99 protein-coding genes (2 of these 99 cut by a window edge) are annotated in these 114,954 nt (G+C 71.5%); 58 read left to right on the top strand and 41 right to left on the bottom strand.

The window, feature by feature from the left end:
* Positions 1-1,357, bottom strand: partial view of a hypothetical protein gene (locus ACZ7LS_RS10770; protein ID WP_385129248.1) — the 5' portion only. It extends 887 nt beyond the left edge of the window; 1,357 of the gene's 2,244 nt are visible here — the first part of the coding sequence; it begins with the start codon at positions 1,355-1,357; its stop codon lies beyond the left edge, outside the window.
* 217 nt (positions 1,358-1,574) lie between these two features.
* Here ACZ7LS_RS10770 and ACZ7LS_RS10765 point away from each other — a divergent pair, with 217 nt between their 5' ends.
* Positions 1,575-2,438, top strand: a complete 864-nt coding sequence (locus ACZ7LS_RS10765; protein ID WP_382877757.1) for a chitosanase — start codon at positions 1,575-1,577, stop codon at positions 2,436-2,438.
* Between the two features lie 86 nt (positions 2,439-2,524).
* On the opposite strand, the gene ACZ7LS_RS10760 is transcribed toward ACZ7LS_RS10765, so the two are convergent.
* From ACZ7LS_RS10760 to ACZ7LS_RS10720, 9 genes are all read right to left on the bottom strand, one after another.
* The gene (locus ACZ7LS_RS10760) at positions 2,525-4,003 is read right to left on the bottom strand and encodes a nucleobase:cation symporter-2 family protein (protein ID WP_385129246.1); all 1,479 of its coding nucleotides are present in this window, start codon (positions 4,001-4,003) and stop codon (positions 2,525-2,527) included.
* A gap of 232 nt (positions 4,004-4,235) precedes the next feature.
* Positions 4,236-5,612 (bottom strand): 8-oxoguanine deaminase, encoded by a 1,377-nt coding sequence (locus tag ACZ7LS_RS10755; RefSeq protein ID WP_385129244.1) that lies wholly within the window; start codon positions 5,610-5,612, stop codon positions 4,236-4,238.
* 36 nt (positions 5,613-5,648) lie between these two features.
* Positions 5,649-6,596 (bottom strand): factor-independent urate hydroxylase, encoded by a 948-nt coding sequence (gene pucL, locus ACZ7LS_RS10750; RefSeq protein ID WP_382668102.1) that lies wholly within the window; start codon positions 6,594-6,596, stop codon positions 5,649-5,651.
* Between the two features lie 5 nt (positions 6,597-6,601).
* Positions 6,602-6,994, bottom strand: a complete 393-nt coding sequence (gene uraH / locus ACZ7LS_RS10745) for a hydroxyisourate hydrolase (RefSeq protein ID WP_382668105.1) — start codon at positions 6,992-6,994, stop codon at positions 6,602-6,604.
* On the bottom strand, positions 6,991-7,506 hold the full coding sequence (gene uraD / locus ACZ7LS_RS10740; RefSeq protein WP_382668108.1) for a 2-oxo-4-hydroxy-4-carboxy-5-ureidoimidazoline decarboxylase: 516 nt from the start codon (positions 7,504-7,506) through the stop codon (positions 6,991-6,993). The genes uraH and uraD overlap by 4 nt, the downstream gene beginning before the upstream one ends.
* A gap of 107 nt (positions 7,507-7,613) precedes the next feature.
* A complete protein-coding gene (locus ACZ7LS_RS10735; RefSeq protein ID WP_382523266.1) occupies positions 7,614-8,015 on the bottom strand; it encodes a helix-turn-helix domain-containing protein in 402 nt (133 codons plus the stop codon).
* Positions 8,015-8,305: a YkoF family thiamine-binding protein gene (locus tag ACZ7LS_RS10730; RefSeq protein ID WP_382668112.1), complete on the bottom strand. Its 291-nt coding sequence runs from the start codon at positions 8,303-8,305 to the stop codon at positions 8,015-8,017. The genes ACZ7LS_RS10735 and ACZ7LS_RS10730 overlap by 1 nt, the downstream gene beginning before the upstream one ends.
* Before the next feature lie 333 nt (positions 8,306-8,638).
* Positions 8,639-9,088 (bottom strand): hypothetical protein, encoded by a 450-nt coding sequence (locus ACZ7LS_RS10725; RefSeq protein ID WP_385129241.1) that lies wholly within the window; start codon positions 9,086-9,088, stop codon positions 8,639-8,641.
* Positions 9,089-9,340: 252 nt separating this feature from the next.
* On the bottom strand, positions 9,341-11,851 hold the full coding sequence (locus ACZ7LS_RS10720; protein ID WP_382668118.1) for an SdrD B-like domain-containing protein: 2,511 nt from the start codon (positions 11,849-11,851) through the stop codon (positions 9,341-9,343).
* Positions 11,852-12,095: 244 nt separating this feature from the next.
* Here ACZ7LS_RS10720 and ACZ7LS_RS10715 point away from each other — a divergent pair, with 244 nt between their 5' ends.
* On the top strand, positions 12,096-12,797 hold the full coding sequence (locus tag ACZ7LS_RS10715; RefSeq protein WP_385129435.1) for a hypothetical protein: 702 nt from the start codon (positions 12,096-12,098) through the stop codon (positions 12,795-12,797).
* A gap of 7 nt (positions 12,798-12,804) precedes the next feature.
* On the opposite strand, the gene ACZ7LS_RS10710 is transcribed toward ACZ7LS_RS10715, so the two are convergent.
* Positions 12,805-14,160 (bottom strand): right-handed parallel beta-helix repeat-containing protein, encoded by a 1,356-nt coding sequence (locus ACZ7LS_RS10710; RefSeq protein WP_385129239.1) that lies wholly within the window; start codon positions 14,158-14,160, stop codon positions 12,805-12,807.
* Between the two features lie 87 nt (positions 14,161-14,247).
* Between ACZ7LS_RS10710 and ACZ7LS_RS10705 the strand changes: the two genes are divergently transcribed.
* The 4 genes from ACZ7LS_RS10705 (at position 14,248) to ACZ7LS_RS10690 (ending at position 18,464) form a co-directional block, all read left to right on the top strand.
* Positions 14,248-15,405 carry a Dyp-type peroxidase gene (locus tag ACZ7LS_RS10705; protein WP_385129237.1) on the top strand — a complete coding sequence of 386 codons (1,158 nt, stop codon included), beginning with the start codon at positions 14,248-14,250 and terminating at the stop codon, positions 15,403-15,405.
* A 255-nt stretch (positions 15,406-15,660) separates the two neighbouring features.
* Positions 15,661-16,509 (top strand): TIM barrel protein, encoded by an 849-nt coding sequence (locus ACZ7LS_RS10700; RefSeq protein WP_382523279.1) that lies wholly within the window; start codon positions 15,661-15,663, stop codon positions 16,507-16,509.
* A gap of 99 nt (positions 16,510-16,608) precedes the next feature.
* Positions 16,609-17,499 (top strand): 2-hydroxy-3-oxopropionate reductase, encoded by an 891-nt coding sequence (locus ACZ7LS_RS10695; RefSeq protein ID WP_382523281.1) that lies wholly within the window; start codon positions 16,609-16,611, stop codon positions 17,497-17,499.
* A 590-nt stretch (positions 17,500-18,089) separates the two neighbouring features.
* Entirely contained in the window at positions 18,090-18,464 is a 375-nt protein-coding gene (locus tag ACZ7LS_RS10690; RefSeq protein ID WP_385129234.1) for a hypothetical protein, read from the top strand.
* Positions 18,465-18,671: 207 nt separating this feature from the next.
* Here the strand turns inward: ACZ7LS_RS10690 and gcl are convergent, their stop codons facing one another.
* Positions 18,672-20,441: a glyoxylate carboligase gene (gene gcl, locus ACZ7LS_RS10685; protein WP_382523327.1), complete on the bottom strand. Its 1,770-nt coding sequence runs from the start codon at positions 20,439-20,441 to the stop codon at positions 18,672-18,674.
* 252 nt (positions 20,442-20,693) lie between these two features.
* Here gcl and ACZ7LS_RS10680 point away from each other — a divergent pair, with 252 nt between their 5' ends.
* Both ACZ7LS_RS10680 and ACZ7LS_RS10675 read left to right on the top strand, forming a co-directional pair.
* Positions 20,694-21,491, top strand: coding sequence for a hypothetical protein (locus tag ACZ7LS_RS10680; RefSeq protein ID WP_385129232.1), 798 nt, complete (start codon positions 20,694-20,696; stop codon positions 21,489-21,491).
* Positions 21,492-21,526: 35 nt separating this feature from the next.
* Complete coding sequence (locus tag ACZ7LS_RS10675) at positions 21,527-22,033, top strand: GNAT family N-acetyltransferase (RefSeq protein ID WP_385129230.1); 507 nt, start codon at positions 21,527-21,529, stop codon at positions 22,031-22,033.
* Between the two features lie 76 nt (positions 22,034-22,109).
* On the opposite strand, the gene ACZ7LS_RS10670 is transcribed toward ACZ7LS_RS10675, so the two are convergent.
* Both ACZ7LS_RS10670 and ACZ7LS_RS10665 read right to left on the bottom strand, forming a co-directional pair.
* The gene (locus tag ACZ7LS_RS10670) at positions 22,110-23,747 is read right to left on the bottom strand and encodes an AMP-binding protein (RefSeq protein WP_385129228.1); all 1,638 of its coding nucleotides are present in this window, start codon (positions 23,745-23,747) and stop codon (positions 22,110-22,112) included.
* Positions 23,744-25,474 carry an AMP-binding protein gene (locus ACZ7LS_RS10665; RefSeq protein ID WP_385129226.1) on the bottom strand — a complete coding sequence of 577 codons (1,731 nt, stop codon included), beginning with the start codon at positions 25,472-25,474 and terminating at the stop codon, positions 23,744-23,746. Before ACZ7LS_RS10665 ends, ACZ7LS_RS10670 begins: the two co-directional genes overlap by 4 nt.
* Positions 25,475-25,580: 106 nt before the next feature.
* On the opposite strand from ACZ7LS_RS10665, the gene ACZ7LS_RS10660 reads away from it, so the two are divergent.
* The 5 genes from ACZ7LS_RS10660 to ACZ7LS_RS10640 all read left to right on the top strand — a co-directional run bounded on the left by ACZ7LS_RS10660 (position 25,581) and on the right by ACZ7LS_RS10640 (position 29,992).
* A complete protein-coding gene (locus tag ACZ7LS_RS10660) occupies positions 25,581-26,435 on the top strand; it encodes a helix-turn-helix transcriptional regulator (protein WP_382523297.1) in 855 nt (284 codons plus the stop codon).
* A gap of 198 nt (positions 26,436-26,633) precedes the next feature.
* The gene (locus ACZ7LS_RS10655; RefSeq protein ID WP_382523299.1) at positions 26,634-27,278 is read left to right on the top strand and encodes a LysE family translocator; all 645 of its coding nucleotides are present in this window, start codon (positions 26,634-26,636) and stop codon (positions 27,276-27,278) included.
* 318 nt (positions 27,279-27,596) lie between these two features.
* The gene (locus tag ACZ7LS_RS10650) at positions 27,597-27,998 is read left to right on the top strand and encodes an SAV_915 family protein (RefSeq protein ID WP_385129224.1); all 402 of its coding nucleotides are present in this window, start codon (positions 27,597-27,599) and stop codon (positions 27,996-27,998) included.
* On the top strand, positions 27,995-29,326 hold the full coding sequence (lysA, locus tag ACZ7LS_RS10645) for a diaminopimelate decarboxylase (protein WP_382523305.1): 1,332 nt from the start codon (positions 27,995-27,997) through the stop codon (positions 29,324-29,326). Before ACZ7LS_RS10650 ends, lysA begins: the two co-directional genes overlap by 4 nt.
* Positions 29,327-29,476: 150 nt before the next feature.
* The gene (locus ACZ7LS_RS10640) at positions 29,477-29,992 is read left to right on the top strand and encodes an FBP domain-containing protein (RefSeq protein WP_385129222.1); all 516 of its coding nucleotides are present in this window, start codon (positions 29,477-29,479) and stop codon (positions 29,990-29,992) included.
* A gap of 133 nt (positions 29,993-30,125) precedes the next feature.
* Here ACZ7LS_RS10640 and ACZ7LS_RS10635 read toward each other — a convergent pair whose 3' ends face one another.
* Together ACZ7LS_RS10635 and ACZ7LS_RS10630 are read right to left on the bottom strand one after the other, a co-directional pair.
* Positions 30,126-30,992, bottom strand: a complete 867-nt coding sequence (locus tag ACZ7LS_RS10635; protein WP_385129220.1) for a hypothetical protein — start codon at positions 30,990-30,992, stop codon at positions 30,126-30,128.
* Positions 30,992-32,272, bottom strand: coding sequence for a VWA domain-containing protein (locus ACZ7LS_RS10630; protein WP_385129218.1), 1,281 nt, complete (start codon positions 32,270-32,272; stop codon positions 30,992-30,994). Before ACZ7LS_RS10630 ends, ACZ7LS_RS10635 begins: the two co-directional genes overlap by 1 nt.
* Positions 32,273-32,359: 87 nt before the next feature.
* Here ACZ7LS_RS10630 and ACZ7LS_RS10625 point away from each other — a divergent pair, with 87 nt between their 5' ends.
* Positions 32,360-33,595: a lactonase family protein gene (locus ACZ7LS_RS10625; RefSeq protein WP_385129216.1), complete on the top strand. Its 1,236-nt coding sequence runs from the start codon at positions 32,360-32,362 to the stop codon at positions 33,593-33,595.
* A 72-nt stretch (positions 33,596-33,667) separates the two neighbouring features.
* Here ACZ7LS_RS10625 and ACZ7LS_RS10620 read toward each other — a convergent pair whose 3' ends face one another.
* Entirely contained in the window at positions 33,668-33,901 is a 234-nt protein-coding gene (locus ACZ7LS_RS10620; protein ID WP_382524613.1) for a hypothetical protein, read from the bottom strand.
* A gap of 39 nt (positions 33,902-33,940) precedes the next feature.
* On the opposite strand from ACZ7LS_RS10620, the gene ACZ7LS_RS10615 reads away from it, so the two are divergent.
* On the top strand, positions 33,941-34,516 hold the full coding sequence (locus tag ACZ7LS_RS10615) for an isochorismatase family protein (protein ID WP_385129214.1): 576 nt from the start codon (positions 33,941-33,943) through the stop codon (positions 34,514-34,516).
* A 205-nt stretch (positions 34,517-34,721) separates the two neighbouring features.
* Here ACZ7LS_RS10615 and ACZ7LS_RS10610 read toward each other — a convergent pair whose 3' ends face one another.
* From ACZ7LS_RS10610 to ACZ7LS_RS10600, 3 genes are all read right to left on the bottom strand, one after another.
* Positions 34,722-36,920 (bottom strand): DUF8189 domain-containing protein, encoded by a 2,199-nt coding sequence (locus ACZ7LS_RS10610; protein WP_385129212.1) that lies wholly within the window; start codon positions 36,918-36,920, stop codon positions 34,722-34,724.
* Between the two features lie 435 nt (positions 36,921-37,355).
* Positions 37,356-38,090, bottom strand: coding sequence for a GntR family transcriptional regulator (locus tag ACZ7LS_RS10605; RefSeq protein WP_382665759.1), 735 nt, complete (start codon positions 38,088-38,090; stop codon positions 37,356-37,358).
* Between the two features lie 300 nt (positions 38,091-38,390).
* On the bottom strand, positions 38,391-39,161 hold the full coding sequence (locus tag ACZ7LS_RS10600; protein ID WP_382524620.1) for a S1 family peptidase: 771 nt from the start codon (positions 39,159-39,161) through the stop codon (positions 38,391-38,393).
* Positions 39,162-39,361: 200 nt separating this feature from the next.
* On the opposite strand from ACZ7LS_RS10600, the gene ACZ7LS_RS10595 reads away from it, so the two are divergent.
* Positions 39,362-40,819, top strand: a complete 1,458-nt coding sequence (locus ACZ7LS_RS10595; RefSeq protein WP_385341557.1) for a M1 family metallopeptidase — start codon at positions 39,362-39,364, stop codon at positions 40,817-40,819.
* 270 nt (positions 40,820-41,089) lie between these two features.
* Positions 41,090-42,934 (top strand): dihydroxyacetone kinase family protein, encoded by a 1,845-nt coding sequence (locus ACZ7LS_RS10590; RefSeq protein ID WP_385129208.1) that lies wholly within the window; start codon positions 41,090-41,092, stop codon positions 42,932-42,934.
* Between the two features lie 43 nt (positions 42,935-42,977).
* On the opposite strand, the gene ACZ7LS_RS10585 is transcribed toward ACZ7LS_RS10590, so the two are convergent.
* Positions 42,978-43,832, bottom strand: coding sequence for an AraC family transcriptional regulator (locus tag ACZ7LS_RS10585; protein ID WP_385372184.1), 855 nt, complete (start codon positions 43,830-43,832; stop codon positions 42,978-42,980).
* A gap of 81 nt (positions 43,833-43,913) precedes the next feature.
* On the opposite strand from ACZ7LS_RS10585, the gene ACZ7LS_RS10580 reads away from it, so the two are divergent.
* Positions 43,914-44,555, top strand: coding sequence for an NAD(P)-dependent oxidoreductase (locus ACZ7LS_RS10580; protein WP_382524629.1), 642 nt, complete (start codon positions 43,914-43,916; stop codon positions 44,553-44,555).
* 239 nt (positions 44,556-44,794) lie between these two features.
* Entirely contained in the window at positions 44,795-45,820 is a 1,026-nt protein-coding gene (locus ACZ7LS_RS10575) for a LacI family DNA-binding transcriptional regulator (RefSeq protein WP_382524631.1), read from the top strand.
* A 97-nt stretch (positions 45,821-45,917) separates the two neighbouring features.
* Here ACZ7LS_RS10575 and ACZ7LS_RS10570 read toward each other — a convergent pair whose 3' ends face one another.
* The 6 genes from ACZ7LS_RS10570 to ACZ7LS_RS10545 form a co-directional block, all read right to left on the bottom strand.
* Complete coding sequence (locus ACZ7LS_RS10570; RefSeq protein ID WP_385129204.1) at positions 45,918-46,364, bottom strand: RNHCP domain-containing protein; 447 nt, start codon at positions 46,362-46,364, stop codon at positions 45,918-45,920.
* A gap of 331 nt (positions 46,365-46,695) precedes the next feature.
* Entirely contained in the window at positions 46,696-47,850 is a 1,155-nt protein-coding gene (locus tag ACZ7LS_RS10565) for an XdhC family protein (protein WP_385129202.1), read from the bottom strand.
* Between the two features lie 117 nt (positions 47,851-47,967).
* Positions 47,968-49,443 (bottom strand): NCS2 family permease, encoded by a 1,476-nt coding sequence (locus ACZ7LS_RS10560; RefSeq protein WP_385129200.1) that lies wholly within the window; start codon positions 49,441-49,443, stop codon positions 47,968-47,970.
* A 200-nt stretch (positions 49,444-49,643) separates the two neighbouring features.
* Positions 49,644-52,058 carry a xanthine dehydrogenase family protein molybdopterin-binding subunit gene (locus tag ACZ7LS_RS10555; protein WP_382665776.1) on the bottom strand — a complete coding sequence of 805 codons (2,415 nt, stop codon included), beginning with the start codon at positions 52,056-52,058 and terminating at the stop codon, positions 49,644-49,646.
* 2 nt (positions 52,059-52,060) lie between these two features.
* A complete protein-coding gene (locus tag ACZ7LS_RS10550) occupies positions 52,061-52,654 on the bottom strand; it encodes a (2Fe-2S)-binding protein (RefSeq protein WP_382524640.1) in 594 nt (197 codons plus the stop codon).
* A gap of 2 nt (positions 52,655-52,656) precedes the next feature.
* Positions 52,657-53,559: an FAD binding domain-containing protein gene (locus ACZ7LS_RS10545; RefSeq protein ID WP_382524642.1), complete on the bottom strand. Its 903-nt coding sequence runs from the start codon at positions 53,557-53,559 to the stop codon at positions 52,657-52,659.
* A gap of 246 nt (positions 53,560-53,805) precedes the next feature.
* Here ACZ7LS_RS10545 and ACZ7LS_RS10540 point away from each other — a divergent pair, with 246 nt between their 5' ends.
* The 3 genes from ACZ7LS_RS10540 to ACZ7LS_RS10530 all read left to right on the top strand — a co-directional run bounded on the left by ACZ7LS_RS10540 (position 53,806) and on the right by ACZ7LS_RS10530 (position 57,324).
* Entirely contained in the window at positions 53,806-55,674 is a 1,869-nt protein-coding gene (locus tag ACZ7LS_RS10540; RefSeq protein WP_385129433.1) for a PucR family transcriptional regulator, read from the top strand.
* 350 nt (positions 55,675-56,024) lie between these two features.
* Positions 56,025-56,813, top strand: a complete 789-nt coding sequence (locus ACZ7LS_RS10535) for a hypothetical protein (protein WP_382524644.1) — start codon at positions 56,025-56,027, stop codon at positions 56,811-56,813.
* Between the two features lie 208 nt (positions 56,814-57,021).
* Positions 57,022-57,324 (top strand): hypothetical protein, encoded by a 303-nt coding sequence (locus ACZ7LS_RS10530; protein WP_382524646.1) that lies wholly within the window; start codon positions 57,022-57,024, stop codon positions 57,322-57,324.
* A gap of 21 nt (positions 57,325-57,345) precedes the next feature.
* On the opposite strand, the gene fumC is transcribed toward ACZ7LS_RS10530, so the two are convergent.
* Entirely contained in the window at positions 57,346-58,809 is a 1,464-nt protein-coding gene (gene fumC, locus ACZ7LS_RS10525) for a class II fumarate hydratase (RefSeq protein WP_385129197.1), read from the bottom strand.
* Positions 58,810-59,608: 799 nt separating this feature from the next.
* On the opposite strand from fumC, the gene ACZ7LS_RS10520 reads away from it, so the two are divergent.
* From ACZ7LS_RS10520 to ACZ7LS_RS10490, 7 genes are all read left to right on the top strand, one after another.
* Entirely contained in the window at positions 59,609-60,763 is a 1,155-nt protein-coding gene (locus ACZ7LS_RS10520) for a sensor histidine kinase (protein ID WP_382524650.1), read from the top strand.
* On the top strand, positions 60,760-61,170 hold the full coding sequence (locus ACZ7LS_RS10515) for a roadblock/LC7 domain-containing protein (RefSeq protein ID WP_356510356.1): 411 nt from the start codon (positions 60,760-60,762) through the stop codon (positions 61,168-61,170). Before ACZ7LS_RS10520 ends, ACZ7LS_RS10515 begins: the two co-directional genes overlap by 4 nt.
* Positions 61,167-61,547: a DUF742 domain-containing protein gene (locus ACZ7LS_RS10510; protein WP_382524652.1), complete on the top strand. Its 381-nt coding sequence runs from the start codon at positions 61,167-61,169 to the stop codon at positions 61,545-61,547. The genes ACZ7LS_RS10515 and ACZ7LS_RS10510 overlap by 4 nt, the downstream gene beginning before the upstream one ends.
* Positions 61,522-62,112: a GTP-binding protein gene (locus ACZ7LS_RS10505; protein ID WP_129768920.1), complete on the top strand. Its 591-nt coding sequence runs from the start codon at positions 61,522-61,524 to the stop codon at positions 62,110-62,112. Before ACZ7LS_RS10510 ends, ACZ7LS_RS10505 begins: the two co-directional genes overlap by 26 nt.
* Before the next feature lie 9 nt (positions 62,113-62,121).
* Positions 62,122-63,492 (top strand): cytochrome P450, encoded by a 1,371-nt coding sequence (locus tag ACZ7LS_RS10500; RefSeq protein WP_385129194.1) that lies wholly within the window; start codon positions 62,122-62,124, stop codon positions 63,490-63,492.
* 221 nt (positions 63,493-63,713) lie between these two features.
* On the top strand, positions 63,714-64,847 hold the full coding sequence (locus tag ACZ7LS_RS10495) for a cytochrome P450 (protein ID WP_382524657.1): 1,134 nt from the start codon (positions 63,714-63,716) through the stop codon (positions 64,845-64,847).
* Between the two features lie 89 nt (positions 64,848-64,936).
* Complete coding sequence (locus ACZ7LS_RS10490; RefSeq protein ID WP_382524658.1) at positions 64,937-65,704, top strand: enoyl-CoA hydratase/isomerase family protein; 768 nt, start codon at positions 64,937-64,939, stop codon at positions 65,702-65,704.
* 143 nt (positions 65,705-65,847) lie between these two features.
* On the opposite strand, the gene ACZ7LS_RS10485 is transcribed toward ACZ7LS_RS10490, so the two are convergent.
* The gene (locus tag ACZ7LS_RS10485; protein ID WP_385129192.1) at positions 65,848-66,687 is read right to left on the bottom strand and encodes a GntR family transcriptional regulator; all 840 of its coding nucleotides are present in this window, start codon (positions 66,685-66,687) and stop codon (positions 65,848-65,850) included.
* 121 nt (positions 66,688-66,808) lie between these two features.
* On the opposite strand from ACZ7LS_RS10485, the gene ACZ7LS_RS10480 reads away from it, so the two are divergent.
* Both ACZ7LS_RS10480 and ACZ7LS_RS10475 read left to right on the top strand, forming a co-directional pair.
* Complete coding sequence (locus tag ACZ7LS_RS10480; protein ID WP_382882158.1) at positions 66,809-67,657, top strand: (2Fe-2S)-binding protein; 849 nt, start codon at positions 66,809-66,811, stop codon at positions 67,655-67,657.
* Between the two features lie 210 nt (positions 67,658-67,867).
* Positions 67,868-68,926 (top strand): DUF2637 domain-containing protein, encoded by a 1,059-nt coding sequence (locus tag ACZ7LS_RS10475; protein ID WP_382524663.1) that lies wholly within the window; start codon positions 67,868-67,870, stop codon positions 68,924-68,926.
* A 138-nt stretch (positions 68,927-69,064) separates the two neighbouring features.
* Here ACZ7LS_RS10475 and ACZ7LS_RS10470 read toward each other — a convergent pair whose 3' ends face one another.
* Positions 69,065-69,457 carry an ATP-binding protein gene (locus tag ACZ7LS_RS10470; RefSeq protein ID WP_382524665.1) on the bottom strand — a complete coding sequence of 131 codons (393 nt, stop codon included), beginning with the start codon at positions 69,455-69,457 and terminating at the stop codon, positions 69,065-69,067.
* Between the two features lie 229 nt (positions 69,458-69,686).
* On the opposite strand from ACZ7LS_RS10470, the gene ACZ7LS_RS10465 reads away from it, so the two are divergent.
* A complete protein-coding gene (locus ACZ7LS_RS10465; RefSeq protein WP_385129189.1) occupies positions 69,687-72,794 on the top strand; it encodes a glycoside hydrolase family 38 N-terminal domain-containing protein in 3,108 nt (1,035 codons plus the stop codon).
* A 27-nt stretch (positions 72,795-72,821) separates the two neighbouring features.
* Here the strand turns inward: ACZ7LS_RS10465 and ACZ7LS_RS10460 are convergent, their stop codons facing one another.
* Positions 72,822-74,564, bottom strand: coding sequence for a pyruvate dehydrogenase (locus ACZ7LS_RS10460; protein WP_382665792.1), 1,743 nt, complete (start codon positions 74,562-74,564; stop codon positions 72,822-72,824).
* A 49-nt stretch (positions 74,565-74,613) separates the two neighbouring features.
* Positions 74,614-76,227: a protein phosphatase 2C domain-containing protein gene (locus tag ACZ7LS_RS10455; protein ID WP_385129187.1), complete on the bottom strand. Its 1,614-nt coding sequence runs from the start codon at positions 76,225-76,227 to the stop codon at positions 74,614-74,616.
* Positions 76,228-76,556: 329 nt separating this feature from the next.
* On the opposite strand from ACZ7LS_RS10455, the gene ACZ7LS_RS10450 reads away from it, so the two are divergent.
* Positions 76,557-77,549: a helix-turn-helix domain-containing protein gene (locus ACZ7LS_RS10450; RefSeq protein ID WP_382524673.1), complete on the top strand. Its 993-nt coding sequence runs from the start codon at positions 76,557-76,559 to the stop codon at positions 77,547-77,549.
* A gap of 129 nt (positions 77,550-77,678) precedes the next feature.
* Positions 77,679-78,044, top strand: a complete 366-nt coding sequence (locus ACZ7LS_RS10445; RefSeq protein WP_382524675.1) for a PPOX class F420-dependent oxidoreductase — start codon at positions 77,679-77,681, stop codon at positions 78,042-78,044.
* A 78-nt stretch (positions 78,045-78,122) separates the two neighbouring features.
* Here the strand turns inward: ACZ7LS_RS10445 and ACZ7LS_RS10440 are convergent, their stop codons facing one another.
* From ACZ7LS_RS10440 to ACZ7LS_RS10430, 3 genes are all read right to left on the bottom strand, one after another.
* Positions 78,123-79,784, bottom strand: a complete 1,662-nt coding sequence (locus ACZ7LS_RS10440) for an Ada metal-binding domain-containing protein (RefSeq protein ID WP_385129431.1) — start codon at positions 79,782-79,784, stop codon at positions 78,123-78,125.
* Between the two features lie 182 nt (positions 79,785-79,966).
* A complete protein-coding gene (gene rsgA / locus ACZ7LS_RS10435) occupies positions 79,967-81,073 on the bottom strand; it encodes a ribosome small subunit-dependent GTPase A (protein ID WP_382524677.1) in 1,107 nt (368 codons plus the stop codon).
* A 284-nt stretch (positions 81,074-81,357) separates the two neighbouring features.
* The gene (locus ACZ7LS_RS10430; RefSeq protein WP_382665800.1) at positions 81,358-82,560 is read right to left on the bottom strand and encodes a TetR/AcrR family transcriptional regulator; all 1,203 of its coding nucleotides are present in this window, start codon (positions 82,558-82,560) and stop codon (positions 81,358-81,360) included.
* A gap of 122 nt (positions 82,561-82,682) precedes the next feature.
* Here ACZ7LS_RS10430 and clpX point away from each other — a divergent pair, with 122 nt between their 5' ends.
* Both clpX and ACZ7LS_RS10420 read left to right on the top strand, forming a co-directional pair.
* Complete coding sequence (gene clpX / locus ACZ7LS_RS10425) at positions 82,683-83,975, top strand: ATP-dependent Clp protease ATP-binding subunit ClpX (protein ID WP_382524681.1); 1,293 nt, start codon at positions 82,683-82,685, stop codon at positions 83,973-83,975.
* Positions 83,976-84,093: 118 nt separating this feature from the next.
* Entirely contained in the window at positions 84,094-85,110 is a 1,017-nt protein-coding gene (locus tag ACZ7LS_RS10420) for a sporulation protein (protein WP_385129184.1), read from the top strand.
* Positions 85,111-85,200: 90 nt separating this feature from the next.
* Here ACZ7LS_RS10420 and ACZ7LS_RS10415 read toward each other — a convergent pair whose 3' ends face one another.
* On the bottom strand, positions 85,201-86,967 hold the full coding sequence (locus tag ACZ7LS_RS10415; RefSeq protein WP_385129182.1) for a glycoside hydrolase family 13 protein: 1,767 nt from the start codon (positions 86,965-86,967) through the stop codon (positions 85,201-85,203).
* A gap of 180 nt (positions 86,968-87,147) precedes the next feature.
* Here ACZ7LS_RS10415 and ACZ7LS_RS10410 point away from each other — a divergent pair, with 180 nt between their 5' ends.
* On the top strand, positions 87,148-87,342 hold the full coding sequence (locus ACZ7LS_RS10410) for a hypothetical protein (RefSeq protein WP_382665806.1): 195 nt from the start codon (positions 87,148-87,150) through the stop codon (positions 87,340-87,342).
* Positions 87,343-87,359: 17 nt separating this feature from the next.
* Here the strand turns inward: ACZ7LS_RS10410 and ACZ7LS_RS10405 are convergent, their stop codons facing one another.
* Positions 87,360-87,683, bottom strand: coding sequence for a plasmid stabilization protein (locus ACZ7LS_RS10405; protein WP_385129180.1), 324 nt, complete (start codon positions 87,681-87,683; stop codon positions 87,360-87,362).
* A 252-nt stretch (positions 87,684-87,935) separates the two neighbouring features.
* Between ACZ7LS_RS10405 and ACZ7LS_RS10400 the strand changes: the two genes are divergently transcribed.
* Both ACZ7LS_RS10400 and ACZ7LS_RS10395 read left to right on the top strand, forming a co-directional pair.
* On the top strand, positions 87,936-89,102 hold the full coding sequence (locus ACZ7LS_RS10400; RefSeq protein WP_382524691.1) for a serine hydrolase domain-containing protein: 1,167 nt from the start codon (positions 87,936-87,938) through the stop codon (positions 89,100-89,102).
* 725 nt (positions 89,103-89,827) lie between these two features.
* On the top strand, positions 89,828-90,718 hold the full coding sequence (locus ACZ7LS_RS10395) for a S1 family peptidase (RefSeq protein ID WP_382524693.1): 891 nt from the start codon (positions 89,828-89,830) through the stop codon (positions 90,716-90,718).
* A gap of 79 nt (positions 90,719-90,797) precedes the next feature.
* On the opposite strand, the gene ACZ7LS_RS10390 is transcribed toward ACZ7LS_RS10395, so the two are convergent.
* Complete coding sequence (locus ACZ7LS_RS10390; protein WP_382524694.1) at positions 90,798-91,913, bottom strand: sensor histidine kinase; 1,116 nt, start codon at positions 91,911-91,913, stop codon at positions 90,798-90,800.
* Positions 91,906-92,790: a response regulator transcription factor gene (locus ACZ7LS_RS10385; RefSeq protein WP_382666116.1), complete on the bottom strand. Its 885-nt coding sequence runs from the start codon at positions 92,788-92,790 to the stop codon at positions 91,906-91,908. Before ACZ7LS_RS10385 ends, ACZ7LS_RS10390 begins: the two co-directional genes overlap by 8 nt.
* Positions 92,791-92,948: 158 nt before the next feature.
* Between ACZ7LS_RS10385 and ACZ7LS_RS10380 the strand changes: the two genes are divergently transcribed.
* Positions 92,949-93,392 (top strand): VOC family protein, encoded by a 444-nt coding sequence (locus ACZ7LS_RS10380; RefSeq protein WP_385129177.1) that lies wholly within the window; start codon positions 92,949-92,951, stop codon positions 93,390-93,392.
* Here the strand turns inward: ACZ7LS_RS10380 and ACZ7LS_RS10375 are convergent.
* Positions 93,332-94,072 carry a helix-turn-helix domain-containing protein gene (locus tag ACZ7LS_RS10375; protein ID WP_385129175.1) on the bottom strand — a complete coding sequence of 247 codons (741 nt, stop codon included), beginning with the start codon at positions 94,070-94,072 and terminating at the stop codon, positions 93,332-93,334. The two genes, ACZ7LS_RS10380 and ACZ7LS_RS10375, sit on opposite strands and share 61 nt — an antisense overlap.
* A 101-nt stretch (positions 94,073-94,173) precedes the next feature.
* Here ACZ7LS_RS10375 and ACZ7LS_RS10370 point away from each other — a divergent pair, with 101 nt between their 5' ends.
* From ACZ7LS_RS10370 to ACZ7LS_RS10355, 4 genes are read left to right on the top strand one after another with little or no spacing between them, the layout of a single operon-like run.
* Positions 94,174-94,698 (top strand): CU044_2847 family protein, encoded by a 525-nt coding sequence (locus ACZ7LS_RS10370; RefSeq protein WP_382665816.1) that lies wholly within the window; start codon positions 94,174-94,176, stop codon positions 94,696-94,698.
* Positions 94,695-96,707 (top strand): VMAP-C domain-containing protein, encoded by a 2,013-nt coding sequence (locus tag ACZ7LS_RS10365; protein WP_385129173.1) that lies wholly within the window; start codon positions 94,695-94,697, stop codon positions 96,705-96,707. Before ACZ7LS_RS10370 ends, ACZ7LS_RS10365 begins: the two co-directional genes overlap by 4 nt.
* A 43-nt stretch (positions 96,708-96,750) precedes the next feature.
* Positions 96,751-97,755: an AAA family ATPase gene (locus ACZ7LS_RS10360; RefSeq protein ID WP_382524704.1), complete on the top strand. Its 1,005-nt coding sequence runs from the start codon at positions 96,751-96,753 to the stop codon at positions 97,753-97,755.
* Entirely contained in the window at positions 97,745-100,942 is a 3,198-nt protein-coding gene (locus tag ACZ7LS_RS10355) for an SAV_2336 N-terminal domain-related protein (RefSeq protein WP_385129171.1), read from the top strand. Before ACZ7LS_RS10360 ends, ACZ7LS_RS10355 begins: the two co-directional genes overlap by 11 nt.
* Here the strand turns inward: ACZ7LS_RS10355 and ACZ7LS_RS10350 are convergent.
* Positions 100,939-102,105: a YihY/virulence factor BrkB family protein gene (locus tag ACZ7LS_RS10350; RefSeq protein WP_382524707.1), complete on the bottom strand. Its 1,167-nt coding sequence runs from the start codon at positions 102,103-102,105 to the stop codon at positions 100,939-100,941. The two genes, ACZ7LS_RS10355 and ACZ7LS_RS10350, sit on opposite strands and share 4 nt — an antisense overlap.
* A 17-nt stretch (positions 102,106-102,122) precedes the next feature.
* On the opposite strand from ACZ7LS_RS10350, the gene ACZ7LS_RS10345 reads away from it, so the two are divergent.
* The 14 genes from ACZ7LS_RS10345 to ACZ7LS_RS10280 form a co-directional block, all read left to right on the top strand.
* On the top strand, positions 102,123-103,778 hold the full coding sequence (locus ACZ7LS_RS10345; protein ID WP_382524709.1) for an acyl-CoA dehydrogenase family protein: 1,656 nt from the start codon (positions 102,123-102,125) through the stop codon (positions 103,776-103,778).
* Positions 103,779-104,077: 299 nt separating this feature from the next.
* Complete coding sequence (locus ACZ7LS_RS10340) at positions 104,078-105,334, top strand: GAF domain-containing protein (RefSeq protein WP_382876208.1); 1,257 nt, start codon at positions 104,078-104,080, stop codon at positions 105,332-105,334.
* A gap of 94 nt (positions 105,335-105,428) precedes the next feature.
* Positions 105,429-105,956, top strand: coding sequence for a GNAT family N-acetyltransferase (locus ACZ7LS_RS10335; protein ID WP_382876201.1), 528 nt, complete (start codon positions 105,429-105,431; stop codon positions 105,954-105,956).
* 121 nt (positions 105,957-106,077) lie between these two features.
* On the top strand, positions 106,078-106,161 hold the full coding sequence (locus ACZ7LS_RS10330) for a putative leader peptide (RefSeq protein ID WP_326614601.1): 84 nt from the start codon (positions 106,078-106,080) through the stop codon (positions 106,159-106,161).
* Between the two features lie 139 nt (positions 106,162-106,300).
* A complete protein-coding gene (locus tag ACZ7LS_RS10325; protein ID WP_382665826.1) occupies positions 106,301-107,998 on the top strand; it encodes a nitrite/sulfite reductase in 1,698 nt (565 codons plus the stop codon).
* Positions 107,995-108,171: a hypothetical protein gene (locus tag ACZ7LS_RS10320; protein WP_382524715.1), complete on the top strand. Its 177-nt coding sequence runs from the start codon at positions 107,995-107,997 to the stop codon at positions 108,169-108,171. Before ACZ7LS_RS10325 ends, ACZ7LS_RS10320 begins: the two co-directional genes overlap by 4 nt.
* The gene (locus tag ACZ7LS_RS10315; protein WP_382524717.1) at positions 108,168-108,869 is read left to right on the top strand and encodes a phosphoadenylyl-sulfate reductase; all 702 of its coding nucleotides are present in this window, start codon (positions 108,168-108,170) and stop codon (positions 108,867-108,869) included. The genes ACZ7LS_RS10320 and ACZ7LS_RS10315 overlap by 4 nt, the downstream gene beginning before the upstream one ends.
* 41 nt (positions 108,870-108,910) lie before the next feature.
* Positions 108,911-109,492: an adenylyl-sulfate kinase gene (gene cysC / locus ACZ7LS_RS10310; RefSeq protein WP_382876212.1), complete on the top strand. Its 582-nt coding sequence runs from the start codon at positions 108,911-108,913 to the stop codon at positions 109,490-109,492.
* Positions 109,489-110,427: a sulfate adenylyltransferase subunit CysD gene (gene cysD, locus ACZ7LS_RS10305; protein WP_385129168.1), complete on the top strand. Its 939-nt coding sequence runs from the start codon at positions 109,489-109,491 to the stop codon at positions 110,425-110,427. Before cysC ends, cysD begins: the two co-directional genes overlap by 4 nt.
* A 2-nt stretch (positions 110,428-110,429) precedes the next feature.
* Entirely contained in the window at positions 110,430-111,815 is a 1,386-nt protein-coding gene (locus ACZ7LS_RS10300; RefSeq protein ID WP_382524721.1) for a sulfate adenylyltransferase subunit 1, read from the top strand.
* Entirely contained in the window at positions 111,815-111,937 is a 123-nt protein-coding gene (locus ACZ7LS_RS10295) for a hypothetical protein (RefSeq protein ID WP_356510423.1), read from the top strand. Before ACZ7LS_RS10300 ends, ACZ7LS_RS10295 begins: the two co-directional genes overlap by 1 nt.
* 154 nt (positions 111,938-112,091) lie before the next feature.
* The gene (locus tag ACZ7LS_RS10290) at positions 112,092-113,201 is read left to right on the top strand and encodes an aliphatic sulfonate ABC transporter substrate-binding protein (protein ID WP_382665832.1); all 1,110 of its coding nucleotides are present in this window, start codon (positions 112,092-112,094) and stop codon (positions 113,199-113,201) included.
* 59 nt (positions 113,202-113,260) lie between these two features.
* Positions 113,261-114,052, top strand: coding sequence for an ABC transporter ATP-binding protein (locus ACZ7LS_RS10285; protein ID WP_382524725.1), 792 nt, complete (start codon positions 113,261-113,263; stop codon positions 114,050-114,052).
* Positions 114,039-114,954: the 5' portion of an ABC transporter permease gene (locus tag ACZ7LS_RS10280; protein WP_382524727.1), read on the top strand. It continues 56 nt past the right edge of the window; 916 of the gene's 972 nt are visible here — the first part of the coding sequence; it begins with the start codon at positions 114,039-114,041; its stop codon lies beyond the right edge, outside the window. The genes ACZ7LS_RS10285 and ACZ7LS_RS10280 overlap by 14 nt, the downstream gene beginning before the upstream one ends.

Below are 114,954 nucleotides of genomic sequence, written 5' to 3'. Positions count from 1 at the left end.
GCCCGGGGTCGACGGCCGCCAGCGCGGCGGGTACGAACACGGGGAACCTGCCCAGCGACGCGGCCAGTTCGGGGAAGGCGGGCGCGGCCCGCTCGCCCCAGGAGGCGAGCAGCCGGACGAGATGAATCGGCTCGTTCCCGTCGAGCTCCGGCGCGGTCAGTCTGGCCCTGGCGGCGGCCAGCAACTCCGGGTGGTACGGAAACGGCCCGTCGAGCCGGTCGTACGGAAATCCGCAGGCCGCGCCGAGGGCCGCCGGGCGCTCGGGCAGATCACGCGCGAGCAGCGGGGCGGCCCGCTCCGGGGCCACGACGACCAGGGCCTTGAGCGCGCGGTCCGCGAGTGCGCCGCCCTCGGAGGCGAGCGCCGTCAGCGCGGGCGCCGCGGCGGCCGCGTACGGTCCGAGCTTGTCCAGGGCGCTGAGGGCGGACCGCGCCGACGCGGGGTCGTCAAGCAGCGCGATCAGCGGGTTCGCGAGCCGGGCCGGGGCGCTCCGTGAGGTCACGCATGCCTGTTCCGTCGCCCACAGGGCCTCCGCGCGGACGTCGTCGTCGGGGACGCGCAGCGCGAAGTCGAGCAGTGCGAACGCGGCCTCGCGGTCGTCGGAGGTGTCGCGCTCCAGCAGTGCCTCGACGATGCGGTGGAGCGGTTCCGTCCGCTCCAGATCGAGGCGGCCGGCGACCAGTGGGTCGGCGGGCAGCAGGGACAGCACCGCCTGATGGTGCGTCCCGGTCCAGGGCAGTCCCAGGTCCAGGGAGCCCAGGACCGCGGCCATCCGCAGCTCCCCCGGCTGCCCCGTCTTCAGCGCGGCGGTGACCATGGCCGCCGCCGGGCCCGCCGGGTCGAGCAGCACCGCCCCGGCGAGCAACTCGGCCCGTACGAGCGGCTCTTCCTCCCGTTCCCAGCGCCGCAGCAGCACCGGGAGCACCGCCTCCACGGCTCCCGTGCACGCCGCCGCCCAGACCGCCGCCTGCCGCACCGCCGCGTCCTCGGCGTCGACCAGCGGCAGGATCAGGGGCAGTTGACCGGTCACGGCGGCCTGGCACGCGCCGGGCGGTGTGCCGTCGTAGACGCCCTCGCTCTCGGCGATCCCCCCGAGCAGCACCAGCAGATCGCCGGCCCGTACCCCGGCGGCGGCCAGCCCGGCGAGATACGGCACGGCCCGCGCGGACGCCTCGTACACCGATCCCTGGTGGAGGATGCTGCTGTAGAGCTCGCTCAGGGCCTCCCCCGCCTCCTCCTCGTCCGCGCTCGCCAGCGCCCGCAAGTGTCCGGGCGTGTCTTCGGCGCTGCCGTACGCGTGCTCAAGCTCCGCCCACGGCTGGGCATCGAGATCGGCTAATACCTGTACGAGATCCATGGCCGGAATGCTGCCACGGGGGTCTGACAACGGCCTCAGGCCGGAGGGTCCCCGCGGTGCGCCACAGTGCGTCACCGGGGACGGTATCGCCCCAAGTGACCGGCCCACACTCCTTCTTCACAGACGGACGGGTATACGGCGCCTCCACGCTTTGGTAGGAAAGCTTCCTAACAGATCCGCCGCAGGAAATTTCCCCACCTTCCACCCTGGAGGTCAGGTGCCCACCCCCCGCATTCGCACCGTTCTGCTCGCGCTGACGCTGGTCGCGGTCCCCACCGCGTCCGTGGCCCACGCGGCAGCGGAGCCCCCCGCCGCACCCCCCGCCGCCGCACCCGCCACCTCTCCTGCCATCGGCAGCGCCGTGGCGGCGGCCACCGGACTCGACGACCCGGCGAAGAAGGACATCGCCATGCAGATCGTCTCCAGCGCGGAGAACTCCTCGCTGGACTGGAAGGCGCAGTACGGCTACATCGAGGACATCGGCGACGGCCGCGGCTACACCGCGGGCATCATCGGATTCTGTTCCGGCACCGGCGACATGCTGGATCTCGTCGAGCTGTACACCCAGCGCAAGCCCGGCAACCCGCTCGCCACGTACCTGCCCGCCCTGCGGGCGGTCGACGGCACCGACTCGCACAAGGGTCTCGACCCGGGGTTCACCGCCGCCTGGAAGCAGGCGGCCAAGGACTCCGCGTTCAAGACCGCGCAGAACGACGAACGCGACCGGGTCTACTTCAACCCGGCCGTGAACCGCGGCAAGCAGGACGGCCTAGGCACGCTCGGGCAGTTCGCGTACTACGACGCCATCGTGATGCACGGCGACGGCGGCGACAGCACCAGCTTCAGCAGCATCCGCAAGCGCGCGCTGGCCAAGGCGAAGACCCCGGCCCAGGGGGGCAACCAGACGACGTATCTGCACGCCTTCCTCGACGCCCGGGTCTGGGCGATGAAGCAGGAGGAGGCCCATGAGGACACCAGCCGGGTGGACACCGCGCAGCGGGTGTTCCTCAACAAGGGCAATCTGAACCTGGACCCGCCGCTCGACTGGAAGGTGTACGGCGACAGCTTCCACATCGGCTGACAGGTCGTCAGATCGGACCAGGCCCTGTCGGGCCGGTGCGGCGGGTACGGAACCGGGTCCTCCGGCTCCGTACCCGCCGCCCGTGTTCACATCACCGTCCGACCCACCGGCGCCGGTTCCGCGGCCGGTGCCGATGCCGGTTCCGCAGCCTGTTCCGGTGCCGCGTCCGCTCGTCCCCCGTCCGAACTCCTGCTCGCGCCCAGGTGGTTGAAGGCCAGGTTCAGGACGATCGCCACCACGCACCCGGTGCTGATGCCCGAGTCCAGCACCACCAGCAGGTCCTTGGGGAAGGCGTGGTAGAAGTCCGGCGCGGCGATCGGTATCAGCCCTATGCCCACGGCCGCCGCGACGATCAGCGCGTTCTCGCCCTTCTCCAGCGCGGCCGTGGCCAGCGTCTGTATTCCGCTCGCGGCGACGGAGCCGAACAGGACGATCCCCGCGCCGCCGAGGACGGGCAGCGGTACGAGCGCGATCACGGACGCCAGCACCGGACAGAGCCCGAGCAGCACCAGGATTCCGCCGCCCGCCGCGACGACGAAGCGGCTGCGCACTCTCGTCATCGCGACGAGTCCTATGTTCTGCGCGAAGGCGCTGCACATGAAGCCGTTGAACAGCGGGCTGATGGCGCTGCCGAGTGTGTCGGCGCGCAGCCCGCCCTTGATGGTCCGCTCGTCGGCGGGGCGTCCCACGATCCTGCCCAGCGCGAGCATGTCGGCGGTGGACTCCGTCATGCAGACGAGCATCACGACGCACATGGAGACGATGGCCGCGATCTCGAACTGCGGGGCGCCGAAGTGGAATGGCGCCGGGAAGCCGACGAGATCGGCGTCCTTGATCGCGTCGAGGCTGGTCATCCCCATCGGGATGGCGATGACCGTTCCGATGACGAGACCGATGAGGATCGCGATCTGCTGGAGGAAGCCGCGCAGCAGCTTCCGCAGGACCAGCACGATGACCAGGGTGAGGGCGGCCATCCCTATGTTCCGCGCCGAACCGTGGTCGCCGGCCCCGGCGTCGCCGCCCTGGGCCCAGGTGAAGGCGACCGGCAGCAGAGAGACACCTATCAGGGTGATGACGGTGCCGGTGACGACGGGCGGGAAGAAGCGGACGAGCTTCGAGAAGTACGGGGTGAGCAGAAAGCCCAGCACACTGGCGACGATGATCGCGCCGAAGATCACGGCGAGTCCGTCGGCGCCCCGGTCCTTGCCGATGGCGATCATCGGGGTCACACCGGCGAAGGAGACGCCGTTGACGAAGGGGAGCCGGGCGCCGATCTTCCAGAAGCCGAGGGTCTGGAGCAGGGTGGCTATTCCGGCGGTGAAGAGGCTCGCGCCCATCAGGAAGGCGGTCTCTTTGGTGTCGAGGCCCACCGCGGGCCCCACGATCATGGGCGGGGCCACCACACCCGCGTACATCGCGGCCACATGCTGAAGGCCGCTGGTGAACATCCTGGCGGGCGGGAGCCTTTCGTCGACCGGATGCCTCCGGTGGGGATCGACGTCAACCGCCCCCGCGGGGCGGGGCTTCGACGGGGACGGTGGCTCTGTTCGGGGTTCGGTCGGCACGGCGGTTCCTCCGGTCGGTGGCGCGCCGGCGGCGGCGCGGGTATCAGGGAGGTGTTACGAGGTGAGTACACCTGTCTGCGCGTGCGGGCACAGGACACATGTCACCGTCCCGGGAGGTGAGGTACCGGCAGCGTGCGGTACGACACCTCCCGGTCACGGCTGCCACGGACCCCGCTCGGGTCCATGGCCTCCGGTCGCGGGCCGTCCCCCACGACCGGACATTCCGGCGGGATCAGCCCTGTGCGGCGATCCGCGCGAGACGCAGGGCCTCGCTCCGTGTGTCACGGGCGATGGCGTCCTCGTCCACCGTGGTCAGGTGGCCGTCCTCGACCACGGTCCGGCCGTTGACGAGGGAGAGGGTGACGGGGGCGGCGGCACCGAGGACCAGCGCGGTCACCGGGTCCGCGATGGAGGCGTGGGCGAGGGTGTCCAGCTTCCACAGGACGAGATCGGCCAGCTTCCCGGGCTCGATCGAGCCGATCTGGTCGGCGCGGCCGAGGACTTGGGCGCCGCCGTACGTACCGAGGCGCAGCGCCTGGCGGGCGTTGAGCGCCGATTCGCCATGGGCGCCGAGGCGGTTGATGAGCAGCGCGTTGCGCAGTTCGGTGTGGAGTTCGCCCGACTCGTTGGAGGCGGTGCCGTCCACCCCGAGGCCGACCGGTACGCCGGCTCTCAGCAGGTCGGGGACCCGCGCGATCCCGGCGCCGAGCCGGGCGTTGGACGAGGGGCAGTGGGCGACGCCCGTGCCCGTACGGCCGAAGGCGGCGATGTCGGCGTCGTTCATATGGACGCAGTGGGCCATCCACACGTCGGAGCCGAGCCAGCCGGTCGACTCGAAGTAGTCGGTGGGCCCCATTCCGAACAGTTCCTTGCAGAACTGCTCCTCCTCCACCGTCTCGCTGCCGTGGGTGTGCAGTCTGACGCCCTTGCGGCGCGCCAACTCCGCTCCCTGCTTGAGCAGTTCGGTCGTGACGGAGAACGGCGAGCACGGGGCCACTGCGATCTGGGTCATCGCGTCGAAGGAGGCGTCGTGGTGGGCGTCTATGGTCTTCTCCGTGGCGGCGAGCGCGCTGTCGAGGGACTCGACGGCGAAGTCCGGGGGCAGTCCGCCGTCCGAGACACCGCGGTCCATGGAGCCACGGGCGAGGGTGAACCGTACGCCCATCTCCGCGGCGGCCCCGATGATCGCGCCCGACAGGTCGCCCGTGCCGCGCGGATAGACGTAGTGGTGGTCCATCGCGGTGGTGACACCGCCGCGGACCATCATCGCCAGGGAGCCCCGCGCGGCGGTGCGGACCATCGGTTCGTCGAGCCGCGCCCAGGTCGGGTAGAGCGCGACCAGCCAGTTGAACAGGTTGTGGTCGGTGGCGAGTCCGCGGGTGAGCCACTGGTAGAAGTGGTGGTGTGTGTTGACCAGGCCGGGGGTGACGAGATGGCCGCTGCCGTCGACACGGCGGACCACGTTCTCCAGGCGGGCCGGGGCCGGGCCCGCGCCGACCGACTCGATCCGGTGTTCCGCGACGACGACATGTCCCGAGGCGTACTCGGTGTCGTGCGCGTCCACCGTCGCGATGGCGCAGTTCTCGATGACGATGCGCGAAGCCGCCATGGCGGTTCCTCTTCCTGAGTTCGGGCCGGCAACGGGTCAGAGGTTGGTCAGATCGACCGGGATCTGCGGCTCGGTTCCGTCCCGCAGGACGGTCGCCTCGATCAGTCCGTAGGGGCGGTCCGCCGCGAAGTAGACCTCGTTGTCGTTCTTCAGTCCGAACGGCGCCAGATCCACCAGGAAATGGTGCTTGTTCGGCAGCGAGAACCGGATCTCGTCGATCTCGCCGCTGTTGTCGATGATCCTCGAACCCATCTGGTACAGGGTCTGCTGGAGGGAGAGCGAGTAGGTCTCGGCGAAGGCCTGGAGCATGTGCTTCCTGGCCTGCCCGTAGGACTGGTCCCAGTGCGGCATGGGCGCGTCGTCGCTCGACCAGTTGTAACGCCACTTGGCCGACACCTCGGTCGCGAGGATACGGTCGTGCGCCTCTTTGAGCGTTGTGTACTTGTCCTTGACGTAGCCCCAGAACTCGGAGTGCGTCGAGTTCATCACGGTCAGATCCTTCAGACCCGAGATGACCTGCCAGCGCTCGCCGTCGAAGGTCACCTGCGTGAGCCGGGTCTCCTGGCCCGTACGGACGAAGGAATGCCCGACCTCGTCGGCGCCGGCCGGCCGGGAGTCGGCGTCCGACGTCGCGATGCGCTCCCAGGCGTACTCCTCGATCCGGATACGCGCCTGCCTGATCGGTTCCTGGCTGGTGACGAAGTGCCGGGCGAGATGGATACCGAACTGCTCGGCCGATTCGACGCCGTGTTCCTTGGCGAACGCGTAGACCGTGTTCTTGGTGGTGTCGGTCGGCAGCACATGCGCGTTGGAACCGGAGTAGTGGACGTCCTCCATCTCGCCGGACAGCGCGACGGAGACATTGAGGTCCTTGATGTGGTGGGTGTCGCCGTCCCGCGTGATCTTGACGACGCGGTTCTCCGCCTTGCCGTACTGGTTCTGACCGAGCATCACAGGGCGGCTCGGGCGGGACTGATCGGTCATGTCTGCTAGCTCCCTCGGTATACGGAGTAGCCGAACGGGTTGAGCAGCAGCGGTACGTGATAGTGCTCGCCGGGAACGACGGCGAAGGTGATCGCCACTTCCGGGAAGAACACACCGCTGTCCCTTGCGCGGGGGGCGTCCTGCTGCGCCTCGGCTTCTTGCCTGCTGATGAAGTACGCCTCGGTCTCGAAGCCGAGACGTACCTGTGTGGTGCCTTCCGGCAGGGCCGGCAGGTCCTTGCAGCGCCCGTCGCCATCGGTACGCGAACCACCGAGCGCCTCCCACCGACCGCCGGGGCCGCCGCGGGCCGCGAGCGCGATGGTGACGCCCGCCGCGGGGCGTCCGATGCTGGTGTCCAGGATGTGCGTGGACACCGAGGCGGTGGTGGCGGTGCTCATGAGTCGTCGTCCTCCGCTACGAGACGGGTCAGCCGGATCCGGTTGATCTTGCCGAGTTCGGTGCGCACGATCGCACGCTCCCGTTCCGGTGTGTGGCCCATCCGGGTCTTCAGCGCGTCGCGCAGCTGCTCACCGGTGGCTCCGGTGGCGCAGATCAGGAAGACATGTCCGAACCGCTCCTGGTAGGCCAGGTTGAGTGCGAGCATCTCGGCCTTCAGCGCTTCCGGAGCCCCGGCCATCCCCCGCTGTTCACGGGCGGAGGCCGGATCTCCCGGCTTCGGGCGGCCGATCGGCGGGTGTCCCGCCATCGCCTCGGCCAGATCCGCGCCGTCCAGTGTCACCGTCGCGGTGTCGCTGGCGGCGAGGAGTTCGTGCAGGCCGGGGTACGGGCGGCGGGCGAGGAGCTGGGTCCCCCACGCCCGGCTGGCGCACACCTCGTGCAATGCGGCCAGAGCCACACTGTCGGGCGAGGTGTTGAACCGGGTGAGGCCCGGTTGCGGTGTCGACGTCACGGGATCCTCCGTGGCAGTGCTGGGCGGGCTTCGCATAGCTAACGCCCTCAGCAACACCACGTCAACACTTTGTTGAAATCTCGTATACGGAATCCCCGCGTCAGGGCCTACTCGCCCTCGGTGGCGCTTCCCCGCTCACTCGCGCGCGCGTTTTCCCTGTTCAGGTAGTTGTAGACGGTGAAGCGGCTGACCCCGAGGGCGCTCGCCACCGTCTCGACACCATGCCGCACGGAAAAGGCACCGCGTGCCTCCAGTATCCGGACGACCGACTGCTTGGACTTGCGGTCCAGCTCGGCGAGCGGCATCCCGTGCCGGCGCTCCAGCGCGGCCAGGATGTGGTCGAGGGAGTCGGACAGCTGGGGCAGCCGCACGGCGAGCAGTTCCTCGCCCTCCCAGGCGAGCACGACATCGTCGGGCTGGGCCTCGCCGGGCGCCATCAGCTCGCCGCCCATGGCGTCGACCAGCGGCTTGACCGCCGCGACGAAGGGGTGGTCCAGCGGCTCGGCCATCAGCCGTTCTCCCCGTCCGCGGCCGCGGGGGCGTCGCCGGCCGCCTGACCGTTCTCGATCACATTGACCTGGAGGGAGACCCGGGTCGCCCCGGCGGCCAGCGAACGGCGCAGCAGCGCGTCCACGGCGCCCAGCACCGCGTCCGCGCCGCCCTCCGCCGTATTGCCGAACGGGCCGACGTCCACGGCGTCCAGTTCGGCGCCCTGGACGACCTCGCGGGCCACCAGCGCGTGGGCGGGCGCCTCGTCCAGGTCGAAGGGCTCGGTCGTGAACTCGACTCTCAATCGCACTGTGTCCCCATGGCGTCGACTCTGACCTGCGCGTTGTCTCGGCCCTCCGGCTGAGAGGGCGCATCCGGGGCACGATCCCCCTTCGGACTCCGACACGACCTTAACGGACTCTCCCGAGGCGATCAGCGGAGATGCGCGGGGCGGCGGCATGGACCGTACGGGCGAAGCGCGCGGTACCACCCGGGCCCGCCAGATCTCACACTCACGTAACACCACATCAACACACGCGGCCGGATCCCCTTGGAGCGCCGAGGAGCGATGGCCCGGACAGTGGCGTGGATGTGACGGGTGGGGCCCGGACGGGTACCCCCACCCACCACGGCGTTCAGGCGATCAGGTCTGGCACTGCTTCGTGGCCGCCGAGGACCAGCCGCTCCAGGCGGCACCGCTGACCTGGGCACGCACCCGGATCTCGATCTTGCCGGCGTTGCACGGGGCGGTCTTGTTCCCCGCCTCGACCGGACCAACGGTCTGGCCCGCCCCGACGGTGGTGCGACTGTTGCTCAGCTTCTTCCACTCACCGCCGTTGGTGCGCAGGTAGGCCTCGTAAGCGACATTCAACGCTCTCGTTCCGACATTGCGCAGCTTGACGTATGCCGTCACATCCCGGTAGGAAACGACCTCGATCCACTTGCGCTCGGCGCTGATACAGCCGTTGACCGCGACGCGGCCGGTCGACGCACCCCCGCCGCAGACGACTGACGCGGCGTGAGCGTTGGCCGGGACGGTCAGGACGGTGAGCGCGGCCGCACCCAGGACCGTTCCCGTACGCCTCAAATACATGAGATGTGCCCTTCGTTGAGTTTTTCCTGCCTGAAGGGACCATGGCCCACTCGGGGACGGGGCGTACGGCTTCATTCAACGCTTCACCCGGATAGGCATATTTCGACCGATAAGAGGGGGAACACTCGCCTCCGGGTTCACCAGCGGCCCGGCCCACGGCTTCCGCTCCACCGCCGGTGATCGGGCCGTTCCATCGGGCCGGTCATGCCGACGGGCCGGTGCGACGCACCGGCCCGTCGGGGGCTTCGGGTGTCAGTGGTGCCTGGCGCGCCGCTTGCGGCTGACGAGGACGACTGCCGTCCCCGCGCCGATCAGCAGGGCCACCAGGGCGAGGACCTCTCCCAGGTTGGACGTACCGGTGTTGGCGAGTGAACCCGGTGGCCGGCCGGCCGGTGCCGGGGTGTTGGGCGCCGGGCCCGTCGGCGGCACCGATGTCGGTGTCGGGGACGGTGTCGGTGATGTGGTCGCGGGCGGCGTGGGTGTCGGCGACGCCGCCTGCGGGATGTACACGCCGGCGTCGATCGTGTGATCAACCCCTCCCGGCGTGGTCGGTGCGGTGACCGGGGCGTATCCGTTGCACAGCCGGCCGGTTCTCGGCGGGGTCACATTGGAGTCGTGTACCCGGTCGTCACCGGCCCTCGGCAGGGTGAACCGCAGGTCGGTCGCGGCCGGCCGGCCCGGCACCTCGCTGGTGTCCGCGGTGCACACATCGAACTGCACGGTGTACTTGGCACCCGGTGTCAGCTCGTACTCCGCGCCGACACCACCGAAGTAGTACTCACCGGCGGGATCGGTGGTGGTCGTGGCGACCTTCTTGCCTTCGGCGTCCAGCAGGTTGATCGTCGCCCCCGGCAGCAGCACCTGCCCGGGGTCCTGGATGCCGTTGTGGTCGCCGTCGTACCACACGACGTTGCCGATCTGGATCGGTGCGTTCGCCGCGGCGTACGCGATGTCGCCGAGGCCACCGGCCTTGCCGAACCCGTTCTGGTTCGGGCCGATGAACTGGTAGGCGTTGGCGGCCGGGTCGTTGCCGGGGCCGAGGCCGGTGGCGACGTCGTAGTAGCCGGTTCCGTTGGTGATGACCTGCCCGGTCGGGTCCATCTGCGTGCTGACGACCCACTGCTGCTGCGGGATGTACGCGACCGATCCCAGCGCGGACTCCTGGTGCGGCCCGGGTTGGGTCGCGGAGCCGCCGTTCGGGAAGAAGTCACCCGGGAAGTACTCGACGACGCCGCCGGGCTGGACCCCGTCGATGGCCGGGTCCGTGGCGTGGTCGGGGCAGCTTCCCGTGCCTTCCCACTCGTACCCGCCGGTGGGCGTGGCACAGGCCATGCTGATGTCGCCGCCGGACATGCCGTTCTGCGGGGTGTCGTTGCCCGGCCTCGGGTCCAGCCCGCCCCAGCTCACGACGTCCATGAACCGGTCGCGGAAGCCGAGGATCAGCGAGCCGTCGCGGGCGAAGGCCGTGGTGGCCAGCTCCGGCTGCGGATTGATCATCGGGCCGTTCACGCTGAAGGTGTCCCAGTCCGCCAGGTCGGTGTTCCACGGGTTCCAGTGGTTGACCTGGTCCCGGCCGGAGTTGCTGGTGAGCACGCTCCCGCGCTCGGCGGTCAGCGGCTGGGACAGCACGGTGGTGAACCGCTTGCCGTCATAGGTGGCGACGACGGCCTTCAGGTCCGCGCGTTCCTGTGTGCTCTCCGCGCTGCACACGCCCCCGACGTACAGGGTGTTGTTGTGGGTGGCGAGGCTGAACGGACGCCAGTCGTCGGCCGACGCGCAGCCCGGGTCGGGGATCGGCACGGTCGCCTTGGGCGCCGAGGCCGTGGGCTTTGTCGCGTCGAAGCCGACCAGGCTGCGGGTGAGCAGGTTCACCGCGTACAGGGTCGAGCCGTCCTCCGACAGGGTCAGGCCGCCGATGCTCTCCTTGCCCGGTGCGTCGGTGAACCCGGCGTCCTTGATCAGGTTGCCGGTGTCGTGCGGCGTCTCCGTGGCGCCCGGCACCTTCGCGAACAGCTTCGGGGCGCCCCCGCCGTCGGCCGGCACGGTGTAGATCGCGTCACCGCCGTCCGGTCCGTACTCGGTGTACCGCCGGGCGAACGCCGACTGGAACAGCTGCTCGCGGTACTTGTCGTAGGCCAGCCCGAAGGTCGTGCCCACCTGGTCCTGGGTGTTGAGCACCTCCGGACATGCCTGCTGGTCGGGGCAGTTGCCGCGGGCGTTCGTCCCGAACGCCACCAGTGCCCGGGTGTCCGTCCCCCCGGCGCCGCTCTGGATCGGAACGAAGTAGCGGGAATCGGGCAGCGCGTAGTCGGCCGGGTCCCAGACCCCGGTGGTCACCGAATCGTCCTCGCCGTCCGAGACGTCCACGAACGTGGTGAAGCTGTCGAAGTGGTTCGGCGCGGTCGAGGCGGGCGCCGCCCGCAGATAGTCGTCGTACGGTGCCGGGACGGTGACGTCGACCCGGTACCGGCCACCGGTCAGCTCGTCCGACGGCGGCACGATGACCTTTCCGGTGGCATCCGTGACACCGGTGACGTGATGCCCGTCGGGGTCGGAGACATCGACCTTCATTCCCCGCTGCGGCACGTCCATGGTCGAGTTGATGACGCCGGTGCCGAAGAAGTCCCGCAGTACCTCGACGGTCAGGGTGCCGTCAGAGGCCGAAGCGCCGGCCTGACCGGCGCCGGTCAAGATCGTTCCTGTGCTGCCCCCCACCAATAAGAGGCCGGACAGCCCCACCCGCACCAGTCCACGTAATGGCATGGCGCTCCTTTACGTCGTCCTACGCTGATGCCAACTCGGCAAATGCAGGGGTGAGACTACAAGTTGACGCAACGTCATGTCTGGTAAACGCAGAGTTTGACGGTGCCTCGGCTGAGACCTGTTACGCTCGCGCCGCGTGCGGAGCATCAGAAAGCGGAGCATCGACAGCAGGCGGGGTCTCCCGGGGCGCGAGGCAGGCCGGCGCCGCCGGTGGCCGAGGTTACGCTGGGCGGCAGCCGCCGTCATCGGCGTCGCGGCCGCCACGACCACCGCGTTCGTCCTCCTCGGCAACGGCGATGATCCCGCCGCCCCGAGGGCGTTGACCTCGGACGAGGTGAACCGGCTGGCGATCACGCGGTTTCTCAACTACCAGGCGAAGGGCCGGGCGGTGACGATCACCGTGCCGAACGCCACCGGCGGGCTGGTCATCACCGGATCCGTCGATTACCGCACCCACACGGGTTACGGGGTGGTGCACGGGACCGGGCGCGACACGTCCAGCGAGGGGCTGATCCAGTGGACGGCGACCACCGTCCTCGTCCACCCCATGACAGATCCCCCGGCGGCCGCACCGGCGTCGCCGCCCGCGTCCGGCTGGCACCGGCGTCCGCTGAAGACCTCCGGCATGACCCTGGACAGCGCGCTGGCCATCGCGCTCCGCCTCGGCAACGACCGGCCGGACAACGCCGCACTGCTGCCCCAGAGCGGCGCCGCGTGGGTCGGGCGGGATCAGGTGCACGGCCATCGGACGGACATCATGAACGGGCCGGACGCCGACAGCGAAGCCGCCGCGTCAGGGGCCGTGCGCTACTGGATCGGCTCGGACGGCACCATGTACCGGGTTCAGGCCACTATCGCCTCCGAGTCACGGCCGGTGGTCTTCGACTTCGACACCCGGCCGTACGTCCCCGTCCAGCCGGTACCGGGAGCCGGACCGGCGGCGTAGCGGCCGCTCACGAGGACCGCACCCGCACACCGGCGGCGAGCAGCGACGGCGACGGCAGCGCGATGTCCGCGATGTCCGGCAGCGCCGGAACGTCCGGCACGACGGTGGCGCCGGCGGTGGCGGCGCGCGGGAACTCCGGCTGCGGGCCGGGCGCGGCCACGTCGGTGAACGGGATGCCCGGGGGCGCCGCCGGACTCGCCCAGCTGCCGGAGGGCGTGGGTGACGTGGCGGGCACCGGGCAGGACGCGGTGTCCGCGAGCCCCGCCGGTACGGTCGTCCGAAGCGCGTTCCCTCGCAGGCAGTTGCCCTGTCCACGGGTGGCGGTGGGGAACGTCCAGCCGATGTCGACGCCGTTGGCGGTGAAGGTGTTGCCCGTGATCCGGTTGCGGTCCGCCGTCAGGTCCGCGGTCGCGGTGATCACGAGCCCGGCGTTGGTGTTGCCGGTGATCCGGTTGCGGAGGAACCGGTTGTCGCTGCCGCCGTCGACGCCGATACCGATGCCCCAGCCGCCGTCGGCCTGTTCGGGGGTTCGCGTCTGCTGGTTGTCCGCGATCAGGTTGCCTGCGACGACGGCGTCGCGCTGCGGGAGCAGTTTCTCCTGGTGGTCGGAGTTGGTGGTCAGTCCGACGCGGTTGCCGACCAGGCGGTTGCCGACCACATACATGTCGCCGCCGGCGTTGGTGCCTTCGTAACCGACCGCGTTGAGTTCGGAGATGTTGTCCCGCACCACGATCCGACACGGTTTGCACTGGCCGACATAGATCCCCGAGTCCGCCCCGCCCGACGCGTAGGAGTGCTCGATGACACCGTTCTGCGCGGAGAACGCGTAGATGCCGTACAGACCGTTGCGGGTCGCGGTCACATGCGAGACCAGGAACGACTTCAGCAGCCTGACGGGTTCGTCGCCGGTGTCGTAGCCGCCGCTTCCCGGCAGCCCGGCGACCGCCGCCGCCGAACCGGTGACCAGCACCCCGTTCTGTGTGTTCTTCCGCACGGTCAGGTTCTCCACGGCCACCCCGGGGGCGGTGACGACCACCCCGTTCGGCCGCCGCAACTGCCCGTCGATGACGACCTTGTCCCGGGACTCGCCCCGCAGTGTGACGCGAGCCGTGCCGATCTTCACCGATTCGCGGTACACCCCCGGAGCCACCAGCACGAGGTCACCGGGCCGGGCCAGGGACACCGCGTCCGAGATCGTCGGAGCGTCGCCGGGCACACGGATCGTCACCCGCGCGCCCTCCGGCCGCCGGCCCTCGCCCGATCCGTCGTCGTCGCCACCGCCACCGCCACCGCCACCGCAGCCGGTCACCAGCGTCAGTACGCCCAGTACCGCCGCCATCACGCGTAAAGCTGATCGAGACATGATCCCAGTCTGGCATGGCGGCGAATTCCCCGCCGGAACGCGGAAGTTGGGCGGCGGACGCGAGACGGTTATGGCACTCTGCACCTCATGCACCGCGCCGATCGCCACCCGTCACGCCGCGCGTTCCTCGATGTCACCGGCGCCACGGTGGCCGCCGGTCTCGTCGCCGGGTGCTCATCGGACTCCGCCCGGCCGGGCCGGCCCGCGCCTTCCGCGGCGGCCACGTCCACGTCGGTTCCGGCGACGGGCCGGCACCAGGCGGGCATCACGCTTCCCCGGTCGTCCCAGCGCAACCTGCTGGCCGTGGTGGCCGACCTCGGCGCCGCGGTGGCGCCCGGCCCGTTACTGGCCGAACTCGGCGAGACCGTCCGCGCCCTCACCGCCGGGTCCGACCCGCGGCTGCTGGGCCTGTCCCCGGGCGACCTGACCGTGACCGTCGGCGTGGGCCCGCGGCTGGTGCGGACGGCCGGCGCTTCGCTGCCCGGCGCGGCCGATCTCCCGCGGTTCTCCCGCGAGCGGATCGCCTCGCCGGCGCGCGGCGGTGATCTGCTGCTCCAGATCTGCGCCGGTGACGCGCTGCTCGTACCGGTCGTCGCCACCGCGCTCCTGGAGCAGGCAGGCGACCGTATCCGCGAACGCTGGCGGCAGTCCGGACGCCGCGGTACGGACGTGTCCGTCGCCGAGGGCCGCACCGCGCCGCGCAATCTGCTCGGTTTCATCGACGGCATCGTGGGCCCGCACACGACCGCCGAGCAGGAACGTGACCTGTGGCTGGCCGGGCCCCCCGCGGTCGCCGGCGGCACCCTGGCCGTACTGCGGCGCATGGAACTCGACCTGACGCGGTTCGCCGCCCTGTCCGTCGACGAGCAGGAGGCGGTCTTCGGGCGGCGCCGGGCCAGCGGCGTACCCCTCTCCGGCGGCAGCATCGCCTCGGGCCCGGAACTCGGCGCCAAGACGCCGGACGGCCGCTATCTCGTCCCCGTGGACGCCCATGTCCGCAGGGCCAACCCGACCGTGGTCGGCGTCGGACACATGCTCCGCCGTTCCTACAGCACCGACGAGCCCGCCCCCGGCCTGCTCTTCATCAGCTTCCAGAACGACCTGCGGACCTTCACGGCCACGCTCAGCCGCATGGACGCCTCCGACGCGCTGCTGCCCTTCACCACCACGACCGCCAGTGCGACCTTCCTGATCCTCCCCGGCTTCGACCGGCAGCGCCCGCTCGGTTCCCACCTGTTCGGCTGACTCCGCCGCGCGGGGATCCCCGCGCTCGATGGGTGCGGGGTGCAGGGCGGAGTGAACGGCTACGGCCTGGTGTGCCGCGGCGGGTTCCCGTGTCGCGTACCGCGCCCCGGTCACAGGACGCGTGTCGATACCGCGCGCCCTGCCGCGCGGGCGGCGAATTCACGGGATCCCCCTTGACAGGCCCCGAGCCTCCCAGGCAGTCTTCCATCAAGCAGAAGATGACTTCCGCAATACGGAAGGAGCGCCTGACTCCTCATGGCCCCTCTCCTCACGAACGGGCGCGGCACCGAGCAGCGCTTCGATGTGAACCTGTCCATCCTCTTCACCGAACTCCCGCTGCTGGAGCGCCCCGCCGCGGCCGCGGCCGCCGGCTTCGACGCGGTGGAGCTCTGGTGGCCCTGGACCGACACCCCCACCCCGCCACAGGCCGAACTCGACGCCCTGGAGAAGGCGCTCGACGACGCGGGCACGCGACTGGTGGGGCTGAACTTCTACGCCGGACAGCTGCCCGGACCGGACCGCGGGGCGCTCTCGGTGCCCGGCGAGGAGTCCGACCGGTTCGTCGCGAACATCGAGGTCGCGGCCGACTTCGCCGCCGCCACCGGCTGCGGGGCCCTCAACGCGTTGTACGGCAACCGCGTCGAGGGTGTCGATCCGCGGGCGCAGGACGAACTGGCCCTGGAGAACCTCGTACGGGCGGCCCACGCGGCCGACCGGGTCGGGGCGATCCTGCTGATCGAGGCGCTCAACAAGCCGGAGTCCCCGCTCTACCCCCTGGTGAGCGCCCCCTCCGCCGTCGAGGTCGTGGACCGGGTCAACGCGGCCACCGGTCTCGGCAACGCCGCGTTCCTGCTCGATCTCTACCACCTGTCGATGAACGGCGAGGACCTGAACGAGGTCATCGACCGGTATGCCGAGAAGACCGGCCACGTGCAGATCGCGGACAACCCGGGCCGTGGCGCGCCGGGCACCGGATCGCTGCCGCTCGGAGATCTCCTCGGCCGGCTGCGGAAGGCCGGGTACACCGGCTGGGTCGGCCTGGAGTACAAGCCGGGCGACCGGCCGAGCGCCGAGTCGTTCGACTGGCTCGCCGCGGGGGCCTGACCGGCCGACAGGGCCCGGGCCCCGGCCCGCCGGCCCGCCGAAACCGACCGTATTCACGCGCGTGTTGTGCTGTGCGCGGGTATCGAAAGAGGCACCCTGATGAGTAATCTCCCCACGATCGCGTGGATCGGTCTCGGCATCATGGGCTCCCCCATGTCCGAGAACCTGATCAAGGCCGGCTACTCCGTGACCGGCTTCACGCTGGAGCGCGACAAGCTGGACCGGCTGGCCGCGGCCGGTGGTACGGCCGCGGGCTCGATCGCCGAGGCGGTACGGGACGCCGATGTGATCGTCACGATGGTGCCCGCCTCCCCGCAGGTCGAGGCCATCGCGTACGGAGAGAACGGCATCCTCGCGAACGCCCGGTCCGGCGCGCTGCTGATCGACATGTCGTCCATCACTCCGCAGACCTCGGTGGACCTCGCGAAGAACGCGGCCGAGAAGGGCATCCGCGTCCTGGACGCCCCGGTCTCCGGCGGCGAGGCGGGCGCCATCGAGGCGGTCCTCTCCATCATGGTCGGCGGCGAACAGGCCGACTTCGACGAGGCCAAGCCGCTGCTGGACGCGCTCGGCAAGACCATCGTGCTGTGCGGGCCGCACGGCTCGGGCCAGACCGTGAAGGCCGCCAACCAGCTGATCGTGGCCGTGAACATCCAGGCGTGCGCCGAGGCCGTGGTCTTCCTGGAGAAGTCCGGCGTGGACCTCGCGGCCGCGCTGGACGTCCTCAACGGCGGGCTGGCCGGTTCGACCGTACTGACCCGCAAGAAGGACAACTTCCTCAACCGCGACTTCAAGCCGGGCTTCCGGATCGATCTGCACCACAAGGACATGGGCATCGTGACCGACGCCGCCCGCAATGTGGGCGCCGCGCTCCCCGTGGGCGCCGTGGTGGCCCAACTCGTCGCCTCCCTGCGCGCGCAGGGCGACGGCGGGCTCGACCACTCCGCGCTGCTGCGCTCGGTCGAGCGCCTCTCCGGCGCCGACGTCTGAGCCCGGCAACCCGGCTGCTCTGTCGCTCGGTCGCTCGGCTGCTCGGGTGCTCGGGTACGGTCGACGACTTTCCGGATCTACGACTTTCCGGCTCCCCTTGATCTCCGGGCAGCGGTGGCGCTGACACCTGTCCTGTCGCGCCCAAGCGTCGCCGCCGCCCGGAACCCATCCCCCGGCGCCCACACGGCGGACCGGGGGGACGGCCGGCGCGCCGAGGACACGGTCCGCACAGCGCGCGAGAACCGACAAGCCATGCACGGGAGATGACGGGAGGTCAGCTCCCGTGCGTCGTCCCGTACCACCGGCCCCGTATGAGGGGTGGCCGGCGGTACGGGCAGCGAAGGGACCGCGGCGGCGCGCGAGCCAGTGCGGTGGTGAAGGGAACGGCGGTCCTTCCCGGCCTGAGGGAAGGGCCGCGCGTCTCCCGTCGCCGCCGCCGCGGTCCCGACCTCCCCTCCCCTCACCTCCCCTCCCTGCGCCCCTGCCCCCTGCCCCCTTGCCCTTCAACGCCCCGCGCACAGCGTGGAGTACGGACGATTCCCGTGCTCCACGCTCTTTCGCGTGCCCGGTACCGGGCGGACACTGTGGCGGTGAAGACACTGTGGCGGAAGGCCGCTCCCGTGCTCGGCTTCTCGGGGATCGGGGCGTTCGTCGCCGGGCTCGGCTACGCCGTTTCCGGCGCGGGGGCCTCCGGACCGGTCTGGCTCGGCGTCCTCGGGGGCGTGCTGCTGGTGGTGATGAGCGGATTCACCACGGACGCGGAACCGGCGGAACCGGCGGGACCGGACGCCGGGGCCGGGGCCGGGGAGAGCGGCCACAGCTGGTGGGCCGACGGCTCCCCCGGTGCGCACTCTTCGGGCACGAAGGAACCGGAGCCGAAGGGCAAGTCCGGGTCGGACTCCGGGGGCTGTGGGGGCGACGGCGGCGGGGGATGCGGCGGCGGATGCGGTGGCTGCGGCGGGTGACCGTACCGGCCGGACGGCGCCCACCGGCCGTACGGCCCGCATCGGCCCGCAGGGCCCGTATAGGCCCGTGCCGCCCCGGGCACGGCGGTCCCCGTGGCCCGTAGAAAACGCTCATGCGAGGCCGTCCCCGCGCGGCGGCGGACGCGGCAGAGGGCCTCGGCGCCGGATCGCTCCGGTGCCGAGGCCCTCGCTGCCGCCGGGTCAGGGTCAGGTCAGCGGCAGGATCTCCGTGGGCGCGTGCCACGGCTCGGTGGCGAGGTCCTCGAACTCGTTCACGCTCGCGATGTCGGTGCCGCTCATCGAGATATTGGTGACGCGTTCGAGGATCGCCTCGACGATCACGGGGACACGGAACTCCGCGGCCAGCTTCTTCGCCTGCTCGAAGGCCGGCAGCAGCTGGTCGGGCTCGGTCACCCGGATCGCCTTGCAGCCCAGGCCCTCGGCGACCTTCACATGGTCGACGCCGTAGACGCCCAGCTCCGGCGAGTTGAGGTTCTCGAACTCCAGGTTGACCTGGAAGTCGATGTCGAAGTTGCGCTGGGCCTGGCGGATCAGACCCAGATACGCGTTGTTCACCAGCACATGCACATACGGGATGCGGTGCTGCGCGCCGACCGCCAGCTCTTCGAGCATGAACTGGAAGTCGTAGTCGCCGGAGAGCGCCACGACCGTGGCCTCGGGATCGGCGGTGGCCACTCCCAGCGCGGCGGGGATGGTCCAGCCCAGCGGGCCGGCCTGGCCGCAGTTGATCCAGTGGCGCGGCTTGTAGACATGCAGCATCTGCGCGCCGGCGATCTGGGAGAGGCCGATGGTGGTGACGTACCGGGTCTCGGGACCGAAGGCGCGGTTCATCTCCTCGTACACGCGCTGCGGCTTGAGCGGCACGTTGTCGAAGTGGGTACGCCGGTGCAGCGTGGCCTTGCGTTCCCGCGCGGAGGCGGCCCACGCGGCGCGGTCGGGCAGTTCGCCCGCGGCCTTCAGTTCCTTCGCCACCTCGACGAAGAGCGTGAGCGCGGCCCTGGCGTCCGAGGCGATGCCGTAGTCCGGGGCGAAGATCTTGCCGATCTGGGTGGGCTCGATGTCGACATGGACGAAGGTGCGTCCGCGTGTGTAGACATCGAGCTTGCCCGTGTGGCGGTTGGCCCAGCGGTTGCCGATGCCGAGGACGAAGTCGGACTCCAGGAACGTGGCGTTGCCGTAGCGGTGCGAGGTCTGGAGCCCCACCATGCCGGCGTTCAGCTCGTGGTCGTCGGCGATGACGCCCCAGCCCATCAGGGTCGGCACGACCGGTGTGCCGGTGAGTTCGGCGAACTCGACCAGCAGGTCGGCGGCGTCGGCGTTGATGACACCGCCTCCGGCGACGATCAGCGGGCGCTCGGACGCGTTCAGCATCCTGAGTGCCTTCGCGACCTGCGCGCGTGTGGCGGCCGGCTGGAAGACCGGCAGTGGCTCATAGGTCTCGGGGTCGAACTCGATCTCGGTGAGCTGGACATCGATCGGCAGATCGATGAGGACCGGCCCGGGGCGCCCCGAGCGCATGAGGTGGAACGCCTGCTGGAAGACGCCGGGGACCTGCGCGGCTTCCAGGACGGTCGTCGCGGCCTTGGTGACCGGCCGCGCGATCGAGGCGATGTCGACGGCCTGGAAGTCCTCCTTGTGGATCACCGCGGTCGGGGCCTGGCCGGTGATGCACAGGATCGGGATGGAGTCGCCGATCGCGGAGTACAGGCCGGTGATCATGTCGGTGCCCGCGGGCCCGGACGTACCGACGCAGACGCCGATGTTGCCCGGGTGCGTACGGGTGTAGCCCTCGGCCATGTGCGAGGCGCCCTCGACATGGCGGGCGAGGGTGTGATGCACCCCGCCCGCGGCCTTGAGGGCGGCGTAGAAGGGGTTGATCGCGGCGCCCGGCACACCGAACGCGTTGCGGACGCCTTCGCGCTTGAGGATCTCAACTGCCGCTCGGGCGGCGGTCATTCGAGGCATGAAGTGCTCCTGCTTCGGCCGGCGGATCAGGGCTCTGTCGCGCCACCTGAGAGCACTAATTCCGTGATGCGGAAGTTTAGTTCTACTATCCGGAATCAAATCTAAGGTCCTCGCGGTACGGCGTCAAGGGATCGCCGAAGGCCCTCGCCCACGGGCCGCCCTTGGTGGACGATGAACGGGGAGGTCGGGATGGGAGAGGGCGTTTCGGTGTGCTGTCCGTCGTGCGGCAGCCGCCATACGTTGATGGCGCAGGTCTATCCGTGCGCGTGCGGCGCCCCGGTGGCGCCGACTCTGGCCGGGAGCGCTCCGGTGGAGACGGTCACCCGGCGCGCCTGGGCGGACGAGTGGGTGACGGTCCGCTGTACGGCCTGCGCGCGTGAGGGCCAGTGGCCACGGCCGGAGCTGGGCTGTCCGTGCGGAGCGATGCTGCGGATCGTGGTGGAGCCGACGGCACCCGAGCCGGCGACACCCGCGCCGGTCGCAGCCGAGCCGGCGACGGCCGGGGAGCCCGCTCCCGAGCCCGAGGTCCCCGCGCGGCCCGCGTCCGAACGATCCGTGCCCGAGCAGTCCGCGTCGGAACGACCCGTCCCCGAGCACCCCGCGCGTATCCCGCTGCCCCGCACCGCCACCGCGCCGCGCCCCGCCTTCCGCCCCGTGACGATCCGTACGGCCCGTGACGCGGTGACCACGGCCGCGCTCTATCTGCGCTGGCTCGGCTTCAAGAGCGTCGTCGAGTCCGGGGAGCCGCCCGCGCCCGGCATCAGCACGCCCGGCACCGGTCTGCGCGGACCCGATGTGGTCGCCCAGGTCGACCCGACCACCGGCCCGGCCTCCCTGCGCTCCGTCGAATGCCTCTGGCTCACCGGCATGAACGCGTCGGCGACGAGCGTCTACTTCTCCCTCGCGGGGTACGCGGACGACGCCCGCGCCCGCGCGGACGCTCTCGGCCTCCCGCTCTTCGTACTCGACCTCACGGGCGCGCCCCAGCCCGTCAACGGCCCGGCGGACGAGCTGGTCTCGACCGGGGCGCACCACCCGTAGGAGCGGCGGGGACAGGCCGCGCTCATAATCACTTCATGCTCATTCGTCCCGCCGCCCCCGCCGACCTCCCCCTTCTCCAGGACATCGAACGGGCGGCGGGCGAACCGTTCCGCGCGCTGGGGATGGCCGCGATCGCCGATGACGCGCCGCCCGCACTCGATCTGCTGGAGGGCTACCGGCGGGCGGGCCGCGCCTGGGTGACGGACGACGGGACCGGCCGGCCCGTCGCGTATCTGCTCCACGACACCGTCGACCGGGCGGCCCACGTCGAACAGGTCTCGGTCCACCCGGACACCGCCCGCCGGGGCCTCGGCCGTGCGCTCCTCGGGCATCTCGCCGAGCGGTCCGTACACGCGGGACTGCCGGCCCTCACCCTCACGACGTTCGCCGAGGTCCCCTGGAATGCCCCGTACTACGCGCGGCTCGGCTTCCGTACCCTCGCGGACGACGAACTCTCCGACGGGCTGCGGGAGATCCGCCGTACGGAGGCCGGACACGGTCTGGGCCGCTGGCCGCGCGTCTGCATGCGGCGCACGCTCTGACGTACGCGTGTACACACGGACACGCGGAGACGCGGGCGCACGGGTCCACGGGTCCACGGGTCCACGGAAAAGACGGTCAGGCCCCCGAAGGCGCCGAGAACCGCTCGCGCAGCTCGATCTTGCGCACCTTCCCGCTCACCGTCATCGGGAACTCGGCCAGGATCTCCACCCGGCGCGGGATCTTGTAGTGCGCGAGCCGTTCCCGGCAGTACGCCACGATGTCCGCCAGGGCCGGCGGATCGGCCGGGTCGCGGGGGATCACGCAGGCCAGGATCTCCTCCCCGTACTTCTCGTCGGGGACTCCGACCACCTGCACGTCCGCGACCTTCGGGTGGCCGTACAGGAACTCCTCGATCTCCCGGGGAGAGACGTTCTCGCCGCCCCTGATGATCATGTCCTTGATCCGGCCGACGATCTGGGCGTAGCCGTCCTCCCGTATCACCGCCAGATCGCCGGTGTGCATCCAGCGGCCGGCGTCGATGACCTCGGCCGTACGCTCGGGCTCGTTCCAGTAGCCGAGCATCACGCTGTAGCCCCGGGTGCACAGCTCGCCCGCCGTGCCGCGCGGCAGTGTCACCCCGCTGACCGGGTCGATCACCTTGACCTCGATATGCGGCAGGGCCCGGCCGACCGTGCCCGTACGGCGTTCCAGATCGTCGTCGCGCCGGGTCTGGGTGGAGACCGGTGAGGTCTCGGTCATGCCGTAACAGATGGAGACCTCGGCCATGTTCATCTCGCTGACGACGCGCTTCATCACCTCCACCGGGCAGGGCGAGCCCGCCATGATGCCGGTGCGCAGCGAGGAGAGATCGTACGAGGCGAAGTCGGGGAGGTTCAGCTCCGCGATGAACATCGTGGGGACGCCGTACAGCGAGGTGCAGCGCTCCCGCTCGACGGCGCGCAGTGTCGCCACGGCCTCGAACGACGGCGCCGGGATGACCACGCACGCGCCGTGGGAGGTGACGCCGAGGTTGCCCATGACCATGCCGAAGCAGTGGTAGAAGGGCACCGGCAGACAGACGCGGTCCTGTTCCGTGTAGCCGACCGTCTCGCCCACGAAATAGCCGTTGTTGAGGATGTTGTGGTGGGAGAGGGTGGCGCCCTTGGGAAAGCCGGTGGTGCCCGAGGTGTACTGGATGTTGACCGGGTCGTCGCAGGACAGCGTGGCCTCGCGCCCGGCGAGCTGATCCTCCGTCACCTGGCCTGCGGTGGCGAGCAGTTCATGCCAGCTCGGGTCACCGATGTAGTGCACGGAGCGCAGGTCGGGACAGCGCGCCCGGACCTCCTCGACGAGGGCGCGGTAGTCGCTGTTCCGGTGGGCGAGCGAGGCGACGAGCAGGGAGATCCCGGACTGGCGGAGCACGAACTCCACCTCGTGCGCGCGATAGGCCGGGTTGATGTTCACCATGATCGCGCCGATCCGGGCGGTCGCGTACTGCACGAGCAGCCACTCGGGGCAGTTGACCGCCCAGATCCCGACCCGGTCGCCCTTCGCCACACCGCGCCCGAGCAGCGCCCGCGCCAGTTCGCCGACCGCCGCGCCGAACTCCGCGTACGTCCAGCGCCGTTGGGAGGGGACGTCGACCAGCGCCTCCCGGTCGGGGTAGGCGGCGATCGCCCGGTCGAGGTTGGCGCCGATCGTGTCGCCGAGCAGCGGGGTCGTACCGGTGCCGTGTGTGTACGAGTTCACGGTCGCGGCGCTCTCCGTCGTCATCGCAGGTCCCCCTCGTCGTACTCGGCGCCGGATCCCCGGGCCGTACGCTCCCGCAGTTCGATGCGGCGGATCTTCCCGGACACGGTCTTGGGCAGTTCGGCGAACTCCAGCCGGCGCACGCGCTTGTACGGCGCGAGGACCGCCCGCGAGTGGGCGAAGATGACCTTGGCCGTGTCGGGGCCCGGCTCCCAGCCCTCGGCGAGGACGACATACGCCTTCGGCACGGCGAGCCGTACCGGATCGGGCGCGGGGACGACCGCGGCCTCGGCGACGGCCTCGTGCTCCAGCAGCGCGCTCTCCAGCTCGAACGGCGAGATCTTGTAATCGCTCGCCTTGAACACGTCGTCGCTGCGGCCGATGTAGGTGATGTAGCCGTCCGCGTCGCGCGCGCCGATGTCACCGGTCCGGTAGTAGCCGCCGGCCATCGCCTCGGCCGTACGGTCGGGGTCACCGTGGTAGCCCGTCATCAGGCCGACCGGACGGGCCGAGAGATCGAGCGCGATCTCGCCCTCCCGCGCGCCGGGCGCGCCGGTGACCGGGTCGAGCAGTTCGACCTTGAAGCCGGGCGTCGGCCGTCCCATGGACCCGGTCGTGACCGGCTGGCCGGGCGAGTTGGCGACCTGCACGGCCGTCTCGGTCTGGCCGAAGCCGTCCCTGATCGTCACGCCCCACGCGCGCCGTACCGTCTCGATGACCTCCGGGTTGAGCGGCTCGCCCGCCGCGACGGCCTCGCGCGGCGGCGTACGCAGCTGGGTCAGATCGGCCTGGATGAGCATCCGCCAGACCGTGGGCGGGGCGCAGAAGCTGGTGACGCCCGCCCCGTCCATCTCCGCCATCAGCCTCGCCGCGTCGAAGCGCGTGTAGTTGTGGACGAAGACGGTCGCCTCGGCGTTCCAGGGGGCGAAGAGGTTCGACCAGGCGTGCTTGGCCCAGCCCGGTGAGGCGATGTTCAGATGGACGTCGCCCGGCTTGAGCCCGATCCAGTACATCGTCGCGAGATGGCCGATCGGATACGAGACATGCGTGTGCTCGACCAGTTTGGGGCGGGCGGTCGTGCCGGAGGTGAAGTACAGCATCAGCGGATCGTTCGCGTGGGTGGCGCCGTCCGGCTCGAAGACGGCGGACCGGTCGTACGCCTCCTCGTACGAGGACCAGCCCGCCGGGACGCCCGCCGGGCCCGCGCCCACCACGATCCTGGTGAAGCCGCCCGGGATCGCGTCGAACTTCCCGGTGTCCTCGGCGCGGACGATCACATGCGCGGCCCGGCCGCGTTCGATACGGTCGCGCAGATCGGCGGGGCCGAGCAGCGGGGTGGCGGGGATGACGACGGCCCGCAGCTTCATCGCGGCGAGCGCGGTCTCCCACAGCTCGACCTGGTTGCCGAGCATGACGACGACGCGGTCCTCGGCCCGTACGCCCTGCTCGCGCAGCCAGTTGGCGGCGCGGTTGGAGCGGGCGGACAGCTCGGCGAAGGTGAGGCTGACACGGCGGCCGTCCTCCTCGACGATATGCAGGGCGACCCGGTCGTTCCCCCGCCCGTCCGTGCCTTCGGCGATCCGGTCGAACCAGTCCAGCGCCCAGTTGAAACGCTCGGGACGCGGCCAGTCGAAGCCCGCGTACGCCGTCGCGTAGTCCTCCCGGTGCGCCAGGAGGAAGTCCCGGGCCGCCCGGAACCGCTCGGTCGGATCGGCCGTGACATCGGCCGCCCTCGGCTTCCTAGCCGTCATGTGTCCTCCTCATTGCCGGACGCTCTCTGCCATCGTGTAATCAGTGACGTGGATCTCACCACCCCCGGATGGGGGGTGAGGGACGGTGGCGACGGAAGGAAGAGGTGTGGCCGAGCCGGTCGAGGCGGCGGAGATGCGGGCCGCGCTGCTGCGGCTGCGCAGGACGACCGGGCTGCCGGTGGCGTTCGGCGGGCTGCTGCACGAGGCGGGACGGCTGAACATCGCCGAGCTGAACGGCGCGTCGACGGGCGCGCTGCGCGGCCTGGGGATCTCCGCCGGCAACGGCCTGGGCGGCAAGTCCATCGCGCTGTCCCGGCCGTGCGCGGTGACCGACTACCGCGAGGCGCGGCACATCAGCCATGAATACGACGCGGCGGTGGCGGCGGAGGGCCTGCGCTCCGTGCTCGCGGTGCCGGTGGTCGTACGGCGCGAGGTGCGCGGGGTGCTGTACGGAGCCCTGCGCAGCGCCCTGCCGATCGGCGAGCGCACCTTCGACGCGGCGGTCGCCGCCGCGCGGGACGTGGAACAGGCGCTGGTCGTACGGGACGAGGTGCGGCGGCTGCTCGATGTCAGCCGCGAGCCCACGCCGGGCCCCGCGGCCTGGGAGGAGGTCCGCGCGGCCCACAGCGATCTGCGGGCGCTGGCGCCGCGCGTCGTCGACGCGGAACTGCGCGCGGAACTGCTCGGCGTCTGCGGGCGCCTGGCGGGCGCGTCGGACCCGGGGGGCGCCTCCGGCCCGGCGGGCGGCGCGCCGCGTCGTACGCCGGTCGCGCTGGCGCCGCGCGAGGTGGACGTCCTGACCTGTGTGGCGTCGGGGTCGACCAACGCCGTGGCGGCCGAACTGCTCGGGCTGCGGCCGGAGACGGTGAAGGGGTATTTGCGCGCGGCGATGCGGAAGCTGGGGGCACACACCCGGCTGGAGGCCGTGGTGGCCGCGCGCCGGGCGGGCCTGCTGCCCTGACCGTCACCGCCACCGCGCCGGGCGGGCCCGCCGCCCCGACCACCGGCCTCCACCGCGCCGGGCGAACCTGACCGCCCGGTCAGCGGCCTCCACCGCGCCGCTCCGGGCTCCGCTTCGCGGACGCTCACCGCACGGGCCTGGCGCCGTCCCCGGCCTTCCCGTCAGACTGTGCCCGCATATGCGACTGGAGGTACTGACATGGTGTCCACGGACCGGTTCCTGGCATTCGCCGCGATGTCCCTGCTGGTGATCGTGATCCCGGGGCCCAGCGTGCTGTTCGTGATCGGCCGCGCGCTGGCGCACGGCCGGCGCACGGCGATGGCGACGGTGCTGGGCAATGTGATCGGTTCGTACGCCCTGGTGGTGGCGGTCGCGCTGGGGATCGGCGCGCTCGTCGAACGGTCGGTGACCATCTTCCTCGCGGTGAAGCTGGCGGGCGCGGCCTATCTGGTGTTCCTGGGCGTGCAGGCGTTCCGGCACCGCAAGGACATGCGCGCCTCGGCCATGTCGGCACCCGCGGGCCCGGCGCGCGGTGATCTCCGCACCGTCGGGGACGGCTTCGTCGTGGGGATCACCAATCCGAAGGGCGTGGTGTTCTTCGCCGCCGTGCTGCCGCAGTTCGTGGACCACTCCGCGGGCCACCTTCCCGTACAGATGCTGCTGCTCGGGCTGGTACCGATCGCCATCGGTCTGGTCACGGACACGCTGTGGGGGCTGGGCGCGGCGGCGGCGCGGAGCTGGTTCGCCCGCTCGGAGCGCCGGCTGTCGGCGGTGGGCGGCGCGGGCGGCTGCGCGATGATCGGGCTCGGCGTGACGGTCGCGATGACGGGCCGCGCGGACTGAGGGTCGAACGGATCGGGCGGGGCCGGACGGATCCGGGGGCCGGTGGGCCGGGGGCCGGGTGGATCCGGGAGCCGGTGGGCCGGGTGGGTCCGGGGGCTGTCACCGCGACCGGCACACTCCGGTGCGGCGCGATGCGATGCGGTCCGGTCCGGTCCGGCGGGGCCCAGCGCCAGGATCGCGTCAAGATGAGGTCTCCCCAGGTCAACGCCGCGTTATGGCCAGGCCTTTTCGCCCCGTCCGGGGCATAGCTTCCAGGTGTCGGAGCGCACGCGCTGCCCCGACGGGTCAGACAGCGATCGACTCCCCTGGGAGGAAACCATGAAGCCCCTCATTTCCGAGGACGCGGACGGCGGTTCGGACCCCGCCCCGGCCGCGGACCCCGACGCCGACCCCGACGAACCCCGGACGGCCCGGCCGCTGTACGTACCCGTACGGCTCGGCTCGGCCGGCGGCCACCAGCTGCGGTTCGCGCGCACGCCGCTCGGCGCGCGGACCGCGATCGGTTTCACCAGCAGCCCGCGGCTGACGGCCGTCCTCGGTGAGGGGCAGGCATGGATCAGGCTCGCGGAGCCCGCGCTGCGCGCGCTCGCGGAACCGCTCGGCGCGGCCCTTGTCACCGTGGACCCGCAGCTGACCGCACCCGCCATCGGCGGGCGGCCCGCGCCGGCCGGGCCCTGTGCCAGGCGCGCCCTGGAGATGCCGGAGGCGATGGCCGTATGACCGCCGAACCCCTGCTGCTGGTCAGCGAGTTGAACACACCGACGGTCTGGCCCGCGTCCGCGGCCCTGGCCCCCGGCGGCGATATCGCGGTGTCCGGAGTGTCCCTCGCGGAACTGGCCGAGCGCTATGGAACCCCCACCTATGTCCTGGACGAGGAGGAGGTACGGGCCCGTGCGCGGGCCTGGCGGCAGGCGCTGCCCGACGCCGACGTCGTCTACGCCGCCAAGGCGTTCCTGTGCCGCGCCGTCGTCGACTGGATGGAGCAGGAGGGCCTCGGCCTCGACGTCTGCTCAGCGGGCGAACTGGAGCTGGCGGCCACGCGCGGTTTCCCGCCCGAGCGGATCGTGCTGCACGGCAACGCCAAATCCCCGCAGGACCTGAGGACCGCGCTGCGCCTCGGTGTCGGTCGTGTCGTCATCGACTCGGCCTGCGAGACGGCCCGGCTGGCGGCGCAGGTGCGGGGGCCGGACGCCCAGCAGGTGATGGTGCGCGTACTGCCCGGAATCGAGGCGGGCGCGCACCCCAAGATCCGTACGGGAGCCGACGGCCAGAAGTTCGGGCTGTCCCTCGCGGACGGAAGCGCGGAGGACACGATCGCGCGCGTCCTCGGTCAGCCCCGGCTCGAACTCGTGGGCCTGCACTGCCATCTGGGCTCCCAGATCACCGAGCCGGGCCCGTACGCCGAGGCGGTACGGCGGCTGGTGGCGTTCATGTCCGCCCTCCGCGACCGATACGGGGTGACGCTGCCCGAACTGGACCTGGGCGGCGGTTTCGCGGTCGCGTATCTGCCGGGCGATCCGGCTCCCGCGCCCGCGGAGTACGGCGGCCTGATCACCGGCACGCTGGCGAGCGCCTGCGCCGAGCACGGTCTGCCGGTCCCGCGCCTGACCGTGGAACCGGGCCGCTCGGTCATCGCCCCGGCCGGGATCGCCCTCTACCGGGTGCTGTCGGTGAAGCGCACCGCCGGGCGCGTCTTCGTCGCCGTCGACGGCGGGATGAGCGACAACCCGCGGCCGGCGCTGTACGGGGCGCGGTACACGGTCCGCCGGGTGGGCCGCGCGTCCGACGCGCCGATGCGCACGGCGACGGTCGTCGGCCGGCACTGCGAGGCGGGCGATGTGCTCGCGGAATCGGTGGAGCTGCCGGAGGACATCAGGCCGGGGGACGTACTGGCGGTGCCCGCCGCCGGGGCGTACCAGGTGTCGATGGCGTCGGGCTACAACATGACGGGCCGCCCGCCGGTGGTGGCGGTCGCCGGGGGGAGATCGCGGCTGCTGGTGCGCCGGGAGAACTTCGACGACCTGCGCGCCCGGGACGTCGGCCTCTGAGACACCTCCGCCCGCCGCGCGCGGGGCAGCGGAAGCGGGCGGGCGCGCGGGCACCGCGGACGGTTTCTGTCCGCGGTGCCCGCGCGTTCCCACCCGTACGGGTGAAAAATCCGGCGACACGCGGATGCCCGGTTTGTTAGCTTCCGGACCATGAAGCCGCTCACCGAGGACGAGATCCGCGGATCGTTCGTCAACTGTTCCAAGGGCGAAGCCCGCAGAATGAACCTCCCCCGGGAGCTGTCCGAGCTGCCCTGGGCCGATCTCGACTTCCTGGGCTGGCGCGATCCCGGGGCTCCCGACCGCGGCTATCTCGTGACGGAGCGCGCGGGCGCGTGGGTGGGGATCACGCTGCGTGGCGCGTCGTCCGGGCAGAAGAATTTCCTCAAGTCGAGCATCTGCTCGATCTGTGTCACTCCGCACGCCGCCTCCGGGACGGACCTGATGACCGCGCCCAAGGTCGGCGCCGCCGGCCGGCAGGGCGATTCCGTCGGGATGTACATGTGCGCGGACCTGGCGTGCCCTCTGTACGTCCGGGGCAGGAGGAAGTCCCTCGGCCGCCGGCTGGAGGAGTCGCTCACGCTGGAGGAGCGGCTGGCCAGGGCCCGGACGAATCTGGACCGCTTCCTGGACAAGCTGTACGAGAGCGCGCGGACGACCGCGGCCTGACGGCGTACCCCGCCGTACCCGTGCCGCGGTACGGGTACGGCGGGGCGGCCCGGGTCTCCCCCTGACCGCCCCGCCGCACCCGCTCATCGCCGCACGCGCGCCGTATCCCCCGGCGCCGTACGGGGCCCGTCTCTCAGGCTCCGCCCGGCCCCGCCGGGCGGCGGGACGGGCGCGCGAGGGTGTAGCCGGCGATGCCCGCGAGCGCGCCGAGCACACCACCGGCCACGGTCCAGATCCAGCGGTCCGTCCACCAGCCGGAGGACCAGCCGTCCTCGGGCTCGACGCCGGAGGCCGCCCACCGCGCGCCGTCGCCAGGAGCGCTGTCGCCGCCGGTCCCGGTCCCGTCTCCGTCGCCGGCCGCCGCGACCGTGGTACGGCCCGGGGTCAGCGGGACGGCCAGCCGGCCGCCGACCGCCGAGGCCCCGCCCTTGTCGGGCGTGGCGGCCTCGATCTCCGCCCGTACCGGCAGCCCGAGGTCCACCTCCTGCGCGTTCAGGACGGTCAGCCGTACGTAGTAGCTGCCCGGCAGCGGATCGTTGGACCACGGCTCCGCCCAGGCCCGTACGGTGCGCAGCGTGCACCGCAGCTCGACCGTGCGCGCGTCGGCCGCGAGCGCCCTGGTCTGGGCGCCGTACACGCACGGCTGGCGGCGGCGCAGTCCGTCGTAGACGTCCACCTGCCAGGTCGTCGCGCCCTTCCTGGCCGCGGCGGACTCGGGGAGCGTGACCTTCGCCGTGACGGTCGGGCGCTGCCCGGCGTCCGCGGGGAACACCCAGTACAGGTAGTCGCCCGAGGAACCGTCGGCCGTGGCCCGCTGGCCCGGCCGGAACGCGGTGGCCGTACGGAACGAGGTCCCCGCCTCGGTCGGCGCCCCGGCGGTGTCGGAGCCGTCCGAGCTGCCGGTGGGCGTCGGGGTCTGGTCGGCGGCGGCGCCGCCCGCCGTGCCGAGAAGCAGCACACCGGCCAGCAGGGCACCCGTGAACATACCGGTGATACGCATCAGTTGCTCCTCCATACGAGACGCAGGCGCGAGAGCCAGCCCCAGAGCAGTCCGGCGACGAGTCCGGTGAGGGCCAGGGTGCCGAGCAGCCACCAGCCGCGGCCGAGACCGAACGCGGCGATGTCGGACGGCTCGTCGGGCGAGTCGACGAGGTCGACGGTCAGCTCGACGGGCAGGCCGGGGGTGGTCTTGACGGAGGCGGGCGCGGAGAAGGCGTTGCTGACCTGGAGACAGACCGTCTCGGCGGCCGGCTTCACGTCGTCCTCGTCCGCGTCGTCGAGCGGCGGCTTCGGGTAGCGCAGCCCCGACGAGATCACGTCGGTGCGTCCGTCGCCCGATTCCGAGCCGCGGACGATCTCCCTGCCGTGTACGGTCACGGCGCGCAGCAGCACGCCGTAGTCGCGGTTGACGGCGCGGTCGGCGCCGACGCTGACGGAGGCGCGCAGCTCCTGGCCGGGCAGCACGTCCACGCGGTACCAGCGGTGCTCGGAGAACATCTCGCGGTCGCTGTAGAGACCGGGCGCGATCCGCGGGGCGTCGGCGCAGCGCGCGGCGCCCTCGGTGGCCACCGGGGTGACGACCGGGTCGGCGGCGCGGTCCACCAACTGCGTGACGCGGCGGGAGAGTTCATCGGTGTGCTGGACGGAGGTGAAGGTGCCGCCGGTGGCCTCGGCGATACAGGTCAGCTGCCGCCGGGTCTTGTCGTCGGGGACGAGGCCCAGGGTGTCGATGGTGAGATGGATGCCCTTGGCCGCGATCTCGCGCGCGACCTCGCAGGGGTCGAGCGGGGCACAGGTGTCCTCGCCGTCGGTGATGAGGACGATGCGCCGGGTGGCGTCGTCGTCGCCCTCCAGGTCGTCGGCCGCGCCGAGGAGTGCGGGGCCGATGGGCGTCCAGCCGGTGGGGGCGAGGGTGGCGACCGCGGTCTTCGCCTCGGTACGGTCCAGCGGCCCCACCGGGTAGAGCTGCCTGGTGTCCTTGCAGCCGACCTTGGTGTCCTTGCCCGGGTAGTCGGCGCCGAGGGTGCGGATGCCCAGTTCCACTTCCCGCGGAACCGCGTCGAGCACCTCGTTGAACGCTTGTTTCGCGGCTGTCATCCGGGACTGACCGTCGATGTCGCGGGTCCGCATGGAGCCGCTGACGTCGAGGACGAGATCGACCTTCGGGGCCGGTTTCCCGCTGGGTTCGTCGGCGGCGGCAGCGGCGGGAGGGAAGAGCCCTACGGCCAGGGTGGCCACCAGACCGCACACGGCGGCTGCCGGCCATTTACTTATGATCATCGCCGGATGATAGTGAGACTTCCCCCACCGGACCAAAAAGGAACTGACGTAGCGTCAACTTCTTTTCCGACCCCCCGAGGTGACGTCATGCACGGGAACACCGAACCGTCCGAACGATTCACCGGATCCGCGGACGCGCCGGAGCGGCGCGGTCTGAACCGCCGCCGCTTCCTGGGCACGGGAGCGCTCGCCGCCGCGGTCGTCACGGCGGCGTCCGCTCCTTCCGCCGCCGCCCCCGTCTCCGCCCCGGCCCCCGCGCCCACCCGCCCGCGCGCCGCCTCCCGGCCGCTGTTCCTCGGGACGTACACCTCGGCCGCGGGCGGCGGCACCGGTGTCGGCCTGGCGACGTACGACACGGGGACGGGCGCGATCTCGGGCGCCGGTACGGTCACCGGCGTCGCCAACCCCTCGTATCTCGCCGTCCACCCGGACGGCACCACGCTCTACACCGTCAATGAGCAACAGGACGGCGGCGTCACGGCGATCGCCCTGCCCGGGGCCGGGGGCGGGAGCCCGACCGTGCTGGGTACGCGCGCCACGGGCGGCGCCGGGCCCACCCATCTGTCGGTGCACCCCGGCGGGGGCTGGCTGCTGAGCGCCAACTACACCTCCGGCAGCGTCGCCGTCCACCCCATCGGGGCCTCCGGCGCGCTGGGCGAGCGTACGGACCTGGTCACGCACTCCGCGCCGCCGCCGGGCCCCGGACAGCAGGGGCCGCACGCCCACCAGATCCTCACCACGCCGGACGGCGGCCATGTGGTCGCGGTCGACCTGGGCAACGACACCGTCTATACGTACCGCCTCGACACCTCGGCCGGAACGCTGGCCCAGGTCTCGTACGCGCGGCTGCGGCCCGGCGCGGGCCCGCGCCATCTCGCCTTCCACCCGTCGGGCGCGTTCGCCTATCTCGCCAACGAGCTGGACAACACCGTCGTCGTCTGCGCGTACGACCCCGCGACCGGTGAACTCACCCCTGGCGAGCCGCAGTCCACCGGCGCGGGGCAGGCGGGCGGCAACTTCCCGGCCCAGCTGGTGGTCACCGGCGACGGAGCCTTCGCGTATCTCGCCAACCGCGGCCACAACAGTCTGACGCGGTACGCCGTCGAGGCGTCCGGCGCGAGGCTGCGGCTGCTCGACACCGTGCCGGTCGGCGGTGACTTCCCCCGGCAGCTCGCCCTCTCCCCCGCCGGGAACCTGCTGTTCGCCGCGAATCAGCGCTCGAACTCGGTGACGGTCTTCCATGTCGACCCGGACAGCGGCGAACTGCGCCCGGCGGGCGCGCCGTTCCGGTCGCCGGTGGCGGTCTGCGCGCTGCCGCTCTGAGAGAAGCCGGCTGGTGCCGGGCGCCCTTCTCCGGCCCGGCACCCGCGTCGGCCCGACCGGTCTCAGCCGGTCTCAGCCGGCCTCACCGGACGGGCCGGCCGGGCCGGCCCCGGTGCCCTGGCCGCCGTGCCCGCTCTCCTGCCGGAGTGCGGCCACGCGCCGAAGAGCGGCCTTGAAGGCTTTGTACTCCTGCTCGCCCAGCGCCCGCGCATGGCGTTCCTCGATGGATCGCATGATGGAGGCGGCGGCCTCCATCTGGAGCAGGCCGCGTTCGGTGGGGTGGATGAGTTTCGCCCGGCGGTCCACGGGATCGGGTTTGCGTCGATCACCCGGGACAACGCGGCAGTGGTGCTGGTCGACCATCAGGTGGGGCTTCTCTCCGGGGTCCGGGACATCCCGGTCGCCGACCTGAAGCACAACGTGGTGGCGCTGGCCCGAGCGGCGACCGTGCTGGGCATCCCGCTGGTCGTCACCACCACCGCGGCCGGCAGCATGTGGGGGCCGACCACTCCCGAGCTGGTCCAGGCGCTGCCGGCCGGACAGAAGATCATCGACCGCGACAGCGTCAACGCCTGGCACGACGACCGGGTCCGCCACGCCATCGAGGCCACCGGCCGGCAGAAACTGATCTTCGCCGGGGTATCGCTGGAGGTCTGCGCGGCCCTGCCCGCGATCTCCGCCACGGGCGCCGGGTACGACGCCTACGTCACCCTGGACGCCTCCGGCACCTTCAGCCAGGCCAAGCCGGAGGCCGGACTGCTCCGTATGCAGCAGGCGGGTGTCATCGTCTCCGACTACGCCACCCTCATGGTCGAGGCGCTGGCGGACAACGCCGCACCCGGATCCGGTGCCCTCTACACCGCCCTCGACATGCCGTTCGCCGTTCTGGTCGGCCAGATCTCCGCGGCCTGTCAGGCATGACGCGCACCGGCCGCCGGGCCGGGCGGTGTCCGGCGAACAGGCATGGCACCGCGAGCCCTTTCCGGTAGCTCCCCCGAGCCGGGACGCGGTCCCAGCGCTTGACCGGGGCCCGCCACCGCCGGAGGTGCGGCCAGGTCCCGTCCGGCCGGCCTTGGCGGGCCGGACAGGACCTGTTTGAAGGGCCCCGGCATGCGGCGGGTTCTGATCAGCGTGTGGTCAGGATGACCTGGCTGGAGCCGTCGGGCATCCCCGCGATGCCCACCTGATCGCCCGCGAGTGTCCCGGCGCCCTTGATGCCGCCGACGGGCCGGAACGGTGTCCAGTCGCCGTTACGGGCGCGGACGGTGTGGTACACGTTTCCGTCGAGTCCGACGGCGAGCATCTGGCTGTCGCCGTCGGGCGTGCTCGTGAGGGAGATCTCCGAGGCTCCCATCATGGGGGTGGAGACGCCCGCCGGGCCGTTCCAGCCGGTCCAGCCGCCCTTGGCGAGCCGGATGGTATGCCAGATGTTGCCGTCATTGCCGATCGCCGCGATCTGGGTGTCGCCGTTGGGCAGGGCCGCGATCGTCAGGGCTCGTCCGACGAAGCCCGACGCGTTGACGCCCGGTACCGAAGTCCACGAACCCCAGGAGCCGTTGGCGGCGCGGAGGACCCTGCGCATGGTGCCGTCGGCTCCGTACGTCACCACGTGGGCCGAGCCGTCGGGCATGCCGGCCACGGCGACCTTGGACGCCTGGACGCCTTCGATCTCGGTGCCCGTCATGTGCCGCCATCCCTGCCAACTCCCGTCATTGCGACGGACGTTGTGGTAGGCGAGCCCATCCTTGCCGACGGCCACGATCTGGGCATCGCCGTTGGGGAAACCGGCGATGGCGATGTCCTTGGCGGCAAAGCCGGTCTTCGTGCCGTCGGCGGCCGGAAGGGCGTTCCACCCCTGCCAGGTGCCTGTTCTGCCGCGCAGGTTGTGCCAGATGTTGCCGTCGAGTCCGATGCCGAGCACCTGGACGTCGCCGTTCGGCATCCCGCTCACGGCCTGCCGGGAACCGACGAAGCGGAACGAGTTGCCGGCGCCGCTCAGCGGGCTCGGGGCGCTCCACGTACCGTCCGTCTTGCGGGTCGCGTTGTAGAACGTGTGGGGAGTTACCTTCTGGCCGAGATTCTTGGAGATAATTTCCCGCTGAAGCTCGCCACTTGGCACGGCGGGCTCATTCATATTGACGTCATCGGTCATGATGATGTTCATGTTGTCGGTGACGTTGGTGTGGTTCCAGTCCTTCCGGAACTTGTCCAGCATCTGCCGGTTCAGCTCGTGCCCGATCTTCAGCAGAAAGTTCCGGTCCGTCTGACCGAAGTTCTTGATCGTCGACCAGACCTCGTCCAAGCCGGCGTCCGGGAGGTTGGCGGTGGGATTGAGGATGCCTTCGTATACGAAGAACTTCCCCGAGTTTCCCCCCGGCGCCTGCTCGAAAACCTTGTCGCCACGGGCGAGCACGGCCTCGATGTTCTTCTGCGTGACGGTACTTCCGGAGACCGGACCGCCATGTCTCCACAAACGCTCCGGCAGCAGGTCGAGGAGGCCCACATCGACGTAGCTGCCGCGGAAGGACTGGGCGGACGGCCCCCATGCCCACGGGTAGCTGGTGCTGTCCGTGTCATCGATGAAGACCACGCTCTTGCCCGCGGCCATGAACTGGTTGTACGTGGAGGCCGGGCTCAGCGTTCCGTCCGCGATCGCCGGGTTGTCGAGGGGTCCACCACCGATGGCACCACCCAGGGCCGCTATCGCCGCGCGATTGACCTCCTTCGCGGTCTCCGGCGGCACCGCTGTCTGCAGCCTGATGATGACGATTTCCTTGGGGTGCCGCTTGATCCAGTCGGCCAGCTCATTGATCTCGCCCTTGATGATGCCGCTCTGCGCCCCGGCGAAGGAGTCGAAGAACTGACGTCCCATCGGGCCGCCGTGGAAGGTGAACCACTTGTCGCCCTGCTTGCACAGCCGCAGGTCAAGATAGCGGGACCCGCCTTCCAGCTGCTCCGCGAGAGAGCCGGTCTGCGACCGCGCCATGCTCGCCGCCAGGGCGGGATACACCCTGGCCGCCTCGGCCTGATCGCCATAACTGCAGATACCGCTGTCCTTGGTGATACCGGCCGTTCCGGCGTCATGGCTGCCCGGCATCACGATCTGGTTCAACGGACGGTCACCGATGGTGCCTTTCAGCTGCTCCATCCATGACCCCAGACCGATGTTCTGAGCGGCCTGTGCGGACCGGGGTGCCGGCGCCATCGGCTTCTGGTCGGTCGTGGCGGTCCCCGCGACCGCGGAAGGGACCGATAACGCCCCGAGGGCGATCGATAGGGCGGCGACGGTCGAACGCCGCAGCGTGGCTCCGCTGTTTCTGCTCACGGGCAATTCCTTTTCTCGTGTCACGCGGGTCCGCTCCGGACCGGGGGGACTGCCGCACCGAGCCCTATGGGAGCGCTCCCATAGGGCTCGGTGATTATGGGAACGTTCTCAAGCGTCAGTCAAGAAGAGCGCCTCACGCAGACACGTTCCGGAGGTCTCGTGAAGGTCCGCCGGCACCCGGGAAAGGGCGGCAGCGATCTCAACGCGGCAGGTCACGAGCCCTATTGCCGCGAATGGCACGGCGGGCCGAACGGTGTGGAACGCTCACCTTCGCCGCGCGTTCCCGGGCGGCGGCCATACGCGCCGGGCGGGGTATGGGTCAGCCGTCTCCGGAAATCGGAGATCCTATGGGATATACGAAGAAGGGGAAGCGGCCACCGCTGTGCCGTGAACGGGCCGCGCGTGGGCGGCGAGCGGGCCGGGCCGTGAGGAGGGTCAGCCGCCGGCGGACACGCGCCGCGCCCCCGCCGCCAGATGCTCGCGCAGGGCGACGACCGGACGCCCGGGGTCGCCCGACTCGAACGCCGCCAGGATCGCCGCGTGTTCGTCCACGTCCGACTCGATGTCCGCCGTGCAGGGAAGGGCCGTCTGCCGCGGCCGCAGCACCTGGGGGCTCAGGGACTCGGCGGTCCTGAGGAGGAAGCGGTTGCCGGAGGCCCGGATGATCGTGAGGTGGAACTCCCAGTCCGCCGCGAAGCACTCGCGCAGATCCGGGAAGCCGGGCACCCGGCCCCGGGCACCCCGTGACGTCCGTACGCGACGGGCGCGGAGCACGTGCCGGGCGTGGGCGGCACGCAACTCGGGCAGCAGGTCGTCGGTCCCGGAGACCGCGCGCTCCACCGCCGCGGTCTCCAGGATCGCGCGCAGGTCGAACAGCTCCGCGAGCTGCTCCGGTGACAGCGGCGGGACGACGCGGTAGCCCTTGAGCGCCACCCGCGAGATCAGACCGGTATGTTCGAGCTGGACGAGCGCCTCGCGCACCGGGGTCGGCGACACCTCCAGCTCCCGGGCGAGGGAGTCGATACCGAGCGAACTCCCGTGCGGGGTCGAACCGTCGAGCAGCCTCTCCAGAATCGCGTCGTACACGCCGTCGCGGAGGGCCCGGCGAGGCACTACCGGCTTACGCCCGACGGCCGGGGCGGCCGGGGCGCTGCTCTCGTTCCCGTTCATCTCGCTCGCCATCCTAGGGCCTGCCTTGAAAGTAGCGCCGTTCGCCCGAAGGGCGGGCCCGGCGCCCGCCGCGGCAGCGGCACGATGTCGCGGCGGTGCACCGCGTTCGCCGCGCTCTCTCCGTCTCGGCGCCCGATTCCTCCTCCGGACGCCGAGCGGCGATCGCAAGGCGGAGGATCACCCCAGTACTGGACGTACTGAGGTGATCCCGACACCGCCGCGAGCGTGCGTGCCGGGCGTCGCCGGGCAGGCGGGACTGTGCAGACAGGTCCCGCGTCACGACTTCTTTGGCGAGGAACTTCAGCGGATGATTTCGCTGATCCAGTCTCGGTATTGGGCGACGTCGGTAAAGTTGGACTCGGCCCCAGCCCCGTCGCCCAATTCCCGTGCGTTCGAGGTGACGCCCGCCAGCCGCCAGGCTCCCTTGTCCTTCACCACGAGCGGACCGCCTGAATCCCCAGGTGCTACGCCCCGGGACTCTTTATCCTGGATCGCGAACCTGCCGTCGCGCTTCTCGCTGACGGGAAGCGTGACCTCCTGGAGCTTCTCCGGCCAGCAGTCGTCGTCAATGCACATGTTCCCCCAGCCGAGGGCGCGTGCGGGGGTGCCGACCGCAGGGCTTTTCTTGTTGAGTTTCAGAGGCTTTTGGTCGACCGGCTGCTTGAGCTTCAGCAACGCGAGATCGGTCCCGTCGCCCCCACCGTTGGAGAACGCCCAGGAGGGGTGCGCGACAATGTCCGAGACGTCGGCGACGGTTCCTCCCTCGCTTTTGTTGTTGCTCCCCACCCGGACCCGCAGGTCCTTCATGTCCCTGCCCACCGCCACACAATGAGCGGCCGTCAGGACCCACTGCCTGTCTATCAGGGTGCCCCCGCAGAACCCCCCACTGCTGTCGTCGTAGAGCGATACCATCCAGGACTCGGCGGCGGGGACGGACGAGCCGCCGATGATGGCCTGGCTCGGTGTCGCCGTGGCCATTACTCCCGCCACCGCCGCGAGACTCACGACCAGCGCCCCGCGGCGCCGGCGTCGTGCGTGTGGCGCGCTCACCAAGGTGCGGACAATCGACATGGAAGTCCTCCTCCGGGTTGTTCCAACGAGATGCGGTTATCACCCTGGCACCGGTCGACGTTACATATCCCTAACAACGGCTGACGCAATGAGCTGACCGGCATATCGCTTATCTGTGGTGAGCAATAGAGGAGTTGAGCTTCGTCGGCTTGCCCGGCGGTCGTTAGTATCCTCCTGAAATCGACGATCGGGAGGTCCACATGGATTTGAGCAGGCGAGCGTTTACGATGGCTGCGGCTTTGGTGCTGGCCGGCCCGGCGATCAGTGCGACGGCCAAGGAGAATGGCGGATCCGCGGACGACGGCTTCAATGTCAGACACTATGCCGTCGACCTCAGCTATCGGCCGGACTCGGACACCCTTGCCGGTGCCACCACCATCCTGGGCAGGGCGACGCGCCGGTTGCCGCAGTTCGATCTGCATTTCATGCTCACGGTGTCGTCGGTCGTGGTGAACAACGAGCCGGCCACATTCTCCACAGGGAACGGCAGGCTCACCATCACGCCGAAGAGGCCGATCGAGCACGGTGGTGAGCTGCTCGTGGAGGTTCGCTACAGCGACACCCCGGACACGTACCCGGGAGGCGAGGAACACGGCGCGGGTTGGAAGCGTACGGCGAACGGTGCGCTGGCGGTGTTCAGTTCAGCGTGGTGGTACCCGACCGCCTTCGACGTGGCGGACAAGGCGACTCGGGATCTGAGGGTCGTCGTGCCGACGGGGCTGCAGGTGGTCGCCAACGGCACCCTGCGGTCCGGCGGACCGGTTCCGGTGCCCGGCGGCGACCAGTGGACGTGGCGCAACGAGGTTCCCCAGCCGAACTTGACCGCGCTGCTCGCGATCGGCCGGTACGACCTGAAAATCTCGACCGTGCTGGGCGGAAAACAGCTGGTCACCGCGTACGGGACCGATCTCGGCCCGCTGGACGCGCCGGCACGCGCCTCGGTCGAACGGACTCCGGAGATTGTCGCGGCGCTGTCGAAGTGGTTCGGTCCTTATCCGTTCGCCGCGTTGGGCGGGCTGGTCGACACGGATTACCGCACCCCGGTCGCCACGGCGACCCGGCCGATCTACCCCGGCGGCTTCTTCGAAGACGGCGTGAACACGTCACTGGTCGCACACGAGATGGCCCACCAGTGGTACGGAAACGGTGTGTACCCGACGCCGAACGAGCAATGGCTGTCGGAGGGATTCGCCACCTACGCGGAGTTCCTGTGGTCGGAGAGGGAAGGGCAGGGTACGGCGGCCGAACTCGCTCAGTCCAACTACGACCTGTACCCAGCCGACCACAAGGCCTGGAAGCAGGCACCGGTCAACCCGGATCCGGACAACGTCCTGTCGTTCCCGATCTACGAGCGAGGCGCGCTCGCCCTGCAGGCGTTGCGCACCAGGGTCGGCGACGACACGTTCTTCAGGATCCTGCGGACATGGTTCGCCGAGCAGAAGACCGACGAGGCGGCGACCACGGCCGGTTTCACCGCACACGCCGAACGCGTCGCCGGAAGCGGCCTCGACGACGTGTTCCGGCCGTGGATCTACGGAACCGAGCGTCCTGCTGTCGGCCCCAACGGGCGGCTTGGCAAGGCGAAAACAATGACGAAGCCGAAGTCCTTCGACACCATCGACAACAACAGCACTCGATTCGCGGCCGCGCGACACTGAGACGCGGTCCTGGACCCCGTTTCGCGCGGGGTCCAGGACCGGCCACGATCCGGTAGGAGGGGTACGCGGACGTGCGGTCGTCGGAGCGCCTCCAATTGGATGGATCCTATAGGGTCTATGATCCACATCCCGGTCCCGGCCACCTCTGACAGACCCGGAGACGACGATGTCCCACACCGCACAGGACTGGCCCATCGGCGCCGCCGTCCTCCCGTTCCCGAACATCGAAGGCGGGGTCGTCGGCCACCACCGGCCCGAGGGGATCCGGCCGTGACCGTGCTGACGAACGACCCGCGCGCCTTCGCCGACGAAGCCCTGGCCGGGTTCGCCGCCGCTCACGCGGATGAGGTCCGTACGGTGCACGGCGGCGTCGTCCGCGCCTCGGCCACCCCGCCGGGCCAGGTCGCCGTGGTCATCGGCGGCGGCACCGGCCACTACCCCGCGTTCGCCGGCTGGGTCGGGCCCGGCTTCGCACACGGCGCGGCCTGCGGCCAGGTCTTCGCCTCCCCCTCCGCCTCGCAGATCTGCTCGGTGGCACGGGCCGCGGACAACGGCGGCGGGGTGATCCTCGGTTTCGGCAACTACGCGGGAGACACACTGCACTTCGGACGCGCGGCCGAACAGCTCCGCGCGGAAGGCATGGACGTCAGGACCCTCGCGGTGACCGACGACATCGCGTCGGGACCGGCCGAGAACACCGCGCCGCGCCGGGGCATCGCGGGCGACTTCCCCGTACTGAAGATCCTCGGTGCCGCGGCCGAGGCCGGACTCGGCATCGACGCGGCCGTACGGACGGGCCGCAGGGCCAACGCGGCCACCCGCTCGCTCGGTCTCGCCTCCGGCGGCTGCACCCTGCCGGGCGCGGACCGGCCGCTGTTCACCGTCCCCGCCGGGCGGATGAGCGTCGGCCTCGGCATCCACGGCGAGCCCGGGATCGCGGAACTCCCCCTGCCCACCGCCGACCGGGCCGCCGATGTCCTGGTGGACAGGATCCTGGCGGAGCGGACGGTGGCGTCCGCGGGTGTGGGCGGATCCGACCGGGTGGCGCTGCTGCTCAACGGCCTGGGGGAGGCCACGTACGAGGAGTTGTACGTCGTCCACCGCCGCGTGGCCGAGCGGCTGGCCGCCGAGGGCCTGACCGTCGTCGCGCCGGTGGTCGGCGAGCAGATCACCAGCCTCGGGATGGCAGGGCTCTCCCTCACCCTGACCTTCCTGGACGCCGAGCTGGAAGCGCTGTGGACGGCTCCGGCCGCCGCTCCCGCCTTCCGCAGGGGCGCCGTCGCGCCCCGGGCGGCGCGAACCGACGATCTGACCACCACCCACCGGGTGCCGCCGGTCGTACCGGGCGGCCCCGGCTCCCGCGCCCTGGGGGCGCGGCTGGCCGAGGCCCTGCTGACGGTGCGCGACACCGTGGCCGCCCACGAGGCGCTGCTCGGGGACCTCGACGCCGTGGCGGGCGACGGCGACCACGGCATCGGGATGCGGCGCGGGGCCGAGGCGGCGGCGGTCGCCGCGCGGGAGGCGGTCGCGCTCGGCGCCGGCGCCGGTACGGTGCTGGCGCACGCCGGCGCGGCCTGGTCGGAACGGGCCGGCGGCACCTCCGGCGCGCTGTGGGGCGCGGCGCTGACGGCGTTCGGCGCGGTGCTCGGTGATCACGACGGGGTGACGGCCGGAGCCGGCCGCGGTACGGCGGGACGCGGTGGCGGTACGGCCGGACGCGACGCCGACGACGGTGCCCGGCTGACCCGTGCCGTACGGGCCGCGGTGGACGCGGTGCTGCGGATCGGCGGTGCGCGCCCCGGAGACAAGACCCTGGTGGACGCCGCCGTGCCGTTCGCCGACCGGCTGGAGGCGGCCCTGTCCACGGCGGGGTTCGCCGCCGCGTGGGCCCAGGCCGCGCGGGCCGCGGGCGAGGCCGCCGAGGCGACCGCCGCCATCGCCGCGCGCGTGGGCCGGGCCCGTACCCATGGGGTCCGCGGCCTTGGCTCGCCCGACCCGGGAGCCGTCTCGTTCGCCCTGATCGTCGCAGCCCTCACACCCGGGCCCGGGTCCTCCGCCGCACGCGACTCCCCCGGCTCCTCCAGCGTCCCCGGCTTCCCGGGGGCGAAGCGGTGATGCCGCTCGGCACCGCGGCCGAGGCCCGACCGGGCGGTGGTGCTCAGCGGATGAAGGTGCGGCGGAACGCGGCCGGGGTGTGTCCGGTGCGACGCAGGAAGAATTTGCCGAAGTTGGTGGGCTCGCTGAAGCCCAGCCGATGGCTCACCGCCGCGACCGCCAGGTCGGTGTAGGCGAGCAGCCGTTTGGCTTCGAGTGTGATCCGGGCGTCCAGCACTTCGCGCGCGGAGAGGCCGGTGGCGGCGGTGCTCGCCCGGGTCAGTGTGCGCACGCTGTAGCCGAGCCGGCCGGCGTAGTCGGCCACCTGGTGGGTTCTGGCGAAGTCGCGCTCCACCGCGGCGGCGAACCGGGTGGCGATGCTGTCGGGGTCGCCCAGGGCAGGGCCGCCCGTATCCGTGCGGCCGATGCGCAGGAGCATCACGCTGAGCAGGTGTCGCCTGGCCTCGTCGGCGGACGCGGTGTGGCAGCCGGCCTCCAGGCGCAGCTGACGGGCCATCTCCCGGATGCCGGCGTACGCCGTGGCGTCGGGGCGCCGGACAGGGCCCCGGTGGATGTCCCCCAGCAGGCGCGCCAGCTCGGTCGAGGGCGAGGCGGGTACCTCGTCCGTGAAGAGCACCAGCTCCCCGTCCACCGGGGGACCGAACCGCTGCACCTGACCGGGTCGCACCCACAGGACCGTCCCGGGGCCGAGCCGGTACTCGACGAAATCCACTTCGTGCCAGGTCTGCCCGGCGTCGACCAGCATGAGCCGGTGAAACCCCGTGCGGTGCGGTTCACCGAGTGTGTTCACGGCACGACGGCCGAGTTCCTTGCGGTCGAGCACTTCGAGTTCGAGGCCCGGTCCGTCCGGTGCCCTGAATCCGACGTGCCGCACGCCATCACGTCCGATTGCGACCATGTCGAGTCCGCTCGTCACCTTTCCGGGCAATCCTCCATTTTAGAAGATCGAAGCATCAGGCGAAGCAGGAAGGTGACTGTCATGAGCAGGGTAGTTGTGTTCGGCGCGGCCGGGCAGCTAGGACGGCGGATCGTGGCCGAGGCCGCCCGCCGGGGGCACGAGGTGACGGCTGTGGTGCGCCGCACGGAGACCGCCGCGGACCTCGCCGGAGAAGCGGCCGTGGTGGCAGGGGACGCCACCTCGGCGGAGTCCGTCGCCCCGTTGGCCAAAGGCGCCGACGCACTGGTGACCGCCGTGAGCGCACCGGGCCGGAAGATCTACCGCGCGGCGGCGGAGACGATGGCCGGTGTCGTCGCGGCGCTGCCCCGTCCGGCGCCACGGATCATCCACATGGGCGGTGGGGCGACACTGACCACCCCGGACGGGACCCGGATCCTGGACCTGCCGTCCTTCCCCGCCGAGTACCTGGACATGGCCTCCGGACAGGCCGAGGCGCTGGACTTCTACCGGACCAGCTCCGGGGTGACCTGGACGTATGTCTCACCGCCGCCGGTGCACTACGCGGTGGGTGAGCGCACCGGGACCTACCGAACCGGGCTGGACCAGCCGGTCACGGGCGCCGACGGCGAGGCGAGGCTGAGCTATGAGGACATGGCCGTGGCCGTGGTCGACGAGATCGAGCACCCGACGTTCCTGAACACCCGGTTCACGGCCGGCTACTGAGCGCGTTCGCCCGTCGAACCACCCTCCACCGCGGCGCGGTCAGGGCGCGACGGCGCTTTCGGCGGCCTTGCGGCGACTGCTCGCCACAGCGGTCGGCGGCGGCGTACCGTCACCCCGGCACCACCGCCCCGTCCCCGGTGGTTGGATGGGAGCAGGCCCGTCCGCCCGCACCGCGTGCCCCACCCACGGCGCTTCCCGTTCCCGCCGGCAGCCCCCGGGCCCAGACTGGAGGTCGCACGATGGTGACGAAGGGCCGCACGGGCCAGCCCACCCTGGAGGAGGTCGCCGCGCTCGCGGGCGTCGGCCGGGGCACGGTGTCCCGTGTCATCAACAACTCGCCCCGGGTGAAGGACACCACGCGCCATCTGGTCGAGCAGGCCATCGCCCAGCTCGGCTACATACCCAACCGGGCCGCCCGCGCCCTGGCGGGCAGCCGTACCGACGCCGTGGCGCTGGTGATACCCGAGACCGAGAAACGCTTCTTCGCCGAGCCGTACTTCTCCGAGATCGTCCACGGCGTGGGCGACGGTCTCGCCGACACCGATCTGCAACTCCTGCTCACCCTCGTCCGCACGGAGAAGGAGCGCGACCGCTTCCTCCAGTACGCGCGCGCACGCCGGATCGACGGTGTCCTCCTCGTCTCCGTGCACGGCAGCGACCCGTTGCCCGATCTGCTGGCCGGGATGGAGATGCCGACGGTCCTCAGCGGCCGCAGGTCGGGGGACGAGTCGGTGTCGTACGTCGACTCCGACAACGTGGGCGGCGCGCGGGCCGCCGTACGCCATCTGTCCTCGTCGGGCCGCCGGGCGATCGCCACCATCACCGGCCCGCTGGACATGTACGTGGCACGGTGCCGGCTGCGCGGATACGAGGAGGCGGTACGCGATCACGCCGCCGGCCCCGCCCCGTCCTGGATCGCGCACGGCGACTTCACCGAGGAGAGCGGACGCCGCGCGATGGCGGAACTGCTGCGCCTCCACCCGGAGATCGACGCGGTGTTCGCCGCCTCGGACCTGATGGCGGTGGGCGCTCTGCACGCCCTGCGGGCGGCGGGCCGCAGGGTGCCCGAGGACGTGGCGGTGGTGGGTTTCGACGACTCCCCCCTCGCCCGCCACACGGACCCCCAACTGACCTCGGTGCGCCAGCCGGTGGAGGAGATGGGGCGCACGATGGCCCGGGTGCTGCTGGAGACGATCAACGACTCCTCGGCGGCCTGGCAGCACGTGGTCCTGCGCACGGAACTGGTGCGACGGGCCTCGGGCTGAACGGTCCCGTCGCGGCGGCGCCGTTCCGTGCCGGGTCCAGTGGGGGACACGGCACGGAACGGCGACCGCGCACGCTCGGATCACACGCGGATCATGCTCAGAGCGAGCCGAGCCGCTCCAGGGGGAACGGCGGCTGGGCCAGTGGCCGTACGGCGAGCCGGGTCAGCGGCAGTACGTTGTCGTCGCCCGCCGTGCGGTTGGCGTGCAGTACGCCGCAGTGGACGCAGCGGTGGACGAGTACCCATTCGCCGTCCCCGCGTACGGAGATGGCGAGCGGCTCCATCCGGGCGCCGCAGTCGGCGGCCCGGTCGCCCGGGGTGTCGTCGACATGACGGCTCCACAGGCAGTTCGGGCAGTGGTTGCGGTGGCTGGTGCCGGCCGCGGCCATCGGTACGTCGAGACCGCAGTGGAGACAGCGGAAGGACTCGGCGCGTGCCTCGAAGCGCGCGCGTCCGGAGGCACGTCCTGAGGAGCGTCCGGTGGAGCGTTGGGAAGTGTGTTTGGAGGGGTGTTCGGGGGTGTGTCTGGAAGTGTCGCGGGACATCGTGAGAACGACTCCTGGTGTGATGCTCGGACGGTCGGGGATGAACGCCGTCTCGTACCAGGGGAGTTCGCTCCGGTCGGCGATGCCTGTCAGCCGCGCGCGTCAGCGGCGGTGCCGGGAAGACATCACGGAGAGAGAACTGCCTCGGTCAAGAGAACGGTTCCGACCGGCCACAGGCATACAACACCACCCTTTGAACCATCGCCAGGAGCTCCCGGTGAGCGCCGCCTCGATGAAACAGGCGGCCGGGCCGACGCGGCAACCGAATATCCGGCGGCCCGGAAGGTCGTAGGTCCGGCGGCCCGGACATCTCCGCCGGCCGACGGGATCCTCAGGCCACCGACCCGATCGCCCGCGTCCTCGGCCCGTCGTGGTGGATCGGGGTGTGCGCGCCCGTGAGCGGGACTCCGCTGCCGCCCCGCCGGACCGCGACGATCTCCGCCGCGATCGACAGCGCGGTCTCCTCGGGCGTACGGGCCCCGAGGTCGAGCCCGATCGGCGAGTGCAGCCGGGCGAGTTCGCGTTCGGTGACACCGATCTCGCGCAGCCGCCGGTCGCGGTCCTCGTGGGTACGGCGTGAGCCCATCGCGCCGATGAAGGCGACGGGAAGCCTGAGGGCCAGCTCCAGCAGCGGCACATCGAACTTGGCGTCATGGGTGAGCACGCAGAGCACCGTACGGCCGTCGACCGGCGTCGACGCCAGATAGCGGTGCGGCCAGTCGACCACGATCTCGTCGGCGTCGGGGAAGCGGTCCCGGGTGGCGAAGACGGGGCGCGCGTCGCACACCGTCACGTGGTAGCCGAGGAAGGCGCCGGTACGCACCAGCGCGGCGGCGAAGTCGATGGCACCGAAGACGATCATGCGTGGCGGCGGGACGCTCGACTCGACCAGGAGCGTCAGCGGCTGTCCGCACCGCGATCCGCGCTCCCCCAGCACGACCGTGCCGGTACGGCCCGCGTCCAGCAGGGCGCGGGCCTCGGCCGCCGCCGTACGGTCCAGCTGCGGGTGGCCGCCGAAGCCGCCCTCGTACGATCCGTCGGGACGCACCAGCAGGGCGCGGCCCCGGAGCGCGTCCGGTCCTTCGGTGATCCGCGCGAGCGCCGCGGCGTCCCCGCGGGCGGCGGTGGCCAGCGCCGCCGCGATCACCGCCCGCGGGGCGCGTCCCGCGGCGTCGGACCGTACCGGGGTCACCAGGATGTCGATGACGCCGCCGCAGGTCAGCCCCACGGCGAAGGCGTCCTCGTCGCTGTAGCCGAACCGCTCCAGGACGGTGGCGCCGTCCTGGAGCGCCTGTTGGCACAGCTCGTACACGGCCCCCTCCACGCAGCCGCCGGAGACCGAGCCGATCGCCGTGCCCGCGCTGTCGACGGCGAGCGCGGCTCCCGGCAGGCGCGGGGCGCTGCCGGTGACCGCCACGACGGTGGCGACGGCGAAGTCACGGCCCTGCCCGACCCACCGGTTCAGCTCTTCGGCGATGTCCAGCATGTCGGTCTCCTCGGGTCTGATGGCCGCGGTCGGGTGGCCGCGATCGGCGGGTGCGGTCGGTCGGTGGTGCGGTCGGCGGTCGGTGGGGGCGGTCGGGTGCGGGGGCGGGAGGCCGGGTCAGGAGACGCCCAGCCAGGATTCGATCGGGTGGAGCCCGTAGAAGACCAGGAAGATCACGGTGAGGCCCCACATGAAGGCCCCGGTCTCGCGGGCCCTGCCCTGTGCCGTCCGGATGGCGACGTACGAGATGACGCCCGCCGCGACCCCGGCGGTGATGGAGTACGTGAACGGCATCAGGACGACGGTCAGGAAGACCGGGATGGCGACGGCGCGGTCGCCCCAGTCGACGTGCCTGGCGTTCTGCGTCATCATCGCGCCGATGACGACCAGGGCCGCCGCCGCGACCTCGCCCGGGACGATCTGGGTGAGCGGGGTGAAGAAGAGACAGGCCGCGAAGAGAAGGCCGGTGACAACGGAGGCGAAACCGGTACGCGCCCCCTCCCCCACGCCCGTCGCGGACTCGACGAAGACGGTCTGGCCCGAGCCGCCCGCCACCCCGCCGATGGCACCGCCCGCACCGTCGATGAACAGCGCCTTGGACAGGCCCGGCATCCGCCCCTTGTCGTCGGCGAGCCCGGCTTCCGTACCGACGCCGATGATGGTGGCCATGGCGTCGAAGAAGCCCGCGAGGACGAGGGTGAAGACGATCATGCCGATGGTCATCGCGCCGACCTGTCCCCAGCCGCCGAACTCGACCTTCCCGAAGAGCGAGAAGTCGGGCAGGGAGACGGCGCCGCCGGTCAGCTCGGGCGGGCCGCTGTTCCATGCCTTGGGGCTGATGCCGCCCGCGGCGTTGAGGACGACGGCGACGACCGTGCCGATGACGATGCCGATCAGGATGGCGCCGGGCACCTCGCGGGCCTGGAGCATGAAGATGAGCAGCAGGGTGACGCAGAAGATCAGGACCGGCCAGCCGACGAGTTCACCGGCGGGTCCGAGCGTGACCGGACCCCCGCCCTGCGAGGCGTGTACGAAGCCCGCCTTCACCAGTCCGATCAGCGCGATGAACATGCCGATGCCCATGGTGATCGCGTGCTTGAGCGCGAGCGGGATGGCGTTCATGATCATTTCCCGCAGGCCGGTGACCACCAGCAGACAGATCACCGCTCCGTACATCACGCACATGCCCATGGCCTGCGGCCAGGTCATCACGGGCACGACCTGGCCGGCCACCACACCGGAGACGGAGAGCCCGGCGGCGAGCGCGAGGGGCACCTTTCCCACGAAGCCCATCAGCAGAGTGGTCAGAGCGGCGGCGAAGGCGGTCGCGGTGATCAGGGCCTTCCGGCCGAGGGTGTCGCCCGCGACGTCCTCGCCGGACAGGATCAGCGGGTTGAGCAGCAGGATGTACGCCATGGCCATGAAGGTCGTGACGCCGCCGCGCAGTTCGCGCGCGACGGTCGAGCCGCGGTGGGATATGTGAAAGTACCGGTCGAGCCAGGACCGGTCGAGCCAGGACCGGCCGGCCGGGGGACGTGAGCCTGTGCCGGCGTCCTCGGCGGTGGTCCTCGGCTCCACTGACGAATGGGTCATGTATGCCTGCTCCCAAGGTTCAAAGGGGCACCCGCGAAAAAGACATGCGACCGCGGGTTTTGGGATGGTGCGTGGGCTGCACGACCCGGGGGACGGCCCGAGACGAATCGGAGACGCGGTCCCGGGCGGCACGAGCGGCGCCGCCCGGGGACTGCTGACGGATGGGGAACACGAACTGACGGTTCGTCAGGTACGGCGGGTCAGGTACCGGTGAGGTGCTCCGGTCGTACCGGCGTCCTGTTCAGCTCCAGCCCCGTCGCGTTCCTGATGGCCGCAAGGACCGCGGGAGTCGACGACAGGGTCGGAGCCTCGCCGATGCCGCGCAGACCGTACGGCGCGTGGTCATCGGCCAGTTCGAGTACGTCGACGGGAATCGTCGGCGTGTCGAGGATGGTGGGGATCAGATAGTCCGTGAAGGACGGGTTGCGCACCTTCGCGGTCCTGGGGTCGACGATGATCTCCTCCATCACCGCCACCCCCAGGCCCTGGGTGGTGCCGCCCTGGATCTGCCCGAGGACGGAGAGCGGGTTGAGCGCCTTGCCGACGTCCTGGGCGACGGCCAGTTCGATGACCTTGACCAGGCCGAGTTCGGTGTCCACCTCGACGACCGCGCGGTGTGCGGCGAAGGAGTACTGGACATGGCCGTTGCCCTGGCCCGTCCTGAGGTCGAAGGGCTGGGTCGGACGGTGGCGCCACTCCAGCTCCAGATCCACCGCCTCGTCCTCCAGCACGTCCACCAGATCGGCGAGGACCTCACCGCCGTCGGTGACGACCTTGCCGCCTTCGAGCAGCAGCTCGGCGGTGGCCCAGGCCGGGTGGTACGTACCGAACTTGCGCCGGCCGATGTCCAGGACCTTCTCCCGGACGTGCTCGCAGGCGTTCTTCACCGCTCCGCCCGTGACATACGTCTGACGCGAGGCGGAGGTGGACCCCGCCGAGCCGACCTGGGTGTCGGCCGGCTGGATGGTGACCTGCGAGACACCGAGTTCGGTACGGGCGATCTGGGCGTGTACGGTGACGCCGCCCTGGCCGACCTCCGCCATCGCGGTGTGGACGACGGCGACCGGCACCCCGTTGATCGCTTCGAGCCGTACGCGCGCGGTGGAGTAGTCGTCGAAGCCCTCGGAGAAGCCGACGTTCTTGATGCCGACCGCGTAGCCGACGCCCCGTACGACCCCTTCGCCGTGGGTGGTGTTGGAGAGGCCGCCGGGCAGTGCCCGTACGTCGGCCGCCTCGCCCGCCACCAGCCACTGCTGCTCGGGCGGGAGGGGTCTGGCCTTGACCCGGCGCAGCAGTTCGGCGACGGGCGCCGGGGAGTCGACGCGCTGTCCTGTCGGCAGCAGCGAGCCCTCTTCCATGGCGTTGAGCTGCCGGAACTCCACCGGATCAAGGTCCAGCGCCGCCGCCAGCCGGTCCATCTGCGCCTCGTACGCGAAGCATGCCTGGACCGCGCCGAAGCCGCGCATCGCGCCGCAGGGCGGGTTGTTGGTGTAGAGCGCGATCGCCTCGATGTCGACGTCGTCGATGACGTACGGGCCGACGGAGAGGGAGGAGGCGTTGCCGACGACGGCCGGGGAGGCGGAGGCGTACGCGCCGCCGTCCAGCACGATCCGGCACTTCATGTGGGTGATCCTGCCGTCGCGGGTCGCGCCGTGCTCGTACCAGAGCTTCGCGGGGTGCCGGTGCACATGGCCGAAGAAGGACTCGAACCGGTTGTAGACGATTTTCACCGGCTTGCCGGTGCGCAGGGCCAGCAGACAGGCGTGGATCTGCATGGAGAGGTCTTCCCGGCCGCCGAAGGCACCGCCGACACCGGAGAGCGTCATCCGGACCTTGCCCTCGGGCAGCCCGAGTACGGGCGCGATCTGGCGCAGATCGGAGTGGAGCCACTGGGTGGCCACATACAGATCGACGCCGCCGTCCTCGGCGGGCACGGCGAGACCGGACTCGGGGCCGAGGAACGCCTGATCCTGCATGCCGAAGACGTAGTCGCCCGAGACGATCACATCGGCGCGCGCGGCCGCCGCGTCGGCGTCGCCGCGGACGATGGGCTGGCGGTGGACGATGTTCGGGTGCGGGACATGCCCGATGTGGTGGTCGTCGCGGTTCTCGTGGATCAGCGGGGCACCGGGCGCGGTCGCGGATGCCTCGTCGGTGACGACCGGCAGTTCGGCGTAGTCGATCCGTATCTTGGCGGCGGCGCGACGGGCGGTCTCGGGGTGGTCGGCGGCCACAAGGGCGACCGGCTCACCGTGGTGCCGGACCTTGCCGTGGGCGAGGACGGGGGTGTCCTGGATCTCCAGACCGTAGTTCTTGACGGCCGTCGGGAGATCGTCATAGGTCAGTACGGCGTAGACACCGGGTGTCGCGAGTGCCTCGGCCGTGTCGATCGACCTGATCTCGGCATGCGCCACGGTGGAGCGCAATGTATGGCCCCACAACATGTCTTCGTGCCACATGTCGGAGGAGTACGCGAACTCTCCGGTGACCTTGAGTATGCCGTCGGGACGGAGCGTCGACTCGCCTATACCGCCCCTGGTCTGCGAGCCCTGGCTGATCGTGGTGGGGGCTCCGGCGGGGGTTCCGGGGCCGGTGGGTGAGCCGGTCGTGGCCATGCTCAGACCGCCTCTCCCTGACGGGCGGCCGCGAGGCGGACCGCGTCGAGGATCTTCTCGTAGCCGGTACAGCGGCAGAGGTTGCCCGAGAGCGCCTCACGGATGTCCGCGTCGCTCGGGGAGGGGTTGTGCTCCAGCATCTCGTCGGCCGCGACCAGCAGGCCCGGGGTGCAGAAGCCGCACTGCACGGCGCCCGCGTCGATGAACGCCTGCTGGATCGGGGAGAGTTCGCCCGCCTCGCCGGTCCGCGAGTCCGTACCGCCTGCCTGCCACCGCTGCGCGCTCGGCAGGCTCGTACCGCACGAACCCGCGGCGCGGCCATCGCCGGGACGGGCGCCGTCGCGGTGCTTGGCGTAGTCCGCCAGGCCCTCGACAGTGATGATCTCGCGGCCCTCGGCCTGGCCGGCCGCCACCAGACAGGAACAGACCGGGACGCCGTCGAGCCGTACCGTACAGGAGCCGCATTCGCCCTGCTCACAGGCGTTCTTCGAGCCCGGGAGGCCCATGCGCTCGCGCAGTACGTACAGCAGGCTCTCCCCCTCCCAGACGTCGTCGGCTTCCTGCCTGCGGCCGTTGACCGTGAAAGTGACGCGCATGGCTATGCAGCTCCTTCGAGGGTCCGGCCGGCGCCGCCGCCGTCCGCGCGGTACTGCTCCCAGGTCCAGCCGAGCTGGCGGCGGGCCATGATGCCGACGGCGTGACGGCGGTACTTCGCGGTGCCGCGCACATCGTCGATGGGGTTGCAGGCGCCCGCGACGAGGTCGGCGAACCGCTTGGCGACGGACGGCGTGATGGTCTTGCCGCTGTCCCAGAAGCCGCCCTCGTCGAGCGCCGCGTTCAGGAACGTTTCGGCGTCCCGTGCCCGTACGGGGGTGGGCGCGGCCGAGCCGATGCCGGTCCGTACGGTCCGGGTCCCGGGGTGCAGGGCCAGCCCGAAGGCGCAGACCGCGATGACCATCGCGTTGCGCGTGCCGACCTTCGAGTACTGCTGCGGTCCGTCCGCCTTCCTGATGTGCACCGACTTGATCAGTTCGTCGGGTTCGAGGGCGTTGCGCTTCACGCCGGTGTAGAACGCGTCGATCGGGATACGGCGCGAGCCGCGTACCGACTCGGCCTCGACCTCGGCGCCCGCGGCGAGCAGCGCCGGGTGCGCGTCACCGGCCGGGGAGGCGGTGCCGAGGTTCCCCCCGACGCCCCCGCGGTTGCGGATCTGCGGCGAGGCGACGGTGTGCGAGGCGAGGGCGAGACCCGGCAGCTCCGTCCGCAGGTGCTCCATGATGTGGGTGTACGGGACGGAGGCGCCCAGCTCGACGTGGTCCTCGCCGACCACCCAGTCACGCAGTTCGCCGATCCGGTTCAGATCGAGCAGGTACTCCGGCCGCCGGTGATCGAAATTGATCTCGACCATGACGTCCGTGCCGCCCGCGATGGGCACAGCGGTGGGGTGCTCGGCCTTGGCGGCGAGCGCCTCCTCCCAGCTGGCGGGGCGAAGGAAGTCCATCTATGGCTCTCTTCTTGATCGTCTTGGTGATCGCTGGGGATCGCTGGTGATCACTGAGCTCCGGGGACGGCCGGTCTCACAAGTACACAAGCAGCGCTTCCGCCTGGTGCAGTCACCGAAACCATGAAGGAATTGGCTGGTCGCCTTCCGAGTCTTGTAGATTCGAACGAAAGGCGAAGACCCGGTAACCAGAAGGTCTTCGTGCCGAAACGCACGGTGCGAAAAACAGAGATCGGCGGCGACGAGATGCGGCTCCGCGCACTGCTGGAGACCCACGCGCTGGGCCTGCGACTGCTCGGCGGCGAGGAGGAGCTGGACCGGACGGTCCGCGGGGTGATGACCACCGACCTGCGGGACCCGAGCCGCTACCTGTCGGGCGGTGAGCTGGTCCTCACCGGTCTCGCCTGGCGGCACTCCGCCGAGGACTCCGAGCCGTTCGTACGTATCCTCGCGGGCGCCGGGGTGGCCGGGCTCGCCGCGGGCGAGGCGGAGCTGGGCGCTGTCCCGGAGGACCTGGTCACGGCGTGTGCGCGCCACCGGCTGCCGCTCTTCGCGGTGGACGAGAAAGTGGCGTTCGCGACGATCACGGAGTATGTGGTGCGCCAGGTGTCCGGCGAACGCGCCGGGGATCTCGCGGCGGTGGTCGACCGGCACCGCAGGCTGATGACCTCGGGCCCGGCGGGCGGCGGCCCGGACGTGGTCCTCGACCTCCTCGGCTCCGATCTCGATCTGCGGGCCTGGGTGCTCTCTCCCACCGGCCGGCAGATCGCGGGGGCCGGTGGGACGCTGTCCCCGGCGCGGGCCACCGTGCTGGCCGGTGAGCATCTGGCCGCCATCCGCGCCGGTCGCCGTAGCCCCTGTCGAACGACCGTCGACGGGACGGCATACTCCCTCTTCCCGGTCCGCAATGTGGGGCGCGGGACCACACCGACCGCCTTCCGGGATGTGCGCGAGACAGTGCTCTCCGACTGGCTGCTCGCGGTGGAGGCGGACGCGGGCGACTGGCCCGCGGCCCGGCTGGACCTGCTCCAGGGGGTGACGCAGCTGATCGCGGTGGAACGCGACCGGCGCGACGCGGCCCGTACGGTACGACGCCGGCTCGCCCAGGAAGTCCTGGAACTGGTGCAGACGGGCGCCGCCCCGGCGGAGATCGCCGCCCGGCTGCGGGTGGCCGCCCCCGTGCTGCTGCCCGGACTGGGCACGGCGCCGCACTGGCAGGTCGTGGTGGCCCGGGTGGAGTGGGCACGGAACGGCACGGACACCGGCGAAGACGGTACGGGCGGTACGGGCGGTACGGGGGCCACGGGTGGCTCCGGCGGGGCGCTGATCGAGGGCGGCCCGGTGGCCCAGTCGGTGCTGGAGGAGATCCTCGTCGACCCCGCGTGGACGGGGTCGGGCACCGGGGCCGGGGCGGGAGCGGACGCCACCGACCGGATCGCGGTGGCCCATACGGATGACGAGGCGATCGCGCTGGTACCGCTGCCCACGGCGCCCGCGGATCCCGTACCCGCGGATCCCGCGTCCACGGATCCCGCATCCGTCCAGGTCGCGGGCGAGGGGGCGCGTTCCGGCGGCACGGACGGGGCGGAGAAGCCCCTGGACGCCCCCGCCGCGGACCCCGGCCTCCACGCCGACGCGCTGCTGGCCGCCGTACGGAACCCGCTGTCGGCGGGGCTCGCGGACGACGGCCGGCTGACGCTGGGCGTGAGCGCGGCGGTGCACTCGGCGGAGGGCCTGCGCGGCGCGCTGGAGGAAGCCCGTCACGCCCGGCGCGTGGCGGCGGCCAGGCCGGGCCGGGTCTGCGCGGCGGGCCATCACGAACTGGCCTCGCACGTACTGCTGTTGCCGTTCGTCCCGGACGACGTACGGCGCGCCTTCACCGCGCGCCTGCTGGACCCGCTGCGCGACTACGACCGGCGCCACCGCGCGGAGTTGATCCCCACGCTGGAGTCCTTCCTCGACTGCGACGGCTCCTGGACACGGTGTGCGGCCCGGCTGCATCTGCATGTCAATACGCTGCGGTACCGGGTGGGCAGGATCGAGCAGCTCACGGGGCGGGATCTGGCGCGCCTGGAGGACAAGTTGGACTTCTTCCTGGCGCTGCGGATGAGCTGAGGTCGCGGGCGGCAGGCCCTGGGTCTCCGGGTCACCGGGTGCCAGGGAGACGGGTGGTTGACCGCCATCACCCGGATCGGTCACGAGAAGATCCGCGCCCGCCGCGAGACGGGACCGCGGCGCGCCCGCCGCGCCTCCTCCCGTACCGGTCGTCGCAGGTGACAGCCCTCCTGACGGTTCCGCGCGCCCCGGCCGGCGGCCCCGGACACTCCGGTCACCCGCGCCCCACCGCCCCCGCCGATGACCACGTGATTGTGAAATTTTTCACCTGACCTATTGGCCCGGCGTGCCGATCCATGCTGAGATGCGTCCACACTCAACAGCACAATGGCGCGCTCGGGGAGGGCAATGTGGCGCATACCGCCATGTCTGGTTCCGGAACCACCGCTGGTGACGACCCTCTCCAGACCGCGGTATGGCGGCTGCGCTCGCGCGGCTGTTGGACCGACGCAGCGGCTCTGCTCGCACCGCACTCCGCCGTCCCGGCCAGGACGCTCCAGCGGGCCTCGCTGCTCGTCGAGCGCTGTCTGTTCACGGGCGGCGGCTGGCCGGAGGCCGAGGACGCGCTCCGCGCGGCGGAGGCCACGGCGCGCGAGGACCACGAACGGGGCGCCGCCGCGTGCGAGCGCGGCCATCTCGCCTACGCCTCGACCGTCCTCGGCGTACGCGACCGCGCGGACGAGGCGCGGTCGGCGCTGGGGCGGGCGGCGGCGCTGCTTGATCCGACGGCTCCCGGGCGCGCGCTGCTGGACTTCCGGCGTGGTCTGGTCGCCGAACACCTCGCCGACTCCCCGCAGTCGGCGCGCGCCGCGTACCGCCGCGCCCATGCCGCCGCCACCGCGCACGGCGAGACGCTGCTGCTCTCCTTCACCTGGCGCCATCTGGCCGGACTGGCCCTGAGGGAGGGCGAGTTGGCGGAGGCGCGGCACGGCTTCGGCGAGTCCCTGCGGATCCGGGAGGAGCTGGGCTATCTGGTGGGCACGGCCCCGGCCCTCGCCGCCCTGGCCGACGCGGAACCGGAGCCGGAGGCGACCCGTCTGCGCGCGGAGGCCGGGCGCCTGTTCCGGCTGCTGGGCGGAGTCCCCACCTGGCTCGCGGACCAGCTCGCCCCTCCGGCGTCGCCGGCCCCCGCGGTCTGAGCGGGCCGGTCGGGGGCGGACGATCCGCCCCTGCGCCGGTCAGGTCATCGGCCGTCCCACGGACGGGTGAGGAAGGGACGTTTCCGCAGCGGCTGTTCGAGTGAAGCGGCGCTTATGCGCGTAACGGCGTGGCCAGACTGCCCCCGCTCCACCTCTTCCTCCACCTCCCGCAGGCACGCACGCGCACACGCACAGAAAAGAGGTTCCCGTGAAGAGTCTCGGAAGGACCCTGGTCACCGTCGGCGCCGCCGCCGTTCTCTGTGTCGGCCTCCCGCTCAACGCCCAAGCGGCCGAGGGGCTTCTCTTCTATACGTCGGAGTACGGCCCGATCGTCCTGGAGAACCCCACGGACGGCCTGTGCTACAGCGTCGGATCCGCCCGGGACCCGCAGAACTCCACCGACCGAGTGGCGACCTTCTACAGTGCGAAGCAGTGCGGTGGCACCGCCACCCGTCTCAAACCCGGCGACGAGGGTGTCCTCGCGTTCGCTTCGGTGAGGTTCACCCGCTGAGCGCGGTCCCTGGGCAGCGGGTCAGTGGTCGAGGTTGACCATTTTCCTGGGGTCGACGATGCGGTCGAAGTCCTGTGCCGTGATGTAGCCGGTGGCGAGGGCGGCTTCGCGGAGCGTGGTCCCCTCGTCGTCGGCCTTGTGGGCGATACGGCTGGCCTTGTCGTAGCCGATCTCCGGGGAGAGCGCGGTGACGAGCATCAGCGAGCGTGCGAGGTAGCTGTCGATCTGCTCGCGGTGCAGCTCGGCGCCTTCCACGCAGTAGACGCGCAGCTTCTCGCACGCGTCCGCGAGTATGCGGGCGGAGTGCAGGAAGTTGTTGATGATGACGGGCCGCATGGCGTTGAGTTCGAAGTTGCCCTGGCTGCCGGCGAAGGCGATGGCGCTGTCCTCCGCGAGTGCCTGGACGCAGACCATGACCATCGCCTCGCACTGGGTCGGGTTGACCTTGCCGGGCATGATGGAGCTGCCGGGTTCGTTCGCGGGCAGGGCGAGTTCGCTGATGCCGCAGCGCGGCCCCGAGGCGAGCCAGCGCAGGTCGTTGGCGATTTTCATGAGGGGTACGGCCAGCGCCCGCAGCCCGGCCGACGCCGCCACGATGGCGTCCAGACCGCCCTGCGCGGCGAAGGAGTTGGCGGCGGTGCGGAACGGGTAGCCCGTCAGCTCGGCTATCTCCTGGGCCACGTGCCCACCGAAGCCCTCGGGGGCGTTGAGACCGGTACCGACGGCGGTCCCTCCCACGGCCAGTTCCCACAGGCCCGGCAGCGTCGCTTCGACGCGGTCGATGGCGCCGGACAGCTGGGCGGTGTAGCCGGACCATTCCTGGCCCACGGTCAGCGGGACCGCGTCCTCCAGGTGGGTGCGGCCGATCTTGACGATGTCCCACCAGTCATGGGACTTGGCGTCCATCGCCTGCCGCAGGTCCCTCACCTTCGGGAGCAGGTGCTCGTCGATCTGCCGTACGGCGGCGATGTGCATGGCGGTGGGGAAGGTGTCGTTGGAGGACTGCCCCATATTGACGTGGTCGTTGGGGTGGATCGGGGTCTTGGAGCCGAGGGTGCCGCCGACGAGCTGGATCGCCCGGTTGCTGATGACCTCGTTGACGTTCATATTGCTCTGGGTGCCGGAGCCGGTCTGCCACACGTACAGCGGGAAGTGGCCGTCCAGAGCGCCGCTGATCACCTCGTCTGCCACGTGCGCGATCAGGTCGGCCTGCCACTTCGGCAGACGGCCCTGGCGTCCGTTGACGAGCGCGGCCGCCTTCTTGACATAGCCGTAGGCGTGGTAGACGGCTTTGGGCATGCGGTCGTTCCCGATGGAGAAGTGGATCAGGGAGCGCTGGGTCTGGGCGCCCCAGTAGTGGTCGGCGGGGACGTCGACGGCGCCCATCGAGTCGGTTTCACGGCGGTGGCCGGTGGCGTCGATGCCGATCGGCACGTCCCGTACCCCCGGCGGTTTCTCCTCGGCGTTCTGGTGACGGGTGGTCACGGCGACGCCTCCTCACTCGTCCTTCTCGTCCTTCTCGGCCGTCTCGTCCGTGTGCGGAATCCTTCGCGCTGTTCGGAATCCTTCGCGCTTCCCGGACAGCTGTCACCGGCCCGGCCGGCATCTGGCGTCCCGTACGGCCCGGAGCGGTCACCCGGCCGACCGGTCTCGTCACTCCGCGCGTTTCCTCCCCCATTCCATGCTTGAACTTTTCCCCGGGGGGCGCCACTGGAGGCCCTGGACCAGCCGTTTCCATGGCTCCGGGCCGAGGCGGAACGGCCGTGAGCGCCGCGCATACCGTTACGGCCTCCGCACCACCTCACCACCGGCTCGCCATGAACGCACCGGGTTGACGTCTCCAGTACACCTCCGCCGGAAGAGCAAAAGGCGCACATCGCCAACAATGCGGGCAATAATTGCGGCTCGCGGCGCCCCGCGACGGGCGGGGAACGATCACCAACAGGCCCAAATGGGGAGCCTTGCTGAATTTCCGTCAGATGCCAGAAACAGAACAGAACGACATGGACGTCGCCCCATCGTGTGGTGATAAGATCGCCAAGCTTGCCAAGCGGTGCCAAACCCGCTATGGCATAAAGGAAAAGTCAGCGCATCGGCCCAGAATTCCGCCACCCCCGGGGGAGAACTATGCCATTAGCCGGGCCTTTCAAGGCAGTCCGGCAGGCGACCATGCGCCGACCTGTCCCATAATCAGTGACCGCGATATGTCTGTGACCGCGAGATCACTCGAACGTACCCTCCAGACATTCAGTACCTGGTGGCCCAGTCGCCCGAAGAGAGTCTTATGACGCAATACTTCCAGGATCCAGCGCTTTGGGGTCTGATCGCTGGTACTCCTGTCGCCGCGACCGCGATCATTCGCGGAAGAAAATCGATCGCCGAGCTACGGAAGGAGAAACAGGAGCTCAAGGCTCATTACGCCACCCTTGAGGACCATTACGCGGAGGCCGTGGAAGAGGCCAAGGACAGGGCGGAAGAAGCCACCAAGACCGCGCTGAAGTCCGCGATGCGGACACTGCAGGGTCTCGCCAGCGAACAGCAGCTGGCCATCACCAAACTTCAGGACAAGTACGGCGAACTCCAGATTCTCCAGGATCTCCTGGACATCGACCACATGAATTCGCAGTTCGCCCGGCGTGCGCAGTCCATCGCCGTGCTCTGCGACGGATGGCTCGGCCGCCAGCGTGATCCGGCCTCGCTGTACGACGTGGTCCGCAGCGCGAAGGGCCGTATTCGCCACTTCACCCGTGTCGAGATCCGCGCGCAGAGTAATTTCGCCATTGTCAGCCGGGCCGTCGAGCCGGTCGCGCTCACCCTCGCCGAACTGCTGGACAACGCCACCAGTTACTCGGCGCCGGAAACGGTGATCGAGATCAATATCCGGCCGGTGCCCAAGGGCGTCTGCATCATCGTCGACGACGCCGGTGTCGGCATGAACGAGGAAGAGAAGGCCAGGGCGGCCAAGCTCCTGTCGAGCGAACGCTCCCCCGGCGTCTCCGGTCTCGGCAATCCGCCGCAGTTCGGCTTCACCGTGATCGGTGTGCTCGCCGCTCGCTACGGCTTCACCGTGTCCGTGGACTCCACGTCCCCCTACGGCGGTGTACGCGCGGTGGTGCTGCTCCCCGACGAGCTCCTCACCGCCCTGCCAGAGCGCGCGCCCGAGCCCAAGCCGACGCCCGAGCCCAAGGAGTTCCCCACCGTGGCAGCGTCCTCCCCGATGCCGCCCGAGGAAAACCCGGTGGCTCCCTCGACCACATTCGGCGGTCTTCCGAAACGCCGGCGGAGAGGCGCGATATCCATCGTGCCGACCGCCGACAGTTCGGACGCCCCGGCTCGCTCCAGCGAACAAGCCGCCTCCGTCATGGGCGCGTTCCAGCGGGGTACTCAATCGGGCCGCCGTTCCACCAACGCAAGCAGCGAAGGGCATGAGACTCAGTGAATTACGATCTGTCATGGATGCTTGACAGTGCCCTTGAAGTACCCGAAGCACGGCACGCGATCCTCGTCTCGGCCGATGGCCTGCTCATGGCCCGCTCGAAGGACGTCGGCAAGGATCACGCCGACACCGTCGCCGCGGCGATGAGCGGAATGCAGTCGCTGAGCCGTACGGTCGCCGATTTCTGCGGCGCACCGCCGAACAACCGGCCGCACTGGCGCCAGACGCTGGTGGAGTTCGATCACGGCTGGGTCTTCCTCATCTCCGCCGGCGAGGGCGCCTACCTCGCCGTCTCCGCGTCGCCCGACGTCGACATGGCCGAGATCACCTTCCGTATGCAGCAGCTCGTCGGCCAGCTCGGCAAATCCCTGACCAGTCCCCCTCGCGAGATTGCTGACACCAAGGCATGACCACAACAGATGAGCCGGATCAGGAACCAGTAGCCCCGCAATTAGTGCGACCGTATGTCATCACCAACGGCCGCAGCCTGCTCGGTGACCACGAGTTCTCCTTGATCACTCTGGTCACGGCGGCCGAGGACGTACCCAGAACGGGGAATCTCGATCCTGAGAAGCGCCGTCTGCTGGACCTGTGCTCGGGGGGCTATCTCTCGGTCGCCGAAATCGTCGGACACTCTCATCTCCCCGTGGGTGTCGTCAAAATCCTGCTGTCCGACCTCACGGAGGAGGGGTATCTCTTCACACGCGCCCCCATACCTGCCGCGAAACTCGTCGACCGGCACATACTTGAGGAGGTGCTGAATGGTCTTCAAGCCCGCTTTGGATGACGGTGTCTATCTGCGCGAGTCAGTGCAGACCGCTGCGAAGATCCTGGTGGTCGGGCATTTCGCCGTGGGCAAGACGACATTCATCGGGACCATGTCCGAGATCCCGCCGCTGCGCACCGAAGAACTGATGACGCAGGCCGGCGAGGGAATCGACGACCTCAAGGGCACGCCCGGCAAGACCACGACGACGGTGGCCATGGACTTCGGCCGCCTCACACTCAGCGACAGGCTGGTCCTCTATCTCTTCGGCACACCTGGACAGCAGCGCTTCGTGCAGGTGTGGGAAGACATGTCCCGAGGCGCTCTCGGGGCATTGGTGCTGGTGGATCCCGAGCGCCTCGAAGAGTCCTTCCCCGTGATGGACCTCGTCGAACACTACGGAATTCCCTACACCATAGCGGTAAACCGATTCGACGACACAGCGACCCATCAGGACGAGGAAATACGAGAGGCGCTCGACCTGCTGCCCGAGACGCCCCTCGTCAATTGCGACGCGCGGGACCAGCGGTCATCAGCGAACGCGCTCATCGTCCTCGTCCGTTACCTCCAGTCACGCCTTCGCTAGGAGTTCGGCATGCAATCTCATTCGGAATTCCAGGCCCCGCCACCTGGCTGCCCGGCGCACAACAGCGGCTTGCGCGTTCCGCTGTACGGTCCCGAGTTCGCTGCCGACCCGGACGCCTTCTACGAGCACATGCGGCAGTACGGCCCGGCCGCACCGGTGGAGTTGGCCCCCGGGGTGGAGGCCTCGCTCGTCACGGACTACGCGGCGGCCCTCCATGTGCTCCAGAATCCTGAGGCGTTCGCACGGGACTCGCGCCGCTGGCGCGCGCTGAACGAGGGGCGGGTGCCCCTCGACAGCCCGGTCCTCCCCATGATGATGTACCGGCGGAACCCGATGTTCACCGACGGCGCCGAGCACTTGAGGCTCCGCCAGGCCGTGACGGAGAGCCTCGCCAAGATCGACACGCACCGGGTGACCCGGCATGTCGAGCGCGTGGCCTCCTACCTCATCAGCCAGTTCAGCGGCCGGGGCAAGGCCGATCTGATCGGCGACTACGCGCAGGTGCTGCCACTGCTGGTCTTCAACGACCTCTTCGGCTGCCCGGCCGAGATCGGTGACCGGCTGGTCTTCGGGCTCTCCGGCATCTTCGACGGCATCGACGCCGAGAAGGCGAACGAGGTCCTGACCGAGGCGCTGAGCGAACTGGTCGCGCTCAAGCGGGCCACGCCAGGCGAGGACGTGACGTCCTGGCTGATGCAGCATCCGGTCCGGCTCACCGACGAGGAGATGATCCATCAGATCCTGCTGCTCATCGGTGCGGGCACCGAGCCGCTGTCGAATCTGATCGCCAACTCCCTGCGGGTGCTGCTGTCCGACGACAGGTACACCGACGGACCGCACTCGGCCGGCCTGCTGGTCGAGGACGCCATCAACGAGGTCCTCTGGAACAGCACCCCCATAGCCAACTACGCGGCGCACTACCCGCTGTACGACGTCGACCTCAACGGCAGCAAGCTGGACGCCGGCGATCCCGTGCTCATCAGCTTCGCCGCCGCCAACACCGACCCGAGCCTGTCCGTGAGCCGTCAGACACTCAGCAAGCGGGCGCATCTGGCCTGGGGCGCCGGCCCGCACGCCTGCCCGGCGAAGGACCCGGCGCTGCTCATCTCCGTACTGGCCATCGAGAAGCTGCTCAACGGCCTGCCGGACATCGAGCTGGCGGTGCCCGCGGACACGCTGCTCTCCCGGCCCGGCCCGTTCCACCGGGCGCTCAGCGCGCTTCCGGCCCGTTTCACCCCGGTCCGGAAGGAAAGGTCGGAGTCGGTACCGTATCCGGCGAACAGCGGACGTACTGCCGGAAAAGCCCCCGCGCAAGAGTCCCAGAACAAGGCGCAGAAGGGTAGCTTCTGGAGTGGATTCCTCGCCTGGTGGAAGGTGTGAGATCCGCAACAAAGCGGGGTCCTTTACCTTCGCATGAAGGTTCAACCGTAGGGGTAGACAGGGTGGGCGAATCTTACGTGATGCCTTGAAAAGGAGTCTCTGTGGAGCCCTCCCTGACTACCTCGTCAGTAGATCGACGCGCTGTAGTCTCCATATTCTCCCGGCTGCGTACCTCCAATGGCCAATCCAATCCATTGCCTCTCTACGCAGAACTCAGAGCGATGGGAGATATCATCCCCGCCCCCTGGGGCGGGCATCTGGTGACCTCCTTCAACCTCTGCGACCAGGTGCTGAGGAACAAGGCATGGCTGGTTCCCGACAGTGAGTGGCGCGCCAGGCAGGGCGCGGCGACCCGTTGGAACGCCTCCTCCTCGCGGGAGATGGGAAAGACTCTGCCCGCACTGAACCCGCCGCACCATACCCGGGTGCGGCGGTCGGTCGGGAACACCTTCGACCGTAAATCCCTCGCGAATTCCAAGGATTCGGTCGAGAAGGCCACGGAGAAACTGCTCGACCGGCTCACCGAGAAATTGCGGAGCGGCCAAGCCGATTTCAGTTCGCTGGTCAGCGACGAATTGCCCATCATCACGATCGGCGAATGGCTCGGTCTGCCGCCGTCCGATTATCACTGGCTCCGCTCGCTCACCCGTGATCAGGTGTACTCGCAGGAATTGCTGCCGACACCGAGTCAGCTCGCGCTGTCGGACGCCGCCACCGCCCAATTGCGCGAGTACTTCACGGCCGTGATACGCGAACGCCGCCGCGCGCCGGGCGACGATCCCATCTCGGAGTGGCTGCGGACCTGGGACCACCTCGAAGCCGACCGGGAGACGGTCGACGAGGCCGTCTACTTCCTCTCGTTCCTCTTCCTCCTGGCCGCGCCGGAGACGACCGCGACACTCCTCTCCCACATGGTGTGGCTCCTGCTGAAGCACCCGCGTCAACTGGCCTGGCTGCGCACGCATCCGGAGCACATACCCGGCGCGGTCGAGGAGGTGCTCCGCTACGACTCGCCGAACCATGTGATCAGCAGGGTCGCCGCGGAGGACACCACCCTGGGCGGCGCGGATGTCCAGCGGGACCAGATGGTGCATCTCCTGGTCGGCGCCGCCAACCACGACCCGGAGCAGCACGCCGAGCCGGAGCTCTTCGACGTACGGCGCAAGGCGGCGCACCTCAGCTTCAGCGGCGGGATCCACTACTGCGTCGGCGCCCCGCTGGCCCGGCTGGAGGCGACCACGCTGCTGTCGTCCCTCCTGAGGAGGCTGCCCGATCTCCGTCTCGACGGCGATCCCGTCTGGGCACCCCGCGTGGGTTTCCGGCGGATGGCGGAACTCCCGGTGACCAGAGCCTGACCCGCGGTCAGGGCCACATGACGCGAAATTCGCGAAGCGGCGCATCGCGGCGCGACACATTGAGAACTGACATATACACAGGGAACCGCGTGGTGGAAGAGTTCAAGGCACTCCGGGTCATACAGGACGGGCCCGTGCTGAAGGTGGAGTTGAACTCCCCCGAGACCGGCAATGCCGTGTCCGGCACGCTCCTGGACGAACTGCTCTCCGTACTGAGCGCCCTTCAGAACGACCCCGGAATACGGGTGTTGATCCTCTCCGGCGCGGGGAGCGACTTCAGTCTCGGCGGGGACCGGGCGGAATTCGCCGAATTCCTGGCCGCCGACCCCAGTGGGGCGAGCCTTCGTACCCTGGGCAAGAAGGCGCGCCGGGTCTGCGACGCACTCGCGACGGCCGACGTGGTCACCATCGCGCGGCTGCACGGCGGCGTCATAGGAGCGGGACTCGCTCTCGCGGTGTTCTGCGATCTGCGGGCAGGGGCGGACGACTGCCGTTTCCGTATGCCCGAACTCGCCCTGGGTATGCCTCCGGCCTGGGGAGGGGCGCTGCCGAGGCTGATGCAGGAGGCGGGCGCCGCCAGGGTCCGCGAGCTACTGCTGACCGGCGACAATTTCGACGCGGCGACGGCCGTGGAGCTGTCCGTCCTGCACAAGGTCGTCCCGATGGCCGAGCTGGACAGCGCTGTCGAGGCGTGGGTCAGGCCGATGGTCCGCAGGTCCCCGGCGGCGCTGCGCACCGCCAAGGTGATGCTGAACGCGTACGGGGGCGCGAACCGTCTCGCGGACACCACCCTGCTCGACGCGGAGCTGATGACCTCGGCGCTGACCATGGCGGCGGCCGCCTCCCGGCATCGCTGACGCCAGGGAAGCTGACGCCAGGGAAAGCGACACCGGAGAAAGCGACAGCAAGGAAAGGGACGCCGGGGAGGGTGACACCGGGCGGAGTGGCGCCGGGAAGAGTGGCGCCGGGGAAAGCGGGCGCGCGAGGGATCCGTACGGTCTCAGCCGGCCGAGCCCGTGAAGTGCTCCCGTATCAGCGACTGCACCACCGGCAGGTCGCGCGCCGTCAACGCGTCGAGCAGCGCGGAGTGTTCGGCGGCGTCGGCGACCAGATCGGCGCGGCGTACGGCCGGCGCGCTGACCAGCGGCCACTGCGAGCGGCGGTGCAGATCGTCGGCCACCATGACCAGTTGCTCGTTGCCCGAGAGGGTGAGCAGCGCGCGGTGGAAGGCGCGGTCGCACTCCGCGTACGCCGCCCGGTCCCCGACAGCGGCCGCGGCGCCCGTCGCCTCCGCCAACGGGACCAGTTCCGCCCAGCGTTCGGCGGGCACGGTACGGGCCAGCCGCAGCATCACCGGCACTTCGATCAGGGCGCGCACCTCGGCCAGTTCGGCCAGTTCACGGGCGCTGCGTTCGATGACGCGGAAGCCTCGGTTGAGCACGACCTCGACGGCGCCCTCCAGCGCGAGCCGCTGCATGGCCTCACGTACCGGAGTGGCGGAGACGCCGAAGCGCTCGCCGAGCACGGGCGCCGAGTAGACCTCGCCGGGCGCCAGCTCACCGCTGACGAGCGCGGTGCGCAGGGCGTCGAGGATCTGTCCGCGTACGGAATGACGGCGTACCGGCGAGGACGCGCACGTGGGCGGTGCCGGCGCCGGGGAGGGCGCCGGGGGCGGGGACTGAGGCGGGGACGGGGACCGCGCGGGAGTCCCGGCGCCCTCCCGCTCACTGTGTGTGTGCTCGCCGCGCACCTGCTCCGGCACCTGCCGGGACCCGGGGGCCGGCGCCCCCGGCGCATACGGCCGCGGCACGGCCGCGTCGCGCGCTCCGCCCTGCTCCACTCCTGTCCACCTCCCTCTCCTCGCCTGTGCACGATAGGCCGACCGGGCCGCAGTTCAAACCTCGATCACATCGGGTAAGGTAAGGCTTACCTGCAAACGATCCCGATTCGGTGGTCCCTGCATGACCCTGCCCACCCTGCTGCCCGGCCTCCTCGCCTCTCCCGTGACGGACGCGTACGCCCGTCTGACCGAGGTGTTCCCCGCGCTGAGCATCGACCTGCTCACCGAGAGTGAGCGGCCCGCTGCCGGAAACGGCTGGGTGAGCGCGGCGGATCTGGCGGCCGGGGGCGCGGCCCTCGATACGTTCCTCGCCTGGGACGAGGAGCAGGTGCGCCGGGACTACGGACAGGAAGCGCGCCCCGATGTGATCGCCGGTTTCGCCTTCCACCGGTACGCCTGGCCGGCCTGTCTGCTGATCACCGTGCCCTGGTTCCTGCACCGCAGGGTGCCCCGCCTGCCCGTCGAGGCCGTGTCCTTCCACCGGGCGCTGGGCCGGATGACCGTCCGGATCGATGAGTTCGCCTGTCTGCCGGACGACCCGGCCGCGACACTGCCCGGCGCCCGGATCGTCCCGGGCGAGGAGGCCCTGCGCGCCGAGGTGCGGGAGGCCGTCGCCGGCCATCTCGCACCGGTCCTCGACGGTTTCGCCCCGCGGATGCGGCGCGGCAAACGTGCGCTGTGGGGGATGGCGACCGACGAGATCGTCGAGGGGCTCTGGTACATCGCCCATCTGCTGGGCGAGGAGCGGTACGCGATGGCGGAGCTGGAACGGCTGATGCCGGGCACGACCGCGCCGTACGTCGGTACGGCGGGTTTCCGTGAGCTGACCGGCCCCGACGGCGAATCTTTGCCGACCCGTGACCGGGCCAGTTGCTGCCTCTTCTACACACTGCGCCCCGAGGACACCTGCGTCACCTGTCCGCGTACCTGCGACAACGACCGGGTCAGGAAGCTCGCCGCGAGCGTCTGACTCCGCGTCACCCTCGCTCCCACGCCACCCGCAGGGGTGATATTAATCGAACATGACAGCCACCTGCCGAACGGCAGTGTCAGCCGTTCGTGCCTCTTCACGTGCTGCACCGCCTCGTTGGTGTTCTCTTGTCCCGAAACCCCCTGAGCGTCACCGCACTTCCGCCAAAATGGCGTCCCAAACGCCCTACTGCGATGCAAGGAACACCGCATGCGACTGACTGACATATCGCTGAACTGGCTGCTTCCCGGCGTCGTCCTGCTCGTCGGAATCCTGGTGGCGGTGGCGGTGTTCGCGCGCGGCAAGCGCGCGGCTGACAAGCCCGCACCCGTCGAGGATTCGTGGGAACGCAGCGAGGAGCGGCGCAGGCGCAAGGAAGCCATCTACGGCATCGCCTCCTACGCGCTCCTCTTCTGCTGCGCGGCGGTCGCCGCCGCGCTCTCGTTCAAGGGCCTGGTCGGCTTCGGCCAGGAGAACCTCGGCCTCAGCGGAGGCTGGGAGTATCTCGTCCCGTTCGGTCTCGACGGAGCGGCGATGTTCTGCTCCGTGCTCGCGGTGCGCGAGGCCAGCCACGGCGACGCGGCCCTCGGCTCGCGGCTGCTGGTGTGGACGTTCGCCGGTGCCGCCGCCTGGTTCAACTGGGTGCACGCGCCCACGGGTCTCGGCCACGAAGGCGCTCCGCAGTTCTTCTCCGGCATGTCCCTCTCGGCCGCGGTCCTGTTCGACCGCGCGCTGAAGCAGACGCGCCGCGCGGCCCTGCGCGAGCAGGGTCTCGTCCCCCGTCCGCTGCCGCAGATCCGGATCGTACGGTGGCTGCGGGCGCCCCGCGAGACCTTCGGCGCCTGGTCGCTGATGCTGCTGGAAGGTGTCCGCACACTGGACGAGGCGGTCGACGAGGTACGCGAGGACCGTCGCCAGAAGGAGCAGAACCGGCACCGCAGGCGGGAGCAGGAGAAGCTGGACCGGGCGCAGATCAAGGCGCTCAACCGCCAGCACCGGGCCTGGGGCCGGGCACGGGGCGGCCGTCAGGTGGCCCTTCCCGCCGTGAACTCGGGATCGGGCTCGCCGCCCGCCGTCGAAGCCGCAGCGGAGCCTGCCATAGTGGAGCCCGGCCAGCTGAACCAGCACTCCCGGCTCTCCCTTCAGCCCGTCAAGACCAGTGAGACTCCCCGTACGGTCGACCTGACCGCGGAGGACGACACCATGGCGCTGCCCAGGCTCGACTCCCTGGAGCGCAAACTCAAGGATCTGGAGAAGCAGTTCGGCTGACGCGGAGAGGTCGGCCTGAGCGACCTCGGGGGAACAGCACTCGGACCGGTGTGACGGACTGCCGTCACGCCGGTCCGCTGTTTCGTCCCGGCCCACGCTCGCCCCTTCACCGTACGTACGCTCCTTCCCGCACCGTCCTTACGCCGCCTCGCCGTTGAGCTCGAACCACACCACCTTGCCCACCGGCCTCGCCCGTATCCCCCAGTCGTCCGCGAGGCTCCGTACCAGCGCGAGCCCCCGCCCGTGCGTGGCGTCGTCGGGCACCGGCCGCTCCGGCGCGGGCGGCGCGGGCACCCCGGCGACGAAGTCCCGTACCTCCACGCGCAGCCGGGAGTCCGCGATGGTCGCGGTGACCACGGCGCCGTCGTCCGTATGCACCAGTGCGTTCGTGACCAGCTCGCTGATCAGCAGCTCGGCCACCGCCGCGGAGTCCCGCTCCTGCCAGTGCCGCAGCATCTCCCGCAACGCGTGGCGTACTTCGGGGACGGCCGCGAGATCGGCGCCCCCGACTCTGCGCCGCAGACCTCTCATCACTCTGTCCCCCCGGTCATGACGTCCCTCTCCCCGATGGTCCTGACCCGCCCCGTGCTCGTTTGCGTACAGGAGATGCATTCCCCACCCGGAATAGACCACTCATCGTGTTCATCACCTGATCGCCGCGGCGGGGGCAGACGGCGCGCGGCGGGTGCGCGAGGACTGCCCGGGGAAGTGAGGGGGGAGTGAAACCGTGCGAACCGATCCCGAGGAGCGAGGAGCACCGATGCACGACGACCGATCCCTGGTGGAAGGGCGGCTGGAGCGGGCGCTGCGCCAGTTCATCCGTCCCGCGCTGTACGCGGCCCGGGAGCCGCTCGCGCTCTCCGTCTGGCACGCGCCGGGCGAGCCCGTACCGGTGGAGCGGGCGCTCCAGGGCTCCTACGAGCCGTTCACGACCGGCACGGAGTGGGGTTCTCCCTGGTCCACCAGCTGGTTCCGGCTGGAGGGCGTGGTCCCCGAGTCCTGGGCCGGGCGGCGGGTCGAGGTGGTCGTCGACCCCGGGTTCACCGGTGAGGGGCCCGGTTTCCAGGCCGAGGGTCTGGTGTACGACGCCGCGGGCGTCCCCCTCAAGGGCATCCATCCGCGCAACCGCCACATCCCCGTCGCCGCGCCCGCGACCGGTGGCGAGTCCGTCCGGCTGCTGCTGGAGGCCGCCGCCAATCCGGCCGTCCTGCACGACTTCGAGCCGACGCTCCTCGGTGACGTACTGACCGCGGGCGACCGTCCGCTCTACCGCTTCGCCGCCGCCGACCTGGCCGTCCTGGACGAGGAGGTCTGGCATCTGATCCTCGATGCCGAGGTGCTCACGGAACTGATGCGCGAGCTGCCCGCGGACCGCTCACGCCGCCATGAGATCCTGCGCGCCCTGGAGTCCATGCTCGACGCGCTCGATCTGCACGATGTGGCGGGCACGGCCGGCGCCGGGCGGGCCGAGCTGACGGAGGTGCTCTCGCGGCCCGCGTCCCCGAGCGCCCACCGGATCTCGGCGGCGGGGCACGCGCATATCGACTCGGCCTGGCTGTGGCCGCTGCGGGAGACCGTACGGAAGGCGTCACGGACCTTCGCCAATGTCACGGCGCTCGCCGCCGACTACCCCGAGCTGGTCTTCGCCTGCTCGCAGGCGCAGCAGTACGCCTGGGTGCGGGACCACCAGCCGCACATCTGGGAGCGGATCAAGCAGACGGTGGCGGACGGGACATGGGCGCCGGTGGGCTCCATGTGGGTGGAGTCGGACGCCAACATGCCCGGCGGGGAGGCGCTGGCCCGGCAGATCGTGCACGGCAAGCGGTTCTTCCAGGAGGAGCTGGGCGTCGAGACGGAGGAGATCTGGCTGCCCGACTCCTTCGGATACACGGCCGCCTTCCCGCAGCTGGCGAAGCTCGCCGGGGTGAAGTGGTTCCTCACCCAGAAGCTGTCCTGGAACCAGTCGAACAAGATGCCGCACCACTCCTTCTGGTGGGAGGGCATCGACGGCTCGCGCGTCTTCACCCACTTCCCGCCGGTCGACACGTACAACTCTCAGTTCCATGGCGGCGAACTGGCCCACGCGGAGCGGAACTTCGCCGAGAAGGGGCGGGCGTCCCGTTCGCTGGTGCCGTTCGGCTGGGGCGACGGCGGGGGCGGCCCCACCCGGGAGATGATGGAGCGGGCCCGGCGGCTGAAGTCCCTGGAGGGCTCGCCCCGGGTCGAGATCGAGCACCCGGCGGCGTTCTTCGCGGCGGCCGAGGAGGAGTACGGCGACCGGGCCCCGGTGTGGTCGGGCGAGCTGTATCTGGAGCTGCACCGCGCCACGTACACCACCCAGGCCAAGACCAAGCAGGGCAACCGGCGCGCCGAACATCTCCTACGGGAAGCCGAGTTGTGGGCGACGGCGGCGGCGCTGCACTCGGGGGGCCGCGCCGCTCCGTACGCGTATCCGTACGAGGAGCTGGACCGGATCTGGAAGACGGTGCTGCTGCACCAGTTCCATGACATCCTGCCGGGCTCGTCGATCGCCTGGGTGCACCGGGAGGCGCGCGCGACCTACGCGGCGGTACGGGACGAGCTGACGGGCATCATCGGGGAGGCGCTGGCGGCGCTGGGCCGCGACGGGAGCGCGGTGGGGGTGTGGAACGCGGCGCCCTTCGCCCGCCGTGATGTCGTCGAGGCCCGCGCCTCCGATGTGGCGGAGGGTGTCGTGACCCAGCCGCTGGCCGGCGCCGAGGTGCTCGCCCCGGCCCTGGTCAGGGCGGTGGCGCCGGGCACGTTCACCACGCTCGCCCCGGCCCCCGTGACGGCCGTCGCGGCCGGCGGCGGCTTCGTGCTGCGCGATCAGCGGCTGGAGGTGGTCATCGACGCGGACGGGCTGCTCGCCTCCGTACGCGATCTCGTCGCGGGCCGCGAGGTGCTGGCGCCCGGCGGCCGGGGCAATCTGCTGCAGCTGCATCCCGACCACCCCAATCAGTGGGACGCCTGGGACATCGACCGGCACTACCGGCACCGGCACACCGATCTGACCGCCGCCGACTCCGTCGAGCTGATCGAGGAGGGGCCGCTGAGGGCGGCGGTACGGGTGGTGCGGACGTTCGGGGCGTCCCGGATCACCCAGGAGATCAGGCTCACCGCCGACGCCCGGCGGGTCGATATCGTCACCGAGGTCGACTGGCAGGAGTCGGAGAAGGTCCTCAAGGCCGCGTTCCCGCTCGATGTGCACGCCGAACGGTCCACCGCCGAGGTGCAGTTCGGCCATGTGCACCGGGCGACGCACGACAACACCGGCTGGGACGCCGCCCGGTTCGAGATCTGCGCGCACCGCTGGCTGCGGGTCGCGGAGCCCGGCTACGGCGTCGCGGTGCTCAACGACTCGACGTACGGGCACGATGTGACGCGGACGCCGCACGCGGACGGGCTCGGCACGACCGTACGGCTGACGCTGCTGCGCGCCCCGCACAGCCCGGACCCGGAGACGGATCTGGGCACGCACCGCTTCCGGTACGCGCTGCTGCCCGGCGGGACGGTGGAGGAGACGGTGCAGGAGGGCCTGGCGCTCAATCTGCCGCTGCGCGTGGCGCCGGCGCCGGAACAGCCGCCGCTGGTGATCGCCGACCATCCGGCGGTGACCGTGGAGGCGGTCAAGCTCGCCGAGGACCGGAGCGGCGATGTGATCGTACGGCTCTACGAGTCGGCCGGCGGCCGGGCCGAGGCGACGCTGCGGGTCGGCTTCCCGGTGATCGGCGCGCGGGTGACGGATCTGCTGGAACGGCCGCTGCACGACGCGGAGACGGGCGAGGAGGGACCGCGGCTGCGGCTGCGGCCGTTCCAGATCCTGACACTGCGGCTCACGCCCGCCTGAGCTTCGGGGCGAACGGAACCACACCGGTCAGGGCCGTGGCACGTTCCGCAGGTTGGAGCGTGCCATCTGGACCATGCGGCCCACCCCGCCGTCCAGGACGATCTTGCTGGCCGAGAGCGCGAAGCCCGTCACCATGTCGGCGCTGATCTTCGGGGGGATGGACAGCGCGTTCGGGTCGGTGACGACATCGACCAGCGCCGGGCCCTTGTGCTTGAAGGCGTCCTTGAGCGCGCCCGCGAGCTGCCGGGGCTTCTCCACCCGTACCCCGTAGGCACCGGCGGCGCGGGCGACGGCGGCGAAGTCCGGGTTGTGGTTCGTCGTGCCGTACGACGGCAGCCCGGCCACCATCATCTCCACCTCCACCATCCCGAGCGCCGAGTTGTTGAACAGGACGATCTTCACCGGCAGGTCGTACTGGACGAGGGTGAGGAAGTCGCCCATCAGCATGGAGAACCCGCCGTCCCCCGACATCGAGACGACCTGGCGGCCACGGTCGGTGAACTGCGCTCCGATGGCCTGCGGCAGTGCGTTGGCCATCGAGCCGTGGCTGAACGAGCCGATGACACGGCGCCGTCCGTTCGGTGTGAGGTAACGGGCCGCCCAGACGTTGCACATGCCGGTGTCGACGGTGAACACGGCGTCGTCGTCGGCGAGTTCGTCCAGTACGGAGGCGACGTACTCGGGGTGGATCGGGACGTGCTTCTCGACGTTGCGGGTGTACGCCTTGACCACGCCTTCCAGCGCGTCGGCGTGTTTCTTCAGCATCTTGTCGAGGAACCTGCGGTCCGTCTTGGCCCGCACGCGCGGTGTCACACAGCTCAGCGTCTCGCGGACATCTCCCCAGACGGCGAGGTCCAGCTTGGATCGGCGGCCGAGGTGTTCCGGTCTGATGTCGACCTGCACGATCTTGACATCGTCGGGCAGGAAGGCGTTGTACGGGAAGTCCGTGCCGAGCAGGATCAGCAGATCGCACTGGTGGGTGGCCTCGTACGCGGCGCCGTAGCCGAGCAGTCCGCTCATCCCCACGTCGTACGGGTTGTCGTACTGGATCCATTCCTTGCCGCGCAGGGCGTGCCCCACGGGGGACTTGACGCGCTCGGCGAACTCCATCACCTGGGCATGCGCGCCGGCCGTGCCGCTGCCGCAGAAGAGCGTGATCCGGTCCGCCTCGTCGACCATGCGGACGAGCTTGTCGATCTCCGCGTCACCGGGGCGCACGGACGGCCGGGAGGTGACGAGCGCGTGCTCCTCCGCCTTCTCGGGGGCGGGCGCGGAGGCGACGTCGCCCGGCAGGGTGACCACGCTGACGCCGCTCCGGCCGATGGCGTGCTGGATCGCCGTCTGGACGAGGCGCGGCATCTGCCGCGGGTTGGAGATCATCTCGTTGTAGTGGCTGCACTCACCGAACAGCAGATCCGGGTGGGTCTCCTGGAAGTAGCTGAGACCGATCTCGCTGGACGGGATGTGGGAGGCGAGCGCGAGGACGGGCGCCATGGAGCGGTGGGCGTCGTACAGGCCGTTGATGAGATGCAGATTGCCGGGACCGCAGGAGCCGGCGCAGGCGGCGAGCTTGCCGGTGATCTGGGCCTCGGCGCCGGCCGCGAAGGCGGCGGTCTCCTCGTGCCTGACCTGGATCCAGTCGATCGCGCGGGTACGCCGGATGGCGTCGACGACGGGGTTGAGGCTGTCTCCGACGACTCCGTACAGCCGCTGGACCCCCGCCTTGGCGAGGATGTCGACGAACTGTTCCGCCACGCTCTGCTTGGCCATGGAAGCGCACCCTTTCTGTCCGGTGTCCATCAACGCACGCCGGACGGGCTTACGCCTCCCAGACGCCGGCCGCTGTGCGGTCGTCGGCGTAACCCTTCACCCGCAGCCCGGTGTCCGCGAGGAACTCGGCCATACCCGGCGGGCCTCCCCGGCCCCAGCGGTCGGCCAGTTCGCGAGCGAGCGCGGGCTCGCCGCGCAGCGGTTCGGCCAGGCCGGCGCTGCACAGCAGGAGGGTGTCACCCGGCCGGGCCACCGAGGCGCGGAACCGGAAGGGCTCGGCCGGCGGAGGAGGCTGCGGCGCCTCGCCGTGCGGCGCCTCGCCATGCGGGGAGGCGGCCTGCGGGGAGGCGGCGCTCCGGGAGGCGGCCCGCGGGGACGAGGGATACGGAGTCGGAGAGTACGGGGTGTAGGGGGACGGGGGCTTCGTGATCGCCAGATCCATCGTCAGCCGGTCGCCCTCGGGTGTTTCGGGAGGCGGGGAGCCGAAGCCGACCACGGGCGCGCCGGTGGAGGCGGCGGGGTCGGCGAGGGGCGGCTCCAGGTCCTGCCAGGCGCCGTCCCTGAGCCGGAAGAGGCCGCCGTCGCCGACCCCGAAGAACACGCGAGTACGGCAGCCGGGATCCGCGGAGAGCAGCAGACAGCGCAGGTCGGCGGTGTACTGCCCGGGAGGCAGTCCCAGTTCGGCGGCGCGGGCCCTGAGCTTGCCGAACCCCCGGCCGGTCAGCCGCCGCAGGCCGGACTTGAGCTCGCCCCTGCGGCCCGCCCGTATGTCCGCGGAGAGGCTGCCGTGGCCGCGTCCGACGGCGTCGCCGATCCACCGGGCCACGTCCGCCGCGGCGCGGTGGGCGCCCCCGGTGGCGCGGGCTCCGCTGGCGACGGCGACGAGGACGAGCGCGTCGGCGCCCTCCCCGAAGCGGGCGGTCAGGAGCGCGTCGCGGCGGGGCTCGCCGCGGTAGCGCGCGGAGTCGCCCCGTACGGACATGGCCCGCAGCGTGTACGCGCCGTAGCGCGCACCGTCGAGGACGGTGTCGGCGACGATCTCGTCCATCCCGTCGGCGTGCGCGGCGGGCAGGGCGGCGGGTTCGGGGTCGTAGGTGGGGAGCCCGTTGCCGACGTGGGTGACGGGGCGGGGAGGGACAGGCGGCACATACGGGGCCGCGGGGGCGGGCGGGGCCGGGGCGGCAGGGGTTGCGGACTCACGGGGCGCGGAGGTTACGGGAGTCGGCCGGCGCGGATCCGGGGGCCGGGGCGGGTCCGCGGGGCGCCGAGCGGGCGGAGGCGAGGGCGGCGGCGGCTCGGCGGCGGCGCCCGGCAGCGGCCGTGCGTCACTGGGCGCGTAGGCAGCGGCCGGCGCCCACGGCGCCCCCGCGGCGGGCCGCTGAGGTCGCGGGCGCTCCGGAGCCATGTCCTCGGGCCGCGTCCCGGCCGCGTCCGGCACCGAATCCGCGACCGCTTCCGCATACGTGCCCGCGTCCGCATACGTGCGCGTATCCGTGTCCGTGCCCGCGATCGCGTCCGTGTCCGACAGCGCGTCAGCCGCCGAGTCGAAGCGGTCGTCGAGCGTGTCACCCGCCGCCGGGGCGGGACCGGTGTCCGGCACGGACGCGTCGTACAGCCGGTTCCACCAGTCGCCGTCGGCCGGCCTCTCCCCCTGCTGGCTCATGACCCTATTTTCGACCGCGGCGGGGGCGCGAAAACGGAGCGCGCGGTAAAGGCCGGGGAGAAACCCTGAATCCGCCGGGCGACCCCACCCCCCACGGGAAGGACGCCCGGCGGACGTTCACAGATTCGAGCAGAGCCGGGTCATGCATACCCAGGGGGCATATGACCGGGTCTGTTGCTGCTGTGATGGCGCCACCTTGGCAGACAAAGGGCCTGTACAGGGATGATGGGGAGCGGCGGGTTTACGCCGTGGCCGGTTTCCGCCACGGCGCATGGCGGAAAGAGCGCGGCCGGGGAGGCCGCGTGGCGTCCAGGGAGGGGTTGGCAGGGATGCTGGGAGCGATAGGTCTCGACGAGAGACAGGAGTCCGCGTACCGCGCGCTGGTGGCGATCGGCGCCGCGGAGGTGGCGGATCTGGCCCATCGGCTGGCGCTGCCCGAGCCCGACACCGAACGGGCCCTGCGCCGGCTGGAGCGGCAGGGCCTGGCCGCGCAGTCCTCGTCCCGTGCCGGACGGTGGGTCGCGGCGCCACCCGCCGTCGCGCTCGGCGCGCTGCTCACCCAGCACCGCCATGAGCTGGAACAGGCCGAGCTGGCCGCCGTGCTGCTCGCGGAGGAGTACCGCGCGGAGGCCACCGAACCCGCGGTGCACGATCTGATCGAGGTGGTGACGGGCGCGAGCGCGGTGGCCCACCGCTTCCGCCAGTTGCAGCTGGGTGCCGTGGAGGAGGTCTGCGCCCTCGTCACCGGCCGGCCGGTGGCCGTGACCGGGATGGACAACGAGGCCGAGGAGCGGGCGGCCGAGCGCGGGGTCGCGTACCGGGTGGTACTCGAACGCGAGGTGCTCTCGCTGCCGACCGGCATCACCGAACTGTCCGCCGCGCTGGGCCGCGACGAGCAGGTCCGGGTGACCGAGCGGGTGCCGACGAAGCTGGTGGTGGCCGACCGCGCCCTGGCGATGGTGCCGCTGACGGGCCGTGGGGTCGGGCCCGCGGCCCTGGTCGTGCACGCCAGCGGACTGCTGGAGTCGCTGATGGGGCTCTTCGAGGCGGTGTGGCGCGAGGCGCTGCCGCTCCGGCTCGGTACGGGCGGCGCGGTCATGGAGCTGGCCGCTCCCGGTCCTGACACCACCGACCTGGAGGTCCTGTCGCTGCTGCTCGCCGGCATGACCGACGCGAGCGTGGCCAAACAGCTGGACCTGGGGCTGCGCACCGTACAGCGCCGGGTGAAAGGGCTGATGGAGCTGAGCGGGGTGACGACCCGTCTCCAGCTGGGCTGGCACGCCTACGAGAAGGGCTGGGTGGCGCGCGACCCGCGGCCCTGAAGGCCCTGAGCGCGGGGCCCCCGGGACCGCCTCCGGGCGCGCGTCCCTGGGGCCGCCTCGGCCGGGGACTCATTCGTCCAGGGCCCGGGACGGGTGCGCCGCGTGAGGCATCCGTGTGAGGCTGGGACCATGACCGAATTCAGTGAGGCCGAGCGCGCGTATCTGAGGTCCCAGAGGCTGGGGCGGATGGCGACCGTGGATCCCAAGGGACAGCCGCAGGCCAACCCGGTCGGCTTCTTCCCGCAGGACGACGGCACCATCCTGATCGGGGGGCTGGCGCTGGGCACCACCAAGAAGTGGCGCAATCTCCAGGCGAATCCGCGGGTGGCACTGGTCGTCGACGACATCGTCAGCACCGATCCGTGGCGGGTGCGCGGGGTGGACATCCGGGGTGAGGCGGAGCTGCTGACCGGGCCGCACGACCTCGGTCCGCACTTCAGCGAGGAGCTGATCCGTATTCATCCCCGGTGGATCCACAGCTGGGGTCTCGACTGACCCGCACGCCCGCCGCACCCGCCACCCCTGCCGCACCCGCCACGTCCACCACCGTCGCCGGCGCCTCCGCGTGACCCGTCACACGGAGGCCGAGCCCGGCTCCCCGCCCGTGCCGGCGGGTACGGCGTGGACCGCGTCGAGAGCGTCGAACCTGTCGCATCCGTCGAGCCGGTCGAGCCGGTCGAGTCCGTCAGGTCCGTCGAGACGCAGATGCCGTGTCGCGTAGGACCGCCAGGGCCGCCACGCCTCGGCGTCGCGTTCCTCCTCGGGCCCCGCGTCCGGCGCCACATCCGGGTCGCCGAGCGCCCGCATCCGGATCAGCGCCGCGGTACGACGGGTCACCCCGGGCACGGTCAGCAGGGCCCGCTCGGCCTCGTCGCGGTCCGCTCCGGGGTCGAGCCGTACGGTGCCGTCGGTGAGCGCGGTGGCGAGCGGGCCCGCCACCGGGTCGGCACGCAGGGCCGCCGGTTCGGGGAACAGCCGGTCGGGCCGGCCGTGGGGATGGTCCACCGGCTCGCCGTATCTCTCGACGAGCCGCACGGCCGCCTCGTGGCCCACGAGCGCGCGCAGCGCGTACTCCTCGGGTTCGGCCGCGCCGGGCGAGCGCAGCCCGGGGCGGGCGGCGACGAGCGGGGCGAGCCGTGGGTCGGCGCCGAGCCGCTCGTCCACGGCGTACGGATCGGCGTCGAGGTCGAAGAGCCGGCGCAGCCGCTGTACGGCGGTGGTCAGGTCACGCAGCTCGGTGAGGTGGATCCGCGCCTCCAGCCAGCCGCTCCGGACGCGCGAGTCACCTGTGCCGCGTGGGTCGCCCGCGCCGCGTCGGTCGCGTGCGTCGCCCGTCGGCCGGGCCTCGTCCACGGAGACGAACCCGGGGCCGTGCGGCAGCCGCAGCGTACGCCGGTAGGTGCGGGCGCCGGGTTTGCCGGTGACCTCTTCCGTGTGCGGGAGGGCTTCGCGGGCGAGGAGGTCGAAGACCTCGCGGGCGGCGTAGGGACCCCGGTAGGCGAGCCGCAGCGGGATGCCGGTGAGAGGCGGCAGGCCGGTGGGCGACGCCCCGTCCCCCGGGAGCACCGCGGCCGGGGCCCTGGTCAGGGTGCGGGTGCCCGCCTTGGCCCCTGCCTTGGTAGCAGCCTTGGTACCTGCCTTGGTACCTGTCCCGGTCCCCGCCTTGGCCCTCGCCCCGGTCCCCGACTCGGCGCGCAGCGCGCTGGGGGTACGGGCGTAGATCTGCCGGATCGTGTCGTTGAACTGGCGCACGCTCGCGAACCCGGCCGCGAACGCGATCTCCGTGACCGGCAGCCCGGTCGTCTGGAGCAACACCCGTGCCGTGTGCGCCCGCTGGGCACGGGCGAGCGCGACGGGTCCCGCGCCCAGTTCGGCGGTGAGCTGGCGCTGCACCTGCCGGGCGCTGTAACCGAGGCGCCCGGCCAGCCCCGGCACACCCTCCCGGTCCACGATCCCGTCGCCGATCATCCGCATCGCACGGCCGACGACATCGGCGCGTACGTTCCACTCCGCCGACCCGGGCACGGCGTCCGGCCTGCACCGCCGGCAGGCCCGGAAGCCGTGGCCCTGGGCGGCGGCCGCGGTCGGGTAGAACCGAACGTTCTTCCGCTTCGGGGTCACGGCGGGGCAGCTCGGCCGGCAGTAGATCCCGGTCGTCTCGACGGCGAAGAAGAACGCGCCGTCGAACCGCGCGTCACGACTGGCGACCGCCTCGTATCTCGTCTCCTCGTCCATCACGGTTCCAGTGTGCGACGGCCCGGCCAGCCGGACTCGCGGATTTCGGACGCCGCGGTCGGCTTCCGGGCGCCGCGGTCGGCGCGTGCGCCCCCGGGCCGCCGTACGTGCCCTGCGCGCCCCCGGGCCGCCGTACGCCCGTACGGCGGCCCGGCTACGGGCGTACGGCCGACCACCCGCCGCTACCGGATCCGTCCGCGCTTGGCCTCCATGGCCGCGCGGCCCTCCGCGCCCTTGCGCTTCCAGTCCCGCCGGATCTCACCGCGCAGCCGGGCGTCGGTCTTCGCGACGATGCGCTGGTTCTCGCGCAGCAGCTTGCGGTAGCTCTCCAGCCGCCGCACGGACAGCGAGCCGTCCTCCACCGCGGCGAGCACGGCGCATCCCGGCTCCGCCAGATGCGCGCAGTCGTGGAACCGGCACTCCGCGGCGAGCCCGTCGATCTCCGAGAAGACCTGCCCGACCCCGGTCTCGGCGTCCCACAGCCCGACACCGCGCAGCCCCGGAGTGTCGATGAGCACACCGCCCCCGGGCATGGCGAGGAGATTCCGGGTCGTGGTGGTGTGCCGCCCCTTCCCGTCCGCGTCGCGGGTGGCCCGCACATCCATGACCTCCTCCCCGAGCAGGGCGTTGGCGAGGGTCGACTTCCCCGCCCCGGAGATCCCGAGGAGGACGCTGGTGCCGCCCGACAGCACGGCGGAGAGCACATCGATCCCCTCCCCCGTGGCCGAGCTGACGGCCAGCACCTGTACGCCGGGCGCGGTGTTCCGTACGTCCTCGGCCAGATGACCGAGGACGGCGGGGTCGCTCACGAGGTCGGTCTTGGTGAGCACGATGACCGGAAGGGCGCCGCTCTCCCAGCCGAGGGCGAGAAAGCGCTCGACCCGCCCGAGGTCGAGTTCGACGGCGAGGGAGACGGCGATGACCGCGTGATCGACGTTGGCCGCGAGGATCTGTCCCTCGGACCGGGTGGAGGCGGTGGACCGTACGAACGCGGTGCGCCGCGGCAGATACTCCCGTACGAACCGGGGATCACCGCCCGGGTCGACGGCGGCCCAGTCGCCGGTGCAGATCACCCGCAGGGGATCACGCGGCGTCACGAACTCGGTGTCGGCCCGCACCGGTCCTGACGGGGTGACGACATCACACTGGCCGCGGTCGACCCGTACCACGCGGCCGGGCACCAGGCCGCGTTCGGCGTACGGGACGAACGCGGCTTCCCAGCCCTCGTCCCAGCCGTACGGGACGAGCGGGTGCGACGAGGGGAATGCGGGCAGAGAGGAGAAAGACAAGGGGAACCCTTCACAAGGGTGGCCCCGGCACGCGCGTCGGCGCGGGAAAGAAGCAGAGGAAGGTCAGCCGGAGACCACGGGGGTGGGATTGATGAACTTCTCTTCCTGGGCAGCGCCCAGCGTGGTGACAGTCATCAATGTCCTCACCTCCTGATTCCTCGGTCCGTTCTGTTCCGATCCGAACTGATGCGCATCGGTCAGAACCGCGACGGCCCATGACCGACGTCGGCGGTCGGCCGTACGGCGCTCACCCTAGCCTTACGGGACGAGGCGGCGCGAGGTGATTAACCGGTCCCGTCCGCCGGTACGGCCGGGGCCGCCACCTCCGCGGACGCCGCCGCGTGGCACGCGCCGCGGCCGTCGGCGCGGGCGACGATACGGCCCGCCTCGACGCGCACGGCGGCCTCGGTCGCGTCGCTGACGGCGGGCAGTCCCGCCGCCGCGGCGAAGGCGCCCGACTCGTCGAACACCACTTGCAGCCGGGGCCAGGCCGAGGACGGGAACGCCTGGCGCAGGCAGTTGCAGAGGCCGGCGACGGTCAGCCGCGCCAGTGGCGCCAGTTCGGCGGGGTCGCCGGTGACGAGGACGGCGGTGATACGGGCGCCGGGCGGTGCGGCCCGTACCGCCTCTTCCACGGCCTCGATCCGGTGCAGTCCGAGAATCGCCACCACGCCGTCGTCCGTGAGCCGCGCGGGCTCGCCGCGTACCGCGTCCCGCACCCGCGGCGGGTCCCACGGCTCGTCGGTCGGCCATGCCTGGGTGATCACATGCGGGGGCGGCCACCAGTCGTGGAGCACGAGGCCGGCCACCTGCTCGACGGCGCTGACGACATTGAAGGGCTCCACGAAGCCGGGCGCCACGGCGGCGAGCCGGCTCGCGCCGTGCAGGAGGGTGAGCGCGGCCTCCGCGACCCGCACCTGACTTCCGGACCCGTCGTGCGCCTCGGGCGGCCGGAGGCGCTCCAGGGCCAGTCCGAGCAGGATCGCGTCCAGTTTCATCAACTGCGCGAAGGGCCGCCGGATCCGCCCCTCGGCGAGCACTTCCGGCATCACATGCGTCCCGAGCCGGGCCGGGCCGTGTTCCTCGTCGGTGTCGGCGAGCGGCAGCCGTGCGACCCATGCGCGGGCGAGCGCGCCGAGCGCGTCACGGGTGGTCCCGGAGGCGGCCTCGGCCGCGCCCTCGGGCAGGGACGCGGACAGGGACTCGAAGGCCGACAGGGACTCGGCCGGGGATACGGCCAGGGGCTCGCGCGGGGATATGGATCCGGCCGTGGACTCGCGCTCGGCGAGACCTGCCAGGACGGCGAAGTAAAGTGCCCTTTTCCCGGGGAAGTTGGAGTAGACCGCCCCGCGCGTCAGTCCCGCGCGTCCGGCGATATCGTCGACCTTGGCGTCCCTGAATCCGCGCTCCGCGAACTCGTCCCTGGCGGCGGCGAGTATCTTGGCGCGGTTGTGCTCCTGCAGCTCCGCTCTGCTGAGCCGGCCCATCGCCCTCACTCGTCCCCGCTTTGCTGTTCAGTGCCGCTTCAAGATACCGTGACCGTTCAGATGGTGATGTCATATGGTCCAACCATGCGACTGCCGCACAACCGTTGAGGAGACGCTTCCCAGTGGCACACATCGGTGACGGCGGCGAACTGCTGAGGTGCACTTTCTGCGGGAAGAACCAGAAGCAGGTGAGGAAGCTCATCGCGGGCCCGAGTCCCGTCTGCATCTGCGACGAATGCGTGGGGCTCTGCAATGAGTTGATCGCGGAGGAGCTCGTCGGCGAGCACGGGGACGGGCACTGGGAGCTGCCGAAGCCGCGCGAGATCCACGCCTTCCTCGACCAGTATGTCGTCGGCCAGACGAACGCCAAGATGGCGCTCTCGGTGGCCGTCTACAACCACTACAAGCGCATCCGGACGGATGAGCGCGCGGAGGCCGCGCACGGGGGCGAGCCGGTCGAACTCGGCAAGTCCAACATCCTGTTGATCGGTCCGACCGGCTGCGGCAAGACATATCTGGTCCAGACGCTCGCCCGGATGCTCGACGTGCCGTTCGCGATCGCCGACGCCACCGCGCTCACCGAGGCCGGGTATGTGGGTGAGGACGTCGAGAACATCCTGCTGAAGCTGATCCAGGCGGCCGACTACGACGTCAAGAAGGCCGAGACCGGGATCATCTACATCGACGAGATCGACAAAATCGCCCGCAGGAGCGAGAACCCGTCGATCACCCGCGATGTCTCCGGCGAGGGCGTCCAGCAGGCCCTGCTGAAGATCCTGGAGGGCACCACCGCCTCCGTACCGCCGCAGGGCGGCCGGAAACATCCGCAGCAGGAGTTCCTCCAGATCGACACGGCCAACGTGCTGTTCATCGTGGGCGGCGCCTTCGCCGGCCTGGAGAAGATCATCGAGTCGCGCGCGGGAGCGAAGGGCATCGGCTTCGGCGCGACGATCACCGGCAAGGAGGAGCGCGAGCGGCGTGACGTCTACGCCGAGGCGATGCCCGAGGATCTGCTGAAGTTCGGGCTGATCCCGGAGATCGTCGGCCGCCTCCCGATGGTGACGACCGTCCAGCCGCTGGACCGGGCGGCGTTGACGCGGATCCTCACCGAGCCGCGCAACGCGCTGATCAGGCAGTACCAGAAGCTCTTCGAAATCGACGGCGTGGAGCTGGAGTTCACCGAGGACGCCATCGGCGCGATCGCCGAGCAGGCGCTGCTGCGCCGCACCGGCGCCCGCGCGGCCCGCGCGATCCTCGAAGAGGTGCTGCTCAATGTGATGTACGAGGTGCCGAGCCGGGACGATGTGGCGCGGGTCGTGGTCGACCGTGACACCGTGCTCGACAACGTCAACCCCACGCTCGTACCGCGCGAGAAGCCCGCCCGCACCCGGGAGCGCCGGGACCGCTCCGCGTAGCGCACCGCGGGCCGGGTGGCCGGAAACCCGCCCGGCCGGGGAGCCTGTGGGGAACCCTTCCGCTCTCCGCGGTAGTTCTGGTGGCGTTCAACACCCCTATGAAGGAGTGGACGCCACGATGGTGTTCAAGAAACTGCTCGGAGCCGTCGGTGTCGGCGGCCCCTCGGTCGACACCGTGCTGGACGGCACGGCGGCCGTGCCCGGCGGCCCGCTGTCGGGCCGGGTACGGCTGCGGGGCGGCCGTACGGACCTGGAGATCGAGCAGATCACACTGGACCTGGTCGCCCGTGTCGAGGCCGAGGGACAGGACGAGGAGAGCGAGGGCACGGTCGTCTTCGACCGGGTCACCGTCGCCGGCGGGTTCACACTGGCGGAGGAATCGGAACATACGATTCCGTTCATGCTGACCCTCCCGTGGGAGACGCCCGTGACCGAGCTCTACGGCCAGCCGCTGGGCGTGGTGCTCGGGGTACGGACCGAGCTGGTGGTGTCCGGGGCTCGGGACAAGGGCGATCTCGACCAGCTCAGCGTGTCTCCCCTGCCGGTCCAGGAGGCCGTTCTGGAGGCCCTCGGCCAGCTCGGCTGGGGCTTCAGATCAGCCGATCTCGAACTGGGCCGCGTCAACGGCACCGACCAGCGGCTGCCCTTCTACCAGGAGCTCGAACTCACCCCGCCGGCGCACTACGCGCACGCGCTGAACGAGATCGAGGTCACCTTCCTCGCCACCGCCGGCGGGATGGATGTCGTCATCGAGGCCGACAAGCGCGGAGGGCTCTTCTCCGGCGGGCACGACACGCTCCACCGGTTCACGGTCTCGCACCACAACGTCCAGCATCTCGACTGGACCGCCGAGGTCGACAGATGGATCAAGCAGCTCGTCGACAGCCGCGGCGCGCGGCCGGGCCACTACGGCGGCCACTACGGCGAGCAGCACCACGGCGGGCAGCACGGTGACCACCACTCGGACGGGCATCGGTCCGGTCCCGGCACGGGTGCGGTGGTGGCCGGGGTCGCCGCGGGCGTGGCGGTAGGCGTGGTCGGCGGCATGGTGGCCGCCGAGGTCGTCGACGAGATCGGTGACGCGTTCGAGGGCGAGGAGGAGGACGCGGGCGAGGACGCGGGCGGCGACGAGTAGCGGCGCGTCGACCGCCCGTCCGTCCACCCGGCCGTCCACCCGGCCGGACGTGCGCGGGGCGGTGGCGGTCGGCCACCGCCCCGCGTGCCGTCAGCTCTCCCTCGTGTCCAGCCAGACCGCCGTGTCCGGCGGCAGCAGGGTGGTGTCCTGCCCGGCTCCGGCCGTCAGTTCGCCGCTCGCCAGCAGCGTCGTCGCCCCGGCGGGCAGGGTCAACGGCAGCGGCGCGCCGGAGAGGTTGACCCGGCAGACCAGGCCCGCGCCCTTCCTGAAGACCAGTTCGCCCGGGGCCGACGGCAGCCACGCGAAGCTCTCGTCGCCCAGGAAGCCCCGGCGCAGGGACAGCGCCGTACGGTACAGCTCCAGGAAGGAGTCGGGCCTGCCGGACTGGGCCTCCACCGACCACGTGCCCCAGTCGTCGGGCTGCGGCAGCCAGCTGCCGCCGGGGCCGAAACCGTACGAGGAGCCGGCCGTGGTCCACGGCAGCGGCACGCGGCAGCCGTCGCGGCCCTTCACCCGGTGTCCCGTGCGCTCCCACATCGGGTCGCGCAGCGCGTCCGCCGGCAGATCGGTGACCTCGGGCAGGCCCAGTTCCTCGCCCTGGTAGAGGTACGTCGTACCGGGCAGCGCGAGGGTCAGCAGCGCGGCGGCCCGCGCCCGCCGGCCGCTCAGGGCGTCGTCGGGCGCCGGGTCCCGGCCGTCGGTCCGCAGCCAGGCACGGAGGTCGATGCCCTCCGGCAGTCCGTACCGGGTGCGGTGGCGCACCACATCGTGGTTGGAGAGCACCCAGGTCGGCAGCGCCCCGGCCGAGGCCGCGCCGGTGAGCGAGGTGTCGATGACGTCGCGGAAGGAGCCGGCGTCCCACGGGCAGCGCAGATGGAAGAAGTTGAACGCCTGGTGCAGTTCGTCGGGCCGGGTGTAGAGCGGCAGCCTGGCGGCGCTCACCCCCGCCTCGGCGACCATGATCCGGGGCGGGGCGTACGAGTCGGTGATCTTCCGCCAGACGCGGTAGATGTCATGGACCTCGTCGCGGTCCCAGAAGGGGTGGTTCTCGCCGCTGGGCGGGGAGTTGAGGGGCGCGGTGTCACCGCCCCGGGTGTCGCGCAGCGGCGCGGTGAGGTCTTTGCGCAGCCCGTGCGCCACATCGATGCGGAAGCCGTCGACCCCGAGGTCCAGCCAGAACCGCAGGATGCTCTCGAACTCCGCCGTGACGTCGGGGTTCTCCCAGTTCAGGTCGGGCTGCTCGGCCGCGAAGATATGCATGTACCACTGGCCGTCGGGGACCCGCGTCCAGGCCGGGCCGCCGAACTTCGACTGCCAGTCCGCGGGCGGCTCGGCGCCGTCGGGGCCGCGCCCGTCCCGGAAGACGAAGCGGTCGCGGGCGGCCGAGCCGGGCCCGGACGCCAGTGCCTCGGCGAACCAGGGGTGCTGGTCGGAGCAGTGGTTCGGCACGATGTCGACGATCGTACGGAGCCCGAGGGCGCGGGCCCGGCCGAGGAGCGCGCGGAAGTCGTCGAGGGTGCCGTGCCGCGGGTCGACGTCCCGGTAGTCGGCTACGTCATAGCCTCCGTCGGCCAGCGGGGAGCGGTAGAACGGGGTGAGCCAGACGGCGTCCGCGCCGAGTTCGGCGACATGGCCGAGCCGGTCGGTGATCCCGCGGAGGTCGCCCATCCCGTCGCCGTCGGCGTCGGCGAAGCTGGGGACGTAGATCTGGTAGACGACGGACTCCCGCCACCAGTCGCGCCCGTGGTCTCTTCCGCCGTGGCCGCCGTGGCCGCCGGTGCCGTGGCCGCCGAAGCCGAAGCCGTCGCCGCTTCCGTCGCCGTCGCCATTGCCGTCCGGGAACGCGTGCTGAGTCACTGAAACCTCTCGTGCTGGGCTGAGGGGGCGCTGAAACTGTAGTGGTGCGGTGCGATCATCCCTTCACCGCACCGGACGCCCAGCCCGTCCCCGCATGCCCGCCCGACGGCCCTTCCCCGCGGCCGCGCCGTCTCCCCCGCACGACGGCCCCGCCCGTGGCCGCGCGTCGCGGCCCGGCGCGTGACACCTCGCGCGGAACGGTTCCCCCAGCTCCTCCGGGCGAGTGGCCGGCCCGCCGCCGAGCCGCCCGGCGGGGCCCCCGGCGCGGGCCGCTCCACCGTGCGCGAGGCGCCGCGCGCCGCGGGCGTCGCCGCGGCGCGCAGCGCCGTACTGACCTATCGGTTCGCCGAGTTCCTGCCCACGCGGCGACGGTGAAGCGGATCGCGAGCGGGTCAGCGGCCCAGTTCGCGCATCAGCTCGGCCTTGTTCATGGACGAGCGGCCGTGCACATTGCGGCGCTGCGCCTCGGCGTACAGCTGGTCGTACGTCGGCCCGGCGGCCCCGCTGTGCGAGCGCTGCCCGCCGCGCGTGGCGGACGCCATGTCCTGCGTCGACGTCTTGCTCGCCGTACGGGACTCCCCGGCGCGGGCCCGTTCCTTGTTCACGGTGCGTGCGGCGATCTCCTCCGACCGCATCGTGCTCTCGCCGCGCTTTCGCGCGCTGTCCTTGATGTCTTCGTACTGGCGCTCACGTTTGGGGCTGGAGCCTCGTGGCATATGGATCACTCCTCATGGTCCGTTTTATGGCGGATGGAGCGGATGATGCTCTTGAGGTCACCCTCCTACCCCCCTTCGGGACCGGCAACTTGATGGCGACGGCGGGCGCGGATGAGCCGATCCGTCCGGCACTGTCCCGCACTGTGCGGCGGAGCCCGCGATCTTCCCGCCGGTCCGACCAGTCGGTACGTTTCCGGACAGCCGGATCGGCAAGCGGGTCACCCGGCCCGCCCGGGGCGATGGAGGGGCCAGATGACACCACGCGTACCAGGCATACAGGGACACTGCGACGAACGGTTCACCGCCGTGCGCGCCGCGTTCGAGCGGAACTTCGAGGAGCGCGGCGAACTCGGCGCGGGCGTCACCGTGCTGGCCGGCGGCGAGCCTGTCGTCGACCTGTGGGCGGGCTGGGCCGACGGCGCGCGGACCCGGCCGTGGGAGCGCGAGACCCTGGTCAATGTGTGGTCGACGACCAAGGGTCCGACGGCCCTGTGCGCGCATCTGCTGATCGACCGCGGACTGCTCGACCCGGACGCGCCGGTCGCCGCGTACTGGCCCGAGTTCGCCGCGGCGGGCAAGGAGGCCGTGCTCGTACGGCAGCTGCTCGCGCACCGCGCGGGACTGGCGGGACTGCGCGAGCCGCACTCCGTCGAGCAGCTCTACGACTGGGAGCTGACCACGTCCCGGCTCGCCGCGACGGAGCCCTGGTGGGAGCCGGGCACCCGGTCCGGCTATCACCCGATCACCTACGGCTTCCTGGTCGGCGAGGTCGTCCGACGTGTCACGGGCCTGCTGCCGGGTGAGTTCCTGCGCCGGGAGGTGACCGGACCGCTCGGTATCGACTTCACGATCGGTCTGCCGGAGAAGGAGGCCGGCCGCGTCGCCGAGCTGGTACATCCGCGCGTGCCCCTCACCGCCGAACAGACCGCCGCCTTCGCCCGGATGGAGCCGGTCGCGCTCGCGGCCCTGGGCAACCCCGCGACCGGTGCCGACGAGGCCAACACGGCCGCGTGGCGCGCCGCCGAGATCCCCGCCGCCAACGGGCACGGCACGGCCCGCGCGGTCGCGGCGCTGTACGGGATCGTGGCCGGGCGCGGGCGCCTCGGCGAGCACCGCGTGCTCTCGCCCGAGACCGTCGAGCGGATCCGCGAGGGCCAGGGCCGCTGCCGGGACCTGGTGCTCGGCGCGGGTTTCGCGCATGACACGGAGATCGGCCTCGGGCTCTGGCTGAGCGGGGCCAACGGCTCGTACGGCCCCAATCCGAGGGCGGTCGGCCACGACGGCTTCGGCGGTTCCTGCGGACTCGCGGATCCGGAGGCGGGCATCAGCATGGGTTACGTCATGAACCGGATGGGTTCGCACATCGCCGACGATCCACGCAAGATGGCGCTGATCGACGCGCTGTACAGCGCGCTGTAGCCCCTACGGCGGCCGGCGTGGCGGCCACGCGGCCGGGGCCGTGGCCGGTGCCGCGCCGGCGACGGCCCGCGCCGCGGCTCTCCCCGGCAGCCCCCGGCCCACCCGCAGCACACGTCACACGGGTACGCAAGAGCGCCCTGCCGGTCGAATCACCGCTCCGTCTCGGGCCGTTGGGCACCCGTTCGACACCCGGACCAATGAAATTCAGCCATGATCAACACGAGAGCAATTCGGTGGTACGTCACATAAACGGGCGGCGGACGCGCATAGATATGAGCGATCATCGCCCTCCCACCGGTCACGCGAAACCGCTGCGTCATGCATCCAACACCCTCGGTGAAGCATGTGTGTTTGTGACGGCTCTTCGCGTGGCCGAATGACGCCAGGACGCAAACCCCCTGCCAGGACCGGGCTTTGACGGGTATTTGCCGGCGCTTTGCCATCGGCACAGGCTTTGCAGCAGCTCACGATCCCGCCGTCGGCCGGACCCGCGGACCCGGCCGACAGGCCGGTCCCTCGCGGGACTTCGAGGGGCGCGGAGGCCGCGACGGCCGGCCCCCGCAGTCGGTCCAGAAGTCGGCCTTGTTTCGAGAGCGAGCGGAGTCAACGATTCGGACCGTGCGGTTGACAGGTCCACGGCCAAAACCGAATGGCCATGGACGATCGCATCCCCAACGGCCTGCTCACCCACGGGCCACGCGGTTCCCCCACCAATGGAGGATTTTGTGACCTTCAAGCGCTTCTCCCCCCTCGGCTCCGTTTCCAGACGAGCCCAGCTCATCGCCGCCGCCTCCGGTCTGGTGACCGCCGTCGCGCTTGCCGTCCCGGCGGCCGTCGCCGCGCCCGCCCCGGCCCCCCAGCCGACCGCGGCGCAGTTCGCCACCGCCAGCGCCGCCATCGCCGAAGCGGACGTCGCCGGTACGGCCTGGTACACGGACAAGGCCACCGGCAAGATCGTCCTCACCGTCGACAGCACGGTCACGAACGCGGAGATAGCCACGATCAAGGACTCCGTGGGCGACGCCGCGGGCGTCACGGTCAAGCACACCCCCGGCAAGATCAACAAGCTCATCGCCGGCGGCGAGGCCATCACGACCAGCGGCAGCCGCTGTTCGCTCGGCTTCAACGTCCGTAGTGGCTCGACGTACTACGCCGTGACCGCCGGACACTGCACCAACATCGGCACCTCCTGGAACATCGGCACCAGGGCCGGTACGAGCTTCCCGACCAACGACTACGGCCTCATCCGCCACTCCAACGCGGCCGCGGCCGACGGCCGGGTGTACCTGTACAACGGCTCGTACCAGGACATCACCTCCGCCGCGAACCCCTCCGTCGGCCAGGCAGTCCGGCGCAGCGGCTCGACCACCGGTGTCCACAGCGGCACGGTCACCGGCCTGAACGCGACCGTCAACTACGGTAGCGGCCAGATCGTCTACGGCATGATCCAGACCAACGTCTGCGCCGAGCCCGGCGACAGCGGCGGCGCGCTCTTCGCGGGCAGCACGGCGCTGGGCCTGACCTCGGGCGGCAGCGGCAACTGCTCCTCCGGCGGCACGACGTTCTTCCAGCCGGTCGTCGAGGCCCTCAACGCCTACGGCGTCAGCGTCTTCTAAGCGACACCCTCCCTCGGACCGCCCGACGGGCCGCGCACCTGGTGCGCGGCCCGTCGTGTCGTTGTGCCGCGCCGGGGTGTCAGCCGGCGGCCGCCGCGGGCAGTGTGACCTCGAACCGGCAGCCGCCCGTCACATTGCGCACCTCGGCCCGGCCCTCGTGCGCCTCCACGATGCCCCGGACGATCGCCAGTCCGAGGCCCGCGCCGGCGGGCGGGGTACGCGCCTGGGTACCCCGCCAGCCGGTGTCGAAGACCCGCGGCAGGTCCTCGGCCGGGATACCGCCGCAGCCGTCCGTCACGGAGAGGACCACGCAGTCCGCGCGCCGTTCCGCCGCCACCGCGACCGTGCCGTCGGCCGGCGTCCGGTGGATGGCGTTGACCAGGAGATTGGCGAGGACGCGGGTCATCTCCTTGCCGTCCACCTCGACCGGTACGGCCTCCACCCGGCCCCCGACCAGCCGTACGCCGTGCTCCCTGGCGAGCGGATCGACGCCCGCGAGCGCCTCGCCCACCAGGTCGTACGCCGACATCCGGGTCGGCGCGAGCGCCAGCGCCCCGGCGTGGATACGGGACAGTTCGAAGAGATCGCCGACCATCGAGTTGAGCCGCTCCACCTCGGCCCCGATCTGCCGGAAGTAACGTTCCGGGTCCTGGACGACGCCGTCCTCCAGCGCCTCGGACATGGCGCGCAGTCCGGCGAGGGGCGTGCGCAGATCGTGCGAGATCCAGGCGACCAGTTCGCGCCGGGAGGTCTCCAGCGCCCGTTCGCGCTCCCGTGAGGCGGTCAGTCTGGCGCTGGTGGCCGCCAGCTCGCGCCCCAGCGCGGCGAGTTCGGCGGTGGAGGCGCCGTCGGGCGCGGCGAAGCTGCCGCCGTCGCCGAACGAGCGGGCGGCCAGCGTCAGATCGTGGCTGCGGGCGACCACCCAGCGCCCCAGCAGCAGCGCGGTGGCCAGCGAGACGACCGCGGCCATCGCCACGACCGTGGTGACGACGGAGAGGTCGTGGGCCGACAGGAACATCGCGCGGGCGACGACGAGCGTGCCCGCGAACATCGCGGTGACGGCGACGGCGGCGACGACGGTCAGGGCGACGGCGACCGAGCGGTCCCGCAGCAGCCGCAGGACCAGCGCGCCGAGCAGCCCGGCGGCGGCGGCGCCGAGAAAGGCCAGCAGCGCGATCAGCGCCATGTCACCCACGGCGCTCCCTGGTCCCGTCGGCGGGTACGGACACCGGCACGGGTGGACGTACGGGCCGGGGCGCGGTGACTGCGGAAGCCGCCGGTTCGGGGACCGGAGCCGGATCGAGGTACGGGGCCGGGGCGGGGCCCGGGGCCTGGACCCGATCGTCGGCGGGGGCCGGGACCGGATCGTCGGCCGGAGCCGCGTCGTCGGCCGGCACGTCGAAGCGGTAGCCCACCCCCCAGACCGTCCGGATCAGCCGGGGCCTGGCCGGATCGTCCTCGACCTTGCCCCGCAGCCGCCGTACATGCACCGTGACCGTCGACAGATCGCCGAACTCCCATCCCCAGACGTCGCGCATCAGCGTCTCCCGGCCGATCGCCACGCCGGGATGGCGCATGAGGTGGGCGAGCAGATCGAACTCGCGCAGCGTGAGCGCGAGCGGCCTGCCGTCCTTGGTGGCGCGGCGGCCGGCGAGGTCGAGGGTGATCCCGGCCCGGCGCAGCCCCGGCTCCGCGGTCCCCGCCGGGCGCCCCTGGTCGCCGCTGTGACGACGCAGCACGGACTCGACGCGGAGCACCAGTTCCCGGGGGCTGAAGGGTTTGGTGACATAGTCGTCCGCCCCTATCTCCAGCCCGAGGATCCGGTCGTCCTCGTCGCCGCGCGCGGTCAGCATGATCACCGGTACGGGCCCGGTGGCCCGCAGCCGCCGGCACACCTCCAGGCCGTCCATTCCGGGCAGCATCAGATCGAGCACCACCAGCGCGGGCGGGCGGGCGGCGGCGAGCCGCAGCGCCTCGGGACCGTCGGCCGCCCGGTCCACGGAGAAGCCGGCCCGTTCCAGATAGCCGGTGACGACCTCGGCGACGGTCGGGTCGTCGTCGACGACCAGGATGGAGTGCATACGTCCAGTCTCCTCGGGCGGTGCCCGGTGCACCGACCCTCCCCTTCTTACGAAACCATGACGGCCTCTGACGAAGGCATGACGGCCACGGCTCGCGGCACGTCCGATTCGTTCAAGACCCGCCCGGCCCGTGCTCCTACGGTGGGCGCATGAGCACTGATCCCCAGACCCCTGATCCCCTGGCCACTGCCGCTGTTCCGGGTACACCACGACTCGACGCCGTCGGCCTGGTCGTCTCCGACATGGCCGCCTCGCTCGCCTTCTACCGCCTGCTCGGTGTGGACGTCCCCGCCGGCGCCGAAGCCGCGCCCCACGCCGAGGCCACCCTGCCCAGCGGGCTGCGGATCCTCTGGGACACGGAGGAGACCGTCCGCTCCTACGACCCGGGGTGGACCCGGCCGCGGGGCGGCGAGCGGATCGGGCTCGCCTTCCTCTGCGCCGGCCCCGCCGAGGTGGACGCCGCCTACGAGACGCTGGTCGCGGCCGGGCACACCGGGCATCTCAAGCCCTGGGACGCGGTCTGGGGGCAGCGTTACGCGGTGGTGCTCGACCCGGACGGCCGCACGGTCTCGCTGTTCGCCAGCGCCGCGTAGGCGCCGAGCGTGAGCCCGGCCAGCTCGCGGGTCTCCCGGGCGAGATGCGCCTGGTCGGCACAGCCCGCGGCGAGCGCCGCGGCGGCGAACGGCGCCCCGTCCCGTACGAACGCCAGCGCGCGCTGGAGCCGCAGCACCCGCGCCAGGGTCTTCGGCCCGTAGCCGAAGGCGTCCAGCGAGCGGCGGTGCAACTGCCGGGCGCCCAGGCCGACGGCGTCGGCGGTGGCGGCGACCGTACGGCCCGCTTCCAGGGCGTCGACGACCGCCCGGAGCAGCGGGTCCGGCGGTTCCGCCGCGGCGGCCCGGCGCAGCGCGACGGCCTCCAGGGCTGCCGCCGGGTCCCGAGCCGCCGCCAGCCGGGCCGTCAGCCGGCGCACCTCGGCCGGTGACCACAGGTCGGCCAGCTCCACGCGCCGGTCGCGCAGCTCGTGCGCCGGTACGCCGAGCAGCGCCGGCGCGGTCCCGGGCGCGAAGCGCACTCCGGCGCAGTACAGCCCGGCGATCCCCTCGGGGGCGTACGCGTGGGTGTCCGGCCCCGCGACCAGCAGCGTGCCGCCGATCCACAGCAGGTCCATACAGCCGTCCGGCAGCACGGGATGGGGAGGGGAGCCGTCGTCGGCCCGCGCCGTCCGTGTCCAGACGATCGCGCCGTCCAGCCGCGACGTCCGTTCCTCGTACATACGGATCAGGCTAAAGCCTCGCCGGGGGGTGGGGCATTGATCCAGAATGGGCGTCCGGCGGGTCCGGCAGGACGCTGTACGTTTCAATCGCGGGGGCGACGATGACGGCACTGATGGAGTTCACGACCGACGGCGGTGCCACCGTCGTGGTCGAGGTCGACCGTGACACGCCGGGCGCCAGACCGGTCGCGCGCGGCAACTCCCTCGCGCAGGCGGGCCATACCTTCGGCGAGGCGCTCCAGGGGATCCGCTCGGCCGCGGAGTCGGCCCTCGCGGTGTTCCGGGACGGCTCGCTCAGACCGGACGGTGTGGAGCTGGAGTTCGGGGTGAAGCTGATGGCGGAGGCGGGGGCGGTGATCGCCAAGACCTCGGCCGAGGGCCACATGACGGTCAAGCTCTCCTGGAACCCGGGCACGACGGATGAGCCGGCCACGACCGGTGGTCCGGGCCCGGCCGGTGGTCCGGATGCGGCCACTGCCCCGGGCCCGGCCGCCGCCCCGAGCGCGGCCGGTGGTCCGGGTCCGGCCACTGACCCCGGTCCGGCCACTGACCCCGGTCCGGTCGCCGGCCCCTCGGTCTCCGGGGACCCCGGAGCGGCGGGGAGCCCCGGAGCGGCGGGCCGGTGACGCGCTCTCCGGCCTGGCACGCCAGGATCGACGCCGACGGAGCGGTGGGCTCCGGCTTCCTCGTCTCCGGCCGTACCGTGCTGACGTGCGCCCATGTGGTGACGGGCGACCGGGCCTCGGTGGTCTTCCCCGGTGCGCCGGGGCTCGCCCCCGTACCTGCCCGGGTCGTCTTACGGGGCCACGCCTGGGCGGGCGGGGACCGCGACCCTGGCGATCTGGCCGTCCTGGAACTGGACCGGCCGCCCGGCCTCGCTCCCGCCGCCTTCGCCCCGCTCGACGCGCCGTACGCCTCGCCCGCGCCGAAGCTGGTGGCGTACGGCTTCCCCTACGGGTACGACGAGGAGGGCGTGCAGAGCGAATTGCGCGCCACCTCCCGCCAGTTGATCCGCGACGAGTGGGCGCAGCTGGCGGGCTGGCGCGGATACGGGCAGGAGACCGACCACGGGTTCAGCGGCGCCGCCGTGATGCTGGAGGGCACCGGCGCGGTGGCCGGGATGGTCGTCTCGCACGATCCGGTGAGCCGCACCAGCCGGATGATCCCGGCGGCGGTCCTCGTCCGGCACTGGGCGCCGCTCGCCGATCTCGTGCCCACCCCCGGCTATCCGCCGGAGGAGAAGCGGTGGCTGCGCGAGCTGGTGGCCCGCGTCGGCTCCCCGGGCTCCCCCGGCCGCCCCGGCGTCCCCGACTTCCACGGCCGCCCCGACCTCCACGGCTCCTCCGGCGCCGCCGGCTCCCCCGCCCTCGTCGGCGCCCTCGGCAGGCTGCTGCGCGCAGCCGCCGGGCCCCTGGGCGTCGAGCCGCCGCCCGGGGAGCCGGGCAGCCTCTGGGAGGCGGTCTGGTATCTGCTGTCGGAGTCCGGGCGGCCGGGGCCGGGGGCGCTGCCGCTCGCCGAGCTGACGGTACGGCTGGCCGGGCTGGTCGGCGACGAGACGCTGGGCGCGGAGCTGCGCGACTGGTCCCGCGCGCACCGCGCGCGGCACGACCCGCCGCCCGTGGCACCGCACACCGGGAGCCACGCGGCCGTGGGGATCATGGGCCACGGGCCAGCGGTCCCGTACGCCGCCGAGCACACCGCGCGGGAGGCCGCCCCGTACGCGAACACGCCGTACGAAGCCCCGCTCGTGAGCGCGCCCTACGCGACGGCCCCGGCCGTGGCCGCGGTGCCGGGTCCCGCCGTCGGAATGCCGCCCGTCGGCCGCTCCACCCGCCGCTGGTCGCCGATCCTCGTCGAGATCAAGCGCAGCGGGGCCGACCGCGGCAAGCTGCTGGTCGAGGTGTCCGCGTACCGCGACGGCGGACGGCGCCTGGTCGGTGAGGAGCGGCTGGCGGAGCGCGAGGTCCGGGCCTGGGTGCTGGACCGGATCGACGACGCGTTTGCCGAGATCGACACCGAGGGACGAGAGCTGATCGCGTTCGCGCTGCCGCGCGCCTGGCTCAACAAGCCGGTCGACCAGTGGACCGCGCGCAAGGGGATGAGCACACCGCTGGGGTGTGTCGCGCCGGTGGTGGTGATGGACCATGACCGGCGGAGCAGCAAACGGCTCCAGTTCCGGCTGAAGAAGATGTGGGACGTACTGGACCGGCAGCCCGGCTCGCCCGTCCACCCGGTCAGCTGCGCGGGCTCCGCGAGGCCCGAGCTGCTGACCGTACAGCTCCAGGACGTGCTGGGGCCCGTGGGGCTGACCAGACCGCCGCGGAGCAGGGGGGACCGGCTGCACACCGCGGTACTGGACGCCCCTGCCCCGATCGTGCTGTGGCCGCGCACGGGCTGCGCCGACGGGGCGGCCTGCGGTGACTCCTGCCGGGGCGCCGAGTTCCTGAACGCGCTGGCCGACCAGCTCTCCGTACTGCCGCCGGGCGATCTGCCCGAGCGGATCTTCGAGCTGCGCAAGCGCGCCTTCGGCCACGACGGGCCCGAGCCGCACTGGGCCGCCGGCCTCTCCTTCGTCTGGGAGGATCCGCGGTGGTTCCCCGACGTCCCCCCGCTGAGCCGGTCGCCGGTCGGCTGAGCCGGCAGCCCGACCCCGCCGAAGCCGAGACCTGGAGAACGGAATGCCCCTGTGGCCGGTCTACACCGGAGCCGATGAACCGCACGACGGCATCGGGCGGTTGCCCGATCCGCCGCCCTGGCGCGCCTTCGACGGCGGCCCCGTGGTCGAACCGCCCCAGGACGACCCGGCGCCCTCGCCGGACCGGGCGCACCGCGCGCGGGCGTACCGCGCGACGGACGAGAGTGTGCAACTGGTCAACGCGGCCCTGTACTTGAGGCGGCCCCTGCTGGTGACGGGGCCTCCGGGCAGCGGCAAGTCGAGCCTCGCGTACGCCGTGGCACGGGAGTTGGGACTCGGTCCCGTCCTGCGCTGGAACATCACCAGCCGGAGCGCGCTCGGCGACGGGCTGTACCAGTACGACCCGCTCTCCCGGCTCTACGCGGCGGGCCGGGGCCCGGAGAGCGGCGATCCGGAGCACACCAACATCGAGGACCATCTGCGGCTGGGCCCGCTGGGCACGGCGCTGCTGCCGTACGAGCGGCCCCGGGCGCTGCTGATCGACGAGATCGACAAGAGCGATCTCGATCTCCCGAACGACCTGCTGAACGTCCTGGAGGAGGGCCAGTACGAGATCCCCGAGCTGGTACGCGCCGCGCGCACCCGCACCACCGCGGAGGTGCTGGTCGCCGACTCGGACCGGCTGGTGGCGCTGGAACGGGGGCGGGTGCGCTGCCGTGCGTTCCCGTTCACCGTCCTGACCAGCAACGGGGAGCGGGAGTTCCCGCCGGCGTTCCTGCGGCGCTGCGTGACGCTGGAGCTGAAGCAGCCGGAGGCGGCGCATCTGGAGGCCATCGTCCAGGCGCATCTGGGCCCGCTCGACGGGCAGGCACGGGAGCTGGTCCAGCGGTTCCTGGAGCGGGGCAGCGGTGGTGAGCTGGCGACGGACCAGCTGCTCAACGCCATCTATCTGACCCGGGCCTCGGGGCTCGAAGCGCCGACGCGGGACGAGCTGGCGGACCGGCTGATGAACTATCTGAGCCGGGCACCGGAACCCGATGACTTCTGACCGGGCGTTCTCCGGACCGGCCGCGCTGCGCGAGGTGCTGGCGGCGGCGGGCGGCGACACGCCGACCGGCAGGGAGCTGGCCGAGGTTCTCTGGCTGGCGACGCATGTGCGGCCCGAGCCCGGGGCGGACACCGGGCAGGGCGCGGAGGCCGACGACACCGGCGCCGAGCCGGAAGCCGCCTCCGAAGCCGAGCCAGGGGACGTTCCTCCGCCGTCGGAGCCGGAGACCGCCCCTGGTACGGCCGTCCCCCGCGGGGAGGCCCAGAGCATGGGTCCCCGGGGGATTCCCGGTGGGGCCATACCGGTTCCCGGCTCCGGCAGCGCCTTCTTCCCGAGCGTTCCGGACGACCGGGTCGCCCTGTACCGCCTGGCGCCGCCCGCCGTCGGCGGGCCGCCGTCGCCGCCCCCTGCTCCGGACGCGCGGTCCGAGGTGCTCGCCCCCGCGCCGCCGATGATCTCCCATCCGCTCGCCCTCCAGCGGGCGTTGCGTCCGCTGCGCAGGACCGTGCCGTCGACGCGCGTACGGGAACTGGACGAGACGGGCACCGCGCACCGCATCGCCGCGCTCGGCGCCCGGCGCGGCCAGTGGCTGCCCGAGCTGCGGCCCGCGCAGGAGCGCTGGCTCCATCTGGCGGTCGTCCTGGACTGCGGCCCGACGATGGCCATGTGGCAGCCGCTCGCGCGCGATCTGTCCACGGCCTTCGGGCAGACGGGCGCGTTCCGTACGGTGGAGCTGGTACGGCTCGGCGCGGACGGTGCCGTGCCCCCTCGGCAGTGGACGGCAGGGCGGACGCTGGTGCTGGTCCTCAGCGACACGATGGGCCCGCAGTGGCGGCCGGGACCGCGCGGAGCGGCGGGGGCCGCCGGACGGCGGTGGTACCGGACGCTGCGGCGCTGGACCCGCGAGCTGCCGGTGGCCGTGGTCCAGCCGCTGCCGGAGCGGATGTGGCGGCACACCCCGCCCGCGCCGGTGCCCGGACTGTTCACGGCGGCCGGACCCGGCGCCCCCAACACCGCGCTGCGCTTCGCGCCGTACGACATCGAGGCGCGGGGCGTTCCCGTGCCGGTGCTCGAACCGACGCCGGAGTGGCTCGGCCACTGGGCCGGGCTGGTGGCGTCCCCGGCCGGCACCGAATTCCCCGGGGCGGCGGCCCTGTTGCCGGCGGGGCCACCGGCCTGGCCGTCCGCCGCGCTGTCCGAGGACGAAGGCGGCGAAGAGGAAGGCGGGGACGAGGGCAGGGACGGCGGACTGATCCCGCGTGACGTGCCGGCCAGGGAACTGGTGCTGCGCTTCCGTTCGGTCGCCTCTCCCCAGGCGGTGCGGCTCGCCGCCCATCTGGCGGTGGGCCCACCGCACTTGCCGGTGATGCGGCTCGTGCAGGCGGCCATCGAGGAGCGTCCGCAGCCGCAGCATCTGGCGGAAGTGGTGCTGAGCGGCATGCTCACGGCCGTACCGGGCCCCGCCGGTTCCTACGACTTCCGGCCTGGCGTGCGCGAACTGCTGCTCGGTGCGCTGCCGCGTACGGGGCTGGCCCGTACGGTCGGCCTGCTCGAACGGGTGGGGGCCGTCATCGAGTCGCGCGCGGGCTCGGCGCGCGGTGAGTTCCGGGCGCTGCTCGCCGGCGACGGCCGGGCGGGGCACGGCCGGGCGGCGGGCGAGCCGTTCGCGCTGGTGAGCCGGGAGAGCGTACGGCTGCTGCGGGGGCCCGAGCCGGAGAGCGGCGGGCGGGAGCTGGTCGGGCGCTACCGGCTGACGGAGGTCATCGGACGTGGTGCGGACGGCGTGGTGTGGCGGGCGTACGACCGGTACCGGGACCGGCATCAGGACCGGGACCGTACGGTCACCGTCAAGGTCTTCGACAGCCCGGGGGCGACGCGCGATGCCCTGGTGGACATGGCGCGGGCGGAGCACGAGGCCACCGCCCTGCTGCGGCACCCCGGTGTCGTGAAGGTGCGCGAGCACGGCGCGGACGGCGACGTCGGCTACCTGGTCAGCGAGGCCCTGGAGGCGCGCAGCCTCGGCGAACTGCTGGTGGAGAACGGCCACCGGCCGCTCCCCGTGGCCGAGATCATCGGCATCGCGGCGCAGGCGCTCGACGTCCTGTCCCACGCCCGGGAGAGGGGCGTCCGGCCGGAGCCGCCGTCCCTGACCACCATCATGCGGCTGCGGGACGGGCTGGTGATGCTCCGCGGGTTCGGGGGCGCTGCCCCGGACGACACCTACGGCGAACTCCATGCCCTGGGCCGTGTGCTGTACGAACTCGCCACCGGCGTCGAGCCCTTCGGCGCCCCGAGCGCCCTGCCGGCCCCGCTGGAGGCGGCGGTCATGGATCTCCTCTCCGACGCGCCCGAGACCCGCCGGCGCGGCGCCGACGCGCTGAGGTCGGCCGTGCCGGGCAGCACCTGGCGGTACGGCGTGCTGGGCCCGCTGAAGGCGCTGCACGGCGGGCGCGACCGGACACCCGTCCCGCGCCACGCACAGATCATCCTCAGCAGGCTGCTGCTGGCGCAGGGCGATCCGGTGTCCGGCATCGAGCTGGGCCTCGCTCTGGGGGACCCGCCCTCGCTCCGGGACTCGCCGCTCGTCACGCAGGTGATCGACTTCCTGATCGACCACGGGCACGCGGTGGAGGGACCCGAAGGCGAGTACCGTCTGCGGCTGGAAACCGAGTTGGACCTCTCCCTGGCCGAACAGCTGGCCGCCGCCGCCGCGCGTGCGGCGGCGGCGGGCGAGCCAGGGCGTGCCGCCGGGCTGTACGACGCGGCGCTCGGGCACTGGTACGGCGAGCCGCTGGACGGTGTCGAGGGCGCCTGGGCGGAGCGGGAGCGGGAGCGACTGCGCGGCTGGCGCCGTACGTTGGAGGCCGCCCGCGCGGCGCTGTCCGAGCCCGGCGCGGCGAGCGGGCCGCGCCTCGGATCCGCGCCGCCGAGCGCGCCGCAGACCGCACCTCCTCCCGGAGCCGCGCCGCCGAGCGCGCCCCCGCCCCGGACCGGCGCCCGGCCCACCGCGCGACGGCCCGACTCCGCGCCGCCTCCCGGAGCCGCGCCTGCCCCCCGCCCCGCGCCCCGGACCTCCCCCCGGCCCTCCTGGCTGCGCCGTCTGTTCGGCGGCGGTACCACCGAGGACGAGAACACGGAGACCCGGCCGGGTGGAGAGAACGACGACACCGGGCGGCCGGAGAGCTAACTCCCCTGCCCGTCACGCCCCTTGTCGCGGTTCTCCCGCACCCCGTGCAGCCCCGACCTCATCCGCGACTTCACATCGTCCGGCGGCAGGAACCTGGACCAGCGCTCAGGGAACTCCGACGGCATGTCCGGGTCGGTCACATCGTCGTCCTGCGGTCCGTCCTGTCCCTCCGACGCGACCGCGCGGGCCACCAGCTCCGCCGCCTGGGCCGCGCGCAGCCGTTCGTTGGCCGCCCGCGCCGCCGCGGTGGCGACCGACGGCCATACGCGGTCGATGGCGGCGTTGACCGCCGCGCCCACCAGCACCGCGAACGCCGAGACACCGATCCAGAGCAGTACGGCGATGGGGGCGGCGAGGGAGCCGTAGATGGTGGGGCCCTCGACCGTACTGGTCAGATAGATCCGCAGCAGGAAGCTGCCGAGCACCCACATCCCGAGGGCCACCAGACCGCCGGGGACGTCCTCGATCCAGCGCGACCGCGCCGGTACGGAGACGTGGTAGAGCGTGGTGAGGAAGGCGATGGAGAGCAGGATCACCACCGGCCAGTACAGGACGCTGACGACCTCCGTGCCCCAGGGGATGAACTCCACGACCCGGTCGGGGCCGACGACGGCGAGCGGCAGGACCACCGCGCCGATCAGGATCGCCACGATGTAGAGCAGGAAGGCGAGCAGCCGGGTCGCGACGATGCCACGCCGCCCGTCGAGCCCGTACATCACCGTGATGGTGTCGACGAAGACATTGACCGCCCGGGAGCCCGACCACAGCGCGATCGCGAAACCGAGCGAGATGACATCGGGGCGCCCGCCGTGCGTGATGTCGGCGAGCAGGGGTTTGGCGATCTCGTCGACACCGCGCTGCGAGAGCACCGTGCCGGCCGCCGCGAGGATGTTCCGCTCGATGGAGGCGACGGTGGTGGTGTTCGTCCAGTCGTCCACGTAGCCGAGCAGCCCGATGAGTCCGAGCAGCAGCGGCGGCAGCGAGAGGAGGGTGAAGAACGCCGCCTCGGCAGCGAGACCCAGGATGCGGTACTCGATGCACGAGTTGACGGTGTCCTTCAGCAGCAACCAGGCCATCTTCCGCTTGGATACGTCGCGATAGAGGACTCGGGCCCGGTGGAGTCGACCCGCTGGTCGCTCGGGTGTTTCTTTTGCTGCCTGCACCTCCTTACCGTATCGGCATGGCAGCCAGCACCCACACAGTGACCAACCAGGTTCCGCCCCTGGTGGGGTACGACGTCTTCAGCGCCGACCGCGCCCTGACCGAGGGCGTGGAGCGGCACAGCGCGCCCGCACTCCTCGACGAGACCCGTGCGGAGCTGACGGCCCTCGGCCGGACCGCCGGATCCGCCGAGGCCCAGGAGTGGGGTGTGCTGGCCAACGAGAATCCGCCGAAGCCGCGCACCCATGACCGCTACGGGAACCGGATCGACGAGGTGGACTTCCATCCGGCCTGGCATCAGCTGCTGGGGCGCTCGGTCGGCGCGGGGCTGACCGACGCCTGGGGCCGGCCCGGCGGCCATCTGCGCCGTGCGGCCGGCTTCTTCGTCTGGACGCAGGTGGAGGCCGGCAACGGCTGTCCGGTGTCGATGACGCACGCCGCGGTGCCCGCGCTGCGTACGGAGCCGGCGCTCGCCGCCGAGTGGGAGCCGAGGCTGACCTCCCACCGGTACGAGCCGGGGCTGCGGCCCGCCGCGGAGAAGGCCGGCGTGCTGTTCGGGATGGGCATGACGGAGAAGCAGGGCGGCAGCGACGTACGGGCCAACACGACGCGGGCGGTGCCGCTGGACGCGGCCGGCGAGTATCTGCTGACCGGGCACAAGTGGTTCTGTTCCGCGCCGATGTGCGACGGCTTTCTCGTCCTGGCGCAGGCGCCCGGCGGTCTGACCTGTTTCCTCGTCCCGCGCGTGCTGGCCGACGGCACCCGCAATGTGTTCCGTATCCAGCGGCTCAAGGACAAGCTGGGCAACCGCTCCAACGCGTCCGCCGAGGTCGAGTTCGACGCGACGTGGGCACACCGGGTCGGCGAGGAGGGCCGGGGGGTGCGCACCATCATCGAGATGGTGGCGGCGACCCGGCTCGACTGTGTGGTGGGCTCGGCCGCGCTGATGCGGCAGTCGGTGGCGCAGGCGGTGCATCACGCCACGTACCGCCGCGCGTTCGGCGGTGAGCTGATCGACAAGCCGCTGATGCGCAACGTACTGGCCGATCTGGCGCTGGAGTCGGAGGCGGCGACGACGCTCGCGCTGCGGCTCGCGTCCGCGTACGACACCGTCCAGAACGGCGGTGACGGCGCGGACCGGGAGCGGGCCTTCCTGCGGCTCGCGGTGCCCGCGGCCAAGTACTGGGTGACCAAGCGCTGTACGCCGGTCGCCGCCGAGGCCCTGGAGTGCCTGGGCGGCAACGGCTATGTGGAGGAGTCGGGGATGCCGCGGCTGCTGCGCGAGTCGCCGCTCAACTCGATCTGGGAGGGGTCGGGGAATGTGCAGGCCCTCGACGTGCTGCGGGCGCTCCAGCGCGAGCCCGAGGCGCTGAACGCCGTGCTCCGGGAGGTCGGCGAGGCGCGGGGAGCCGATCACCGGCTGGACGGCGCGATCAAGGGTCTGCTGACCGAACTGGCCGATCTGTCCGGCGTCGAGGCGCGGGCCCGGCGGCTGGTGGAGCGGCTGGCGCTGGTGCTCCAGGGCTCGCTGCTGGTGCGCTGGGCGCCGCCGGAGGTGGCCGACGCGTTCTGCGCCTCACGGCTGGGCGGGGACTGGGGCACGGCCTTCGGCACGCTGCCCCCCACACTCGATCTGGCGTCGGTCGTGGACCGGGCACGGCCGGACGGGAGTTAGCTCCCGCCTTCGCAGTCCCGCCTGCCCGGCGGAGCCCGCCGGACAGAGCCGAGGCTCTGTCCGGCGGCAAGCCGGGGTGGCGCCGCGCCGACACGGCACCACCCCTGACTTGCTTTCACTTTCACGCGCTCACCCGCGGTCCGCCAGAGTTGCAGGCCGTTGCAAGCGGGTGCGCCGGACATCCGAAGCACCGCAGGTGACACGGGGGCCCGATGAAGGACGTACCGCTGAAGGACGACGTACCACTGAAGGACAGGGACACATCACCGCACGACGCGCCGCTCGATCTGGCGCGGCTGATGGCCATGGACAGTGCGCGGGCCGCCCGGCTGCTGCACCGCGTACGGGACGCCGCGCTCGCGGGCGAGAGGCCGCCGGTGGCTCCCCGGCCGGTGATCGAGGCGTCCTGGCGGCGGATGCTCGGTATCGGGCTGGATCCCGACCGGTCGGCGAACGGTGTGCCGCTGGAGCCGGACGAGGTGGAGCGGCGCAGACGTGCCTCCGCGCTGGGCGAGGCGATGGGCACGCTCAGCGGTTCCCTCCGTGAGATCGTCCACTCCTCGCGCCAGGTGATGGTGGTGACCGATGACGAGGGGTGGGTGCTGTGGCGGGAGGGCGGTCTCGCCACCCTGCGGCAGGCGGACGATGTCAGGCTCGCGGAGGGCGCCGCCTGGTCCGAGCGCGCCATGGGGACCAACGCGATAGGTACGGCGCTGGCGCTGCGCCGGCCCGTGCAGGTCCACTCGGCCGAGCATTACGTCCGTGACCTGCACACCTGGACCTGTGCGGCGTCGCCCGTGCACGATCCGCGCGACGGGCGGCTGCTGGGTGTGGTCGATGTGAGCGGCCCGGCGACGGGCTTCCATCCGACGACCCTGGCGCTGGTCAGTTCCGTCGCCCGGCTCGCGGAGAGCGACCTGCGCCAGCGGCACGGCCGGGCCGTGGAGCGGCTGCGTTCGGTGGCGGCGCCGATCCTGTGCCGGCTGGGGGGCCGCGCCCTGGCGGTCGACCCCGACGGCTGGACGGCGGCGGTGACGGGCATGCCGCCGGTGGACCGGCTGCCGCTGCCGAAGACGCTGCGGGCGGGCCGCCTCTGGCAGCCCTCGCTGGGCATGTGCACGGTCGAGCCACTGCCGGGCGGCTGGCTCCTGCAAGTGGACGAGGAGTGTCCGCCCACCGAGACGCCGAGCCGGGTGGTGCTGGATCTGAGCCGCCCCAGGCGCTGGTCGGTCGCGGTGTCCGGGTCGGCGGGCGGCTGGGCGCAGGAGCTGACCCCGCGCCATGCCGAGCTGCTGTACATCCTGGCGGTGCACCGGGCCGGGCGCAGCGCGGCGGAGCTGGCGGGCGATGTCTTCGGCGACCCCACCAGGACGGTGACCGTACGGGCCGAGATGTCGCGGGTGCGGCGCCATCTGTCGGGGGTGCTGGCGCACCGGCCCTACCGCTTCAGCGAGGAGGTCGAGGTGGAGGTCGTACGGCCCGAGGACCCCGCCGATCTGCTGCCGCACTCGACGGCACCGGCGGTGCTCGGCGCGCGACGGCTGCCCTGTCCGTGACGACGGTGGGGCCGATGTGTGCGGGTCCTCGTCCCGGCTCCTCGTCCCGGGGCCGCGTCCCGGGGTGTTCGGGCGGCGTGGTTTTCTGGCCGGTATGAGCATCTCCGTGACCACCTGGTCCCTGGAACAGACCTCGCCCGACGATCTGCGGCCCGCCGCCGAGCCCGCCGGCGACGTGCGGATCGTACGGGCCGAGGTGCCGTCGGCGGAGTACAGCCGGTTCCTGTACACGGCCGTCGGCGACGATGTGAGCTGGCACGACCGGCTCTCGCTGACCCCGGAGCGGTGGCAGGAGATCATCGCCGCGCCCGGGGTGGAGACCTGGGTGGCGTACGAGCGGGGCACCCCCGCGGGGTACATCGAGCTGGCGGCGCAGGACGGGGCGACGGTCGAGATCGTCTACTTCGGGCTGATCCCGGCCTTCCGCGGCCGGCGGATCGGCGGTCATCTGCTGTCGTACGGCGTGGCCAGGGCCTGGGACCTGGCCGAGCGGTGGCCGGGTACGGAGCCGACCAAGCGGGTCTGGCTGCACACCTGCTCGAAGGACGGGCCGTACGCCATGGACAACTATCTGCGCCGGGGCTTCCGGCTCTTCGACACCAAGATCGAAGAGGAGCCGTAGAGCGGGCGCTAAACCCGCCGGGCCCGTGACGGGTACCACATCGTCTCGCATCATGGGACACCTGGGTCCAGATGACGGACAGCAGTGGACTGCCCGGAGATCCGCGTGACACGCTTCCGTCATGTCCCGAGCTGGAATTGCCTTGGTGAGTCGGCTGCACGTCGACCTCGGCCGCATGTCCAGCGCCATCTGTCCGGCGGGCTGAGAGTCCCAGCACCGCCGCGATCCAGCGATCTCCCGCTCTTCTGAATTCTCTCTGAATCCTCAGCCGCGCACCGCCGCGCCCACGCGCGAGTGTGCGGCTCAGAGCCGCCCTCCTGCATGTCTCGAAGGACGTATCCGCCATGGCCGCCACCCCGGAAAAGCCCTCCAGCGCCACGCCACGCCGCAAGGTGAGCCGTCACCGCGGTGAGGGCCAGTGGGCCGTGGGCCACTTCACTCCGCTCAACGGCAATGAGCAGTTCAAGAAGGACGACGACGGCCTCCATGTGCGGGCGCGCATCGAGAACATCTACTCCAAGGCCGGGTTCGACTCGATCGACCCCAATGATCTGCGCGGCCGGATGCGCTGGTGGGGTCTCTACACCCAGCGCAAGCCCGGGATCGACGGCGGCAAGACCGCGATCCTGGAGCCGGAGGAGCTGGACGACGAGTACTTCATGATGCGGGTACGGATCGACGGCGGCCGGCTGACCACCGAGCAGCTGCGGGTCATCGGCGAGATCTCGCAGGAGTTCGCGCGCGGGACGGCCGACATCACCGACCGGCAGAACATCCAGTACCACTGGATCCGGATCGAGGACGTGCCGGAGATCTGGAACCGGCTCGAAGCGGTGGGGCTCTCCACGACCGAGGCGTGCGGTGACACCCCCCGTGTGATCCTCGGTTCGCCGGTGGCCGGTATCGCCGAGGACGAGATCATCGACGGCACCCCGGCGATCGACGAGATCCAGCGCCGGATCATCGGCAACCCCGACTTCTCCAATCTGCCGCGCAAGTTCAAGTCCGCGATCTCCGGATCGCCGTCACTGGACGTGGCGCACGAGATCAACGACATCGCGTTCGTCGGGGTCGAGCACCCGGAGCACGGCCCCGGTTTCGACCTCTGGGTGGGCGGCGGGCTCTCCACCAACCCCAAGATCGGCCAGCGGCTCGGCGCCTGGGTGCCGCTGGACGAGATCCCGGACGTCTACACCGGTGTCATCTCGGTCTTCCGTGACTACGGCTACCGCCGGCTGCGCACCCGCGCCCGGCTGAAGTTCCTGCTCGCCGACTGGGGCGCGGAGAAGTTCCGCCGGATCCTGGAGGACGAGTACCTCAAGCGCGCGCTCGTCGACGGCCCCGCACCCGAGCAGCCCGTGCACCGCTGGCGGGACCATGTCGGTGTGCACCGGCAGCGCGACGGTCTCTTCTACGTGGGGTTCGCACCGCGCGTCGGCCGGGTCGACGGCGTCACACTGACGAGGATCGCCGAACTGGCGGCGGCGCACGGCTCGGGCCGGCTGCGTACCACCGCCGAGCAGAAGATGATCGTCCTCGATGTGGCGGAGGACCGGGTCGAGTCGCTGGTGGCCGGTCTTGAGGCGCTGGACCTGCGGGTCAGTCCGTCCCCGTTCCGGCGCGGCACGATGGCCTGCACCGGCATCGAGTTCTGCAAGCTGGCGATCGTCGAGACCAAGCGGCGCGGCGCCACGCTCATCGACGAACTGGAGCGCCGCATCCCGGAGTTCGACGAGCCGATCACGATCAACGTCAACGGCTGCCCGAACGCCTGCGCCCGTATCCAGACCGCGGACATCGGTCTCAAGGGCCAGCTGGTGCTGGACAAGGACGGCAACCAGGTCGAGGGCTTCCAGGTGCATCTGGGCGGCGCGCTGGGCCTGGAGGCCGGATTCGGCCGTAAGGTCCGCGGTCTGAAGGTCACCTCCGAGGAGCTGCCCGACTATGTCGAGCGGGTGCTCGGACGGTTCCAGAAGGAGCGCGAGGACGGCGAGCGGTTCGCCGGCTGGGCGGCGCGCGCGTCGGAGGAGGCGCTGTCGTGAGCGAGCGCGCGGCCCCCTTCTACTGCCCTTACTGCGGCGACGAGGACCTGCGTCCGAACGAGCAGGGACACGGCGCCTGGGAATGCGCGGCATGCAATCGCGCCTTTCAGTTGAAGTTCCTCGGGCTGCTGTCCCGTGGACTCCGGCGGAGCGATGGAGGCGAAGAGATATGACAGCGCTGACGGAGACCGACGATCCCCGCGCCCTCGCCGAGCGCGCGGGCCGCGCACTCGAAGACGCCTCGGCCCTGGAGATCCTCACCTGGGCCGTCGACACCTTCGGCGCGCGGTTCTGTGTGACGTCCTCGATGGAGGACGCGGTGGTCGCCCATCTCGCCTCCCGGGTACGCCCCGGGGTCGACGTGGTCTTCCTCGACACCGGCTACCACTTCCCCGAGACCCTCGGCACCCGGGACGCGGTGGACGCCGTGATGGACGTCCGGGTCATCACGCTCACCCCGCGCGGGACCGTCGCCGAGCAGGACGCCGAGCACGGCCCCCGGCTGCACGACCGCGACCCCGATCTGTGCTGCGCCCTGCGCAAGGTCGCGCCCCTCGAAGAAGGCCTGACGGAGTACGACGCCTGGGCCACAGGACTGCGCCGCGACGAGTCCCCGAGCCGGGCCGGCACCCCGGTCGTGGGCTGGGACGAGAAGCGCGGCAAGGTCAAGGTCTCCCCGATCGCCCGGTGGACGCAGGACGAGGTGGACGCGTACGTCGCCGAGCACGGGGTGCTCACCAACCCGCTGCTGACGGACGGTTACGCCTCCGTGGGGTGCGCCCCCTGCACCCGCCGGGTGCTGGAGGGCGAGGACGCGCGCGCCGGACGCTGGGCCGGACGTGCCAAGACCGAGTGCGGGCTGCACGGATGACGGGCCGTCTGGAGGAGGGGCGTGCGAGCGTGACGGAGCTGATGGATTCGACGGGGACACCGGGGACGGCGGGCACGCCCGGGACGACGGAGCAGGGCGCGACGGTCTGGCTCACCGGGCTGCCGAGCGCGGGCAAGACGACCCTCGCGAACGCGCTGGCGGACCGGCTCCGCGCCGAGGGCCACCGCGCCGAGGTGCTCGACGGCGACGAGATCCGGGAGTTCCTCTCCGCGGGCCTCGGCTTCAGCCGCGAGGACCGGCACACCAACGTGCGGCGCGTCGGCTTCGTCGCCGAGCTGCTCGCGTCGAACGGCGTCAAGGCGCTGGTGCCGGTGATCGCACCGTACGCGGACAGCCGTGCGGCGGTGCGCGAACACCATCGGGCCGAGGGCACCGGGTATCTGGAGGTGCATGTGGCCACGCCGGTCGAGGTCTGCTCCGTACGCGATGTGAAGGGGCTGTACGCCAAGCAGGCGGCCGGCGAGATCTCCGGCCTGACCGGCGTGGACGACCCCTACGAGGCACCGGACTCGCCCGATCTGCGGATCGAGTCGCACACCCAGTCCGTCCAGGAGTCCGCCGCCGCGCTCCACGCACTGCTCACCGAGAGGGGTCTCGCGTGACCACCACCGTCGCCGCCGTCGCCGAGGGCACGGACGCCCCGTACGCGCTGAGCCATCTGGACGCCCTGGAGTCCGAGGCGGTGCATATCTTCCGCGAGGTGGCGGGCGAGTTCGAGCGGCCGGTGATCCTCTTCTCCGGCGGCAAGGACTCGATCGTCATGCTGCATCTGGCGCTGAAGGCGTTCGCGCCCGCGCCGGTGCCGTTCTCGCTGCTCCATGTCGACACCGGGCACAACTTCCCCGAGGTCCTCGAATACCGCGACCGTACGGTGGCCGCGCACGGACTGCGGCTCCATGTCGCGTCCGTGCAGGAGTACATCGACGCGGGGAAGCTGCGCGAGCGGCCCGACGGCACCCGCAATCCGCTCCAGACCGTGCCGCTCACCGAGAAGATCCAGGCCGAGCGGTTCGACGCGGTCTTCGGCGGTGGCCGGCGCGACGAGGAGAAGGCCCGCGCGAAGGAGCGGGTGTTCTCGCTGCGCGACGAGTTCTCGCAGTGGGACCCGCGCCGTCAGCGGCCCGAGCTGTGGCACCTCTACAACGGCCGGCACGCCCCCGGCGAGCATGTCCGGGTCTTCCCGCTCTCCAACTGGACCGAGCTGGACGTCTGGCAGTACATCGCCCGCGAGGGGATCGAACTCCCGGAGATCTACTTCGCGCACGAGCGGGAGGTCTTCCCGCGCAGCGGCATGTGGCTGACCGCCGGGGAGTGGGGCGGCCCCAAGGAGTCCGAGACCGTGGAGAAGCGTCTGGTGCGCTACCGCACGGTCGGTGACATGTCCTGCACGGGCGCCGTCGACTCCGACGCCACGACACTCGACGCGGTGATCGCCGAGATCGCCGCCTCCCGGCTCACCGAGCGCGGCGCGACCCGCGCCGACGACAAGCTGTCCGAGGCCGCGATGGAAGACCGCAAGCGCGAGGGGTACTTCTAGCCATGACGAGCACGAGCACGAGTGACAGCGCCACGGAGCGGTTCGCGGAGCGGCTGTCGGCCACCACACTGCTGCGGTTCGCCACCGCGGGCTCCGTCGACGACGGCAAGTCCACGCTCGTCGGCCGGCTGCTGCACGACTCCAAGTCGGTGCTGACCGACCAGCTGGAGGCCGTCGAGCACGCCTCCCGCAGCCGCGGTCAGGAGGCACCCGACCTCGCGCTGCTCACGGACGGACTGCGGGCCGAGCGCGAGCAGGGCATCACGATCGATGTCGCCTACCGCTACTTCGCCACGCCCCGGCGGCGGTTCATCCTCGCCGACACCCCCGGGCATGTGCAGTACACCCGGAACATGGTGACCGGAGCCTCCACCGCCGAGCTGGCCGTGGTGCTCGTGGACGCCCGTAACGGCGTCGTCGAGCAGACCCGCCGGCACGCCGCGGTGGCCGCCCTGCTGCGGGTCCCGCATGTGGTCCTGGCCGTCAACAAGATGGACCTCGTCGGATACGCGGAACCCGTGTTCGCCTCGATCGCCGAGGAGTTCACGGCGTACGCCGCCTCACTGGGCGTCCCGGAGATCACGACGATCCCGATCTCCGCGCTCACCGGCGACAACGTGGTGGAGCCGTCCGCGCACATGGACTGGTACGGCGGCCCGACCGTGCTGGAGTATCTGGAGACCGTCCCGGTCAGCCACGACCTGGCCGGGTGCCCGGCGCGCTTTCCCGTGCAGTACGTGATCCGCCCGCAGAGCGCCGAGCACCCCGACTACCGCGGCTACGCGGGCCAGATCGCCTCCGGGGTGCTGCGCGTCGGGGATCCGGTGACCGTCCTGCCCTCGGGCCGTACGAGCACGATCGAGGGCATCGACGCGCTGGGCGTCGGCGTGGGCGCGGCCACCACCGTGGACCTCGCCTGGGCTCCGCAGTCCGTGACCGTCCGGCTCGCCGACGACATCGACGTCTCGCGCGGCGATCTGATCGCGCCCACCGCGCAGCTGCCCGCCACGACCCAGGATGTCGAGGCGACCGTCTGCCATGTGGCCGACCAGCCGCTGACCGTGGGCCAGCGGGTGCTGCTGAAGCACACCACCCGTACGGTCAAGGCGATCGTGAAGGACATCCCGTCCCGGCTGACGCTGGACGACCTCTCCCAGCATCCGGCCCCGGGACAGCTCGTCGCCAATGACATCGGGCGGGTGAAGGTCCGTACCGCCGAGCCGCTCGCGCTCGACAGCTACGCCGCCTCCCGGCACACCGGCTCCTTCCTGCTGATCGACCCCGCCGACGGAACGACGCTGAGCGCCGGTATGGCGGGCGACGCCTTCGCCGCGGCCACCGAGCCCGCCGCCGCGCCCGCCGCCGACGACGAGGGCTGGGACTTCTGATGACATCCGGACAGGACCTGACGGTCCACGACGTCTACGCGACGTTCGCGAAGGAGGGCGGCCGGGTCGGCAGCGGCGCCCTCGGCGCGGGAACGGGCGGGGTGGCGCGATGTGCGCGATGACGTACGCGCACCGCATGCGCGCCCGCACCCCCCACCCGCGGTACCCGCATCACCCGTACGACCTGTTCCGCCGAAAACCCGCCGACTTCCCGGCCGCGCCCCCGACTCCGTAGAAAAGGGCGTGAGCACCGGGCCAACGAGAGGACCCCCTCCCGTGCCTGTCTCCCGCACCACCGCCCGCCGCAGACTCGCCGTCGTGGCCGCGCTGCCGCTGCTCGCCGTCACGGTCACCTCCTGCGGCTACGGCTCCGAGGCCGACAAGAGCGACACCGCCTCCCCGGCCGCCGAGGGCAAGGCGCTCTCCGCCGGCACCGTGAAGATCGGATACTTTCCGAACCTCACCCACGCCACCGCCCTCGTCGGTATCCAGGAGGGGCTCTTCCAGAAGGAGCTGGGCGGTACGAAGGTGGCGCCCTCGACCTTCAACGCGGGCCCCTCCGAGATCGAGGCCCTCAACGCGGGCAGTATCGACATCGGCTTCATCGGCCCCTCCCCTGCCATCAACGGCTACACCCAGACCGGCGGCAAGAGCCTGCGCATCATCGGCGGCTCCGCCTCTGGCGGGGTCAAGCTCGTCGTCAACCCGGCGAAGATCAAGACCCTGGACGACGTCAAGGGCAAGAAGATCGCCACTCCGCAGCTGGGCAACACACAGGACGTGGCGTTCCTCAACTGGATATCCGAGAAGGGCTGGAAGGTCGACGCCCAGTCCGGCAAGGGCGATGTCTCCGTCGTCCGTACGGACAACAAGATCACCCCGGACGCCTACAAGTCCGGTTCCATCGACGGCGCGTGGGTGCCGGAGCCGACCGCGTCCAAGCTCGTCGCGGAAGGCGCCAAGGTACTGCTCGACGAGTCGGATCTGTGGCCTGACAAGAAGTTCGTGATCACGAACATCATCGTGTCGCAGAAGTTCCTCGGCGAGCACCCGGACGTGGTCGAGGCCGTGCTGCGCGGCTCCGTGAAGACCAACGAGTGGATCAACGCCAACGAGGACAAGGCGAAGGCGTCCGCCAACGAGGCGCTGAAGACGCTCTCCGGCAAGGCGCTGCCGCCCGAGGTCCTCGACCCGGCGTGGCAGTCGATCCAGATCACCAACGACCCGCTGGCCGCGACGCTCCAGGCGGAGGCCGATCACGCGGTCAAGGCCGGGCTGCTCAAGAAGCCGGACCTGAACGGCATCTACGACCTGGGGCCCCTCAACAAGGTGCTCAAGGCCGCCGGTCAGCCCGAGGTGGCCGACGCCGGTCTCGGCGCCGAGTAGGCGCCGGAGCGGAAGCCAGGACCAGGACCGTATCCACCCGTTCCCAGGAGGTGACGACCATGGCCACCACATTCGCCAAGGCCGCCGAGAGCACCCCGGCGGTGGACCACGCCGCCCGTATCGCGCATGTCTCGAAGTCCTTCGTGACACCGGCCGGGCAGCAGCTCGTCCTGGACGACATCACGCTCGATGTCGCGCCGGGCGAGTTCGTCACCCTCCTGGGAGCCTCGGGATGCGGTAAGTCGACCCTGCTCAATCTGGTCGCCGGGCTCGACCGGCCGTCCGCCGGGTCCATCGGGACACCCGGCGGCCGGCCCGCCCTGATGTTCCAGGAGCACGCGCTGTTCCCGTGGCTGACCGCGGGCAAGAACATCGAACTGGCGCTGCGGCTGCGCGGCGTGCCCAAGCAGGAGCGGCGCGGCGAGGCGGAGCGGCTGCTCGGTCTCGTACGGCTGGAGGGCTCGTACGGCAAGCGCGTGCACGAGCTGTCCGGCGGGATGCGGCAGCGGGTCGCGCTGGCGCGCGCGCTCGCCCAGGACAGCCGGCTGCTCCTGATGGACGAGCCGTTCGCGGCGCTCGACGCGATCACCCGGGACGTCCTGCACGACGAGCTGACCCGGATCTGGCGCGAGACAGGTCTGTCGGTCCTCTTCGTCACGCACAACGTGCGCGAGGCGGTACGGCTCGCCGAGCGCGTCGTCCTGCTGTCGTCGCGCCCCGGCCGGGTGGCCCGCGAGTGGCGCGTGGACATCCCGCAGCCGCGCCGTATCGAGGACAGCGCCGTCGCGGAGCTGTCGGTCGAGATCACCGAAGAACTGCGTGGGGAGATCCGCCGCCATGGCCAGCACTGAGACGACGCGGAAGGACACGTCGCCGGGGGACGCGACGCGCGAGGACACGTCGCCGGACGGCACGGCTCCGGAAGGCACGGCACCCGGGGACGCCTCGTCGCACGGCGACATGGCCGGTCTGGAGGCCGGACTCGACGCGCTGGACACCGTACAGACCGGGCGTACGCCCCTGCGCGAGACGCTCGTCAAGAAGGTGCTGCCGCCGGTCGTCGCGATCGCGCTGGTGCTGGTGGTGTGGCAGCTCCTCGTCTGGGCCAGGATCACCGACGACTACAAGCTCCCCTCGCCCGGCGCGGTGTGGGGCGAGGTGTCCGACGCCTGGGCGCAGGGCACCCTGCTCGGCTACATCTGGACCAGCGTGTCGCGCGGCCTGCTGGGCTTCCTGCTGGCGCTGGTGATCGGTACGCCGCTGGGACTGCTGGTCGCCCGCGTGAAGTTCGTCCGCGCGGCCATCGGCCCGATCCTCTCCGGACTCCAGTCGCTGCCGTCGGTGGCCTGGGTGCCGCCGGCCGTGATCTGGCTGGGGCTCAACGACTCGATGATGTACGCGGTCATCCTGCTCGGCGCGGTCCCCTCGATCGCCAACGGCCTGGTGTCCGGCGTCGATCAGGTGCCGCCGCTCTTCCTGCGGGCCGGGCGTACGCTCGGCGCCACCGGGCTGCGCGGTACCTGGCACATCGTCATGCCGGCCGCGCTGCCCGGCTATCTGGCCGGGCTGAAGCAGGGCTGGGCGTTCTCCTGGCGGTCGCTGATGGCCGCGGAGATCATCGCGTCCTCGCCCGATCTCGGTGTGGGCCTCGGGCAGCTGCTGGAGAACGGCCGTACGGTCGGCAGTATGCCGATGGTGTTCCTCGCCATCTTCCTGATCCTGATCGTCGGTATCGCCATCGACCTGCTGATCT

Source organism: Streptomyces sp. NPDC039430 (assembly GCF_055639435.1).
This window is presented reverse-complemented; position numbering and strand designations above follow the sequence as displayed.

Coding starts and splice junctions, on each gene's coding strand:
- ACZ7LS_RS10755 (WP_385129244.1), bottom strand. CDS start 5,612: ATGGCGGCTTCGCGCATCGTCATCGAGAACTGCGCCATCGCGACGGTG.
- pucL (WP_382668102.1), bottom strand. CDS start 6,596: ATGACCGATCAGTCCCGCCCGAGCCGCCCTGTGATGCTCGGTCAGAAC.
- uraH (WP_382668105.1), bottom strand. CDS start 6,994: ATGAGCACCGCCACCACCGCCTCGGTGTCCACGCACATCCTGGACACC.
- ACZ7LS_RS10735 (WP_382523266.1), bottom strand. CDS start 8,015: ATGGCCGAGCCGCTGGACCACCCCTTCGTCGCGGCGGTCAAGCCGCTG.
- ACZ7LS_RS10725 (WP_385129241.1), bottom strand. CDS start 9,088: ATGTATTTGAGGCGTACGGGAACGGTCCTGGGTGCGGCCGCGCTCACC.
- ACZ7LS_RS10720 (WP_382668118.1), bottom strand. CDS start 11,851: ATGCCATTACGTGGACTGGTGCGGGTGGGGCTGTCCGGCCTCTTATTG.
- ACZ7LS_RS10710 (WP_385129239.1), bottom strand. CDS start 14,160: ATGTCTCGATCAGCTTTACGCGTGATGGCGGCGGTACTGGGCGTACTG.
- ACZ7LS_RS10705 (WP_385129237.1), top strand. CDS start 14,248: ATGCACCGCGCCGATCGCCACCCGTCACGCCGCGCGTTCCTCGATGTC.
- ACZ7LS_RS10700 (WP_382523279.1), top strand. CDS start 15,661: ATGGCCCCTCTCCTCACGAACGGGCGCGGCACCGAGCAGCGCTTCGAT.
- ACZ7LS_RS10695 (WP_382523281.1), top strand. CDS start 16,609: ATGAGTAATCTCCCCACGATCGCGTGGATCGGTCTCGGCATCATGGGC.
- gcl (WP_382523327.1), bottom strand. CDS start 20,441: ATGACCGCCGCCCGAGCGGCAGTTGAGATCCTCAAGCGCGAAGGCGTC.
- ACZ7LS_RS10680 (WP_385129232.1), top strand. CDS start 20,694: ATGGCGCAGGTCTATCCGTGCGCGTGCGGCGCCCCGGTGGCGCCGACT.
- ACZ7LS_RS10675 (WP_385129230.1), top strand. CDS start 21,527: ATGCTCATTCGTCCCGCCGCCCCCGCCGACCTCCCCCTTCTCCAGGAC.
- ACZ7LS_RS10670 (WP_385129228.1), bottom strand. CDS start 23,747: ATGACGACGGAGAGCGCCGCGACCGTGAACTCGTACACACACGGCACC.
- ACZ7LS_RS10665 (WP_385129226.1), bottom strand. CDS start 25,474: ATGACGGCTAGGAAGCCGAGGGCGGCCGATGTCACGGCCGATCCGACC.
- ACZ7LS_RS10655 (WP_382523299.1), top strand. CDS start 26,634: ATGGTGTCCACGGACCGGTTCCTGGCATTCGCCGCGATGTCCCTGCTG.
- ACZ7LS_RS10650 (WP_385129224.1), top strand. CDS start 27,597: ATGAAGCCCCTCATTTCCGAGGACGCGGACGGCGGTTCGGACCCCGCC.
- lysA (WP_382523305.1), top strand. CDS start 27,995: ATGACCGCCGAACCCCTGCTGCTGGTCAGCGAGTTGAACACACCGACG.
- ACZ7LS_RS10640 (WP_385129222.1), top strand. CDS start 29,477: ATGAAGCCGCTCACCGAGGACGAGATCCGCGGATCGTTCGTCAACTGT.
- ACZ7LS_RS10635 (WP_385129220.1), bottom strand. CDS start 30,992: ATGCGTATCACCGGTATGTTCACGGGTGCCCTGCTGGCCGGTGTGCTG.
- ACZ7LS_RS10630 (WP_385129218.1), bottom strand. CDS start 32,272: ATGATCATAAGTAAATGGCCGGCAGCCGCCGTGTGCGGTCTGGTGGCC.
- ACZ7LS_RS10625 (WP_385129216.1), top strand. CDS start 32,360: ATGCACGGGAACACCGAACCGTCCGAACGATTCACCGGATCCGCGGAC.
- ACZ7LS_RS10605 (WP_382665759.1), bottom strand. CDS start 38,090: ATGAACGGGAACGAGAGCAGCGCCCCGGCCGCCCCGGCCGTCGGGCGT.
- ACZ7LS_RS10600 (WP_382524620.1), bottom strand. CDS start 39,161: ATGTCGATTGTCCGCACCTTGGTGAGCGCGCCACACGCACGACGCCGG.
- ACZ7LS_RS10595 (WP_385341557.1), top strand. CDS start 39,362: ATGGATTTGAGCAGGCGAGCGTTTACGATGGCTGCGGCTTTGGTGCTG.
- ACZ7LS_RS10585 (WP_385372184.1), bottom strand. CDS start 43,832: ATGGTCGCAATCGGACGTGATGGCGTGCGGCACGTCGGATTCAGGGCA.
- ACZ7LS_RS10580 (WP_382524629.1), top strand. CDS start 43,914: ATGAGCAGGGTAGTTGTGTTCGGCGCGGCCGGGCAGCTAGGACGGCGG.
- ACZ7LS_RS10575 (WP_382524631.1), top strand. CDS start 44,795: ATGGTGACGAAGGGCCGCACGGGCCAGCCCACCCTGGAGGAGGTCGCC.
- ACZ7LS_RS10570 (WP_385129204.1), bottom strand. CDS start 46,364: ATGTCCCGCGACACTTCCAGACACACCCCCGAACACCCCTCCAAACAC.
- ACZ7LS_RS10565 (WP_385129202.1), bottom strand. CDS start 47,850: ATGCTGGACATCGCCGAAGAGCTGAACCGGTGGGTCGGGCAGGGCCGT.
- ACZ7LS_RS10560 (WP_385129200.1), bottom strand. CDS start 49,443: ATGACCCATTCGTCAGTGGAGCCGAGGACCACCGCCGAGGACGCCGGC.
- ACZ7LS_RS10555 (WP_382665776.1), bottom strand. CDS start 52,058: ATGGCCACGACCGGCTCACCCACCGGCCCCGGAACCCCCGCCGGAGCC.
- ACZ7LS_RS10550 (WP_382524640.1), bottom strand. CDS start 52,654: ATGCGCGTCACTTTCACGGTCAACGGCCGCAGGCAGGAAGCCGACGAC.
- ACZ7LS_RS10545 (WP_382524642.1), bottom strand. CDS start 53,559: ATGGACTTCCTTCGCCCCGCCAGCTGGGAGGAGGCGCTCGCCGCCAAG.
- ACZ7LS_RS10540 (WP_385129433.1), top strand. CDS start 53,806: ATGCGGCTCCGCGCACTGCTGGAGACCCACGCGCTGGGCCTGCGACTG.
- ACZ7LS_RS10520 (WP_382524650.1), top strand. CDS start 59,609: ATGACGCAATACTTCCAGGATCCAGCGCTTTGGGGTCTGATCGCTGGT.
- ACZ7LS_RS10510 (WP_382524652.1), top strand. CDS start 61,167: ATGACCACAACAGATGAGCCGGATCAGGAACCAGTAGCCCCGCAATTA.
- ACZ7LS_RS10505 (WP_129768920.1), top strand. CDS start 61,522: ATGGTCTTCAAGCCCGCTTTGGATGACGGTGTCTATCTGCGCGAGTCA.
- ACZ7LS_RS10500 (WP_385129194.1), top strand. CDS start 62,122: ATGCAATCTCATTCGGAATTCCAGGCCCCGCCACCTGGCTGCCCGGCG.
- ACZ7LS_RS10495 (WP_382524657.1), top strand. CDS start 63,714: ATGGGAGATATCATCCCCGCCCCCTGGGGCGGGCATCTGGTGACCTCC.
- ACZ7LS_RS10480 (WP_382882158.1), top strand. CDS start 66,809: ATGACCCTGCCCACCCTGCTGCCCGGCCTCCTCGCCTCTCCCGTGACG.
- ACZ7LS_RS10475 (WP_382524663.1), top strand. CDS start 67,868: ATGCGACTGACTGACATATCGCTGAACTGGCTGCTTCCCGGCGTCGTC.
- ACZ7LS_RS10470 (WP_382524665.1), bottom strand. CDS start 69,457: ATGAGAGGTCTGCGGCGCAGAGTCGGGGGCGCCGATCTCGCGGCCGTC.
- ACZ7LS_RS10465 (WP_385129189.1), top strand. CDS start 69,687: ATGCACGACGACCGATCCCTGGTGGAAGGGCGGCTGGAGCGGGCGCTG.
- ACZ7LS_RS10460 (WP_382665792.1), bottom strand. CDS start 74,564: ATGGCCAAGCAGAGCGTGGCGGAACAGTTCGTCGACATCCTCGCCAAG.
- ACZ7LS_RS10455 (WP_385129187.1), bottom strand. CDS start 76,227: ATGAGCCAGCAGGGGGAGAGGCCGGCCGACGGCGACTGGTGGAACCGG.
- ACZ7LS_RS10450 (WP_382524673.1), top strand. CDS start 76,557: ATGCTGGGAGCGATAGGTCTCGACGAGAGACAGGAGTCCGCGTACCGC.
- ACZ7LS_RS10445 (WP_382524675.1), top strand. CDS start 77,679: ATGACCGAATTCAGTGAGGCCGAGCGCGCGTATCTGAGGTCCCAGAGG.
- ACZ7LS_RS10440 (WP_385129431.1), bottom strand. CDS start 79,784: ATGGACGAGGAGACGAGATACGAGGCGGTCGCCAGTCGTGACGCGCGG.
- ACZ7LS_RS10430 (WP_382665800.1), bottom strand. CDS start 82,560: ATGGGCCGGCTCAGCAGAGCGGAGCTGCAGGAGCACAACCGCGCCAAG.
- ACZ7LS_RS10420 (WP_385129184.1), top strand. CDS start 84,094: ATGGTGTTCAAGAAACTGCTCGGAGCCGTCGGTGTCGGCGGCCCCTCG.
- ACZ7LS_RS10405 (WP_385129180.1), bottom strand. CDS start 87,683: ATGCCACGAGGCTCCAGCCCCAAACGTGAGCGCCAGTACGAAGACATC.
- ACZ7LS_RS10400 (WP_382524691.1), top strand. CDS start 87,936: ATGACACCACGCGTACCAGGCATACAGGGACACTGCGACGAACGGTTC.
- ACZ7LS_RS10380 (WP_385129177.1), top strand. CDS start 92,949: ATGAGCACTGATCCCCAGACCCCTGATCCCCTGGCCACTGCCGCTGTT.
- ACZ7LS_RS10375 (WP_385129175.1), bottom strand. CDS start 94,072: ATGTACGAGGAACGGACGTCGCGGCTGGACGGCGCGATCGTCTGGACA.
- ACZ7LS_RS10370 (WP_382665816.1), top strand. CDS start 94,174: ATGACGGCACTGATGGAGTTCACGACCGACGGCGGTGCCACCGTCGTG.
- ACZ7LS_RS10360 (WP_382524704.1), top strand. CDS start 96,751: ATGCCCCTGTGGCCGGTCTACACCGGAGCCGATGAACCGCACGACGGC.
- ACZ7LS_RS10355 (WP_385129171.1), top strand. CDS start 97,745: ATGACTTCTGACCGGGCGTTCTCCGGACCGGCCGCGCTGCGCGAGGTG.
- ACZ7LS_RS10345 (WP_382524709.1), top strand. CDS start 102,123: ATGGCAGCCAGCACCCACACAGTGACCAACCAGGTTCCGCCCCTGGTG.
- ACZ7LS_RS10340 (WP_382876208.1), top strand. CDS start 104,078: ATGGCCATGGACAGTGCGCGGGCCGCCCGGCTGCTGCACCGCGTACGG.
- ACZ7LS_RS10335 (WP_382876201.1), top strand. CDS start 105,429: ATGAGCATCTCCGTGACCACCTGGTCCCTGGAACAGACCTCGCCCGAC.
- ACZ7LS_RS10330 (WP_326614601.1), top strand. CDS start 106,078: ATGTCCCGAGCTGGAATTGCCTTGGTGAGTCGGCTGCACGTCGACCTC.
- ACZ7LS_RS10325 (WP_382665826.1), top strand. CDS start 106,301: ATGGCCGCCACCCCGGAAAAGCCCTCCAGCGCCACGCCACGCCGCAAG.
- ACZ7LS_RS10315 (WP_382524717.1), top strand. CDS start 108,168: ATGACAGCGCTGACGGAGACCGACGATCCCCGCGCCCTCGCCGAGCGC.
- cysC (WP_382876212.1), top strand. CDS start 108,911: ATGGATTCGACGGGGACACCGGGGACGGCGGGCACGCCCGGGACGACG.
- ACZ7LS_RS10300 (WP_382524721.1), top strand. CDS start 110,430: ATGACGAGCACGAGCACGAGTGACAGCGCCACGGAGCGGTTCGCGGAG.
- ACZ7LS_RS10295 (WP_356510423.1), top strand. CDS start 111,815: ATGACATCCGGACAGGACCTGACGGTCCACGACGTCTACGCGACGTTC.
- ACZ7LS_RS10285 (WP_382524725.1), top strand. CDS start 113,261: ATGGCCACCACATTCGCCAAGGCCGCCGAGAGCACCCCGGCGGTGGAC.